Origin of the sequence: Nonomuraea sp. NPDC050404 (assembly GCF_040655495.1) — a bacterium.
Taxonomy (GTDB): Bacteria; Actinomycetota; Actinomycetes; order Streptosporangiales; family Streptosporangiaceae; genus Nonomuraea.
Genome location: NZ_JBFAKB010000019.1, coordinates 61267 through 175189 on the forward strand (window position 1 = coordinate 61267; position 113923 = coordinate 175189).

The 113923-nt window shown below is 70.4% G+C and carries 100 protein-coding genes, 1 tRNA gene and 1 pseudogene (2 of these 102 running past the window's edge); 36 read left to right on the forward strand and 66 right to left on the reverse strand.

All coding sequences use genetic code 11. From position 1 onward, the window contains the following. The 12 genes from der to AB0I81_RS41560 form a co-directional block, all read right to left on the reverse strand. Nucleotides 1-802, reverse strand: the 5' portion of a protein-coding gene (der, locus tag AB0I81_RS41505; RefSeq protein ID WP_360669270.1) for a ribosome biogenesis GTPase Der. 590 nt of this gene lie to the left of the window's left edge; 802 of the gene's 1392 nt are visible here — the first part of the coding sequence; the start codon lies at nucleotides 800-802; its stop codon lies off the left edge, out of view. Nucleotides 803-837: 35 nt separating this feature from the next. Then, on the reverse strand, nucleotides 838-1473 hold the full coding sequence (cmk, locus tag AB0I81_RS41510; RefSeq protein WP_360669707.1) for a (d)CMP kinase: 636 nt from the start codon (nucleotides 1471-1473) through the stop codon (nucleotides 838-840). Nucleotides 1474-2031: 558 nt separating this feature from the next. Then, nucleotides 2032-3171, reverse strand: a complete 1140-nt coding sequence (locus AB0I81_RS41515; RefSeq protein ID WP_360669272.1) for an FAD-dependent oxidoreductase — start codon at nucleotides 3169-3171, stop codon at nucleotides 2032-2034. Between the two features lie 63 nt (nucleotides 3172-3234). Next, nucleotides 3235-4323, reverse strand: a complete 1089-nt coding sequence (locus tag AB0I81_RS41520; RefSeq protein WP_360669275.1) for a prephenate dehydrogenase — start codon at nucleotides 4321-4323, stop codon at nucleotides 3235-3237. Between the two features lie 140 nt (nucleotides 4324-4463). Further along, a complete protein-coding gene (gene aroH / locus AB0I81_RS41525; RefSeq protein ID WP_360669278.1) occupies nucleotides 4464-4823 on the reverse strand; it encodes a chorismate mutase in 360 nt (119 codons plus the stop codon). Between the two features lie 68 nt (nucleotides 4824-4891). After that, the gene (locus AB0I81_RS41530; RefSeq protein ID WP_360669281.1) at nucleotides 4892-6940 is read right to left on the reverse strand and encodes a pseudouridine synthase; all 2049 of its coding nucleotides are present in this window, start codon (nucleotides 6938-6940) and stop codon (nucleotides 4892-4894) included. Continuing rightward, complete coding sequence (gene scpB, locus AB0I81_RS41535; RefSeq protein ID WP_360669710.1) at nucleotides 6937-7458, reverse strand: SMC-Scp complex subunit ScpB; 522 nt, start codon at nucleotides 7456-7458, stop codon at nucleotides 6937-6939. Before scpB ends, AB0I81_RS41530 begins: the two co-directional genes overlap by 4 nt. A gap of 823 nt (nucleotides 7459-8281) precedes the next feature. After that, a complete protein-coding gene (locus AB0I81_RS41540) occupies nucleotides 8282-9100 on the reverse strand; it encodes a segregation/condensation protein A (protein WP_360669284.1) in 819 nt (272 codons plus the stop codon). Then, nucleotides 9097-10038 carry a ParA family protein gene (locus AB0I81_RS41545; RefSeq protein WP_360669287.1) on the reverse strand — a complete coding sequence of 314 codons (942 nt, stop codon included), beginning with the start codon at nucleotides 10036-10038 and terminating at the stop codon, nucleotides 9097-9099. Before AB0I81_RS41545 ends, AB0I81_RS41540 begins: the two co-directional genes overlap by 4 nt. A 117-nt stretch (nucleotides 10039-10155) precedes the next feature. Beyond that, nucleotides 10156-11061: a site-specific tyrosine recombinase XerD gene (locus AB0I81_RS41550; protein ID WP_360669290.1), complete on the reverse strand. Its 906-nt coding sequence runs from the start codon at nucleotides 11059-11061 to the stop codon at nucleotides 10156-10158. Nucleotides 11062-11076: 15 nt separating this feature from the next. Beyond that, nucleotides 11077-11688 carry an NUDIX hydrolase gene (locus AB0I81_RS41555; RefSeq protein WP_360669293.1) on the reverse strand — a complete coding sequence of 204 codons (612 nt, stop codon included), beginning with the start codon at nucleotides 11686-11688 and terminating at the stop codon, nucleotides 11077-11079. Next, on the reverse strand, nucleotides 11685-13352 hold the full coding sequence (locus AB0I81_RS41560) for a CTP synthase (RefSeq protein WP_360669296.1): 1668 nt from the start codon (nucleotides 13350-13352) through the stop codon (nucleotides 11685-11687). Before AB0I81_RS41560 ends, AB0I81_RS41555 begins: the two co-directional genes overlap by 4 nt. A 131-nt stretch (nucleotides 13353-13483) precedes the next feature. Here AB0I81_RS41560 and AB0I81_RS41565 point away from each other — a divergent pair, with 131 nt between their 5' ends. The 3 genes from AB0I81_RS41565 to AB0I81_RS41575 are packed head-to-tail and all read left to right on the forward strand — an operon-like array spanning nucleotide 13484 to nucleotide 16066. Then, on the forward strand, nucleotides 13484-14125 hold the full coding sequence (locus AB0I81_RS41565; RefSeq protein ID WP_360669299.1) for a DapH/DapD/GlmU-related protein: 642 nt from the start codon (nucleotides 13484-13486) through the stop codon (nucleotides 14123-14125). A gap of 16 nt (nucleotides 14126-14141) precedes the next feature. After that, on the forward strand, nucleotides 14142-15266 hold the full coding sequence (locus AB0I81_RS41570) for a nitronate monooxygenase family protein (RefSeq protein ID WP_360669302.1): 1125 nt from the start codon (nucleotides 14142-14144) through the stop codon (nucleotides 15264-15266). A 29-nt stretch (nucleotides 15267-15295) separates the two neighbouring features. Further along, the gene (locus AB0I81_RS41575) at nucleotides 15296-16066 is read left to right on the forward strand and encodes a GntR family transcriptional regulator (protein ID WP_360669305.1); all 771 of its coding nucleotides are present in this window, start codon (nucleotides 15296-15298) and stop codon (nucleotides 16064-16066) included. Here the strand turns inward: AB0I81_RS41575 and AB0I81_RS41580 are convergent. Then, nucleotides 16044-18404, reverse strand: a complete 2361-nt coding sequence (locus tag AB0I81_RS41580) for an FAD-dependent oxidoreductase (RefSeq protein ID WP_360669308.1) — start codon at nucleotides 18402-18404, stop codon at nucleotides 16044-16046. The two genes, AB0I81_RS41575 and AB0I81_RS41580, sit on opposite strands and share 23 nt — an antisense overlap. A gap of 68 nt (nucleotides 18405-18472) precedes the next feature. Between AB0I81_RS41580 and AB0I81_RS41585 the strand changes: the two genes are divergently transcribed. Then, complete coding sequence (locus AB0I81_RS41585; protein WP_360669310.1) at nucleotides 18473-19381, forward strand: phosphotransferase; 909 nt, start codon at nucleotides 18473-18475, stop codon at nucleotides 19379-19381. Nucleotides 19382-19385: 4 nt separating this feature from the next. Continuing rightward, a complete protein-coding gene (locus tag AB0I81_RS41590; RefSeq protein ID WP_360669313.1) occupies nucleotides 19386-19991 on the forward strand; it encodes a DUF4126 domain-containing protein in 606 nt (201 codons plus the stop codon). A 230-nt stretch (nucleotides 19992-20221) separates the two neighbouring features. Here the strand turns inward: AB0I81_RS41590 and AB0I81_RS41595 are convergent, their stop codons facing one another. Both AB0I81_RS41595 and AB0I81_RS41600 read right to left on the reverse strand, forming a co-directional pair. Beyond that, nucleotides 20222-21025 (reverse strand): alpha/beta hydrolase, encoded by an 804-nt coding sequence (locus tag AB0I81_RS41595; protein WP_360669316.1) that lies wholly within the window; start codon nucleotides 21023-21025, stop codon nucleotides 20222-20224. Nucleotides 21026-21145: 120 nt separating this feature from the next. Further along, nucleotides 21146-21961: a glucose 1-dehydrogenase gene (locus AB0I81_RS41600; protein WP_360669319.1), complete on the reverse strand. Its 816-nt coding sequence runs from the start codon at nucleotides 21959-21961 to the stop codon at nucleotides 21146-21148. Nucleotides 21962-22246: 285 nt separating this feature from the next. Between AB0I81_RS41600 and AB0I81_RS41605 the strand changes: the two genes are divergently transcribed. Both AB0I81_RS41605 and AB0I81_RS41610 read left to right on the forward strand, forming a co-directional pair. Continuing rightward, nucleotides 22247-22858 (forward strand): hypothetical protein, encoded by a 612-nt coding sequence (locus tag AB0I81_RS41605; RefSeq protein ID WP_360669322.1) that lies wholly within the window; start codon nucleotides 22247-22249, stop codon nucleotides 22856-22858. A gap of 59 nt (nucleotides 22859-22917) precedes the next feature. Beyond that, nucleotides 22918-23493, forward strand: a complete 576-nt coding sequence (locus tag AB0I81_RS41610) for a Uma2 family endonuclease (RefSeq protein ID WP_360669324.1) — start codon at nucleotides 22918-22920, stop codon at nucleotides 23491-23493. 93 nt (nucleotides 23494-23586) lie between these two features. Here the strand turns inward: AB0I81_RS41610 and AB0I81_RS41615 are convergent, their stop codons facing one another. From AB0I81_RS41615 to AB0I81_RS41625, 3 genes are all read right to left on the reverse strand, one after another. Further along, on the reverse strand, nucleotides 23587-24195 hold the full coding sequence (locus AB0I81_RS41615) for a PepSY domain-containing protein (RefSeq protein WP_360669327.1): 609 nt from the start codon (nucleotides 24193-24195) through the stop codon (nucleotides 23587-23589). 93 nt (nucleotides 24196-24288) lie between these two features. Next, the gene (gene uvrB / locus AB0I81_RS41620) at nucleotides 24289-26397 is read right to left on the reverse strand and encodes an excinuclease ABC subunit UvrB (RefSeq protein WP_360669329.1); all 2109 of its coding nucleotides are present in this window, start codon (nucleotides 26395-26397) and stop codon (nucleotides 24289-24291) included. A 35-nt stretch (nucleotides 26398-26432) separates the two neighbouring features. Beyond that, nucleotides 26433-26666, reverse strand: coding sequence for a helix-turn-helix transcriptional regulator (locus tag AB0I81_RS41625; protein ID WP_360669332.1), 234 nt, complete (start codon nucleotides 26664-26666; stop codon nucleotides 26433-26435). Nucleotides 26667-26919: 253 nt separating this feature from the next. Here AB0I81_RS41625 and AB0I81_RS41630 point away from each other — a divergent pair, with 253 nt between their 5' ends. From AB0I81_RS41630 to AB0I81_RS41640, 3 genes are read left to right on the forward strand one after another with little or no spacing between them, the layout of a single operon-like run. Continuing rightward, complete coding sequence (locus AB0I81_RS41630; RefSeq protein ID WP_360669335.1) at nucleotides 26920-28539, forward strand: SPFH domain-containing protein; 1620 nt, start codon at nucleotides 26920-26922, stop codon at nucleotides 28537-28539. Then, a complete protein-coding gene (locus AB0I81_RS41635) occupies nucleotides 28539-29780 on the forward strand; it encodes an SPFH domain-containing protein (protein WP_360669338.1) in 1242 nt (413 codons plus the stop codon). Before AB0I81_RS41630 ends, AB0I81_RS41635 begins: the two co-directional genes overlap by 1 nt. Before the next feature lie 9 nt (nucleotides 29781-29789). After that, nucleotides 29790-30563 carry a sporulation protein gene (locus tag AB0I81_RS41640; RefSeq protein WP_360669341.1) on the forward strand — a complete coding sequence of 258 codons (774 nt, stop codon included), beginning with the start codon at nucleotides 29790-29792 and terminating at the stop codon, nucleotides 30561-30563. Between the two features lie 134 nt (nucleotides 30564-30697). On the opposite strand, the gene AB0I81_RS41645 is transcribed toward AB0I81_RS41640, so the two are convergent. After that, nucleotides 30698-31483: a methyltransferase domain-containing protein gene (locus AB0I81_RS41645; RefSeq protein WP_360669344.1), complete on the reverse strand. Its 786-nt coding sequence runs from the start codon at nucleotides 31481-31483 to the stop codon at nucleotides 30698-30700. 149 nt (nucleotides 31484-31632) lie between these two features. Between AB0I81_RS41645 and AB0I81_RS41650 the strand changes: the two genes are divergently transcribed. From AB0I81_RS41650 to AB0I81_RS41665, 4 genes are all read left to right on the forward strand, one after another. Beyond that, the gene (locus tag AB0I81_RS41650) at nucleotides 31633-32673 is read left to right on the forward strand and encodes a hypothetical protein (RefSeq protein WP_360669347.1); all 1041 of its coding nucleotides are present in this window, start codon (nucleotides 31633-31635) and stop codon (nucleotides 32671-32673) included. Next, nucleotides 32670-33287 (forward strand): hypothetical protein, encoded by a 618-nt coding sequence (locus AB0I81_RS41655; RefSeq protein WP_360669350.1) that lies wholly within the window; start codon nucleotides 32670-32672, stop codon nucleotides 33285-33287. Before AB0I81_RS41650 ends, AB0I81_RS41655 begins: the two co-directional genes overlap by 4 nt. Nucleotides 33288-33297: 10 nt before the next feature. After that, nucleotides 33298-34098, forward strand: a complete 801-nt coding sequence (locus tag AB0I81_RS41660) for an inositol monophosphatase family protein (RefSeq protein WP_360669353.1) — start codon at nucleotides 33298-33300, stop codon at nucleotides 34096-34098. Between the two features lie 107 nt (nucleotides 34099-34205). Further along, a complete protein-coding gene (locus tag AB0I81_RS41665) occupies nucleotides 34206-34448 on the forward strand; it encodes a hypothetical protein (RefSeq protein ID WP_360669356.1) in 243 nt (80 codons plus the stop codon). Here the strand turns inward: AB0I81_RS41665 and AB0I81_RS41670 are convergent, their stop codons facing one another. Beyond that, nucleotides 34449-35621 carry an SLC13 family permease gene (locus tag AB0I81_RS41670; RefSeq protein WP_360669359.1) on the reverse strand — a complete coding sequence of 391 codons (1173 nt, stop codon included), beginning with the start codon at nucleotides 35619-35621 and terminating at the stop codon, nucleotides 34449-34451. A 55-nt stretch (nucleotides 35622-35676) separates the two neighbouring features. Here AB0I81_RS41670 and AB0I81_RS41675 point away from each other — a divergent pair, with 55 nt between their 5' ends. Beyond that, nucleotides 35677-41244 (forward strand): TIR domain-containing protein, encoded by a 5568-nt coding sequence (locus AB0I81_RS41675; protein ID WP_360669362.1) that lies wholly within the window; start codon nucleotides 35677-35679, stop codon nucleotides 41242-41244. Between the two features lie 97 nt (nucleotides 41245-41341). Here AB0I81_RS41675 and AB0I81_RS41680 read toward each other — a convergent pair whose 3' ends face one another. After that, nucleotides 41342-42742, reverse strand: a complete 1401-nt coding sequence (locus AB0I81_RS41680; protein ID WP_360669366.1) for a glycoside hydrolase family 43 protein — start codon at nucleotides 42740-42742, stop codon at nucleotides 41342-41344. Between the two features lie 141 nt (nucleotides 42743-42883). After that, complete coding sequence (coaE, locus tag AB0I81_RS41685) at nucleotides 42884-43486, reverse strand: dephospho-CoA kinase (RefSeq protein ID WP_360669368.1); 603 nt, start codon at nucleotides 43484-43486, stop codon at nucleotides 42884-42886. 47 nt (nucleotides 43487-43533) lie between these two features. Between coaE and AB0I81_RS41690 the strand changes: the two are divergent. Next, nucleotides 43534-43668, forward strand: a pseudogene (locus AB0I81_RS41690) (Clp protease N-terminal domain-containing protein); the annotation flags it as partial. A gap of 448 nt (nucleotides 43669-44116) precedes the next feature. Here the strand turns inward: AB0I81_RS41690 and AB0I81_RS41695 are convergent. The 6 genes from AB0I81_RS41695 to polA all read right to left on the reverse strand — a co-directional run bounded on the left by AB0I81_RS41695 (nucleotide 44117) and on the right by polA (nucleotide 53351). Next, a complete protein-coding gene (locus AB0I81_RS41695; protein ID WP_360669713.1) occupies nucleotides 44117-44587 on the reverse strand; it encodes a GNAT family N-acetyltransferase in 471 nt (156 codons plus the stop codon). Between the two features lie 17 nt (nucleotides 44588-44604). Next, nucleotides 44605-46176 carry an alpha/beta hydrolase gene (locus tag AB0I81_RS41700; protein WP_360669371.1) on the reverse strand — a complete coding sequence of 524 codons (1572 nt, stop codon included), beginning with the start codon at nucleotides 46174-46176 and terminating at the stop codon, nucleotides 44605-44607. Between the two features lie 106 nt (nucleotides 46177-46282). After that, complete coding sequence (locus AB0I81_RS41705) at nucleotides 46283-47416, reverse strand: epoxide hydrolase family protein (RefSeq protein WP_360669374.1); 1134 nt, start codon at nucleotides 47414-47416, stop codon at nucleotides 46283-46285. Between the two features lie 191 nt (nucleotides 47417-47607). After that, nucleotides 47608-49095 carry a 30S ribosomal protein S1 gene (gene rpsA / locus AB0I81_RS41710; protein WP_360669377.1) on the reverse strand — a complete coding sequence of 496 codons (1488 nt, stop codon included), beginning with the start codon at nucleotides 49093-49095 and terminating at the stop codon, nucleotides 47608-47610. Between the two features lie 192 nt (nucleotides 49096-49287). Beyond that, a complete protein-coding gene (locus AB0I81_RS41715; RefSeq protein WP_360669380.1) occupies nucleotides 49288-50400 on the reverse strand; it encodes a polysaccharide deacetylase family protein in 1113 nt (370 codons plus the stop codon). A gap of 260 nt (nucleotides 50401-50660) precedes the next feature. Continuing rightward, entirely contained in the window at nucleotides 50661-53351 is a 2691-nt protein-coding gene (gene polA / locus AB0I81_RS41720; protein ID WP_360669383.1) for a DNA polymerase I, read from the reverse strand. Between the two features lie 116 nt (nucleotides 53352-53467). On the opposite strand from polA, the gene AB0I81_RS41725 reads away from it, so the two are divergent. The 6 genes from AB0I81_RS41725 to AB0I81_RS41750 all read left to right on the forward strand — a co-directional run bounded on the left by AB0I81_RS41725 (nucleotide 53468) and on the right by AB0I81_RS41750 (nucleotide 58822). Then, nucleotides 53468-53839: a hotdog fold thioesterase gene (locus AB0I81_RS41725; protein ID WP_360669716.1), complete on the forward strand. Its 372-nt coding sequence runs from the start codon at nucleotides 53468-53470 to the stop codon at nucleotides 53837-53839. A gap of 437 nt (nucleotides 53840-54276) precedes the next feature. Next, nucleotides 54277-55572 carry a branched-chain amino acid ABC transporter permease gene (locus AB0I81_RS41730; RefSeq protein WP_360669386.1) on the forward strand — a complete coding sequence of 432 codons (1296 nt, stop codon included), beginning with the start codon at nucleotides 54277-54279 and terminating at the stop codon, nucleotides 55570-55572. A gap of 16 nt (nucleotides 55573-55588) precedes the next feature. Then, nucleotides 55589-56587, forward strand: a complete 999-nt coding sequence (locus tag AB0I81_RS41735; RefSeq protein ID WP_360669389.1) for a branched-chain amino acid ABC transporter permease — start codon at nucleotides 55589-55591, stop codon at nucleotides 56585-56587. After that, on the forward strand, nucleotides 56577-57557 hold the full coding sequence (locus tag AB0I81_RS41740; protein ID WP_360669392.1) for an ABC transporter ATP-binding protein: 981 nt from the start codon (nucleotides 56577-56579) through the stop codon (nucleotides 57555-57557). The genes AB0I81_RS41735 and AB0I81_RS41740 overlap by 11 nt, the downstream gene beginning before the upstream one ends. Nucleotides 57558-57604: 47 nt before the next feature. Beyond that, nucleotides 57605-58357 (forward strand): ABC transporter ATP-binding protein, encoded by a 753-nt coding sequence (locus AB0I81_RS41745; protein WP_360669719.1) that lies wholly within the window; start codon nucleotides 57605-57607, stop codon nucleotides 58355-58357. A 63-nt stretch (nucleotides 58358-58420) separates the two neighbouring features. Next, nucleotides 58421-58822 (forward strand): hypothetical protein, encoded by a 402-nt coding sequence (locus tag AB0I81_RS41750; RefSeq protein ID WP_360669395.1) that lies wholly within the window; start codon nucleotides 58421-58423, stop codon nucleotides 58820-58822. A 78-nt stretch (nucleotides 58823-58900) separates the two neighbouring features. On the opposite strand, the gene AB0I81_RS41755 is transcribed toward AB0I81_RS41750, so the two are convergent. After that, nucleotides 58901-60193, reverse strand: coding sequence for an ABC transporter substrate-binding protein (locus AB0I81_RS41755; RefSeq protein ID WP_360669398.1), 1293 nt, complete (start codon nucleotides 60191-60193; stop codon nucleotides 58901-58903). A 341-nt stretch (nucleotides 60194-60534) separates the two neighbouring features. On the opposite strand from AB0I81_RS41755, the gene AB0I81_RS41760 reads away from it, so the two are divergent. Further along, a complete protein-coding gene (locus AB0I81_RS41760; protein ID WP_360669401.1) occupies nucleotides 60535-61224 on the forward strand; it encodes a hypothetical protein in 690 nt (229 codons plus the stop codon). Here the strand turns inward: AB0I81_RS41760 and AB0I81_RS41765 are convergent. From AB0I81_RS41765 to AB0I81_RS41775, 3 genes are all read right to left on the reverse strand, one after another. Then, a complete protein-coding gene (locus AB0I81_RS41765) occupies nucleotides 61221-62522 on the reverse strand; it encodes an ABC transporter substrate-binding protein (RefSeq protein ID WP_360669404.1) in 1302 nt (433 codons plus the stop codon). The genes AB0I81_RS41760 and AB0I81_RS41765 overlap by 4 nt on opposite strands. Before the next feature lie 233 nt (nucleotides 62523-62755). Then, the gene (locus tag AB0I81_RS41770; RefSeq protein WP_360669407.1) at nucleotides 62756-64087 is read right to left on the reverse strand and encodes an ABC transporter substrate-binding protein; all 1332 of its coding nucleotides are present in this window, start codon (nucleotides 64085-64087) and stop codon (nucleotides 62756-62758) included. A 153-nt stretch (nucleotides 64088-64240) separates the two neighbouring features. Continuing rightward, nucleotides 64241-64825 carry a response regulator gene (locus AB0I81_RS41775; protein ID WP_360669410.1) on the reverse strand — a complete coding sequence of 195 codons (585 nt, stop codon included), beginning with the start codon at nucleotides 64823-64825 and terminating at the stop codon, nucleotides 64241-64243. Between the two features lie 116 nt (nucleotides 64826-64941). Between AB0I81_RS41775 and AB0I81_RS41780 the strand changes: the two genes are divergently transcribed. Beyond that, nucleotides 64942-65017 (forward strand) — tRNA-Leu (locus AB0I81_RS41780). 60 nt (nucleotides 65018-65077) lie between these two features. After that, nucleotides 65078-65848 carry a helix-turn-helix domain-containing protein gene (locus tag AB0I81_RS41785; RefSeq protein WP_360669413.1) on the forward strand — a complete coding sequence of 257 codons (771 nt, stop codon included), beginning with the start codon at nucleotides 65078-65080 and terminating at the stop codon, nucleotides 65846-65848. 12 nt (nucleotides 65849-65860) lie between these two features. On the opposite strand, the gene AB0I81_RS41790 is transcribed toward AB0I81_RS41785, so the two are convergent. Continuing rightward, entirely contained in the window at nucleotides 65861-66613 is a 753-nt protein-coding gene (locus tag AB0I81_RS41790) for an SDR family oxidoreductase (RefSeq protein WP_360669416.1), read from the reverse strand. Between the two features lie 71 nt (nucleotides 66614-66684). Here AB0I81_RS41790 and AB0I81_RS41795 point away from each other — a divergent pair, with 71 nt between their 5' ends. The 3 genes from AB0I81_RS41795 (at nucleotide 66685) to dapD (ending at nucleotide 69563) form a co-directional block, all read left to right on the forward strand. Further along, nucleotides 66685-67767: a LysR family transcriptional regulator gene (locus AB0I81_RS41795; RefSeq protein WP_360669419.1), complete on the forward strand. Its 1083-nt coding sequence runs from the start codon at nucleotides 66685-66687 to the stop codon at nucleotides 67765-67767. Nucleotides 67768-67853: 86 nt separating this feature from the next. Continuing rightward, nucleotides 67854-68276 carry a pyridoxamine 5'-phosphate oxidase family protein gene (locus AB0I81_RS41800; protein ID WP_360669422.1) on the forward strand — a complete coding sequence of 141 codons (423 nt, stop codon included), beginning with the start codon at nucleotides 67854-67856 and terminating at the stop codon, nucleotides 68274-68276. Between the two features lie 321 nt (nucleotides 68277-68597). After that, nucleotides 68598-69563, forward strand: coding sequence for a 2,3,4,5-tetrahydropyridine-2,6-dicarboxylate N-succinyltransferase (gene dapD, locus AB0I81_RS41805; RefSeq protein WP_360669425.1), 966 nt, complete (start codon nucleotides 68598-68600; stop codon nucleotides 69561-69563). Nucleotides 69564-69980: 417 nt separating this feature from the next. Here dapD and pyk read toward each other — a convergent pair whose 3' ends face one another. The 4 genes from pyk to AB0I81_RS41825 form a co-directional block, all read right to left on the reverse strand. Further along, on the reverse strand, nucleotides 69981-71411 hold the full coding sequence (pyk, locus tag AB0I81_RS41810; protein WP_360669428.1) for a pyruvate kinase: 1431 nt from the start codon (nucleotides 71409-71411) through the stop codon (nucleotides 69981-69983). Between the two features lie 35 nt (nucleotides 71412-71446). Continuing rightward, nucleotides 71447-71797: a DUF2784 domain-containing protein gene (locus AB0I81_RS41815; protein WP_360669431.1), complete on the reverse strand. Its 351-nt coding sequence runs from the start codon at nucleotides 71795-71797 to the stop codon at nucleotides 71447-71449. Further along, entirely contained in the window at nucleotides 71794-73479 is a 1686-nt protein-coding gene (locus AB0I81_RS41820) for a S8 family serine peptidase (RefSeq protein ID WP_360669434.1), read from the reverse strand. Before AB0I81_RS41820 ends, AB0I81_RS41815 begins: the two co-directional genes overlap by 4 nt. A gap of 138 nt (nucleotides 73480-73617) precedes the next feature. Beyond that, nucleotides 73618-74688 (reverse strand): aldo/keto reductase, encoded by a 1071-nt coding sequence (locus tag AB0I81_RS41825; protein ID WP_360669437.1) that lies wholly within the window; start codon nucleotides 74686-74688, stop codon nucleotides 73618-73620. Between the two features lie 109 nt (nucleotides 74689-74797). Here AB0I81_RS41825 and AB0I81_RS41830 point away from each other — a divergent pair, with 109 nt between their 5' ends. Next, entirely contained in the window at nucleotides 74798-75634 is an 837-nt protein-coding gene (locus AB0I81_RS41830; protein WP_360669440.1) for a helix-turn-helix transcriptional regulator, read from the forward strand. Between the two features lie 3 nt (nucleotides 75635-75637). Here AB0I81_RS41830 and AB0I81_RS41835 read toward each other — a convergent pair whose 3' ends face one another. Then, nucleotides 75638-76453 carry an NmrA family transcriptional regulator gene (locus AB0I81_RS41835; RefSeq protein WP_360669443.1) on the reverse strand — a complete coding sequence of 272 codons (816 nt, stop codon included), beginning with the start codon at nucleotides 76451-76453 and terminating at the stop codon, nucleotides 75638-75640. Between the two features lie 82 nt (nucleotides 76454-76535). On the opposite strand from AB0I81_RS41835, the gene AB0I81_RS41840 reads away from it, so the two are divergent. Next, nucleotides 76536-77477 (forward strand): AraC family transcriptional regulator, encoded by a 942-nt coding sequence (locus AB0I81_RS41840; RefSeq protein ID WP_360669446.1) that lies wholly within the window; start codon nucleotides 76536-76538, stop codon nucleotides 77475-77477. Between the two features lie 178 nt (nucleotides 77478-77655). On the opposite strand, the gene AB0I81_RS41845 is transcribed toward AB0I81_RS41840, so the two are convergent. Together AB0I81_RS41845 and gltB are read right to left on the reverse strand one after the other, a co-directional pair. Then, entirely contained in the window at nucleotides 77656-79134 is a 1479-nt protein-coding gene (locus tag AB0I81_RS41845; RefSeq protein WP_360669449.1) for a glutamate synthase subunit beta, read from the reverse strand. Between the two features lie 74 nt (nucleotides 79135-79208). Then, nucleotides 79209-83714: a glutamate synthase large subunit gene (gene gltB, locus AB0I81_RS41850; protein ID WP_360669452.1), complete on the reverse strand. Its 4506-nt coding sequence runs from the start codon at nucleotides 83712-83714 to the stop codon at nucleotides 79209-79211. A gap of 257 nt (nucleotides 83715-83971) precedes the next feature. Between gltB and AB0I81_RS41855 the strand changes: the two genes are divergently transcribed. After that, on the forward strand, nucleotides 83972-85774 hold the full coding sequence (locus AB0I81_RS41855) for a bis-aminopropyl spermidine synthase family protein (protein WP_360669455.1): 1803 nt from the start codon (nucleotides 83972-83974) through the stop codon (nucleotides 85772-85774). A gap of 360 nt (nucleotides 85775-86134) precedes the next feature. Here AB0I81_RS41855 and AB0I81_RS41860 read toward each other — a convergent pair whose 3' ends face one another. The 16 genes from AB0I81_RS41860 to AB0I81_RS41935 form a co-directional block, all read right to left on the reverse strand. Then, nucleotides 86135-86731: a hypothetical protein gene (locus AB0I81_RS41860; RefSeq protein ID WP_360669458.1), complete on the reverse strand. Its 597-nt coding sequence runs from the start codon at nucleotides 86729-86731 to the stop codon at nucleotides 86135-86137. Next, nucleotides 86731-87675 (reverse strand): hypothetical protein, encoded by a 945-nt coding sequence (locus AB0I81_RS41865; protein ID WP_360669461.1) that lies wholly within the window; start codon nucleotides 87673-87675, stop codon nucleotides 86731-86733. Before AB0I81_RS41865 ends, AB0I81_RS41860 begins: the two co-directional genes overlap by 1 nt. Nucleotides 87676-88754: 1079 nt before the next feature. Then, on the reverse strand, nucleotides 88755-89105 hold the full coding sequence (locus AB0I81_RS41870; protein ID WP_360669464.1) for a hypothetical protein: 351 nt from the start codon (nucleotides 89103-89105) through the stop codon (nucleotides 88755-88757). Beyond that, on the reverse strand, nucleotides 89102-90334 hold the full coding sequence (gene lgt / locus AB0I81_RS41875) for a prolipoprotein diacylglyceryl transferase (RefSeq protein WP_360669467.1): 1233 nt from the start codon (nucleotides 90332-90334) through the stop codon (nucleotides 89102-89104). Before lgt ends, AB0I81_RS41870 begins: the two co-directional genes overlap by 4 nt. A gap of 26 nt (nucleotides 90335-90360) precedes the next feature. After that, the gene (locus tag AB0I81_RS41880; protein ID WP_360669470.1) at nucleotides 90361-91125 is read right to left on the reverse strand and encodes a thioredoxin domain-containing protein; all 765 of its coding nucleotides are present in this window, start codon (nucleotides 91123-91125) and stop codon (nucleotides 90361-90363) included. Continuing rightward, nucleotides 91125-91601, reverse strand: coding sequence for a MauE/DoxX family redox-associated membrane protein (locus AB0I81_RS41885; RefSeq protein ID WP_360669473.1), 477 nt, complete (start codon nucleotides 91599-91601; stop codon nucleotides 91125-91127). The genes AB0I81_RS41880 and AB0I81_RS41885 overlap by 1 nt, the downstream gene beginning before the upstream one ends. Before the next feature lie 201 nt (nucleotides 91602-91802). Next, nucleotides 91803-95687 carry an endo-alpha-N-acetylgalactosaminidase family protein gene (locus AB0I81_RS41890; RefSeq protein WP_360669476.1) on the reverse strand — a complete coding sequence of 1295 codons (3885 nt, stop codon included), beginning with the start codon at nucleotides 95685-95687 and terminating at the stop codon, nucleotides 91803-91805. Between the two features lie 101 nt (nucleotides 95688-95788). After that, the gene (gene trpA, locus AB0I81_RS41895; RefSeq protein WP_360669479.1) at nucleotides 95789-96583 is read right to left on the reverse strand and encodes a tryptophan synthase subunit alpha; all 795 of its coding nucleotides are present in this window, start codon (nucleotides 96581-96583) and stop codon (nucleotides 95789-95791) included. 137 nt (nucleotides 96584-96720) lie between these two features. Beyond that, on the reverse strand, nucleotides 96721-97926 hold the full coding sequence (gene trpB, locus AB0I81_RS41900) for a tryptophan synthase subunit beta (protein ID WP_360669722.1): 1206 nt from the start codon (nucleotides 97924-97926) through the stop codon (nucleotides 96721-96723). 42 nt (nucleotides 97927-97968) lie between these two features. Continuing rightward, complete coding sequence (gene trpC / locus AB0I81_RS41905) at nucleotides 97969-98808, reverse strand: indole-3-glycerol phosphate synthase TrpC (protein ID WP_360669482.1); 840 nt, start codon at nucleotides 98806-98808, stop codon at nucleotides 97969-97971. Nucleotides 98809-98941: 133 nt separating this feature from the next. Next, nucleotides 98942-99373 carry a DUF2752 domain-containing protein gene (locus AB0I81_RS41910; RefSeq protein WP_360669485.1) on the reverse strand — a complete coding sequence of 144 codons (432 nt, stop codon included), beginning with the start codon at nucleotides 99371-99373 and terminating at the stop codon, nucleotides 98942-98944. A 40-nt stretch (nucleotides 99374-99413) separates the two neighbouring features. Then, complete coding sequence (locus tag AB0I81_RS41915) at nucleotides 99414-100028, reverse strand: CD225/dispanin family protein (protein WP_360669488.1); 615 nt, start codon at nucleotides 100026-100028, stop codon at nucleotides 99414-99416. Between the two features lie 168 nt (nucleotides 100029-100196). Continuing rightward, on the reverse strand, nucleotides 100197-100772 hold the full coding sequence (locus tag AB0I81_RS41920; RefSeq protein WP_360669491.1) for a DUF4190 domain-containing protein: 576 nt from the start codon (nucleotides 100770-100772) through the stop codon (nucleotides 100197-100199). Nucleotides 100773-100880: 108 nt separating this feature from the next. Continuing rightward, nucleotides 100881-101459 carry a Trp biosynthesis-associated membrane protein gene (locus AB0I81_RS41925; RefSeq protein ID WP_360669494.1) on the reverse strand — a complete coding sequence of 193 codons (579 nt, stop codon included), beginning with the start codon at nucleotides 101457-101459 and terminating at the stop codon, nucleotides 100881-100883. Between the two features lie 28 nt (nucleotides 101460-101487). Further along, nucleotides 101488-101838 (reverse strand): phosphoribosyl-AMP cyclohydrolase, encoded by a 351-nt coding sequence (gene hisI / locus AB0I81_RS41930; RefSeq protein WP_360669497.1) that lies wholly within the window; start codon nucleotides 101836-101838, stop codon nucleotides 101488-101490. A 46-nt stretch (nucleotides 101839-101884) separates the two neighbouring features. After that, nucleotides 101885-102220 carry an STAS domain-containing protein gene (locus tag AB0I81_RS41935; protein ID WP_360669500.1) on the reverse strand — a complete coding sequence of 112 codons (336 nt, stop codon included), beginning with the start codon at nucleotides 102218-102220 and terminating at the stop codon, nucleotides 101885-101887. Between the two features lie 123 nt (nucleotides 102221-102343). On the opposite strand from AB0I81_RS41935, the gene AB0I81_RS41940 reads away from it, so the two are divergent. Then, on the forward strand, nucleotides 102344-103201 hold the full coding sequence (locus tag AB0I81_RS41940) for an MEDS domain-containing protein (RefSeq protein ID WP_360669503.1): 858 nt from the start codon (nucleotides 102344-102346) through the stop codon (nucleotides 103199-103201). After that, nucleotides 103194-103583: an ATP-binding protein gene (locus AB0I81_RS41945; RefSeq protein WP_360669506.1), complete on the forward strand. Its 390-nt coding sequence runs from the start codon at nucleotides 103194-103196 to the stop codon at nucleotides 103581-103583. Before AB0I81_RS41940 ends, AB0I81_RS41945 begins: the two co-directional genes overlap by 8 nt. A 7-nt stretch (nucleotides 103584-103590) precedes the next feature. On the opposite strand, the gene AB0I81_RS41950 is transcribed toward AB0I81_RS41945, so the two are convergent. Together AB0I81_RS41950 and AB0I81_RS41955 are read right to left on the reverse strand one after the other, a co-directional pair. Beyond that, entirely contained in the window at nucleotides 103591-105372 is a 1782-nt protein-coding gene (locus AB0I81_RS41950) for an ABC transporter ATP-binding protein (protein ID WP_360669509.1), read from the reverse strand. Next, nucleotides 105369-107177, reverse strand: a complete 1809-nt coding sequence (locus AB0I81_RS41955; RefSeq protein ID WP_360669725.1) for an ABC transporter ATP-binding protein — start codon at nucleotides 107175-107177, stop codon at nucleotides 105369-105371. The genes AB0I81_RS41950 and AB0I81_RS41955 overlap by 4 nt, the downstream gene beginning before the upstream one ends. A 115-nt stretch (nucleotides 107178-107292) precedes the next feature. Here AB0I81_RS41955 and AB0I81_RS41960 point away from each other — a divergent pair, with 115 nt between their 5' ends. Then, entirely contained in the window at nucleotides 107293-107922 is a 630-nt protein-coding gene (locus tag AB0I81_RS41960; RefSeq protein ID WP_360669512.1) for a TIGR03085 family metal-binding protein, read from the forward strand. Between the two features lie 111 nt (nucleotides 107923-108033). Here AB0I81_RS41960 and AB0I81_RS41965 read toward each other — a convergent pair whose 3' ends face one another. Next, nucleotides 108034-108672 carry a MerR family transcriptional regulator gene (locus AB0I81_RS41965; RefSeq protein ID WP_360669728.1) on the reverse strand — a complete coding sequence of 213 codons (639 nt, stop codon included), beginning with the start codon at nucleotides 108670-108672 and terminating at the stop codon, nucleotides 108034-108036. 331 nt (nucleotides 108673-109003) lie between these two features. Here AB0I81_RS41965 and AB0I81_RS41970 point away from each other — a divergent pair, with 331 nt between their 5' ends. Beyond that, entirely contained in the window at nucleotides 109004-109165 is a 162-nt protein-coding gene (locus AB0I81_RS41970; protein WP_360669515.1) for a hypothetical protein, read from the forward strand. A 61-nt stretch (nucleotides 109166-109226) separates the two neighbouring features. Next, nucleotides 109227-110588: a glutamine synthetase family protein gene (locus AB0I81_RS41975; protein ID WP_360669518.1), complete on the forward strand. Its 1362-nt coding sequence runs from the start codon at nucleotides 109227-109229 to the stop codon at nucleotides 110586-110588. Nucleotide 110589: 1 nt separating this feature from the next. On the opposite strand, the gene hisF is transcribed toward AB0I81_RS41975, so the two are convergent. The 7 genes from hisF to hisB form a co-directional block, all read right to left on the reverse strand. Further along, a complete protein-coding gene (gene hisF / locus AB0I81_RS41980) occupies nucleotides 110590-111351 on the reverse strand; it encodes an imidazole glycerol phosphate synthase subunit HisF (RefSeq protein WP_360669521.1) in 762 nt (253 codons plus the stop codon). Then, complete coding sequence (locus AB0I81_RS41985) at nucleotides 111348-111758, reverse strand: Rid family hydrolase (RefSeq protein WP_360669524.1); 411 nt, start codon at nucleotides 111756-111758, stop codon at nucleotides 111348-111350. Before AB0I81_RS41985 ends, hisF begins: the two co-directional genes overlap by 4 nt. A 21-nt stretch (nucleotides 111759-111779) precedes the next feature. Next, on the reverse strand, nucleotides 111780-112502 hold the full coding sequence (priA, locus tag AB0I81_RS41990) for a bifunctional 1-(5-phosphoribosyl)-5-((5-phosphoribosylamino)methylideneamino)imidazole-4-carboxamide isomerase/phosphoribosylanthranilate isomerase PriA (RefSeq protein ID WP_360669527.1): 723 nt from the start codon (nucleotides 112500-112502) through the stop codon (nucleotides 111780-111782). Next, nucleotides 112503-112832, reverse strand: coding sequence for a hypothetical protein (locus tag AB0I81_RS41995; protein ID WP_360669530.1), 330 nt, complete (start codon nucleotides 112830-112832; stop codon nucleotides 112503-112505). 67 nt (nucleotides 112833-112899) lie between these two features. Further along, entirely contained in the window at nucleotides 112900-113532 is a 633-nt protein-coding gene (hisH, locus tag AB0I81_RS42000) for an imidazole glycerol phosphate synthase subunit HisH (protein ID WP_360669533.1), read from the reverse strand. After that, complete coding sequence (locus tag AB0I81_RS42005) at nucleotides 113529-113684, reverse strand: hypothetical protein (protein WP_360669536.1); 156 nt, start codon at nucleotides 113682-113684, stop codon at nucleotides 113529-113531. The genes hisH and AB0I81_RS42005 overlap by 4 nt, the downstream gene beginning before the upstream one ends. After that, nucleotides 113681-113923: the 3' end of an imidazoleglycerol-phosphate dehydratase HisB gene (gene hisB, locus AB0I81_RS42010; RefSeq protein WP_360669539.1), read on the reverse strand. 351 nt of this gene lie beyond the right edge of the window; only the last 243 of its 594 coding nucleotides appear in the window; its start codon lies off the right edge, out of view; its stop codon occupies nucleotides 113681-113683. The genes AB0I81_RS42005 and hisB overlap by 4 nt, the downstream gene beginning before the upstream one ends.

Here is a 113923-nt window from a genome sequence, read left to right on the forward strand (position 1 = left end):
CGGCGCCCTGCAACTCGCGGTCGCGCCGCCGGATGCCGGCGGTGTCGACGAAGCGCCAGGTGCGCCCGCCCAGTTCGATCAGCTCGTCCACCGGGTCGCGGGTGGTGCCCGCCATGGGGTCCACCAGCACCCGCTCCTCCCCCGCCAGCTTGTTGAGCAGGGAGGACTTGCCGACGTTGGGCTTGCCGAGCAGCGCGACGCGGGCCGGCCCGCGTTCCGCGCCGAAGGTGACCTCGGGCGTCTCGGGCAGCGCGTCGAGCATCACGTCGAGCAGGTCGCCGCTGGAGCGTCCGTGCAGGGCCGAGACGGGGTACGGCTCCCCCAGCCCCAGCGACCACAGCGCGGCGGCCTCCAGTTCGAGCTGCTGGTTGTCGACCTTGTTGGCGGCCAGGATGACCGGCTTGCCCGACTGCCGCAGCACCGAGCCCACGATCTCGTCGGCGTCGGTCGCGCCCACGGTGGTGTCCACGACGAACACGATCACGTCGGCCAGCTCGACGGCGACCTGGGCCTGCTCGGCGATGCGCAGGTTCATGCCGGTGGCGTCGGGATCCCAGCCGCCGGTGTCGACGACGGTGAAGCGGCGCCCGCGCCAGTTGGCGTCGTAGGTGACGCGGTCGCGGGTGACGCCCGGAACGTCTTCGACGACCGCCTCGCGGCGGCCGATGATGCGGTTGACCAGCGTGGACTTGCCGACGTTCGGCCGTCCCACGATGGCGACGACCGGCAGCGGCGCACCGTGCTCGTGCTCGTCGATTTCAAGGTCGTCGAGGTCAGCCTCGACCCAATCCCCCGTTGACACGATATTTCGTCCTTAGTGAGTACCGCACCTGAAGGTCAGGTGCGCTCTTTGACCAGTCTCAGCACCTCCGCGATGACCTCTTCCAGGTTCAGCGCGGTGGTGTCGAGCTCGATGGCGCCATCCGCCATCGAGAGCGGGTCCGTCTTACGTGTTGAGTCCAGGGTGTCACGCCTGGCCATGGCCTCCTGCTGCGCCTCCACCGTTGAGCCGCCCACCTCGGCGCTGCGCCTGCGGGCACGGGCCTCGGGGCTGGCCGTCAGGTAGATCTTGACGGCGGCGTCCGGCCACACGACCGTGCCGATGTCGCGGCCCTCGACCACGATCTCGCCGGCGCCGATGATCTGCCGCTGCAGCGCGACCAGGCGCTCCCGCACCTCGGGCACGGCGGCGACGGCGGAGACCGCGGCGGTCACCTCGGCCTCCCTGATCGGCCCCGCCACGTCCACGCCGTCAACGTGGATGGTGGGGGCGTCCGGGTCGGTGCCCGCCACGATGGCGGGCTCGCCGCAGCGAGCCGCGATGGCGGCGGGGTCGGCCAGATCGGCTCCCTGCCAGAGCATCCACCAGGTCATCGCCCGGTACATCGCCCCTGTGTCGAGGTAACGCAGGCCCAGCGCGCGGGCGGCCCCACGCGACACGCTCGACTTACCCGACCCCGAAGGGCCGTCCATGGCGACGACCAGACCGGTCACGGCCTCTCCCTCTTCACGTGTGGTGGTCCAACTCCGAAGAGGCTACCGCCTCCGCACCGGTCAGCGATCCAGCTTCCGCTGTCAGCCCACAACGGGAGGCCCAGGCTGCTCCGCCCAGCCGACCTTGGTACGGGTCCCGCCCACTCCCCCGACCGGCCTTGTCTGGCCGTCCGCCATGGCTGGCCGTCCCTACCTTGGCCGGCCTGGGTTGGCCGCCTGTGTGCTGGTGGCTCCACGGAAGCGGCGCGTGTTGCCCGTGCGATGGCTGCACGGAAGCTGAGCATGCGTCTCGCGCCGACGACCCCGGTGGATACGGGCGTGATGCAGGCTGGCGGACCAGTGGACCGCCCCGGTGCAGGCGGGCGGCCGCGTGGAACGGGTCCGGTGCGGGCTGGAGGGGGCTGGTGTGGCGGTGGCCCGGGCGGGCTTGTCGTTAGGTTCTGGTGTTGGGGGGCAGCGGGCGGGTACGAGCAGCGCACTCGCATGCGTGGGGGTGCGACGGGCGGGACCTGCCATGGTCCCGCCCGTTGCGCGTCATCAGAAGCCCGCCGTGAGCGCGAAGACCCAGACCGGCACCAGGCCGCGCTTGAGCAGCTTCCAGGTCCAGATCGGGCTGCCGCTCACCGTCTCCTTGTAGACGATGGCCGCGCGGCCCGCCAGGTACCACCGGCGCGGGCTGTCGTCCGGCCGGGTGAACTGGATCACGGCGTCCTTGCGTCCCAGGCTGAGGGGCTGGTGTATGTAACCGAACCGGAAGGGCTTGGGCGTCCGGCCGCGCAGCGTGGCGGCCAGCGAGTCGGCGGCGGCCAGGCCGCTCGGGATCCCGCCCTGGCAGGTGCCGTGCATGACGCCGAACTTCTGGGTGATCGCGGCGGCGTCGCCGACGGCGTACACGTCGGGGTGCGAGACCGAGCGCAGCTCCGGGTCCACCACGATCCGGCCCCGGGCGTCGACGCGCAGCCCCGACTCGGTGGCCAGGGGCAGGCCCTTGGTGCCGGTGGTCCAGATGGTGGCGTCGGAGTGGACCAGTTCGCCGTCCCCGAGCTCGACGCCGTCGGGCAGGACCTTGCTGATCTCCACGCCCGGACGTACCTCGACGCCGAGCCGCTCCAGCGCCGCCTCCATGTACGCGCGGGCGCTCCCGCCCATCATCGAGCCGGGCCGTCCCCTGGTCAGCAGGACGACGCGCAGGTGCGGACGGGCCTCGGCCAGTTCGGCCGCCGTCTCGACGCCGGTCAGCCCGCCGCCGGCCACCACCACCGTGCCGCCGGTCAGCTCGTCGAGCCGCCGCGAGAGCCGTACGGCGGCCGCGTAGTCGTCGTAGACGTGGGCGTGCTCGGCGACCCCGGGGACGGAGGCGTCGGTGACGGTGCCGAGCGCGTAGATCAGCTTGTCGTAGCCGAGCACCCGCCCGCCGTCGAGCCTCACCTCATGAGCGTCCGGGTCGATCCCGGCCACCCTGCCCGCCACGACCTCGACGCCGGTGCCGGCCACCACGTCCGTCAGGGCGTGGTCGGCCAGCCGCTCACCCGCGGCGGTCTGGTGCAGGCGCAGCCGTTCGGTGACCCGCGGCGAGGCGTTCACCAGGGTGACGCGGGCGGCGCGGGTCTTGCGGGCGACTCTGATGGCCGCGGTGATGCCGGTGTAGCCTCCGCCGAGTACCAGAATGTTCGTCATTTCCGTTACCTCCTCGATGTGCCGATGAAGACGGATCGAGAAAGCGCGGATGTGACATCGGAATCAGGGAACTTGCCAGCCGCGTTCGTGCAGGGCCTCGGTGAGGGTGAGCGCCGCGCCCGGCTCCACCGACAGTTCGGCGATGCCCAGGGGCAGGCCGGGGGCGTGCTCCAGGCGTACGTCCTCGACGTTGACCCCGATCTCGTCGCACACCTGGAACAGCCGGGCGAGTTGTCCGGGGCGGTCGCCGATGACGACCTGGACGACGGCGTAGGCGGAGGCCGGGCCGCCGTGCTTGCCGGGGATGCGGTCGTGGCCCACGACGCCGCGCTTGAGCAGCTGGGTGATCTCGTTGGTGGCGGTGCCGTCGCCCTCGGCCATGGCCCGCAGCGCGCTCGCGGCGTCGGCCAGGTCGTTGGCCACGGCCTCCAGCACCTCGGCGACCGGGGAGGCGTTGCCCGACAGGATGCCCAGCCACAGGCCGGGGTCGCTGCCCGCGATCCGGGTGACGTCGCGTATGCCCTGCCCGGCCAGCCCGAGCGCGACGTCGGTGGCGTCGGCCAGGCGGGCGGCCACGGCGGAGGCGGCCACGTGGGGCGCGTGGGAGACCACGGCGACCGCGCGGTCATGGTCGATGGCGCCCACCTCGACCGCGTTGGCCCCGCACAACTCGATCAGCCGCAGTACGGCCGCCTTGGCCTCGGCCCCCGACTCCTCGGTCGGGCACAGCGCCCAGGGCCGCCCCAGGAACAGGTCGTCCCTGGCCGCCCCCGGCCCCGACTTCTCGCGCCCGGCCAGCGGGTGGGAGGCGACGTAGGAGGCCAGGTCGCAGCCGAGTTGCGCGGCCCGGTGGATGGGCTCGGCCTTGACGCTGGCGACGTCGGTGTAGAAGCGGGCCGCGCCGATCCGCTGCAGTTCCAGCAGTTCACTCGCCACGTACGCCGGAGGCACCGCGATGATCGCCAGGTCCGCCCGCTCGGACGCCGTGTCCGCGGGCCGCCAGTCCTCGCCCGCGCCGAGTTCCCGCGCCAGCCGCACGGCTGCCTGGTCGCGGTCGGCGAGCAACACCCGCACCCCGCGCTTGCGCAGCGCCAGCGCCGCGGAGGTGCCGATGAGACCGGTGCCGACGACGAGCACGGAGCGAAGTTCCATCACGATGTCCTGATTTATCGGGCGGTGTGGGCGGTGGAAGGATGGTGGTGCCGGAGCCGCCAGTATCGCGCGGGCCTCTTGCCAACGGTTGCTGCTGCCTACGGGACGGCGAGTCGCCCGTTACCGGGCGAATGTCCGGTTTACTGGGCGATGTCCTGGCGCAGTGCCAGCGCACCACGCAGATAAACGTGCTGGATCTCGGAACGCGGCCGGTCGGTCTCCACATGCGCCATCAGACGTACGACACGGGGCAGCGCCCCCGGCACGTCGATCTCGGTGCAACAGATCAGCGGCACGTCGTGGAAGCCCAGCTTGCGCGCCGCGAGCGCGGGGAACTCGGCCGTGAGGTCGGGCGTGGCCGTGAACAACACGCTGATCACGTCGTCGGGGGTCAGGCTGTTTCGTCCCATGATCCCGTTGACCAGCTCGGTCGTGCCCGAAATGACCGCGTCACGGTCGTTGGCGTCCACCTGGATCGCCCCGCGGATCGCCCGTACCATGTGCTTTTTCCCCTTCAACGAACCGGAGAGCCCGTGCGGGTTCGCACGGGCTCCTGCGTCCGGCCAGATTACAGCTTCACGGCCGCATACAGCTCGCCGACTTCCTTCAAGCTCAGCGACCTTACGGTGCCCGCCTTGGTACGGCCCAGCTTCACCGGTCCGAACTCGATCCTGGCCAGGTCGATCACCCGGTGACCGCTCTCCTCCAGCATCCGCCTGACCACGTGCTTGCGGCCCTCGTGCAGCACGATCTCGACCAGCGCCTGCTGGCCGTGCTCCTGCACGATGGCGAAGGAGTCGGCCTTGGCGATGCCGTCCTCCAGCTCGATGCCCTCCTTGAGGCGGCGCCCCAGGTCGCGCGGGATCGGCCCGGGCACCTTGGCCCAGTACTTCTTCTGCACGCCGTAACTGGGATGCGTCAGCCTGTTGGCCAGCTCGCCGTCGTTGGTGAGCAGCAGCAGGCCCTCGGTCTCGGTGTCGAGCCGCCCCACGTGGAACAGCCTCGGCGCGAGCTCCTCGACGAAGTCGGCCAGGCACGGGCGGCCCTGCGGGTCGTCCATGGTGGAGACAACGCCGATGGGCTTGTTGAGCGCGTAGTAGACCAGGTCGGGCGCGGTCGGGATGCGCTTGCCGTCCACGTGGATGACCTGCGCGGCCGGGTCCACCTTGGCGCCGAACCTGCGTACGACCTGGCCGTTGACGGTCACCCGACCGTCGCCGATCATCTCCTCGCAGGCCCTGCGGCTGGCCACGCCCGCCTGCGCGAGCACCTTCTGCAGCCGGACGCCGCCCGGGACCTCGGTGGTGTCGCGCTCGTCGGTGTAGCCCTCGGGGTAGAAGTCGCGGTCGCGGATGGGCTGGCGCGCGGCCTTCACCCGACTGCTCTGCGGGCTGCCGTAACCGTCCCGCTGAGAGCCGCCGCGCTGAGGGCCGCCGTAGCCGTCCCGCTGGGAACCGCCGCGCTGCGGGCCGCCGTAGCCCTCGCGCTGGGAACCGCCGCGCTGCGGGGGGCCGGAGGTCCCGCGCCTGTTCCCGCCGAGGGTCTGCACGTCGTCACGGCGAGGGGTACGCGCACCGCGCCCGTCACCGCCGCCCGGCCGACCCCAGTCACTGCCCTGCCGACCCCGGTCGCCACCCTGACGGCCTCGATCGCCGCCCTGGTACGCACGGTCGCCGCCCTGGTACGCGCGATCGCGACTCTGGTAAGTGCGGTCGCCGCTCCGGGAAGCGCGGTCGCCGCTCTGGCGCGTCCGGTCGCCACCGGTCCCGCGAGGCCGGTCATCGCCGTCCCGCCTGCCGTAACGGGCACGGGACGAACTCGTGCCCCTGGGGCCGAAGTCCTCGCGACGCCCGCTGCGCCCGGCACGGAACCCACCGGCCCGGTCGTCCCTCCGGTCGTCGCGCCGGTCGTCGCGCCGGTCGTCGCGCCGGTCGTCGCGCCGGTCGTCGCGCCGATCATCACGCCGGTCGTCACGGGCCTCGGAACGGTAGCCGCCCCGCTCCTCGCCCCGTGGCCGCTCGAAGCGGTCACCGCGCCCGTAACGGTCCTCGCGGCCAGAGCGGTCCTCGCGGCTGTAACGGTCCTCGCGGCCGTAGCGATCGTCGCGGCGGGGACGGTCCTCGCGGTGAGGGCGGTCGTCACGGCCGTAGCCATCGTCGCGGCGGGGACGCTCGTCGCGGCCGTAGCGGCTCTCCTGATCGCCTCGGCCCGAGCGGTCATCCCGGCCGAATCGGTCATCGCGCCCGCTTCGGCCGTACCGGTCCGCACGGGCACCTCGGTCTGCGCCCTGAGCTGGGCGGCCGCTCTGCCCGTACCGGTCATCTCGTGTGTTGCGGCTTTCGCCCTCGCCGTCGCGTCTGCCGTACCGGGCGCGGGATCCGCCCCGGTCGGCGCGCAGGGAATCGCGCGAGGGGCCTGCGCGGAAGCCGTCGCGGCGGGGTCCGCCGCTGGAGTCGTTGTCGCGGCGGGATCCGCCGCGGAAGTCGTCGTCGCGGCGGAAACCGCCGCCGCCACGGGTGTCGTCGGAGCGGAAGGCGGGACGCCCGCCGCGGCCGGAGCCGCCGGTACGTCCTCGACCGCGTCCATCACCGGACGGGGTGCTGCGCCTGTTGATCACTTTGTCGTCTCCTCGAGATTCTCCACGTCGTCGGGGAGGAAGGGCGCGAGCTCGGGGAGCTCGCTCAGGTCCCTCAGTCCCAGACGTTCAAGGAAGTATGAGCTTGTCCGGTAGAGCACTGCCTGGCTCTCCGGGTCGGAACCGGCCTCCTCGACCAGCCCCCTGGCGACGAGCGTCCGCATGACGCCGTCGCTGTTCACGCCGCGCACGGCGGCTACGCGGGCGCGGCTCACCGGTTGCCGGTAGGCCACGACCGCGAGTGTTTCCAGCGCGGCCTGGGTCAGCCGCGTCTGCTGGCCGTCGCGTACGAACCGCTCGACCAGTTGTGCGCAGTCGGCACGCGTGTAGAACCGCCAGCCGCCTGCGACTTCTCTCAGAGAGAAACCCCGTCCGGCGGCGGTATATTCCGCCGCCAGAGCGCGCAGAGCGGCGGCCACTTCGTGCGTGGGCCGCTCCAGCACCTGGGCGAGGGTTATCTCGGCGACCGGCTCGTCTACCACAAGCAGGATAGCCTCCAACGCGGCCTGAAGCGTCGGCCCCTCCGATTCGCCCCGCTGCCCCTCCTCGGCCTGCGCCTCGCCGAACTGCGCCTCATCCAGTTGCGTCTCGCTCAGCTGCGCCTCGTCATGCGCACCGCTGGCCGCCTCGTCCCGCTGCGCCTCGTCATGCGCACCGCTCGCCAGCTCGTCCCTTCGCGCCCCGACCGCCTCCTCGGGCGCGCGCGTTGCGCCGACCTCCACCGCACCACGTCCCGCCGACCCGGCGCCAGGAAAGGCGGTGCCGGCCGTATCGGCGGCGCTGGTCGTATCGGCGCTGGCCGTCTCAGGGTGCGCGGATTCAGCGCCAACCGCATCGGCACCTGCCGCAGCACCCACCACATCAGCACCCTCGGCATCGGTGCCCTCCGCATGGGTGCCGACCGTAGAGGTGCCGGCCGCAGACGTGCCGGCCGTTTCGGGGCTGGCCGTATCAGGGCTGGCCGCGTCCGAGTCAGCCGCACCCGCGACCGGTCCGTCGGCCGGAGCCGTCTCCGTCGAAGCCACGTCTGTCGGGTCGGGGAGCGTCGGAGCCACATCGGCTGGAGCCGAGTCGGTCAGGTCTCCACCGGTCGGGGCCGGGTCAGTCAGGTCCGCATCGGCCGGGGCCGGGTAGGTGGGAACCGCATCGGTCGCGGTCGGGTCGGTGGAAGCCGCATCGGCCGGGGCCGGGTCGGGGGGCCAGGTGGATTCGGCTTCGGCCTCGGGGGCTGCCCGTTGGGCCATTGAGCCGGGCAGGGTCATCCAGGCGGGCAACGGAGGCTCGGAGTCGGGTGACTTGCGGGGGTTCGGCAACGGATTGTCGTCAGTCATTGGATGGTGTCTCCGCGGATTCCTCGTAGTCGTCCCCCACCGCCACATCCCCGTCATCGGCGCCCGTCCAGGTCACGTGCAGATCCCCCAGGGGCTCGACCTGCTCGAACGTCACCGCCGACTCCCGGAAGAGCTCCAGCGCGGCCAGGAACCGTGCGATGACCTCGAAGGTCCCCTCGCAGTCGGCCACCAGCGCGCGGAAGGTGGCGCGGCGGAGCCGGCGCAGGTGCATGACCAGGATCGCCGCCTGCTCCTTGACGCTGGCCAGCGGCTGGTAGATGTGCCCCACGTTGACGGTGGGCGGCAGTTTCGGGGTGAAGGCCTTGGCGGCGATGCGGGCGAGTTGCTCGGGGCCGATCCCCAGGATGAGCTCGGGCAGGAGGTTGGCGAACTGCTCCTCCATCGGCGCGGTACGCGGAAAGCGCAGCGCCTCCTCCGCCATCCGCCCGGCGAAGATCTTCGCCACTTCCTTGTACGCCTTGTACTGCAGCAGCCGCGCGAACAGCAGGTCCCTGGCCTCCAGCAGCGCCAGGTCCTCCTCGTCCTCCACCTCACCCGAAGGCAGCAGCCTGGCCGCCTTCAGATCCAGCAGGGTGGCCGCCACCAGCAGGAAGTGGCTGGTCTGGTCGAGGTCCCACTCGGGACCCCGGGACTTGATATAGGCGATGAACTCGTCGGTGACCTTGGAGAGCGAGACCTCGGTGATGTCCAGCTTGTGCTTGGCGATGAGACCGAGGAGCAGATCGAAGGGCCCCTCGAAGACGTCCAGGTGGACCTGGAAGCCCTGGGGCGTGCTCTGCTCTTCGGTCACCTGGCCATTGTCGCAGGCGCCGGCCAGCGAGAGAGCACCTCGCGGGCCAGCTCACGGTAGGCGTTGGCGCCCAGTGACGACGGGTCGAACGTGGTGATCGGCTCGCCGGCCACCGTCGCGTCGGGGAAGCGCACCGTGCGGTTGATCACCGTGTGGAACACCTTGTCGCCGAACGCCTCCACCACGCGGGCCAGCACCTCGCGGCCGTGCAGCGTACGGGCGTCGTACATGGTGGCGAGCAGACCTTCGATCTCGAGGTCCTCGTTGAGCCGCTCCTGCACCTTGGAGATGGTGTCCATGAGCAGCGCCACGCCACGCAGCGCGAAGAACTCACACTCCAGCGGCACCATCACGCCGTGCGCGCAGGTCAGCGCGTTGATCGTGAGCAGGCCCAGCGACGGCTGGCAGTCGATGAGGCAGACGTCGTAGTGCGGCAGCAGCGGTTTGATGACCCGGCCGAGCACCTGCTCGCGGGCGACCTCGGTGACGAGCTGCACTTCCGCGGCCGACAGGTCGATGTTGCTCGGCAGCAGGTCGAGGCCCTCGACGCCGGTTTCGAGCAGCACTTCCTCGGCGGTGACGCCGCGCTCCATCAGCAGGTTGTAGACGGTCAGGTCGAGCTGGAGCGGGTTGATGCCCAGACCGACGGAGAGCGCCCCCTGCGGGTCGAAGTCGACCAGCAGCACCTTCAGGCCGCACTCGACGAGCGCCGCCCCCAGGTTGATGGTGGTGGTGGTCTTGCCGACGCCACCCTTCTGATTGACCATCGCGACCACGCGCGCCGGGCCGTGCACGGCCGGCGGCACCGGCTCGGGGAACACGGGTCTGGGCCGCCGTGTCGGGCCCAGGTTGACGCCGTTGGAGGGCGCGTTGGTCTTGGTGTCGCCCCAGGGGTTGTCGGGGGTCCCCGGGGTCGAACCCTTGGTCGTCACAGTCACCAGCTCGAACCTCCCTGACGATCCCGAACCGGACCGTCCGGACGGACACTATGGCGTCACCACTTAACGCGGCAAGGCGGCACGCCGTGGGCGACGCACGTCCCAAAAGACTATAGATCACTGCCGGGCGCGCGGATGCGAGGCCGCGTAGACCTCGCGAAGTTTGTCGACCGTGACCAGGGTGTAGACCTGAGTGGTCGTCACAGAGGCATGGCCGAGCAACTCCTGTACCACCCTAACGTCCGCGCCGCCGTCTATTAGGTGAGTTGCGAAGGAATGCCGGAGAACATGCGGGCTTATCCCGGCGAGTCCGGCGCGTTCGGCGGCGGCCTGCAGCACCTCCCAGGCTCCCTGCCTGGTCAGGCGGCCGCCGCGGGCGTTGAGGAAGACGGCGGGGGTGCCGCGTCCGTGGGAGAGCAGCCCGGGGCGGGCGCGTACCAGATAGGAGTCCAGTGCGGACCTGGCGTAGCGCCCCAGGGGCACGATGCGGGTGCGGTTGCCCTTGCCGGTCAGGCGTACCTGGTCGTCCTCCAGGTCGTCCACGGCGAGCCCGACGGCCTCGGAGATGCGGGCGCCGGTGCCGTACAGGACCTCAAGGAGGGCCCGGTTGCGCAGCGTGAGGGGGGCGCCGTCGGGGCCGGAGGCGGCGATCAGGCGCTCGACCTCGGCCACGCCGATGGCCTTGGGCAGCCTGCGCAGCTGCCGTGGCGGGCGTACCTCGTGGGCGGGGTCGTGCGCCGTGACGCCTTCGCGCAGGGCGAAACGGTGCAGCCCACGTACGGCGGAGACGGCGCGGGCGGCGGAGCTGGCGACCAGCGCCGGGTGCTCGCCGTCGCCCTCGCGCAGCGCCGCGAGGAAGTCCAGCACGTCGGACTCGCCCACCTGATCCAGCTCCAGGCGGCCGCGCGCCTGGAGGTGATCAAAGTATCGGCGCAGGTCACGACGGTAGGACGCGAGCGTGTTGGCAGCCAGGCCCCGTTCCACGGCCAGGTGGGCGAGGTAGCTGGAGAGCACTGCCTCCACGAACTGGTCCTTCCGTCACGCCTCCGGGGCGTCGGCGGGGCGCAACAGGGCGAACCCCTCAACCGATGCCGCATATGCGGCGAGGATACCGGCCACGGCCGGGGAATTGTGGATCATTCCCATGAGTGCCTTCTCGACCGCGTCGGCCAGGGGGACCCATTCGACCGGCATGTCGATTTCCTCGTGCTGCTGGACGAAGCCGTTCTCCTCGTCGGGGATCTTGGTCAGGCCGCGGGCGAGGAACACCCGGATCCGCTCGTCGCTCATCCCGGGCGAGGAGCGCAGGTCGACCAGGGTGTACCAGGTGTCGGCCCGGTAACCGGCCTCCTCGGCCAGCTCGCGGGCGGCGGTGGTGACGAGCGGTTCGCCTGCCACGTCGCGGATCCCGGCGGGCAGCTCCCACATGAGCTGCCTGGTGGGGTGGCGGTACTGCCTGATCATCAGGACCCGGTTCCGCTCGTCGAGGGCGAGCACGGCGACGGATCCCGGGTGCACGACGTAGTCGCGGTCGGCGACCTCGTCGCGGGGCATCCTGACGGTGTCGGTCACCACCTCGATGACGTGGCCCTTGAACCGGTGCCTGGTCTCGACGACGTCCCACGCCTCGGGCGTGTCCTCCACTTTCACGGGCCCACCTTGGTGGCGCCCACGCGGCTGTCGGCGTAGACGAGGGCGGCGTTGACGAGGCCCTTGAACATCGGGTTGGCCCTGGTGGGGCGGGAGCGGAACTCGGGGTGGGCCTGGGTGCCGATGAAGAACGGGTGGATCTCGGCGGGCAGCTCGGTGTACTCGACCAGGCGGCCGTCGGGCGACAGTCCGGAGAAGATCAGGCCGACCTTCTCAAGCTGCTCGCGGTAGGCGTTGTTGACCTCGTAGCGGTGCCGGTGACGCTCGTCGGCCTTGGCCTTGCCGCCGTACAGCTGCCTGGCCAGGGTGCCCTCGCCGAGCTTGGCGGTGTAGCTGCCCAGCCGCATGGTGCCGCCCATGTCGCGCTCGCCGGCGACGACGTCCTCCTGGTCGGCCATGGTGGAGATGACCGCGTGCTTGGTGTCGGGGTCGAACTCGGCGGAGTTGGCGTCCTCGATGCCGGCCATGTTGCGGGCGGCCTCGATGACCATGCCCTGCATGCCGAGGCAGATGCCGAGCAGCGGGATCTTGTTCTCCCGGGCGTGTCTGGTGGCGCCGATCTTGCCTTCGATGCCGCGTACGCCGAAGCCGCCGGGGATGAGCACGCCGTCCACGCCGTCGAGCTCGCGCTCGGCGCCCTCGGGGGTCTCGCAGTCGTCGCTCTTGACCCAGCGGATGTTGACGCGGGCGTCGTTGGCGAACCCGCCGGCGCGCAGCGCCTCGGTGACCGACAGGTACGCGTCGGGCAGGTCGATGTACTTGCCGACCAGCGCGATCGTGACCTCCTTGGCCGGCCGGTGCACCCGGCGCAGGAGCTGCTCCCACTCCTTCCAGTCCACGTCGCGGAAGGGCAGGCCGAGCCGGCGCACGACGTACGCGTCGAGCCCCTCGGAGTGCAGCACCTTGGGGATGTCGTAGATCGAGGCGGCGTCCACCGCGGAGACGACGGCGTCCTCGTCCACGTCGCACATGAGACTGATCTTGCGCTTGATCGCCGTCTGCACGGGCCGGTCGGAGCGCAGCACGATCGCGTCGGGCTGGATGCCGATGCTGCGCAGCGCCGCCACGCTGTGCTGGGTCGGCTTGGTCTTCAGCTCTCCCGAGGGCCCGATGTAGGGCAGCAGCGACACGTGCAGGAAGAACACGTTGTCGCGCCCCACCTCGTGCCGGATCTGCCGCACGGCCTCCAGGAACGGCAGCGACTCGATGTCGCCGACCGTGCCGCCGACCTCGGTGATGACGACGTCCACCTCGGGACCTGCCATGCCCCTGATGCGGTCCTTGATCTCGTTGGTGATGTGCGGGATGACCTGGACGGTGTCGCCCAGGTATTCGCCGCGCCGCTCCTTGGCGATGACGTTGGAGTAGACCTGGCCGGTGGTCACGTTGGCCGAGCCGTGCAGGTCGGTGTCGAGGAACCGCTCGTAGTGGCCGACGTCGAGGTCGGTCTCGGCACCGTCGTCGGTGACGAACACCTCGCCGTGCTGGAACGGGTTCATGGTGCCGGGGTCGACGTTGAGGTAAGGGTCCAGCTTCTGCATGGTGACCCTCAGACCGCGCCCTTTGAGCAGGCGACCGAGGCTGGATGCCGTTAGCCCCTTGCCGAGACTGGAGGCGACACCGCCGGTGACGAACAGATGCTTGGTTTGCGATGCGCTGCGCAAAGGGGCTCCCGTGGCTCGAGGTGTGGTCGATGTGTCCACGGGCTCTCAGGATATCAAACAACGCCCCTCACATGCCTGAACGGCATGACCTAGCGGTAACTTTGGTCCCTATGTCACTAGTACGGCGGGCTTTGGGCACATTGATACACCGTGCCTACACGGCGATCCGCCACGCCGGTGCGATCACTCCCGCCAGTCCCGCCGGCTACCGTTTCCGCCGTCTCGGCGACGGGGTGAGCATCGCCTTCCCCCCTGGCGCGATCTTCGGGGAGCGATGGATCGAGATCGGCGACCACACGCTCATCGGCGAGCGGGTGTCGATCTCCTGCGGCATGATGCCGGGCCCGGACCTCGGACCCGCCTCGATCCTGCGGATCGGCGGGAGCTGCTCGATCGGCCGGGGCTCGCACATCGTGGCCCACCAGTCCATCGACATCGGCGACGACGTCTTCACCGGCCCGTACGTGTACATCACCGACCAGAACCACGTCTACGACGACCCGGACATCCCCATCGGCAGGCAGTGGCCGCGCAACAGCCCCGTCTCCATCGGCTCGGGCTCCTGGCTGGGCGCGGGCGCGATCATCCTGCCGGGCACCACGCTGGGCCGCCAGTGCGTGGTGGCGGGCGGCGCGGTGGTGCGCGGCGAGTTCCCCGACCACAGCGTGGTGGCCGGGGTCCCGGCCAGGCGGGTACGCGGCTACTCACCCGACCTGGGCTGGCACACGCCCGTCACGATGGAGCCCGAAGGGATGGACCGAACAAGGTTCTGACAGTTAGCGTCGAATCATGCGGACCGCTATCTGTGAGCGTTTGGGCATCGAGTTCCCGCTGTTCGCCTTCAGCCACTGCCGCGACGTGGTGGCCGCCGTCACGAACGCGGGCGGGTTCGGGGTGCTGGGCGCGGTCGCGTACGCGCCGCAGCAGCTCGACACGGAGCTGACCTGGCTGGACGAGCACGTGAACGGCCGCCCGTACGGCGTGGACGTGCTCGTGCCGGGCAAGCTGGACGCCTCCGTGCTCGACCGGCGCGCGCACCTCATGGACTCCGTCCCCGACCGGCACCGGGACTTCGTCACCCACCTGCTGTCCAAGTACGGCGTCAGCTCCCCCGGCCAGCCGCTGACCGCGGTGGCCGACGAGTTCGGCAGGCGCGTGACGGCGGCCGGGGCGACGGGGCTGATCGACGTGGCGCTCAAGCACCGGATCGGGCTGATCGCCAGCGCGCTGGGCCCGCCGCCGGCCGAGATGGTGACCAGGGCCAGGGAGGCGGGCGTGCCGGTGGCCGCGCTGGTCGGTACGGTCGAGCACGCCCGCAGGCAGGTGGCGGCGGGCGCGGACCTCATCGTGGCGCAGGGCACGGAGGCGGGCGGGCACACCGGCGAGATCTCCACCATGGTGCTGGTGCCGCAGGTCGTGGACGCGGTCGCGCCGGTGCCGGTGCTGGCGGCGGGCGGCATCGCGTCGGGGCGGCAGATGGCGGCGGCCATGGCGCTGGGGGCCGAGGGCGTGTGGTGCGGCTCTGTCTGGCTGACCACCGAGGAGGCCGAGACGGCTCCGGCGGTCAAGCGCAAGCTGCTGGCGGCCTCGTCGCTGGACACCGTCCGGTCCCGCTCGCGTACCGGCAAGCCGGCCAGGCAGCTCAAGTCGGCCTGGACCGAGGAGTGGGACTCGGGCCAGGAGAGCCCGGGGCCGCTGGGGATGCCGCTGCAGATGCTGGTGGCCGAAAGCGCGATGGCGCGCATCGGGGCGGCGGCGGAGAAGGGCGAGCCGGGGGCGATGGAGCTGGTCAACTACTACGTGGGGCAGGTCGTAGGCCAGCTCGACCAGGTCAGGCCCGCCAAGGACGTGGTCTATGACCTGATCGCCGAGTTCGGTGAGGCCGTCGAACGGCTGCGCCACCTTTCGGAGTGACGCCCCTGTTTAGGAGGTAATCTGCGCCTGTGGTCGGGACCCCGCCTGAGCTGGAGCGTGGCACCGGCGTCCCCGCGCACGTGCAGATCGAACGCTGGCTGCTCGCCTCGATCGCGGCCGGCGAGCTGGCGCCGGGCGACCGGCTGCCCGGGGAGCGGGAGCTGGCCGGGCGGCTGCGCGTGAGCAGGATGACGCTCAGGCAGGCGCTGGCCACCCTGGCGCACGACGGCGTGCTGCTGCGGGTGCCGGGCCGGGCGGGCGGCGCGTTCGTGGCCGAGCCGCGCCCCGAGCCGCGCATCGAGTGCGACCTGACGGGGCTGGCCGGGTTCACCGAGCAGATGCGCCGCGCCCACCTGCGGGCGCGAGCCCGGATCCTGCGCGCCGCGACGGTGCCCGCGCCCGCCGCCGTGGCCAGGGCGCTCGGCGTCGCGGTGGGCGCGCCGGTGCACGAGGTGGCGCGGGTGCGCTCGGCGGGCGGGTCGCCGATCGCGCTGGAGCGCTCCTGCTTCCCGTGCCTGCCGGGCCTGCTCGAAGAGGACCTGACCGGCTCCCTGTACGCCCTGCTGGCCACCCGGTACGACCTGGAGCCGCGTACCGCGGTCGAGCACCTGGACCCGGTGATCGCCAGGCCCGCCGAGGCCGCCGAGCTGGACGTCACCCCGGGAACGCCGCTCATGCTGATCGAACGCACCGCCTACGCCGGCGACGGCACCCCGGTGGAGCACGCGCTCGACCTGTTCCGCCCCGACCGGGTCCGCATCTCGGTACGCAGCGGCGTCACGGCACCAGAGGGCTCTTGACCACGCTGCCCGCCACCCACCGCCCCTCTACCTCGATCTCGACCTGGGCTCCGGGCTCGGCCGCCAGGTAGGCGTAGGCGATGGACTCGCGGGCGGTGTAGCCGTACCCGCCGGAGGTGACCCTGGCCACCACCTGACCGTCGAGCCGCACCGGCTCGTTGCCGAGGGCGACGGCACGGGGATCGCGCAGCGTGACGCAGCGCAGTCTGCGTTCCGGGGCGGGGTCGATGGCGTCCCCGCCGAGGAACTCCTTGTCGGTCTTGACGCAGAAGCCGAGCCCCGCCTCGTACGGCGTCGTCTCGGGCCCGATGTCCGCGCCCCACACCCGGTAGCCCTTCTCCAGGCGCAGGCTGTCGATGGCCCGGTAACCTCCGGCGGTCAGCCCGTACGGCTCCCCCGCCCGCCACAACGTCTGCCAGAGCGCGAGCCCGTACTCGGTGGAGCAGTACAGCTCCCACCCGTGCTCGCCCACGAACGTCACCCGCAGCGCCAGCACCGGCACGTCCCCCACAGTCAGCTCGCGCGCCGACATGAACGGGAAGTCCGGCGGATCGGGCGTCAGCCCGGCCAGGATGTCGGCTGCGCGCGGCCCCCACAGGGCGAAGCAGGCGTACTGCCCGGTCACGTCGGCGATCCTGGCCTTCGAGCCGCGCAGCGCGGCCTGCTTGCGCAGCCAGCCCAGGTCGTGCGAGCCGAAGGCGGTGCCGGTGACGATGAGGAACTCCTCCTCGCCGCGCCGCGTGACGGTGAAGTCGCACTCGATGCCGCCGCGCCGGTTGAGCGCCTGCGTGTAGGTGACGGCGCCGGTCTTGCGGGCCACCCGGTTGTCGCACACCCACTCCAGCAGGTCGGCCGCGTCGGGCCCGCTGACCTCGATCTTGGCGAACGAGCTCTCGTCGAACAGCCCGGCGGCCGTACGGGTGGCGCGGTGCTCGGCCCCGATCGCGGACGACCACAGCCGGCCCGCCCAGCCGATGGGCCGCTCGTCCTCCGTCCCGCCCTCGTTGGCCGCGTAGTAGTTGACCCGCTCCCACCCCGACTTCTCGCCGAAGACGGCACCGTGGGCGGCGTGCCAGCCGTAGGCGGGTGAGAGCCGCAGCGGCCGGCCCGCCGAGCGCTCGTGGCCGGGGTAGCGGATGTCGTAGTACGTCTCGTAGTTCTCGACCGAGCGCTTGATCGTGTACGACGGCGAACGGTACTGGCGGCCGAACCGGCGCACGTCCATGTGCCACAGGTCCATGCCGGGCTCGCCCTCGACGATCCACTCGGCCATGACCTTGCCGATGCCGCCCGCGCCCGCGATGCCGTGCGCGCAGAACCCGGCCGCCACGTAGAACCCGCCCACCTCGGTCTCGCCCAGGCAGAACTCGTTGTCCGGGGTGAACGCCTCCGGCCCGTTGATCAGCTTCCTGATTCCGACGTCGGCCATGGCCGGCACCCGCACCCTGGAGTTGTCGGAAATTTCCTCAAATCGTGGGTAGTCCTCGGCGAGCAGGCGGCCGTTGAAGTCGGGCGGGATGGCGTCGAAGGCGTTGGCCGTGACCGTCCAGGGGGCGCAGGTGCGCTCGTACCCGCCCATGACCAGGCCCTGCACCTCCTGCCGGTAGTAGACGAGCAGGTCGGGGTCGCGCAGCGTGGGCAGTCCCGTGTGGTCGTGGAAGGCGTCGGTCACCACGTACTGGTGCGACATGGGGATGATCGGCACGCGCACGCCCGCCATCCGGCCGATCTCGGCGGCGAACATGCCGCCGCAGTTGACCACGATCTCGCAGTCGATGTCGCCCTGGTCGGTGCGCACGCCCGTGACGCGCCCGCCCGCGACCTTGATCCCGAGCACGCGGGTGCGGGTCCGCAGCGTCGCGCCGCCCTCGCGGGCGCGCGTGGCCAGCGCGTAGCAGAGCTGCGAGGGGTCCACCTGCCCGTCCGTCGGCAGGTACGCCGCCCCCACCACGCCCTCCGGGTCCATGAGCGGGAACAGCTCCACGGCCTCGGCCACGGAGATCTCCTCCAGCGGCAGCCCGAACGTGCGCGCCCAGCCGATCTGGCGGCGGATCTCCGCCATCCGCTCGGGCGTGGCGGCCAGCTTGATGCCGCCGCACTCGTTCCATCCGGCGTCCAGGGTGCGGTAGAGCTCGACGGAGTACTGGTTCATCCGGGTCAGCGTGGGGTCGGCGCGCAGTTGGCCGACCAGACCGGCGGAGTGGAAGGTGGAGCCGCTGGTGAGCTCGTCCCGCTCCAGCAGGACGACGTCGCGTTCGCCGAGTTGGGTGAGGTGGTAGGCGACGGACGCGCCGCCCACGCCGCCGCCGATGATCACGATCCGGGCCGAGTCGCTCATGGTCGCGAGGCTAATCGCCACGTCCCTAAAGGTCTAGACCGTTAAGGGTGTCGGGGCTAGCATCAAACATGGCCGCGCCCGAGGTCCTCGACCGCATCCCCCTGCTCTCCGGCCTGCCCCGCTCCGTGGAGGAGCTGCCCGGCGGGCTCACCAACCACAACTACAAGGTCACGACCCCTTCCGGCGCGTACGTGGTGCGCGTCTCCGCCAGCGACGGCGCCCTGCTGTCCATCGACAGGGACGCCGAGCACGCGAACTCGATCGCGGCGGCCCGCGCGGGGGTCGGGGCGCCCGTGCACGACTACCTGCCGGCGCTCGGGGTGCTCGTGGTGGGGTTCCTGCCGGACTGCCACACCTTCACCGAGGCCGACCTGCACGACGCCGCGAACCTGCCGCGCGTGGCCGAGGCGTGCCGCCGGCTGCACGCGGGGCCCAGGTTCGTACGGGACTTCGACATGTTCGAGGTGCAGCAGGGCTATCTGGAGATCGTGCGCGAGCGCGGTTTCCGGATCCCGGCCGACTACCTGGACCACATGCCCGCCGTAGCCCAGATCCGGAAATGTCTTGCTATCAGGGACGAGGGCACCGTCCCCTGCAACAACGACCTGCTTCCCGGCAACATCCTCGACGACGGCTCGCGGCTGTGGCTGATCGACTACGAGTACGCGGGCAACAACGACGCCTGCTTCGAACTCGGCAACATCTGGAGCGAGTCCGCCCTGCCGCTCGGCCACCTGGAAGAGCTCGTCACCAGCTACTACGGCCGCCGCCTGCGCCACAAGATCGCCCGCGCGCGCCTGCTCGGCCTCATGTCCAAGTACGGCTGGACGCTCTGGGCCTCCATCCAGGACGGCGCTAACGAGACCATCGACTTCGACTTCTGGTCGTGGGGCATGGAGAAGTACGAGCGGGCCGTGACCGAATTCACCCATTCCGGCCTGGCGGGGCTCATGGAGGAGGCCGCGCGGGCAGACTAGGAGGATGCTCGCCTCTCTGACCGGTCTGGGCCTGTCCACGGCCGCCGGCCTGAACGCCTACATCCCGCTGCTGGTCGTCGGCGTGCTCGCGAACCTCACCGACGCGGTGAAACTGCCCGACGGCTACTCCTGGCTGTCGAACTGGGGTGTGCTCGCCGTGCTCGCGGTGCTGCTGGTCGCGGAGATGGTGCTGGACAAGGTGCCCGCCGTGGACAGCGTCAACGACGCCATCCAGACCGTGATCCGCCCGGCCTCGGGCGGCGTGGTCTTCTCCGCCACGAGCGCCGCCGCCGAGTTCGAGAACTCGACCTGGATGACCGAGCACCCGTGGGCCGGGTGGTTGCTGGGGATCGTGGTGGCGCTGGCCGTACACGCGGTCAAGGCCGTCTCCCGTCCCGTGATCAACGCGGGCACGGCCGGAGTCGGCGCGCCGGTCGTGAGCACGGCCGAGGACGCCGGGTCGCTCGGGATGAGCCTGATCGCGATCTTCCTTCCGGTGCTGGTGATCGTCGCGTTGCTGCTGCTCGTCGTCCTGGCGTGGTGGTTGTTGCGGCGGGTACGCCGCTTCCGGGCCCGCAGGAGGGCCGCCAGGGGTCACCCGCCAGGCTGACCCGCACTCCGCCGCCAGGCTGATTCGCCGGCGCCCGGCCGCGGCTTACGGTTGGGACCGGTAAGCGAAGAACGTGTGAGCGTAACCCGTGGCCCCCAACCTGAGAAACGCTCACGCGGTAGGCGCCCGGCGACGTACCCGCGCCGCCGGGCCCTTGCCTCTTCGCAAGCCGGGACTTCCTTCCCAAGCCGGGCCTTCCCACGAGCCGGGCCTTCCCACGAGCCGGGCCTTCAGAGTTTGCGCAGCCAGCCCTCCAGGACCTGCACGAACTCCTCGGGCCGCTCCTCGTGCAGCCGGTGACTCGCGCCCTCCCAGAACATGACCACGGAGGCCGGATCGTCAAGCAGTCCCGCCTCCCACCGCGCCCGCCCGGCATCGGCCCAGATCGACAACACCGGGCACCGCCTGCGGACCAGATACTCGTCGCTGGCCGGGCGGACCCCGATGGCGTCCCCGCCCGTGAACATCGCCTCGAACGCCTGGACCAGGACGTGCGGCGGCATCCCGTACAACCTGCGCTTGTGCCAGCGCCTGATCACGGCGGGGGTGGCGGCGTTCGTACACCACTCGTCGATCCGCTCGGCGGCCCTGTGGGGACGCTCGCCCCGCAGGCTCGCGATCATGCGGGGAAAGCCGCGCGCGACCTCATCCCCCATGCCGTAGCCGGGATCGAGGGCGACCAGCGCCCGCACCCGCTCCGGATGCTCGACCGCCAGGATGGACACCACCTGCCCGCCCATGGAGTGCCCGACGGCCACCACCTGGGGGATGTCCAGGTGACCGAGGAGGAGGTGCAGGTCCTCGGCCATCATGCGCGGGGTGTTGCCGGTCTCCGGTACCGAGGAGTAGCCGTGACCGCGCAGGTCCACCGCGATCACCCGATGTCCGGCGGCCAGCGCGTCGATGTGCCAGGACCACTGGTGGGAGTCGGTCCCCCAGCCGTGCACGAGCAGCAACGGCGGCAGGTCCCCGTGGCCGGTGCCGTCGTCGGTGTAGAAGAGCCTGACGCCCTCGCCGGCCTCCGCGTACGGCACCTACGCCTCCTCGGGATCCGCATGCGACCTCAACGCCCACCCGGCACCCGCGCACAACCTCAACGCCCATCCGGCACCCGCGCGCGACCTCAACGCCCATCCGGCACCCGCGCGCAACATCTACGCGCCCTCGGGTGGCCGCGGCGGGGGCAGCAGCGACCCCTCCCCCGCCGTCCAGCCGCCGTCGATGGCCAGTTCGGCGCCGTTGACGTACGAGGCGGCGTCGGACAGCAGGAACGCGATCGCCTCCGCCACCTCCTCGGCCTCCCCCCAGCGCCCGACCGGCGACAGGCCGAAGGTGCCCTCCCCGGACACGGCTCCGAACGACTGCGTCATCGGGGTGACGATCATTCCGGGATGTACGGAGTTGACCCGGATGCGATCCCGCCCGAACTCCAGCGCCGCGATCTTCGTCAGCCCGCGCACCCCCCACTTGGAGGCGCCGTAGCCGCCGGTCATGGGCAGGGCGAACAGCCCCGCGACCGACGACAGGTTCACGATGGCACCGCCGCCAGCCGCGCGCATGGCGCCGGCCACGGCCTTGAGCCCCAGGAAGGTGCCGACCAGGTTCACCTGAAGCACCTGCTGGAATTCCTCCGGCGACTGCTCCTCGATCGACGCGAGGGAGGCGATGCCGGCGTTGTTCACCAGACCCTCGACGCGCCCGTACTCCTCCAGCGTCTGCGCGACCACGGCCGCCCACTCGTCCTGGCTGGTCACGTCGTGTGCGATGAACCGGGCGTCCAGCTCCTTGGCGGTGGCCGTACCCTCCTCCACCAGCACGTCGGTGATCACGACCCGCGCACCGGCGTTCGCACAGCGCCGAGCCGTGGCCGCCCCCATGCCCCGGGCGCCCCCTGTGATGATCACAACCTTGCCATCAAGCACCCTGCATGCCCTTTCTGGGGTGATCTGGATATGTGAACTGAAACACACCCCCCAGTTCCGATCAAGAGCTTGCTCGGTCCACCCCCGCACCCATCGGCGGGCCCTCGCGCCCACACGACCGCCCGGGACCGCACCCGAGCCCCAACCCGCAACGACCCACGCCCTCGCTCGGCCCTACCACGTGACCGCCGGGGGATCCTTGCTCAGCCCCGCCACGTAAGCGCCCGGGCCTTGCTGGGATCTCCCCCCAACGACCACTCAGAACCTTGCCCCCGGCCGCGCCACACGACCGCTCAGGCCGACTATCCTTCAAGGCATCAACACCAACAGGAGGTGGCGAAGATCGGCGAGTTCCTTGTCATCGTGCTGGTGATCCTGGCGTTCCTCCTCCTATTGGGCGGCGTGGGGATCTACTTGCTGGTCAAGCTCGGCAAGAAGGCCGCGGTGAAGGCCAAGGAGGCCACCACCCGGCTCACCACCCACGTCAACGCCATGGGCACGGGCGACGCCGCCGAGGTCGAACGCCTCCGGCTCGACCTGCGCCGCGAGGTTTCCCTCACCCGCCAGGCCGTCGAGCACGCCCAGCGCGAGGGCTGGGGCCTGGGTGACCTGCCGCGCCTCCTGGCCGACCTCACGGCCCAGGCGGACGTGCACGACAGCCAGCTCGGCATGTACGCCCAGCAGCGCCGCGTGTCCCCGTACGTGGACCACGTCACCCTCGACCGCCTCAGGGAACACCAGGCCAAGCTGACGGCGATGTGCGCCCGCATCCGCGCCGACCTCCTGAGCGACCAGGTGCACCACACCTCCACGGGCATCACCGACCTCAGCTCCCGCACGGACCTGGAGATCGAGGCCCGCCGCCAGGCCCCCGCCCCGGACCCCCTGGACCAGATCGACGAGCTCTACCGCCGCACCATGGAAGAACGCAAAGACCGGCCTTAACGACTGCGCTGTGTGACATCATAGACGCGTCGCGTGATATTCGCTGAGGGGGAGCTCCTATGAGCACTGCACTGCCGGAGTGGTTCTATCCCGGCCCTCCCGGTGGCTGGACCGCTGACATGCTCGATCACCTTCCCCCTGACGCGCCTCGGCACGTCGAGCTGATCGATGGGTCGCTAATCATGATGTCGCCGCAGACCGGGTTTCACCAGCGCATGCTCCGCCTGCTCGAGCAATCGCTCCAACTGCCGGAGGAGCTCACAATCGTGCGCGAGATGACCGTGACACTGAGCCTGACACAACGGCCAGAGCCCGACCTCATGCTGGTCAAGGCGTCGGCTTACACCGATGAAGTCACCTCCTTCAAGCCTGGCGACGTGCACCTCGCCGTAGAGGTGGTTTCGAAGGAATCCAGGGACCGAGACCGCACCACCAAGCCGATCAAGTACTCAGATGCTGGCATCAGGCACTTTTGGCGCATTGAGAAGGAGGATGGCCTGCCGGTCGCCTACACCTTCGAGTTGGAGCCGGTCGTCAAGGCGTATGTCCCCACGGGCATCCATCACAAGCGCCTTCAGACGTACATCGGGTTCGACGTGGACATCGATTTCGACCCCGGCAAGGCCGTCAGCTGAACATCGCTCAGACCACCATCCCGACCCACCCCCACCCTGAGTACCGCTCAGGCGGGTTCCACAAGCCTCGTCCCCGACCGCGCCCGCGCGATGTCACGACGGGCCGGCGTTGTTCCTGGTGACCGAGCCGGTGGCGGCGTCCACCGCGACCTCGTGCTTGGTCCCGTCGGGCGTGACCACGTCCGCCTCCCACACGGTCTTGCCCTGCTCCGAGTCCAGGTTCAGCTCCGTGATCCGGCCCTCCGGGACCGCGGCCGCGATGTTGTCCGCCGCCTGCGCATAGTCCAGTTTGGCCGCCGCCACCCGTTCGCGGTGCTTGGTCTTGTCCTCGGCGTCCTCTTCCTCGGTGGTGGGACCGGTGACGACCTTGCCCGACTGCACGTCCATCTGGTGCTCGGTCCCGTCCTGCCCGACGACCTGCACCTCCCAGCGGCTGCCGCCCTCCTCGGTCTCGATCGAGATGAGGGTCGAGTTCGGCACCGCCGCCAGCGCGACCTGGGCGGCCTGCTTCAGGTCCCCGGCTCCGGGCGCGTTGGTGGCGCCGGAGGGCGAGCCCGAGGGGCCGGGCGGCGCGGTGGCGGTGGGCGTGCCGACGGTGGGCGAGGACCGGACGGCCAGCCGCTCCACCTCCCGCAGCACGGTGCCACAGCCACCCGCGAGCACCGTCGCACCGACCAGGGCACCAATGATCGTCTTGTTCATACCCTGGACGCTGCCCACCCCACAGAAAAGCATTCCCCCAGGTCAGAACGCTGGCGACATATTGAACCCCCACCTCCGCGCAGTGCGCTCGACCTATTGGATCCCCGCCTCGCGCATGTCGCGCAGTTCGCGCTTGAGCTCCTTGATCTCGTCGCGCAGCCGGGCGGCCACCTCGAACTGCAGGTCGGCCGCCGACTGGTGCATCTGCTCGGTCAGCGACTCGATGAGGGACTCCATCTGGGCGCGCGGCATCTCGCCCGCGATCGCCTTGGCGTGCTGGCCGGCCTGGCGGGCGGCGAAGCCGGGCACGGGGGCCTTGCCGCGCGACTGCTGCCGGCCCGCGCCCATGAGCTGCTGGGTGTCGGCGTCCTCGCGGGTCAGCGAGTCGAGGATGTCGGCGATCTTCTTGCGCAGCGGCTGCGGGTCGATGCCGTTGGCCTCGTTGTAGGCGATCTGCTTGGCCCGGCGCCGGTTGGTCTCGTCGATCGCCCGCTCCATCGACGGGGTGACCTTGTCGGCGTACATGTGGACCTGGCCCGAGACGTTACGGGCGGCGCGGCCGATGGTCTGGATCAGCGAGGTCTCCGAGCGCAGGAAGCCCTCCTTGTCGGCATCGAGGATGGACACCAGCGACACCTCGGGCAGGTCGAGGCCCTCGCGCAGCAGGTTGATGCCGACGAGCACGTCGAACTCGCCCGTGCGCAGCTCCCGCAGCAGCTCGATGCGGCGCAGCGTGTCGACCTCACTGTGCAGGTAGCGGACCCGGATGCCGAGCTCAAGTAGATAGTCGGTGAGGTCTTCCGACATCTTCTTGGTCAGGGTGGTGACCAGGACGCGCTCGTCGCGCTCGGCCCGCTCGCGGATCTCGTGGACCAGATCGTCGATCTGCCCCTTGGTGGGCTTGACGACGATCTGGGGGTCCACCAGGCCGGTCGGGCGGATGACCTGCTCGACCACCTCGCCCTTGGCGCGCCCGAGCTCGTAGGGGCCGGGCGTGGCCGACAGGTAGACGGTCTGGTCGATGCGCTCCAGGAACTCTTCCCACTTCAGCGGCCGGTTGTCCAGCGCCGACGGCAGCCGGAAGCCGTGGTCGACCAGCGTGCGCTTGCGGGAGGCGTCGCCCTCGTACATGGCGCCGATCTGCGGCACGGTCTGGTGGGACTCGTCGAGGACCAGCAGGAAGTCCTCGGGGAAGTAGTCGAGCAGCGTGTTGGGCGCGCTGCCGGCCTCGCGGCCGTCCATGTGGCGCGAGTAGTTCTCGATGCCGGAGCAGGTGCCGATCTGGCGCATCATCTCGATGTCGTACGTGGTGCGCATCCGCAGCCGCTGCGCCTCCAGCAGCTTGCCCTGCCGCTCCAGCTCGGCCAGCCGCGTCGTCAGCTCCTCCTCGATCCCGGCCACGGCCGCGGCCATGCGCTGCTCACCCGCGACGTAGTGGGAGGCGGGGAAGATGTAGAGCTCCTCGTCCTCGGTGATGACCTCGCCGGTGAGCGGGTGCATGGTCGAGAGCTTCTCGATCTCGTCGCCGAACATCTCGATGCGCACGGCCAGCTCTTCGTACTTCGGGATGATCTCGATCGTGTCGCCGCGCACCCGGAACGTGCCGCGGGTGAAGGCCAGGTCGTTGCGGGTGTACTGCATGTCGACCAGGCGGCGCAGGAGCTGGTCGCGCTCGACGTCCATGCCGACGCGCAGGCGGACCATGCGGTCGACGTATTCCTGCGGCGTGCCCAGGCCGTAGATGCACGACACCGAGGCGACCACGACGGTGTCGCGCCGGGTGAGCAGCGAGTTGGTGGCCGAGTGGCGCAGCCGCTCGACCTCGTCGTTGATCGAGGAGTCCTTCTCGATGTAGGTGTCGCTCTGCGGGACGTACGCCTCCGGCTGGTAGTAGTCGTAGTAGGAGACGAAGTATTCGACCGCGTTGTTGGGCAACATCTCGCGCAGCTCGTTGGCGAACTGCGCGGCGAGCGTCTTGTTGGGCTGCATCACCAGGGCGGGCCGCTGCAGCCGCTCGATCAGCCAGGCGATCGTGGCCGTCTTGCCGGTGCCGGTGGCGCCCAGCAGGACGTTGTCCTTCTCCCCGGCCTTGACGCGGCGCTCCAGCTCGGCGATGGCCGTCGGCTGGTCGCCCGAGGGAGTCATCTCGGTGACGACCTCGAAGGGCGCCACCTTCCGCTGCAAATCAGTGACCGGTCGCATGGTGCCACTGTAGGCGTCGCCACTGACAGAAACAGTCAGGCCGTGCGCTCGCCTATCCGGGGGAAGGGCGTGGTGGAGAAGACGACCTCCACCGGCACCTCGAAATAGTCGGCGATCCGCAGCGCCAGGAAGAGGCTGGGGCTGTATTCGCCGCGTTCGAGATACCCGATGGTCTGGTAGTGGACCCCGAGGGCGTCGGACAGTTGCCTGCGGGTCACGTTCCGCTCTGCGCGCAGCAGCGCGATGCGGTTGTAGACGGTCTCGCTCATCAGGACGTAGTTTCTCAGCTCACCCGCTGTTCTCGCTGTCTCTCAGGTCACTCGACGCATCGCCCGGTGAGGGCGCCCCGCGACCCCCGCCCACCAGCTCTTTTACTTCGATATTGATCGAAAAATAGTAGCTCTACTACATTAGTAGCATGACTACTACGATATGCAATACACATATGACACCGCATTGCAAGCGAACAGTAAGTCACACCCGATACGGTCGGATTCGCCTGTAGCGGAAAAGGAAGGTTCGATGTCACGACCCAGAGAGGCACTGATCAAGGCAGGTCAGGGCGTAGCCCAAGCGGTGGCGCAAGGGGGTGACGTACGTCAGGCGATGGGCCAGGCCATGGGGCAGGCCGTCGAGCAGGCCGGGCAGTTCGCGGGCCAGGCCCGCGGCTTCGCGCTGAACCCGCATGACTTCGCCGCCGCCCGGGACGGTGGCGTGTCCATCGGCACCCTCATCGAGGCGAAGTCGGCCTCGCTCAACGAGGCCGGCGAGATCGTCAACCGCAGCTTCGCCGAGAACGGCATGCACGTCATCTCGCCCGTGGTGATCCCCAAGGGCAGCACCGCCAAGGTGATCGTGCCGCTGGGCATCCTCGTAGTGCTCGGCCTCATCGGCGCGCTCGGCAACATCGTCCCGAGCGCCGACGTGGTGTTCGGCCCGCACTACTGGCTGGTGCTGGTGCTGGCCGCGGTGTTCCTGTGGTGGCGGCGCAGCGTGGTGATGGTGCCCGAGGGCTGCAAGGCGCTGATCACCCAGTTCGGCAAGCTGGTGCACATCGCGGACCCGGGCCGGGTGACGCTGTTCAACCCGTGGAAGCGGGTCAGCTACATCGTCAACACCACCCGCGAGTACCCGTTCAACGCGCCGATCAGCGAAGCCCCCACCCAGCAGGGCGTCAAGGCCAGCGTGGACCTGTTCCTGCAGTTCAGGATCGAGAACCCGGCGGAGTTCATCTTCGTGCTCGGCTCGGTCAGCGGGTTCCAGTCCAAGCTCCAGAACGCCATCAGCGAGGTCACCCGCTCCCTGATCTACGCCCAGCGCGCCGAGGAGATCTACGACCTGGTGGGCGAGAGCACGCACGGCATGCTGGAGACCCTCAACCAGCAGTTCCTGCCGGCCGTACGGCTCACCGACGTCAACATCACCCACGCCGAGCCCTCCAGCCAGGAGTACCGCATGGACCTGGCGGCCCCCGAAATGGTCCGGGTGGCCAAGGAGGCCTACACCTACGAGTACGAACTGCAACTGCGCAAGGAGCAGAACGAGGGCGACCTGATCAAGGAGCTGGCCGGGCTGCAGGAGACGCTCAGCGCCATCCAGGCCGAGATCGCCGGCTACCAGGCCCGCATGGACACCGCGCTCGAACGCGCCAGCCACCAGGCCACCGCCCAGGCCAGGCAGCGCCTGGTCGAGGCCGAGTCCACGGCCAACGCCAACTCCGCGCTGCTGGAGGCGCAGGCGCTGGACATCAGGGCGCTGTCGGCGGCCGAGGCTCCGGAGATCCTCGACTACCGCTTCCAGCAGGACCTGCTGGCCAAGCTGGAGTCGGTCGCGGCCAGGCTGCCCCAGGTGGTGCAGGTGGGCGAGCAGACCGACATCGACTTCCTGGCCCTGGCCCAGCAGCTCGTGGGCGGCAAGGACGCGGTGCTGTTCTCCGCCGAGGACATGGCCGCCATCCGCGGCAGGCTCGACGAGATCGGCGCCCGCGTACGGGGACGCGAAGCCGAGATCGTCGCCCTGCTGGAGAAGGCCGCCGCCGATGTGGAAAAGCCGCCGGCCACGCCGGAGCCGGACCACGACCTGGAGCGGACCGTCGAGCGGCTGCTGCCGTCGGACAAGCAGCACGGACAGGGTGAGATCTGATGAGCAGAGAGTTCTCCAAGATCAAGGAGTCGCTGGCCGGCTGGGGAGAGATCCGCCAGCTCCTGCGCGGCGGCGAGCAGGGCCAGCTCGTGCCCGTCGTCATCCCCAAGGACCGGCGCGGCTTCGCCTGGATGACGCTGGTCTTCCTGGCGATCTACTTCGCCGGCATGGCCGTGCTGAGCGACTTCACCCTCATCGCGGCGCTCGCGGCGCTGGTCAGCCTGCTCCTGGCCATGGTCACGATGTGGCGCAAGGCGATCATCGAGATCGAGGAGGGCACCACCGGCGTACGCAGCCGCTGGGGCGCCATCACCGGCACGCTGCCGCCCGGCCGCCACTACCTCTGGCTGCCGTGGGACCGGGTGGACGCGGTCGTCGACACCTCCACCGAGATCCCGTACTCGGCCCCGATCGTGGCCTGCCCCACCGCCGAGAACGTACCGCTGAAGTCGATCGAGTTCTTCCTGAAGTTCCGCATCGTGGACCCCGTCGCGTTCGTCCGCACGATCGGCGCGGGCAACTTCGACCTGGTGCTCTCCAGCGCGGTGCAGGACGCGATCAGGCAGCGCAGCCGCAGGGTCAACACCGAGCGGGCCTACGACCTGCGCGGCTCCGACGTCGGCGACATGCAGGACGCGCTCAACCGCCAGCTCGGCCGCTACGGCGTGCGCATCACCGGCGCCAACATCCCCGACGTGCAGCTGCCCGACCAGTACCAGCAGCACCTGTCCACCCGCGAGAAGGTCGCCAAGGAACTGTCGGCCTACGAGCGCGAGTGGGAGCTGACCCGCAAGCGCCGCATCGACACGCTGCTGATGGAGATCGAACGCTCCAAGAAGACCCGTGACGCCCGCGTCGTGGAGGTCAAGGCCGCTCACAACAAGGCGCGCAAGGACGTGGCGCGCATGCTGGAGGAGCAGGAGACCGAGGCGCAGCGGGTGACGTGGGAGATCGAGGCGCGCGGCAGGGCCGAGCTGACCGCCGCGGAGAACGAGGCCAAGGCGTTGCGCCGGCTGGCCGAGTCCTACCGGGACAACCGGGCCGTGCTGCAGTACGAGCTGGCCCGCAGGCGCCTCGACGTGGGCGCCAAACTGGCGGAGAACGCGCCGCAGCCCCTGGTCGTACGGACCCAGCAGGGGCAGTCGGACTCCGCGCTCTCCACCCTCCTCCTGGCCCAGCTGCTCCCCCGCATCTCGGGTACGGGAACAGGCCAAGTGAACGGCCACACACCTTCCGTTTAGGAGAACCCCATGGTGTTCCGCAAGTTGATGGCCGCGTTCGGCGCGGGCGTCGAGGTTGACACGGTGTTGACCAACACGGGCGTGCGCCCCGGCGAGCCGCTGCGCGGCGTCGTCCATTTCCGTGGCGGCAACTCCGACTACAAGGTCGAGGGCATCTACATCGACCTCACCGCCGTGGTCGAGGTCGAATCGGGTGACAACGAGTACAAGACGTCCTACAGCTTCCTGCGCCAGCAGGTGGCGGGGACCTTCCAGCTCGCGGCGGGCGCGCAGCACCAGCAGCAGTTCGAGATCCCGATCCCGTGGGAGACGCCGATCAGCGCGATCGCGGGGCATCCGCTGCACGGCATGAAGCTGGGCGTCCAGACGGAGCTGGCGCTGGCGGGCGCGCTGGACAAGGGCGACCTCGACCCGCTGTTCGTCAGCCCGCTGCCCGCCCAGGACCAGGTGCTCGGCGCGCTCGACCGGCTGGGCTTCCAGTTCAAGAAGGCCGACCTGGAGCGGGGCACCCTGTACGGCTCGACCATGCCGTTCTTCCAGGAGATCGAGTACTACGCGGGAGGGCAGTGGCGGCGGCACTTCAACGAGCTGGAGCTGACGTTCATCGCCGGGCCGCGGCAGATGGACGTGATCCTGGAGGCCGACAAGCGGGGCGGCTTCCTGAGCTCCAGTCACGACGCCTACAACCGCTTCACCATCCGCTACGACGACCCGCCGAACTCGGCGGACGCGGGCCTGCAGCGCGGCCTGGAGCAGATGGCCCGCCACCGCGGCTGGTTCTAGACCCGGAGCGCGGCCCGCCATCGTCTCCGGGCCACGATCGGCCCTTGTAGGGTGCCGCCGCCCGCCCGTGGCGGTCAAGGCATGGGACAAGGTGGTCCAGGTCTGGCCCGGACGTGGTGCGGAGGTTCTCGACCTCAAACGCGGGCGACGGCCAGCAGGTGGCCGCTGACGCCCAGCAAAGAGGGCTCGCACTCCAGGCGGCGGGCGGCGTCGAGCAGCAACTCGCGCCGCCCGTCGTCGTCCAGCCAGTCGTCCACGTCGCCGTAGAGCCAGAAGGCGCACTCCAGGCCGTAGCGTTGCGGCTCGGGGAGGCCGGCGTCGGCGAACTCGCCGAGGATCTCGTCGGGGTGGTGGCCGTAGCCGCGAAACCCGTCTTTCCTGGACGAGATGATCAGGCCCGTGTCGAGGGTGCCGTACTCGATCGCCCGCCGCTCCTCCAGCAGGAACCCGCCGAGGTAGACGCTGTCGTGGATGGCCGCGTACCGGCTGATGAAGGCCGCCACCACCAGTCCGCCCGGCCGGACGGCGCGACGGGCCTCCCGCAGGGCGCGCACCCGGTCGGCGCGTTCGGGCAGGTGGTAGAGCGGGCCCAGGAGCAGCGCCGCGTCGGCCCGCCCGTCCTCGACGGGCAACTCGCGGGCGTCCCCGACGCGGGCGCGCACGCCGGGCAGTTTCGCCGCCTCGCGGACGTGCAGCGGGACGGGGTCGATCAGCTCGACGTCGTGGCCCCGCGCGGCCAGCCACTCGGCGTGCACGCCCGTGCCGCCGCCCACGTCGAGCAGCCGCGCGGGCGCCGGCGGCAGGACGCGGCTCAGGACGTCGCGGGTGCGCCAGTACTCCAGCCGGCCACGCCCGTGCCGCAGCCTGGTCAGCTCGCCCCCGCGCTCGTAGTAGCCCATGACGGCGGGATCCATGATCATGCCTCTGAATCCTAGAACCGCCCCTGATACGGACGCGAGGCAATATTCCGGGGCATCTTTCGCTAGCAGATCGTGTGCTGACAGTCGCATGGCGCGGTCGTTACCATGACCTCGGGACCTGACTTGATCGTCGGACGGCGGGGCGAGCGATGGCGAAGTTCATGGCGGCGTTGAAGCGGACCGCCCCGTGGGCGGCCCGCAACGCGGACGGCGCCATCGCGCTCGGCCTGGCGATCGTGGTCGGCGTGCTCGGCATCATGCCGGACGAGATCTTCGGCGAAGAGGGCGACGTCATCCAGCGCCAGCTCGTCACCGCCGCGACCCTGGTGATCCTCGCGCTGGTGGCCACCGCGCTGCTGCGCGACCGCGCCCGCCAGGCCCCGGTCGAGAAGACGATCACCTCGGGGGCGCTGGCCGAGCTGCCCGTGCGCCTGGCCCGCCTGGAGGAGATCGAGGTCCTGGCGCACAGCACCCGCAGGGCGCTGGACGCGCTGCAGCTCGTCCGGGTGCTGGGCAGCAAGCAGGAGATCGCCCAGTCCCACGCCGAGGCCCGCAGGGACACGACCAGGTGGAGCTTCAAGGGCGGCACCGGCACCTACCTGCGCGCGATCACGCTGCCCGAGTGCGTCGCGGCGGCCCGCAGGGACAAGCGCCACCTCACGGTACGGGTCGAGATCATCGATCCGACGAACCTGGAGGTGTGCGAGACCTACGCCCACTACCGCCGCTCGTTGTCCGACGTCCCCGACGGCACCGGCGAGACGTGGACGACCGACCGGGTCATGAAGGAGTCGTACGCGACGGTCCTGGCCGCCTTCTGGCACCGCCAGCGTTACCGCCTGCTCGACATCGAGGTGGGCCTGTCCTCGACGATGACCACGTTCCGCTGGGACCTGTCCACGACCCGCCTGATCATGACGGTCGAGGACCCGAACATGGCCATGACCGCGCTGGCCGACACGTTCTACTACGAGAACTGCGACACCGAGCTGCGGCTCAGCTTCGAGCAGGCGCGGCGGGTGCCGCTGGAGATGTACAAGAAGGTGCCGCTCGGCGACGAGCCCACCATCGAGGAGGTGCAGGAGCTGTTCGAACGGATCGGCGTGCCCCTGCCCAGGACGTACAACGGCCGTGACGTCGTCGACATCGCGCGCAAGGCGCTGCGCGCGGTCAATCCCTACCAATCATGAGCCGCAGCGGCGTGCACGAGCTGGTACGCGGAGGCAAGGCCAGGGCGTGGGCCCTGGCCGAGCTGGAGAGACCGGACCTGAGCGCGGTGCGCCACCCGCTCGGATTCATCTGCCTGCCGGTGGAACGCGACGGCGGCGAAGGGGTATGTCTCCATCTGTGGTCCGACTCGCTCGCGCACGCCGAGAGCACCACCTCGCAGATCCACTGCCATAGCTGGGACCTGGTCAGCCACGTGCTCTACGGCCAGGTGCGCAACGTGCACGCGGTGGTCGCCGACGCCGCCGCGGACGCCACCCACCGGGTGTTCGAGGTGGTCAGCGGGCCGGGCGGCGACGACCTCGCGCCCACCTCCCGCACCGTGCGGCACACCACGGGCCTGGTGGAGGTCTTCGGCCCCGGCGACACCTACACGCTGGCCGCCGACCGCTTCCACAGCAGCGTCGTGCCGGAGGGCGGCGAGGCGGCCACGATCGCGCTCGGCAGCGGCCGGCCCGGCAGCCGCGACCTGTCGCTCGGCCCGCTGGACGGCCGCCTCCATCACGTGTCCAGGCAGCCGCTGGACGCCGCAGAGACGGCCGCGGCCGTCCGCCTGATCACCGCGCACCTGACCTGAGAGGCACCCGATGGACCTGGATCACGCCCGTACGGTCGCCGTCGAAGCCGCGGAGGCCGCGGGCGCGCTGCTGCTGGAGGGTACGCGGAAGGCGCTGCGCGTACGGGCCAAGGGCACGGCCGGCGACGTGGTGACCGATCTCGACCTGGCCTCGGAGAAGCTGCTGCTGGAGCGGATCCTGACGGCCTTCCCCACGCACGCGGTGATCGCCGAGGAGTCCGGGCTGGTCGGGGCCTCGGGCGGCGAGTGGACCTGGCTGGTGGACCCGCTCGACGGCACCAACAACGTGGCCATCGGGCTGCCGACGTACGTGGTGGGCGTGGCGCTGTGCCGGAACGGGCTGCCGCTGCTGGGCGTGGTGCACGATCCGGTCTCCCGGCAGACGTGGTCGGCCGTGCGCGGCAGGGGCGCGCTGGCCTCCTCCGGGGTGCGCCTGGCCCCCGGCCACGCGCCGAGCCCGCACGGGCCTCTGCTGGCCTGGACCCAGGGGTACGGCATCGCCAGGGACGACGTGACCGTACGGCGGCTGAAGACGGCGCTCGACCTGGGCGCCCGCCGGGTGCTGCAGCTCTGGGCGCCGCTGCTGGCCTGGGCGATGCTGGCGCGCGGGGACATCGACGGCATCGTGGGCTACCGGGCCGGGGTGGTGGACCTGCCGGCGGGGGCGTTGCTGGCACAGGAGGCCGGCATCGAGATCAGGGCGCTGGACGGCGGGCCGTACGAGGAGTGCATCGAGGGGCCGGGTGAGCAGCGCAGTTTCGTGGCCGCCCACCCGAGCGCGCTTCCCGCTCTCCTCGGCCTGCTGCACTGAGGAAAATTCCGCGGAAGAAGTGTGTCTTTTGTCGATGAGTTCCGCCGCCGTTCGTCGTCTATTTAGAGGGTGCCGGACAACGGCGCCGATGCCGAGAGGAGCCCGTCATGATGACCACGACCGAGCTGGCGCAGGTGCTCTTCGTCACCTCACTGCAGCCGTCCGACGAGTTGTCCCCGTACCAGATCCGTGAGGCCGTGGACGAGCGGCTGTGCGCGTGCGGCGGCGACCCGTCCTGGTGCGCGGCGTATGTGGCCCAGGAGGCCGGCGACCACCCCGACTCGTACGTGCGGCGCATGCGCTGGGCGCTGGACGCGGTCGCCGGCGCCTACACGCTGGCCGCCGCCTGATCAGCCGAACTCGACCAGTGCCCAGACGGTCGCCGCGACCCCGGCGACGGCCAGACCGGCGCCGGTGAGCAGGAAGCGGCGCATCGGGACCTTGACGCCGTGGCGGCGGCAGGACTCGAACCACAGCAGCGTGGCCAGCGAGGCCCACGGGGTGATGACGGGGCCGACGTTGGCGCCCACCAGCAGGGCCAGCAGTGACTCCTGGTCGGCGGCCGGGATGACGTACTCGACGGCCTTGTAGGCGGGCAGGTTGTTGATCAGGTTGGACAGTCCCGCGCCGACGGCGGCGGTGCGGTAGGGGTCGCCCTCAGTGCCGATCATCCAGGTCATCAGCGTGGACAGGCCGTGGATGCTGAGTGTGGGCACCACCAGGAACAGGCCGGTCACGAAGATGACGAGCTGCCAGGGGATCAGGCTCCAGGTCAGGCGCTCGCGGGCGCGCAGCAGGAAGGCGGCCACCACGAGGACGGCCGCCGCCGTGGCGGCGATCGCTACGTGCGCCTCGAACAGCAGCAGGGCGATGAACAGCACGCACCCGGCCGCCGCCGCCCCGAACAACACGCGGTCGGCCACCGGCTCCAGCACCGGCGGGATGTAGCGCAGGTCGCGCCGCTCACCGCGCCGCCAGAAGAACACCCACAGGAACGCCATCGTCACCAGGATCGAGACGACCTGCGGCGCCCACATGCGGGCGGCGAACTCCGGGGCGCCGAGGCCGATCTTGTGCATGCTCAGCAGGTTCGTCAGGTTGGAGACCGGCAGCAGCAGGCTCGCGGTGTTGGCCAGCCAGATGGTGGTCATGGCCAGGGGTAGCGCGGCGATGCGGGCTCTGGGGGCGAGGGCGAGCATGACGGGGGTGAGGAGGACGGCCGTCGTGTCCAAGTTCAGAAATATCGTGACAAATGACGCAAAAACGACACAAAGAAAGAACAGGGCGGCATAGTTGCCGCGCCCGAGCACCGCCATCCTGGCCGCGATCGCGTCGAAGACCTGTGCGTCCTTGGTGAGCTCCGCCAGCACGATGATCGCCACCAGGAAGACCAGCAGCGGGCCGATCTCGCTGAGGCTCGTGACCGCGTCGGCCCAGGGCAGCAGTCCGGTCGCCACGAAGACCAGACCCAGAACCAGCAGCCCGACCCTGATCCAGTCGAGCACGCCAAGACGCCGCCACACCCGACGATGATCGCACACACTGCCAATCCCCGCCCCCGCGCGGGATACTGGTCGGATGGCACGTGACGGCAGGCCGACCGACATCTTCGTCAGCTACTCCCCGGCCGACACGGCGTGGGCGACCTGGATCGCCTGGGAGCTGGAGGCCGCGGGCTACAAGACCATGATCCAGGCGTGGGACTTCGTGCCCGGCACCAACTTCATCGACTTCATGGACCGCGGGGTCAGCCAGGCGCGGCTCGTCGTGGCCGTGTTGTCGCGCAACTACCTGGGCTCGCGCTACGGCCGGATGGAGTGGCAGGCCGCGCTGCGGGCCGACCCCGACAACCCCTCCAACAAGCTCGTCACGATCCGGCTGGAGGACGTGCCGCTGGAGGGCCTGCTGTCCACGATCACCTGGGTCGACCTGCTCGGCGTCACCGATCCGGGCCAGGCCAGGGCGCTGCTGCTGGGCCGGGTCGGCGAGGCCATGGCGGGCCGGGCCAAGCCGGCGGCCGCGCCGGCCTTCCCCGACGGCGCCCACGTGCCGCCGCCCGCCCCGCCGACGTTGCCGCCACCGGAGGAGTCCGCCCGGTCCAGGCGCGCACCCGTCGCGGCGCCCAAGTTCCCGCCGGTGGCCGGCGAGAGCCCGGGGCGCGAGTCGATCAGCGTGCTGCACATCGGCGGCCCCCGCTTCGGCAGGGCGCTGCCCGACCCCGGCGAGCCGTTCACGCCCGAGGACATGCAGGCGCGCATCTGGGCCGACCTGACCGCCATGTACGACCGCGGCATGCCCCGCCCCGACCTGATGGTCATCAGCGGCGACCTGACCGAGTCGGGCAGCCTGGGGCAGTTCGGGCAGGCGACGCGGTTCGTGACCGACCTGCGGCTGCTGCTCGGCCTCGAACCGCACCGGCTGGTGCTGCTGCCGGGGCCGCGCGACGTCACCAAGGCCGCGGCCAGCGCCTACTTCATGACCTGCGAGGCCGACGACGTGAGCCCGCAGCCGCCGTACTGGCCCAAGTGGCGGCACTTCGCCAAGTTGTTCGGCGAGGTGTACCAGGGGCTGGACGACCGGGTGTTCGACGGCGGCCAGCCGTGGACCCTGTTCGAGGTGCCCGACCTGAAGGTGGTCGTGGCGGGGCTCAACTCGACGATGGCCATGAGCCATCTGGAGCGCGACGCGTACGCGCAGCTCGGGGAGGCGCAGGCGGCCTGGTTCGCCGAGCGGCTGCGGCCGTACGAGGAGAGCGCGTGGTTGCGGCTGGGCGCGATCGGGCATCCGCCGCAGGAGTTGCGGGACGCGCCCGCGTTCGAGCGGCTGCTGGGGCACCGGCTCAACCTGCTCTTCCACGGCGGTTCCGGGCCGCAGGCCGAGGGCCGCGTCGCCGCGCCCCGCTCGGGGCGGCACCACGTGGTGGAGATCGGCCCCGAGGGGCTGCGTACGTGGCTGCCGGAAGGGGACCGGCCCGAGCAGGTCCGCGCCCGCTGGCGGGCCGCGCAGGCCCCGTTCACCGGTGAGAGCCCGCCCGCCGCCGCGCCGGCCGCGCCGAAGCCGGAAGAACGCGCGCCGAGCCCGCTGGAGCTGCTGCTCGACCGCGTCACCGAGGTCTGCGAGGCCAGGCACGAACGCGCCAGGATCCGCAGGTTCGACGCCTACCTGGTGGTCACCCACCCCGAGGACGGGTTCGTCCGCCAGCTGATGATCGGCGCGCACGTGGGCGAGGTGACCGAGGAGGCCGCCGCCGGGTTCGTCCGCCAGGCGCACGCCACCGGCCTGGCCGCCGAGCTGGTCTACCAGGGGCCGCCCGCACCGCGCGCGATCCGCGACGACCTGATGCGCAAGGGCGTGCGGTTGCGTACGTTCACGGAGTTCCAGGGGCTGCTCGACCTGACCGGCTACGTCGCCGAGCAGACCGCCCGGCTGATCGCCGACCGGCGCTACCCGCCCGACCTGTACGTGCCGCAGCGCTACCGCGAGCTGGACCGCCCCGGCGGCCAGGTCGGGCAGGGCCTGACCGACGAGCTGATCCGGCTGCTGGCCACCGACCACGGCCGGTTCCTGCTGCTGCTGGGCGACTTCGGGCACGGCAAGACGTTCGCCCTGCGCGAGCTGGCCCGGCGCATCCCCGCCGAGCTGCCGCACCTGACGCCGATCCTCATCGAGTTGCGCGCCCTGGACAAGGCGCACTCGGTGGACGCGCTGGTGGCGGCCCATCTGGCGGGCCACGGCGAGGAGTTCATCGACCTCAAGGCGTTCCGCTACCTGCTGCGGCAGGGGCGGATCGTGCTGCTGTTCGACGGGTTCGACGAGCTGGTGACACGGCTGACCTACGACCGGGCGGCCGACCACCTGGCCACGCTGCTGGCGGCGGCCGAGGACAAGGCGAAGATCGTGGTGGCCAGCCGTACCCAGCACTTCAAGTCGCACAGCCAGGTGCTGACCTCGCTCGGCGAGATGGTGGGGGTGCTGCCGCAGCGGCGGGTGCTGAGCGTCGAGGACTTCACGACCGACCAGATCCGCTCCTACCTGGCCAACCGGTTCGCCGGCGGCGACGAGGCCGGCGCGCGCATGCGGCTCATGGGCGAGATCGAGGACCTGCTCGCGCTGGCGCAGAACCCGCGCATGCTCAGCTTCATCGCCGACCTCGACGCCGACCGCCTGCGTACCGTGGCCGAGGCCCGCCACACGATCAGCCCGGCCCTGCTGTACGAGGAGATCCTCGGCTCCTGGCTGACCTTCGAGGAGCGGCGGGCCACGATCCCCGGCTCCCCCTCGGCGCTCACCGTCGAGGAGTTGTGGCGGGCGGTGACCGCCCTGGCGGTGCGGCTGTGGCAGTCCGGCGAGTCGCTGCTGGGCGTGGACGAGCTGACCGAGATCGCCGGGACGCTGACCGACCTGGCCGACGGGCAGCTCTCGGCCGCGCACGCCGCCTTCCGGATGGGCTCGGGCAGCCTGCTGGTGCGCACCGAGGAAGGCATGTTCGGCTTCATCCACGCCTCGGTGATGGAATGGCTGGTCGCCAGGCACATCGCCACCACGCTGGAGCGCCCCGCGCTGCTGGCCCGCCGCCCCCTGTCCGCGCTGACCGTGGAGTTCCTGTGCGACCTGGCCGACGTGCGGGCGCTGCGGGCCTGGGCGGCCGATCCGCCGCCCGACGACGTGGCCAGGGCCAACGCGGTCAAGATCTCCGCCAGGCTGCGTACGCCCGCCCGCGCCGACCTGCGCGGGGCCAACCTCAAGGGCGAGGACCTGTCGGCCAGGGACCTGCGCGAGGTCGATCTCACCGGGGCCGACCTGTCGGAGGCGACGCTGGCGGGCACCAACCTGTCCAGGGCCGTGCTGCGCGGGGCCAGGCTGGTGGGCGCGCGGCTCGACGGCGCCCAGCTCACCGGGGCCGACCTGCGCGACGCCGACCTGTCGGGCGCGCGGCTGGCGCAGGCGGACCTGAGCGACGCGGCACTCGACGGCGCCCGCTGGCACCGCGCCACGCTGATCAACGTGACCGGCACACTGCCGCACCTGGCCGGCGCGGCCGTGGTGCCGGGGCAGCCGGTGGAGGTGGAGTTCGCGCCGGCCGGCATCGGCGTCCCGTACGGCTACCACTTCCGCACCAGCCGCCTGCCCGAGCCGATCGCCTACAGCCCCGACGGCGCGACGATCGCGATCGGCAACGAGGACGGCGGCGTGCTGCTGTGCGTGGGCGGCGCTCCCGTACGCACGCTGCAGGGGCACCGGGGCCGCGTGTACGCGGTCGAGTTCGGCGGCGGCCTGCTGGTCACCGGGGCCAGCGACGGCGTCGTGGCGTTGTGGGACGCCGTCACGGGCGAGCCCCTGCACCGGCTGACCGGCCATCCCGACGGCGTCTGGCCGATCCGCCTCAGCCCCTCGGGCGAACTGGTGGCCGCGGGCGGCGGCGACGGCGTCGTACGCGTGTGGGAGACCGCCACCGGACGGCTCGTGCACGAACTGGCCGGGCACCAGTCGCCCGTCTACACCGCCTCGTTCGGCCGCTCGGCACTGGTGACCGGCGACGCGGCGGGCATGGTGCGCGTCTGGGACCTCGAATCCGGGCAGGTCAAGGAGACCCTCGGGGAGCATCGCGGCAGCGTCTACCGCGCCGTGCACAGCCCCGACGGCCGCCTGCTGGCCACCGGCGACGAGGCGGGCGCCGTCCGGCTGTGGGACACCGCCACCTGGCGGCTGACGCACGACCTGGCCGGGCACCTGGGCAGCGTCTACTGCGTGGCGTTCTCGCCCGACGGCACGCTGCTGGCCACCGGCGACACGGCGGGCAGCGTACGCCTGTGGGACCCGTCCGGCGAGGCGCACGGCGTGCACACCACCCACGCCGCCGCCGTCTACCAGGTGTCCTTCAGCCCCGACGGGCAGGTCCTGGCCAGCGGCGACTCCGGCGGCGTCGTACGGCTGCAGCGGCTCGGCGGCGGCCAGCGGGTGGAGCTGACGGGCCACCGCAGCTCGGTCTGGCCGTTCGCGTTCAGCCCCGACGGGCAACAGTTGGCCACCAGCAGCAACGACGGCACCGCGCGGTTGTGGGACACCGAGAGCGGCCAGTGCCAGCGGGTGTTGCGCGGCCACGGCCGGCGGATCTCCTCCGTCAGGTTCAGCGCCGACGGCACCATGCTGGCGACCAGCGGCAACGACGGCATCGTACGCGTGTGGGAGCCGAGCACCGGGCGGCGCCTGCGCGAGTTCACCGGCACGGCCGACCGGCTGATCTCGGCCTCCTTCTCCCCCGCCGGGCCGGTGCTGGCCACCTCCAGCAACGACGGCGGCGTGCACTTCTGGAACGCCGCCACCGGCGACTACGAGCGCGAACTGCACGCCGAGACCGACCACGTGTGGGCCGAGGCGTTCAGCCCGGACGGCGACCTGCTGGCCACCGCCAACGACGACGACAGCGTGCGCGTCTGGTACCGGCCGACCGGGCGGCTGGCGGCCACCCTGGCCGACCATCGCGGGCGGGTGCGCTCGATCGCGTTCAGTCCCGACGGCGGGTACGTGGCCACCGCCTGCGACGACAAGCTGGTCCGGCTGTGGCACGTGGACTCACAGGGCCCGCTGGCCACCCTGGAGGGGCACACCGACCGGGTCTACTCGGTGGCCTTCTCCCCCGACGGCCGCCATCTGGCCAGCGCCGGCAACGACGGCAGGGCCCTGCTGTGGGAGCTGCCGGCGCACCGGCCCCGGCTGGTACGCACGCTCGACCGGCACGAGGGGCGGTTGTGGAGCGTGGCGTTCGACGCCACCGGCGAGCGCCTGGCCACCGGCGGCGACGACCTGCTCGTGCGCGTGTGGGACACCGACACCGGCCGGCTGCATCACACGCTGGCCGGGCATGCCCGCAGGGTCTGGTCGGTGGCCTTCAGCCCGGTGGGCGACCTGCTGGCCAGCGCCGGGGACGACGGCGTGGTGATCCTCTGGGAGGGCGGCGAGCGGCGGGCGACCCTGCTCGGGCTGCCCGAGGGGTGGGCGGCGCTGGCGCCGGACGGGCGGTACAAGGTGCAGGGGGATCCGGGCGGGCAGTTCTGGCACGTCGTCGGGATGTCGCGGTTCGAGCTGGGCGAGCTGGATCCCTACCTGCCGGGGGTGCGGCAGGTCCCGCTGGACTCGGCCTTCTGAGCTCACTGGTCCGATGGACGACCCGCCGGGCGAGCGCCTGTTCGCATACGACAGGCGCTCGCCCGGTCGAGCCGTCACTGCCGGCTCTGCTGCGCTTCTAGAACACCTCGATGCGGTCCATGCTGATCACCGTGCTGGTCGAGGCGGAGTTGCGCTCGCCGGTCACGCGTACCTTCAGCGTGTGCTCGCCGTGCGGCAGCACCGGGCTCATGTAGTTGAGCTGCTCGCCCACACGGATGGCGCTGTAGTAGTCCACGCGCTGCTCGGGGCCGCCGTCGATGGAGATGGCGGCGATGCCGTTGCCGGTGTCGCGGACGCTCAGCAGGGCCACGCGCGTACCGGTGAAGCGGATCGTCGCGGTCGCGCCGGCCTGGCCGCTCCAGTGGTCGTTGCCCCAGAAGCACTGGTTGCCGCAGCCGGAGCCGGACTGCCAGCTGCCCGAGTACGTCACCTCAGGGCTGAAGTCGTCGATCACCGACGTGTTCGCGCCCGGGTCACCCGAAGGGAGTTGCTGAGTGGCCCCCGCCGCCAGCGGGCGGCCGAAGTTCGGGGTGCCGTCGGCGTTCCAGGTGAACCTCTGCACCCGGGTCGTACGGAAGTTGTAGGTGTTCACGCTGGTGTTCTTGCCGTGGTAGGCGATCCAGTCCTGGGTGCCGTCGGGCGAGCGGAAGAACGAGTGGTGACCCGGCCCCCACACGCCGGTCTCGTTGTTGCGCGAGAAGACCGGGCCCGCGTGCTGCCTCCAGTTGGCCGGCACCATCGGGTCGGCGCCGTTGGCGATGCTCTTCATCCAGAGCTGGTAGTCGGGCTTGCCGGTGTCGCAACTGGAGTAGGTCAGGAACGTCCTGCCGTTGCGGTACAGCGGCGTCGGGCCCTCACGCACCTCGGTGCAGCCGCCGTCCGCGGGGATCGCGACCCGGTTGCCGGTGACCGTCCAGGCGTTGCTCATCCTGGCGATGTAGAGCTGCTGGGGGCCGCCGCTCATGCCGCGTCCCGGGCTGCTCCAGACGAAGTACTGCTGGCCGTTGTGGGTGATCGGCTCGCCGTCGATGGCGTACACGCCGTAGTCGGCGATCTTGGCCTTGAACGAGTACGGGCCCATCGGGTCGTTGCCCGCGGACTCCAGGACGTACATGCGGTGGTTGGCGTCCACGCCGTCGGAGGCGGTGTAGTAGATGTACCAGCGGTTTCCGACGTGGCGGAAGGCCGGCGCCCACATCTGCTTGTTGCGGCTGTTGTCGCTGTCGCGCCAGACGACCTGCTCGGTCGCCGACAGCAGCGTGGCCAGGCTGGGCGACTTCCAGATGCCGATCCGGTCGCCGCGCGTGGTGGCCACGTAGTAGTTGCCGTTGTGGAACATGAGGCTGGGGTCGGCCGACGGGTTGACCGGGTTACGGAACGACTGCGTCGCCGCGTTCGCCGGAGATGCGGGAACGATGAGGCTCAGGGCGACTGCTATGACTGCTACGGCGGCACGCCAGGGCGTTAAACGCGGCATCGACGGTCCTTCCATGATCCTTGCTGGGGGAACTTTACGATCGTCATGGAAAGACGTCATGCCCGTCAATGGCATCGACTGGCCAACTGGAAAGAAACCTGCCCAAAAACCGGCCCTTTGTTGTCCACGGCCGTCGCCCCCTCAGCCCCGGGCGGCCCGGCCCAGCAGGTCCTGCCAGACCTCATCCACCCGCGCGTCCAGCTCCTCCAGCGGGCCCTCGTTGGGGATCACGATGTCGGCCGCCGCCAGCCGGTCGCCTCGGGTCGCCTGGGCGGCGATGCGGGCCTTGGCGTCGGCCTCCGCCATGCCGCGGTGCTCGGCCAGCCGCTCGATGCGCAGCCGGTCGGGCGCGTCCACGACGATGACCACGTCGTACATGGGGGCCAGGTTGTTCTCCACCAGCAGCGGCACGTCGTACACCATGATGGTGTCGTCCGCGGCCTCCCGCTGGAGCTGCGCGACGCGCTCCCCCACGAGCGGGTGCACGATCGCGTTGAGCGCCGCCAGTTTCTCGGAGTCGGCGAACACGTAGGAGCCCAGCTTCTCCCTGTTGAGCGAGCCGTCGGGGTGGAGCACCTCCTCCCCGAACGTGGCCACCACCCGCGCCAGGCCGGCCGTGCCCGGCTCCACGACCTCGCGGGCGATCTTGTCGGCGTCGATCACCATCGCGCCCTTGGCCGACAGCCGCCTGGCCACCTCGCTCTTGCCCGAGCCGATCCCGCCGGTGAGTCCGATCTTCAGCACCTGAAAAGCCTATCCACCAACGGGCCCGGCGGGTCCATCATCAAAACATGCCGAGCTGGATCGTACGGGCCGCCCACGACGAGGCGGCAGCCGCGGGAGACGACTGGGTGGGGCCGCCGCACGTCGTGCTCGCCCTGCTGAAGAAGGACACGCTCGCCCGGCGGGTGCTGACCGAGGCCGGACTCGACCACGAACACGCGCTGACCTGCCTGCCCGGCCACTCGGGCCCCGGGCACCATCCGCACCGGGGAGGCGGCTTCGCCAACCCGGCCTTCCACAAGCTGCACGGCATCGCGACCGGCCTGGCCCTGGCCGCCGGCCGGCGGGACCCGACGCCCGAGCACTGGCTGATCGCCCTGGCCCACGACGCCGACCTGGACCGGGCGCCGACGCCGCTGCACCTGTTCGGCCTGGATCCGGGCGAAGTTCTCCGAGCGCTACGGCTGCACGGCGTCCAGGTGCCCGCGCTGGAGGCGCCCGAGCACGTGCCGTGGCGCGGCCGGCACCAGATCGTGGTGCCCGCCGCCGCCCTTCAGTCCGTGCTCGACCGCCTGAACGCCGAGCATCCGGCGGGCTCGGAGTGGCGGTGGGGGTGGAACTGGGTGGACGACGACCTGGCCCGTGCCGTGATCATCGCGGAGGAGGGGATTGATCTGACGTCCTGCGCAGATACACCACCGTCAGGTGCTCGTCCATCCGCTCCCGGCTCGTCTCCCGGTAGCCCAGGCGGCGGTAGAGCCGCAGGTTCGCCTCCGACAGATGCCCGGTGAACAGGTCGAACGCGGTCGCCTCCGGCACCTGCTCGTGCAGGGTGCGCAGGAGGGCCGAGCCCACCCCCTGACCCTGCCGGTCGGGCGCGACCACGAGGCGGCCGACCAGGCAGGTGGTGCCGGACAGTTGCGCGCGTACCGCGCCGATGATCCGGCCGGCGTCGAGCGCCTTGAGCACCGTCCCGCCTTCGACCGCCTTGCGCACCTGCTCCAGCGACTCGACGAGCGGCGGGATGTACGGGTCGCCGTAGAGCTGGGCCTCGGCGACGTACGCGGCCCGTTGCAGAGTGAGGATCTCGCCCGCGTCCGCGGACACCGCCCGTTCGATCACCACCGCAGCACTGTATCTCAGGAGGCCGTCAGTTCTCCCGGGCAGCGCGTACGGGCGGCCGGCCGGGTGCCGTTGACCAGGAAGTCGTGCACGCGGGCGCGCAGGCAGGTGGCGCGCAGCTTCCCGGCGCCCTGCATCAGGTACGCGCCATGCCCGTCGCCGTGCCACAACACCGCCGCCCCGGGAACCCGCGCCGCCACCCGAGCGGCCCCAGACGGCGGGCTGTCAATGTCCAACCGCCCGATCCCGATCAGCACGGCGGGGTACCTGCCCGCGCTCGCCCGCCTGGAAGCACTCTTGCCTGCCCGAGCGCCTGCCTCCGCACCTCGCCCTGCCCGTGCGCTTGCTTGGGCCCTCTGGTCGGTCCCCGGCGCTCTGAGGGCCGCGGCGAGTCCGTCGCCGGGTGCCCAGGACGGGCGGGCGGTCAGGCCGAGGCAGCGGCCGACCTCGTACCGGCCGGTCAGCCATCCCACTCGCGGCGCCACCTCGCGCAGGCGCGACTCCATCGCCAGGAAGCGCCGGTAACCCGGAACGGCCGGCATGAAGTCGTGGCACAGCAGCGACCCCGTCACCGTCGCCGGTCCTGCGGGCCGGGCCACGGCCGCCAGCGCCGCCAGTGCCCGCGCGTCGCCCGCCCCGGCCGCCGCGAGGGCGTGCGCCAGCTCAGGCCAGCGCCTCGGGTCGAGCCCCGCCAGGACGGCGGCCACGATGTGGCGTTCGTCCAGCGCGCGACCGGGCCCGGCGGGCAAGGGCGCGCGTTCGAGCAGGTCGTCGAGCACCGACACGGCGTCGTCGTCATCGAGGGGGCAGCCCATCCGCCCGGCACACCAGTCGCGGAAGGCGGACAGCTGCCGTTCGGCCGCGCGGGCCTGGGCGATCAGCCGCCGTCCCAGGCCGGGCTGGGTGTGGTCGGGCACCCCCTCCAGATACATCCGCCCGGCGCGGCGCGGGAACAACTCCAGGTACGCCTGCCCGTACACGGCCCCGTACCCGTCGCCGAAGTAGCGCAGCCGGTCCTCGCCGAGCGCCGCGCGCAGGGCGTCGAGGTCGTGGGCCACCTGCCAGGACGTCAGGCCCGCGTAACCGGGCCCGGCGGCGATCCGGCAACTGCGGTCGTAGGCGGCGTTGTCACGGGCGTGGTTGCGCCATGCGGCCGGTCCGGCGGCGACCTGGAGCCGCCGGGGGTCGGGCTGCGGCACGGAGCAGCGCACCATCGCGGCACTCCCCCGGTCACCGATCCCACGCGGCTCCACGAACACCACGTCGAACCATCGCGCGAGCTCGCTGACGGTGTCGGGCCTGGCGCGCACATCCTGGATCGTGGTTCCGCCGGTGTTCACAACCAGCGCACCCAGACTCCGGGCGGGGTCCTGAGCCGCCATCCTGGCCACATCGACATCGGTACGGGGCCCGCGCGGCCTGGCCCAGTCAACGGGCACGGACAACTTCCCGCACTCCAGCCCATCCCCACACGCCCACCACGCCACTCCCTCCCGCACGACAGCCCCCGAAGCGGCCGGAGTGGTGGCCGGGGCGATCACCGCCGTCAGGGCGGCCACCGTCTGGATCATCCGCTGAACCATGCCCATTGCGTTGCTCCTGGGAGTCGCGCGATCATCGGCGCCGCCCAGTCTCCCAGCAAGCAACCCGCAGGTCAGAGCCTTGCGAAGGCCAAAGGTAAAATCTGCCGGCGCGTCAGCGAATGATCCGGAAAAACTCCCGTATGCCCTCCACCAGCGGCCCGGGCGCCGCCATCGCGACCATGTGGCTGGGGCTGTGCGCCTGCCCCCAGTACACGATGTCGTTGCCGCGCTCCGCGAGCCGCCGCATCACTGCCGGCCCCCCATGCGTCACCCCCGTCGGCACCACCCGCTGGTTGACGGGCAGCCCGGCCGCCCCCTCGTAGTACGTCCAGGAAGACGACCCGCCGGTCCCCGTCAGCCAGTACAGACTGGCGTTGGTGAGCACCAGGTCCCGATCGACGGGCTCCTCCCCCGACCCCCACCCGTCGAACTCCTTGAACCGCTCCACCAGATAGGCGAGCTGCGCCACCGGCGAGTCGGCGAACCCATGCGCGAGGGTCTGCGGCCTGGCGGCCAGGTAGGGCCCGTACCCGCTGCCCTCGCCCATCCACGCGCTCATCTCCTCCAGCTCGGCGAGCTCCTTCTCGTCGAGCCCGTCAAGCTCCCCGGGCTCGCCCTTGGGCAGGCCGAGACCGGCGGTGATGAGCGAGCCCACCACGTGCTCGCTGTCCAGCGCGGCCAGGCGGGGCGTGACGATGGCGCCCGCGTCGTTGCCGTGCGCGCCGTAACGCGCGTACCCGAGGCCGCTCATCAGCCGGGCCCACGTACGCGCCACCCGGTCGGCGCTCCACGGCCGCTCGTCGGCGGGCTCGGGGAACGGCGAGAAGGCGAACCCCGGCAGTGACGGGGCGACCACGTGGAAGGCCACATCCGGATCGAGCCCGTGGCGGCGCGGGTCGGTGAGCGGCCCGATGACGTCGAGAAACTCGGCGACGGTGTTCGGCCAGCTGTGCGTGAGGATCAGGGGCAGGGCGTCCCGCTCGGGCGAGCGTACGTGCAGGAAGTGGATCCGCTGCCCGTCGATGGCGGTGGTGAACTGCGGGAAGGCGTTCAGCCTGGCCTCCTGCGCCCGCCAGTCGAACCCGTCGGCCCAGTACGCGGCCAGCTCCCGCAGGTAGGCCACCGGCACACCCCTGCTCCACCCGCCGGGCAACTGCGCCGCCCACCTGGTACGCCGCAGCCGCTCCCGCAGCTCGTCCAGGTCCGCCCGGGGGATGTCGATGCGAAAAGGCTTGATCTCGTCCATGCCAGGAACCGTAGGCCCCAATGCGGCAAGCTTCCTTCCGCATTACCCACGCCCACACGAACCCGCCGCAAACTCTGAAAACGGGCCCTCAAAATCCCCCTGATAGCGGGCAACGAAAGGCCCCGCACGGGAATCCCGTACGGGGCCTTTCGACCTAACCGCGTCTCAGGCGGCCAAGATCCTCACGGACCTCAGCTCTGGCCACCCGCGAGCTTCTCACGCAGAGCCGCGAGCGCCTCGTCAGAGGCGAGCGCGCCGCTGGCCGGAGCCGAGGAGGAGCTGCTGCCACCCTGCTGGGGCGGCGTCTCGCCCGCGTAGGTCGTGGGAGCGGCCTCGCCGGCCTCCGCCTCGGCCTTGCGAGCCTCCTCGATCTGCTTGCGGTGCGCCTCGAAGCGGGTCTGAGCCTCGGCGTACTGCCGCTCCCACTCCTCACGCTGCTTGTCGAAGCCCTCGAGCCACTCACCGGTCTCCGAGTCGAAGCCCTCGGGGTAGATGTAGTTGCCCTGGTCGTCGTACGTGGCCGCCATGCCGTAGAGGGTCGGGTCGAACTCGACCTCGGCGCCGACGCCCTCGTTGGCCTGCTTCAGCGAGAGGCTGATGCGGCGACGGTCGAGGTCGATGTCGATGATCTTGACGAAGATCTCGTCGCCGACCTGGACCACCTGCTCCGGGATCTCCACGTGGCGCTCGGCCAGCTCGGAGATGTGGACCAGGCCCTCGATGCCCTCCTCGACCCGGACGAACGCGCCGAACGGCACCAGCTTGGTGACGCGGCCCGGCACGACCTGGCCGATCTGGTGGGTGCGGGCGAACTGCTGCCACGGGTCTTCCTGAGTGGCCTTGAGCGACAGGGAGACGCGCTCGCGCTCCATGTCGACGTCGAGGACCTCGACCGTGACCTCCTGGCCGACCTCGACAACCTCGGAGGGGTGGTCGATGTGCTTCCAGGACAGCTCGGACACGTGGACCAGTCCGTCGACGCCGCCGAGGTCCACGAACGCACCGAAGTTGACGATCGAGGACACGACGCCCTTGCGGACCTGGCCCTTCTGGAGGGTGTTGAGGAAGGTCTGGCGGACCTCGGACTGCGTCTGCTCAAGCCAGGCGCGGCGCGACAGAACCACGTTGTTGCGGTTCTTGTCGAGCTCGATGATCTTCGCCTCGAGCTCGCGGCCGACGTACGGCTGCAGGTCGCGGACCCGGCGCATCTCGACCAGGGACGCCGGGAGGAACCCGCGCAGGCCGATGTCGAGGATGAGACCACCCTTGACGACCTCGATGACGGTGCCGGTGACGATGCCGTCCTCGTCCTTGATCTTCTCGATCGTGCCCCAGGCGCGCTCGTACTGAGCCCGCTTCTTGGACAGGATCAGGCGCCCTTCCTTGTCCTCCTTCTGGAGAACCAGGGCTTCGACGTGCTCTCCGACTTCCACGACGTCAGCGGGATCGACATCGTGCTTAATGGAAAGCTCACGCGAGGGGATGACACCCTCGGTCTTGTAGCCGATATCGAGAAGAACCTCGTCTCGATCGACCTTGACGACGGTGCCCTCGACGATGTCGCCGTCGTTGAAGTACTTGATGGTCTCGTCGATCGCCGCGAGGAAGGCTTCCTCGGACCCGATGTCGTTGACCGCTACCTGCGGGGTGCTCGAGGTGGCCTCAGTGCTGGACGTCATGTGTGGAATTGCTCCGAACGCGGACAGGATGTCGATGTGGCGGATGCGCGGCAGGCCCTCTTCCGCATCAAGCCGAGGAATTACGACATCGACGTGACCGAGCGCGAGCCCGCTCCGTCTGAGGCGCGCGCGAGCCCACAGCGCAGCGATCAGCATATGAGACCTTCGCCACTGGGTCAATCCAAGGAAGAATCAGTAGGCGATGACCTGCAGCCCTCGCTTGGCATCGATATTACCCCGAAGTTTCTCCGGCAGGGAGATCCGCTCCGGGTCGCCGTCGCTGACATAGCGCTCACCTGGGTGCTTGTCCAGCCATTCCAGCCAGTACTGCGAGCACCACTTGCGGCACTCGCCCTTCTTGCCGTTGCTCTGGATGCGCTGGATCGCCCCCCGGTCGAACTTTTTCGCGTAGGGCGAAAGCGAAGGCTCGGCACCGGCGAGGAACACGCCGGAGAAATCATACCGGGTGCCGTCCCAGGAGCCGGTCCTGGCGGCCTTCTTGGGGCGCGGCATCGATCCGTACGGCAGCGCCATGGTCGTGGAGGGCGGCACGCCGAGCTTCTTGAGCAGCCGCTCGACCCGGACGATCTGCTCGGCGACCTTCTTGCGTTTGAGCATGCGCAAGTTGGGGTGGGTCCAGGTGTGGTTGGCCACCTCGTACCCGTGATCGGCCAGCCACCGCACGGCGCTCTCCTGGGAGCCCTGGTCGCGCAGCCCGAAGGGCTCCCTGTTGACCCAGAACGTGGCCACGGGCCGGAAGCCCGGATGTTTGGCCGCCACCTCCTGGATCACGGCCACGGCGGTGTCCTTCACCGGGTTGCCGCCGGAGTCCAGCCCGAAATGACTCGGATGCCCGTCGTCGAACGTCAGCACCACAGGGAACTTCCCCGCCGGCACATGAATGTCACCGGCGGCGAACTCCCTGGCGGTGATCGGCACGTACCCCTGCTCGGCCAGCTTCTCCAGCTCCTTCCTGAGCTGGGCGGGCGTGCGGTCGAGCGAGGCGCGCCGCTTGGCGAGGATGCGGTGGTACATCAGGATCGGCACCAGCCCGGCCTCGTTGGCGCGCACCTGGCGGGCGAAGTCGGGCGTGGACACGACCCCCGGCGGCAGCCCGACGGGAGACGGGGAGGGCGGCGGAGGACTCTTCACCGGCGCAGGGCTCTTCACGGGAGCGGCGCTCTCCGTGGCTCCGGCGTGCGGCCGGGGCTCATCCGGTAAAACGCTCAGGCCGACCAGCGCGGCCACCACCACCACGATGTTCGTTATGCCGATGATCCGCGGAAGGATTGCTGGTGTCCGCACGAAACTCCTGGCCGCTCGGGTGAAGACCGTCCCAGGCTAGTGCAGAACCGGCACGGGGACGGCGTTTCCCCCGTGCCGGCCCACCCACCATCAGCCCCCTCGCGCCGGCCCACCCAGCGTCGGGTCCCCCGTGCCGCCCGCCCGCCATCAGCCCCCTCGTGCCGGCTCACCCGCCGTCAGGTCCCCCGTACCGGCCCACCCGCCGTCGGTCGCCCGTACAGGCCCGCCCGCTGTCAGGGAGCCGCCGTCAGTGGCCGGCGTCAGTGGCCGGCGTCCTCCCAGGTGCGGCCCACGCCCACGGAGACCTCCAGCGGCACGCGCAGCGTGTAGGCGGCGTTCATCTGGTCACACACGAGCTGCCGCAACAACTCCAGCTCCCCCGCCGCCACCTCGAACACCAGCTCGTCGTGCACCTGCAGCAACATCCTGGAGGCCAGCCCCTCCTCCCCGAGCGCCTGGCGCACGTTGAGCATGGCGACCTTGATGATGTCGGCGGCCGAGCCCTGGATCGGCGCGTTGAGCGCCATCCGCTCGGCCATCTCGCGGCGCTGGCGGTTGTCGCTGGTGAGGTCGGGCAGGTAGCGCCGGCGGCCCATGATCGTCTCGGTGTAGCCGTCGGTGCGCGCCTGGGAGACGATGGCGTTGAGGAAGTCGCGCACACCGCCGAACTCCTGGAAGTACTCCTCCTTCAGCGCCCGCGCCTCCGACACCGCGATGTTGAGCTGCGTGGCCAGGCCGAAGTCGGACAGCCCGTAGGCCAGGCCGTAGTTCATGGCCTTGATCCGGGCCCGCAGCTCGCCGTCGATCTGCTCGGGCGGCAGGTCGAAGACGCGGGCCGCGGTGGCCTGGTGGAAGTCGTGGCCGGACTCGAACGCCGCGATCAGCGACTCGTCGCCCGACAGGTGGGCCATGATGCGCAGCTCGATCTGGCTGTAGTCGGCGGTGAGCAGCGTCTCGTAGCCCGCGCCGACCGTGAAGCCCTGCCGGATGCGGCGGCCCTCGGCGGTGCGGATCGGGATGTTCTGCAGGTTGGGCTTCTCGGAGGACAGCCGGCCCGTGGCGGCGATGATCTGGTTGAAGGTGGTGTGGATGCGCCCGTCGTCGGAGATCTCCTTGATCAGGCCCTCGACGGTGGTACGCAGCTTCTGCTGGTCGCGGTGGCGCAGCATGATCGTGGGCAGCTCGTGCTCGGTCTGGGTGGCGAGCCAGGCGAGCTGGTCGGCGTCGGTGCTGTAGCCGGTCTTGATCTTCTTGGTCTTGGGCAGGTTGAGCTTGGTGAACAGGATCTCCTGGAGCTGCTTGGGCGAGCCCAGGTTGAACTGCTCGCCGACCGCGCGGTGCGCCTCCTCCACGGCGTGCTTGACCGCGGCCCCGAACTCGGCCTCCAGGCCGGCGAAGTACTCGCGGTCCACGGCGATGCCCGCCCGCTCCAGCTCGGCCAGCACCGACAGCAGCGGCAGCTCCACGTCGGCCAGGAGCTGGGTGCCGCCGCGGCCGGCCAGGAAGCTCTCCAGGGCCTGCGCCAGCTCGCGCACGGCGTGGGCGCGCAGCGCGAGGTCCTTGGCCGGGGCGTCCTCGTCGTCGCCGAACAGCGCCGCCTGCCCGCTGGGCTCCTCCTCGGCGCGCAGGTCACGGTTGAGGTAGCGCCTGGCCAGGTCTTCGAGCGCGAACGTGCGCTGCCCCGGCATCGCCAGGTAGGCGGCCAGGGCGGTGTCGCAGCTCAGCCCGCGCAGCTCCATGCCCTGCGCCCAGAGGGCCAGGATGGGCCCCTTGGCGTCGTGCACGGCCTTGGGCCTGCCGTCGTCGCCCAGCCAGGCCCGCAGGGCCGCCTCGTCGTCCTCAGTGAGCTTGACGGGGTCGATGTGCGCGGCGGTGCCGTCGGGCGAGGCGATGGCGATGGCGTCGATGCGGCCGACGCCGCTGCCGTAGGCGCCCTTGAAGGCGAGCCCGGCGCGGCCCTCGGGCAGCGCGGACAGCCAGCCGGCCACCCGGTCGGGGCCGAGCAGCACGGTCTCGACCTCGAAGCCCTGCTCGGGCTCCTGCTCGCCGGTGCCGAGCACCTTGAACACCCGCTCGCGCAGCTCGCCGCGGATCTGCAGGGTGTCGAACAGCTTGTTGATCTCCTCGCGCTCCCACGCGCCCTGCGTCAGGTCGCCGAGCTCGACCTCCAGGGGAACATCGCGCAGCAGCTCGGTGAGCCGGCGGTTCATCAGCACCTGGGCGACGTGCTCGCGCAGCTTGTCGCCGACCTTGCCCTTGACCTCGTCGACCCGGTCGACCAGCGCGGTCAGCGAGCCGAACTCGCGCACCCACTTGGCGGCGGTCTTCTCCCCCACGCTGGGGATGCTCAGCAGGTTGTCGCTGGGGTCGCCGCGCAGGGCGGCGAAGTCGGGATACTGGGCGGGGGTCAGGCCGTACTTCTCCTCGACGGCCTCGGGCGTGAACCTGGTCATGTCGCTGATGCCGCGCCGCGTCATCAGGACGGTGACCTTGTCGTTGACCAACTGCAGCGCGTCGCGATCGCCGGTGACGATCAGGACGTTCATGTCCTGATCGCCGGCGCGGGTGGCCAGCGTGGCGATGAGGTCGTCGGCCTCGAAGCCCGCCTTGGACAGGTGCGGGATGCGCAGCGTGTCGAGCAGCTCGTAGATGAGCTGCATCTGACCGCGGAAGTCCTCCGGGGTCTCGCTCCTGTTGGCCTTGTACTCGGCGTACTCCTCGTGGCGGAAGGTCGGCTCGGACCGGTCGAAGGCCACGGCGACGTGCGTGGGCTGCTCATCGCGCAGGATGTTGGTCAGCATCGAGGTGAACCCGTAGACCGCCTCGGTGTGCTGACCGTCGGTGGTCATCAGGTTGGCGTCCTTGAGCGCGTAGAACGCGCGGTAGGCCAGGGAATGCCCGTCAAGCAGCAGCAGGCACGGGCGGCTGGGGGTCACTTCACTCTTCGGCACGTACGCAGCCTAGTCTGCGTCTGCGACAGAAAACCCGAGCTCGGAAGAGTGGAGACGTCCCTTTGACGCAGTCCAACCCCCCAGGCCCCGTACCGGACGTCAAAGTGTTCGGCGAGATGCACGTGGGCACGCTGGCCGACCGGATGGGCATCGAGTTCCTGGAGGCGAGCCCGGAGCGGGTCGTGGGCCGGATGCCGGTGGAGGGCAACACGCAGCCGTACGGGCTGCTGCACGGCGGGGCGTCGGTGGTGCTCGCCGAGACGCTGGGCTCGGTGGGGGCGGCCATCCACGCCGGCCGCGAGCGCATCGCCGTGGGGATCGAGATCAGCGCCAGCCACCATCGCCCGGCGACCTCGGGTTACGTCACGGGGGTCGCGACAAGGTCGCACGGGGGCCGCACTTTGGCGACGTACGACATCGAGATCACCGATGAGCAGGGGCGGCGCGTGTGCACCTCCAGGCTCACGTGCATGTTGCGCGACCGCTGACCCGGAAGTCGCTTCCGTCACTTTCGCCGACCCTTTGCGCACCGGCCCCGCGGATCGCTACGGTGGTCCGAACAGAGCCCGCGGGGAGGCCCAGTAGAAAACGTGTTCGGCCCCCTCGTGCGCGGGGAACTCCCGCATACGGCAGGGGAGCCTTACATGGTCCCAAAGGCCGTCCCCGCGGGCTCGTCACATGATTTCGGCGATCGTTATCGGTTCGTTCCTCGAAGCGCCAGGCGTCTACCCGGATTTAGCCCCTGACCTGGCTTGTTGATTCCTCACATGAGTGACACACACATGTCACTAATTGGTGACGAACGATACTGAACCGGGCGTCCCCGGAATAGGCTCCCGCCATTGCATCCCAGTTGTGCCTGCGATGCGCGCGTGTCGAGATGGAGGGGCACAACCCCGCCTTGACCTACTTTGAGGGAGCACCATTGCGCAGAGCCGTGATCGCGTTCACGGCCTTCCTGGGTGGACTCATCTTCCTGCTCGCCGGCCCGGCCCACGCGGGGCCGGCCGACTGCCAGGGACTGAGGGGAACACTCAAACTCCAAGGCCAGCCAGTGAACGGCGCAAAAATCGCCGTGACCACCGAAAGCGGACAACCCGTCGAAGCGGTCACCACAAACGCTCAAGGCGCCTGGGACGTACAGGTCGACAAGCCAGGTAAGTACAAGGTCACGCTGGATGTCAGCAGCCTCCCGCAGAACTCCGAGGTGCGCGGCGGGACCAACTCCCGCACCCCGACGGTCTACGAGGGCAACTGCTCCACGGTCCTGTTCGCGCTGCAGCCCAAGGGCGCGCCGGGCGAGCAGGAGCAGGGCGGCGGCGGCAGCAGCCAGAGCACGTTCTGGACCCAGGCCGCCCAGCTCACGTTCGAGGGCCTGAACCTGGGCCTGATCATCGCCCTGGCGGCGCTGGGCCTGTCGCTCATCTACGGCACCACCGGCCTGACCAACTTCGCCCACGGCGAGCTGGTCACGCTCGGCGCCGTCCTGGCCTTCGCCTTCAACGTCGGATTCGGGCTGCATCTCATCCCGGCCGCGGCGATCGCCGTCGTCGTCGCCGGAATACTCGGCTACCTGCAAGATCGCCTGTTCTGGGGCCAGCTACGCAGACGCGGCACCGGCACGATCGCCATGATGATCATCTCGATCGGCGTGGCGATCTTCCTCCGGTACGTCATCCAGATCCTCTTCGGCGCCCAGACCGAGGCGTTCGCGCAGTACACCGCCCAGCCCGGCGTCCAGGTCGGCCCCATCTCGGCCGCCCCCAAGAACTTCGTGGCCATGGGCATCGAGCTCGCCGTACTGATCATCGTCGGCCTGGCCCTCCTGCGCACCCGCACCGGCAAGGCGGCCCGCGCCGTGGCCGACAACCCCGCGCTGGCGGCCTCGTCCGGCATCAACGTCGACCGGGTCATCAGAATCATCTGGACGGTGGGCGCCGCCATCGCCGCGCTGGCCGGAATCATGCTCGGCCTCTCGCAGAACCTGAAGTTCACCATGGGCCAGGACATCCTGCTGCTCATCTTCGCCGGCGTGACGCTGGGCGGCCTGGGCACCGCCTTCGGCGCCCTCGTGGGCTCGCTCGTGGTCGGCCTGTTCATCCAGGTCTCGACCCTGTGGGTGCCGCCGGAGCTCAAGAGCGTCGGCGCGCTGGCAGTGCTCATCATCGTGCTCCTCGTCCGGCCGCAGGGCATTCTCGGCCGCCGCGAGCGGATCGGCTGATCGGGGGAGGATCAGAATGGACTGGATCACGATCTTCAGCACCACCATCAAGTCGGCGGTCGGCGTCGAGACGGTGCTGTACGCGCTCGCCGCCATCGGCATCAACATCCACTTCGGCTACACCGGCCTGCTCAACTTCGGCCAGGCCGCCTTCATGGGCGTGGCCGGCTACGGCCTGGCCGTCATGGTCACCGTCATGGGCATGCCGTTCTGGATCGGCATCATCGTCGGCCTCGCCGCGGCGGTGGTCCTGGCGATCCTGCTGGGCATCCCGACCCTGCAACTGCGCGCCGACTATCTCGCCATCGTCACCATCGCGGCGGCCGAGATCGTCCGCCTCATCTTCCGCTCGGTGCAGTTCAAGAGCATCTTCGGCGGCTCCGACGGGCAGCGCGGCTTCACCGACGGCTTCTACGCGCTCAACCCCTATCCCGAGGGTGACTACGGCTTCAACCTCGGGCCCGTGCCGCTGTTCTTCAACAACCGCTCGATGTGGGTGCTGACCGTCGGCTGGTTGCTGATCGCGCTGTGCTGCTTCATCGTCTACCTGCTGATGAAGAGCCCGTGGGGCCGGGTGCTCAAGGCCATCCGCGAGGACGAGGACGCGGTACGCAGCCTGGGCAAGAACGTCTTCTCGTACAAGATGCAGTCGCTCGTCCTGGGCGGCGTCATCGGCTGTCTGGGCGGCTTCATCTACGGCCTGGCCTACGGCTCGGTGCAGCCGGACGTCTTCGGCACCGAGACCACCTTCTTCCTGTACACGATGGTCATCCTGGGCGGCGCCGCCCGCGTGATGGCCCCCGTCGTCGGGGCGATGTTGTTCTGGGTGCTGCTCGTCCTGCTCAACGGCCTGCTCGCCGAGGCCGTCGGGGCCGGCGTCATCACGTTCCTGGACACCACTCAGGCCGGCGCCATGCGCTACGTCTTCGTGGGCCTGGGCCTCATCCTGTTGCTCATCTTCCGGCCACAGGGCATCTTCGGTGACAAGAGGGAGATAGCAATCGATGCGCGCTGAGACCGTAACGACCCACAGCAAGGCCGCCGCACTGGCCGCCTTCCAGGATTTGGACCGCGAGCCCGGCGTGCCCAAGCCGGACCCGATCCTCGTGGTGGACAACGTGGTGCGCCGCTTCGGCGGCCTGACCGCCGTCGAGGTGAACCACGTCGAGATCCAGCGCGGCTCCATCACCGCGCTGATCGGCCCCAACGGCGCGGGCAAGACCACGTTCTTCAACCAGCTCACCGGCTTCGACACGGCCGACTCGGGGTCGTGGACGTTCAACGGGCGGACCATGAACGGCGTGCCGGCGCACAAGGTGGCACGTTCCGGGATGGTGCGCACGTTCCAGCTCACCAAGGCGCTGTCGCGCCTGACGGTGCTGGAGAACATGCGCCTGGGCGCCCAGCGCCAGAAGGGCGAGAACTTCGTCCAGGCGCTCTTCCCGGCCCTGTGGCGCGGCCAGGAGGACGAGATCACCGCCAGGGCCGAGGTACTGCTCGAACGGTTCAAGCTCGACGCCAAGCGCGACGACTTCGCCGGTTCGTTGTCCGGCGGGCAGCGCAAGCTGCTGGAGATGGCCCGCGCGCTGATGGTCCAGCCCGAGCTGGTCATGCTCGACGAGCCGATGGCCGGGGTGAACCCGGCCCTGACGCAGTCGCTGCTCGGCCACGTCAAGGACCTGCGCGACCAGGGCATGACCGTGCTGTTCGTGGAGCACGACATGGACATGGTCCGCGACATCAGCGACTGGGTGATCGTCATGGCCCAGGGAGCGGTCATCGCCGAGGGGCCGCCCTCGACGATCATGTCCGACGAGCGCGTGATCGACGCCTACCTGGGCGCCCACCACGACGCGCCGCTGTCGGAGAGCGAGCTGGAGGCCCAGCTCCACGAGGCCGAGGCGGCTCTGGAGGCGGAGATCCAGGAGGCCGAGGGCAGTGCCCCCGAGCCCGAGCCAGAGACCACAGAGGAGAGGCAGAAGTGAGCGCCGACGAACGGCCGGCCGGGCCGGCCCAGTCCAAGGCCGCCGTCATCGACCGTACCGCCCACCTGGAGGGCGCCCAGGACGCGGTGCTGCGCTGCGACGAGCTGATCGCCGGCTACCTGCCCGGCGTCAACATCCTCAACAGCTCCGACCTGTACGTGAAGGACGGCGAGCTGATCGGCATCATCGGCCCCAACGGCGCCGGCAAGTCGACCCTGCTCAAGGCCATGTTCGGGCTGGTCAACATCCGCAGCGGCCAGGTGCTGCTCAAGGGTGAGAACATCACGAACATGAAGGCGCACTCGCTGGTCGCCCGAGGCGTCGGCTACGTGCCGCAGAACAACAACGTCTTCCCCAGCCTCACCATCGAGGAGAACCTGGAGATGGGCGCCTTCCAGGTGCCGGGGAAGTTCAAGGAGCGCTTCGAGTTCGTGGCCGAGTTGTTCCCCGCGCTCAAGGAGCGGCGCAAGCAGCGCGCCGGCTCCCTGTCGGGCGGTGAGCGGCAGATGGTCGCGATGGCCAGGGCCCTCATGACCGAGCCGTCGGTGCTGCTGCTCGACGAGCCGTCGGCCGGTCTGTCGCCCAAGCTGCAGGACCTGGTGTTCATCCAGGCCCAGCAGATCAACAAGGCCGGCGTGACCGTGATCATGGTGGAGCAGAACGCGCGGCGCTGCCTGCAGATCTGCCACCGCGGCTACGTCCTGGACCAGGGCCGCAACGCCTACACCGGCACCGGACGCCAGCTTGCCGACGACCCCAAGGTCATCGAGCTGTACCTCGGGACGCTGGCCAAGGCGTAAAGCACCACAAAAACGGAGAAGGGGCCTGCCTCGGGGCCCCTTCTCCGTTCTTTAATGAGCGGTGTGAAACGTTCAGCGACAGTCGCGCTCATGCTGCCCGTCCTGCTCGTCGGTTGCCAGAACGGCGCCTCCTCCGCGGAGAAGTACAGCACCGGCGGCGATCCCACCGACAGCCCGTGCGCCCGCGTGGTCTCCTCCATCGGGTACGCGGGCCTCATGCTGGAGCCGAAGGGCCAGGAGGAGCGGCAGAACTTCGAGGACGCCGTCATCAGCCGCCTGGCGGAGGTCTACGGCATCACCAGCGAGTTCGGCGGCCGGCTGCCCGGCTCGTTGAGGGAGAGCGCCGAAACCGTCAAGAGCACCGCCTCGGCCCTGTCCAAGGGCGACGTGCCCAGGCAGCGGCAGGTGGAGTTGCTCAAGCAGTACCGCGTCGCCGCCGACCACATCGTGGCGGAGTGCGAATAGCGGGAGGGTGTGGCGGAGTGCGAACAGCGGGAGGGGCCCGGCCGTGGCGGACGGGCCCCTCTTGTCCGTCGTGCTCGTTCAGCCGCTGATGTTGCCGGTGCGGTACTCCAGCGCCTTGACCGGGTAGGTGTTGTCGCTCTTGTACTCGTAGATGCCGATGGTGGCGACCGCAGGGTCACCGGCCTCGTTGAACTCGACCGGGCCGCTGATGCCCTCGTAGTCGACGTCCGTGCCGGCCTTCAGCAGATCGACGCACTGCTTGAAGTTGGTGCACTTCTCGCCGCCCTTGCTGACCTCGGCCAGCTTGGCCGCGATGTCCGTGCCCGCGTCGCTCTTGGCGGCCTCGGCGGCCAGCGCGATCAGGTTGGCGGCGTCGTAGGACTCGGGGGCGTAGGTGAAGTCCTCGAGCTTGGAGTTGATGTCGAGCAGCTTCTGGCGGAACTCCTCGGAGGAGGCGGCGCCGGGGTAGGTGCCCTTGACGCCGGTGAGGGTGCCCTTGGGCATGTCCTTGTAGTTGGTGTTCGACATGTTGCCGTCGACCATGTACCACTTGTGCTTACTGGCCGGCATGCCCTGCTTGATCAGCTCCTGGACGACCTTGGCGGTCTCCTCGAAGCCGATCAGCACGATGCCCTTGGGGTTCTTGGCCTTGATCTTGGTGATGTCGGCGGAGAAGTCGGCCGCCTTCGGGTCGTAGTCGACGCGCTCGACCACTTCGCCGCCACCCTCGGTGACCGTCTTCTGGACCTGGTCGGCCAGGCCGGTGCCGTAGGCGTCCTGCATGGCCATGATGCCGACCGTGTCGTTGCCGTCGGCCACGATCAGGTCACCCAGGACGCGGCCCTGGAGCTTGTCCGGCGGCGCCGTACGGAAGTACAGGCCCTTGTCCTCGATCGTGGTGAACTTGTCGGAGGTGTTGGCCGGCGAGAAGTGCACCACGCCCGCACCCGTGATCTTGTCGATCACCGACTCCGACACCGACGAGGACGCCGCGCCGATGATGGCGTCGGCCTTCTGCTGCAGCAGCTTGTCCACCGACTGCGAGGCGATGTTCGTGGTCGTGTCACCGGAGTCGGTGTCGTGCTTGACCACGGGCTTGCCGAGCACGCCGCCGGCCTCGTTGATCTCCTTGAGGGCCAGGTCGACCCCCGCGAACTCGGGCGGGCCGAGGAACGCCAGCGAACCGGTCTGGGGCAGCAGCGTGCCGAGGGTGAGCGTGCCGTCGCCCTTGGCCGCCGGAGCGGACGAGGCGGGCGCGGCACTCTGGGAAGTCTGCGTGGCGGTGTCACCGCCACCACCGCAGGCTGTCAGGGCCAGGCTGGTGGCAGCCACGACAGCCAGCGCCCGTCCCACGGGAGCAATGCGGATCATGAAGTGTCTCCTTCATTCCAGGCCGGGATCCGTCAGCACCGCCGAGCGTTCCCGATCGAATAGCGGAAACGTACAAAATCGGCGCGTGCTCCAACCAGGTCCCCCGGGGAACTGTCGGCACTTGGATGCGGAGTCGTAATCACTCCTCAACTTACGGGACCTGCGCGGGGACGCTTAATGTGCGACGGATGAAGCGCATTACCGTCCTCGCCGCGTCCGCCGTACTCGCCGCGGGTTGCAGTTCGCCGGAGCCGCCCGCTCCGCCGCAGGCCGGACCGCCGCCCGGAGTGTCGGTCTCACTGGCCCAATGGCGTTCGGACGAACCGGTTCACGCGCTTCAAGTGGCTGTCCGAAATACTAGTGAAACACCGGTTTATTTCGCCGACGTCCAGCTTGTCACGCCGTCCTTCAAAACGCTGCCGCCGGAACGGTCCGGCTCCGTCATCGGGAAGACCGAGCGCACGGACCTGCAGATCCCGTACGGCGCCGCCAACTGCTCCCCCCAGGGCCTGCCCGAGGTGCGGCCCGCGACCGTCGTGGCCCACGTCGGCGCCGGCTCGGAGCAGCCACGCAGGGTGGTCTTCCAGGTGCCGCACCCCGACCCGCTGCTGGCCAGACTGCTGCGCGACGAGTGCTCGGAATTCCTCATCAAGCAGGCCGTGAGCATCGAGTTCGGCCCGGAGTGGAAGGAGTCGGGCAAGGTCATGCGGGGCAGTCTGCTGCTCACCCGGCGCGGGCCCGGCGTGGTGACGCTGAACGACATCGGCGGCACCACGCACTACATGGCCACCGGCGAGGGCCGGCCGCTCGCCACGCTGGCGGCCGGCGCGCAGCGGCTGGAGGTGCCCGTCGAGCTCACCCCCGCCCGCTGCGACGCGCACGCCTTCGCCGAGGCCAAGAAGGCCTTCCTGTTCCCGGTGCGGGCCACCATCGACGGGGGTGAGGAGCGGGTGGTGATCGTGACCCCGCCCAAGCCGCGGCAGGACAGCCTCATCGACTACGCGCTGCGCGCCTGCCGCGGCACGGGTTAGCCCTCGATCTTGCCGGAGCGGTACTCCAGGGCCTTGCCCGGGTACTTGTTGTCGTCGCCGTACTGGTAGACGCCGATCGTGGCCACCGACGGGTCGCCCTTGTCATCGAACTCGACCGGGCCGCTGATCCCGTCGTAGTCGATGTCCTTGCCCTCCTTCAGCAGGTCGGCGCACTCCTTGAAGTTCTTGCACTTCTCGCCGCCCTTGCTCACCTCCGCCAGCTTGGCGGCGATCGACGCGCCGCTGTCGTCCTTGGCCGCCTCGGCCGCCAGGGCGATCAGGTTGGCCGCGTCATAGGACTCGGCGGAGTAGGTGAAGTCGTCGAGCTTCGGGTTGAGCTTGGTGAGCTTCTCCCTGAAGGCGGTGGGCGCCTCGGCTCCGGGGATCGTGCCCTTGACGCCCTTGAGCGTGCCCTTGGGCATGTCCTTGTAGTTGCTGTTCGACATGTTGCCGTCGACCATGTACCACTTGACCTTGTCCGCCGTCAGGCCCTGCTTGACCAGCTCGGCCACGACCTTGGCGCCCTCCTCGAAGCCGATCAGCACGATCGCCTTCGGGTTCTTGGCCTTGATCTTGGCCACGTCGGCGGAGAAGTCGGCCGCCTTCGGGTCGTAGTCGACCCGTTCCACGATGCTGGCGCCGGCCCCCTCGGCCGTCTGCGTCACCTGGTCGGCCAGGCCGGAGCCGTAGGAGTCCTGCATCGCCAGGATCCCGACGGTGTCGTTGCCGTCGGCCGCGATGACGTCGCCCAGGACACGGCCCTGCAGCTTGTCCGGCGGCGCCGTACGGAAGTACAGGCCCTTGTCCTCGATCGTGGAGAACTTGTCGGAGGTGTTGGCCGGCGAGAACTGCACCACGCCCGCACCCGTGATCTTGTCGACGATCGACTCCGACACCGACGAGGACGCCGCGCCGATGATGGCGTCGGCCTTCTGCTGCAGCAGCTTGTCCACCGACTGCGAGGCGATGTTCGTGGTCGTGTCGCCCGAGTCCGTGTGAACCTTCTCGACCGGCTGGCCGAGCACCCCGCCGGCCTCGTTGATCTCCTTGACCGCCTGGTCCACGCCGGCGAACTCGGGCGGTCCCAGATACGCCAGCGAACCGGTCTGCGGCAGGACCGTGCCAAGGGTCAGCTTGCCGTCGCCCTCGGCCGCCGGCGCCGAGGAGGCCGCCGTGGACGGCGCGGCGGAGGCGGGCTCCTGCCCGGCCGTGTCGCCACCGCCGCCACAGGCCGTCAGGGCCAGACTCGCCGCGGCCGCGACGGCCAGCACACGTCCCACCGGAGCAATACGGTTCATAAACAGACTCCCCTATCTCGGCGAAGGAGACGGTCGCCTTCGCCGGTTTTCCAAGCTCAGCTTGCCTCTCCGGCCTGAGCAAGGGGAGTTCTTACGCGGCTTTTATACTGACTTGTGATGTCCCAAACACCCATAGTAATGATACGTTTCATCAGAGTTACGGACATCTCATCCTTTGAGGAAGCCCCGGCCCGAAATATCCGGACCAGGGCTGAAAATGGCGCCGGGGAGGATCAGCCGGCGATCTTCCCCGTGCGATATTCGACCGCCTTGGCGGCGTTGAACCGGTTGTCGGCCCCGTACTGGTAGACCCCGATCGTCGCGACCGACGGGTCCCCCGCGTCGTTGAAGTCCACCGGACCGCTGACACCCTCGTAGTCGATGTCCTGACCGGCCCTGAGAAGGTCGGCGCACTCCTTGAAGCCCTTGCACTTCTCGCCGCCCTTGCTCACCTCCACCAGCTTGGCGGCGATGGACGCGCCACTGTCGTCCTTGGCGGCCTCCGCGGCCAGCGCGATGAGCGTCACGGCGTCGTACGACTCGGCCCCGTAGGTGTACTCGGTCAGCTCCGGGTTCACCGACAGCAACCGCTTCTGGAACGCCGCGGGCGCCTCCGCACCCGGCATCGTGCCCTTGACCCCGTCCATCGTGCCCTTCGGCGACTGCACGAAGTTGGAGTTCGACATGTTGCCGTCCACCATGTACCACTTGTGCTTGTCGCTGGTCAGCCCCTGTTTGACCAGCTCCTGCACCACCTTGGCGGTCTCCTCGAAGCCGATCAGCACGATCGCCTTCGGGTTCTTGGCCTTGATCTTGGCCACGTCGGCCGAGAAGTCGGCGGCCTTGGGGTCGTAGTCCACCCGCTCCACGACGCTGGCGCCCCCCGCCTCGGCCGTCTGCGTCACCTGGTCGGCCAGGCCGGAGCCGTAGGCGTCCTGCAGCGCCAGGATCCCCACCGTGTCGCTGCCCTCGGACACGACCAGGTCACCCAGGACCCGCCCCTGCAGCCTGTCCGGCGGCGCCGTACGGAAGTACAGGCCCTTGTCCTCGATCGTGGTGAACTTGTCGGAGGTGTTGGCCGGCGAGAACTGCACCACCCCCGCCCTCGTGATCTTGTCGATCACCGACTCCGACACCGACGAGGACGCCGCCCCGACGATCGCGTCCACCTTCTGCGCCAGCAGCTTGTCCGTCGACTGCGAGGCGATGTTCGTGGACGTGTCACCGGAGTCGGTGTCGTGCTCGACCACGGGCTTGCCCAGCACGCCGCCGGCCTCGTTGATCTCCTTGAGCGCCAGGTCGGCGCCCCCGAACATGGGCGGCCCCAGATACGCCAGCGACCCCGTCTGCGGCAGCAGCGTGCCGATCGTCAGCGTGCCGTCCCCACGCTGGGCCGCGGGAGCGGACGGCGACGCCGAGGCGGAGCTCGTGGCACCGGGGTTGGTGGTGCCGCCGGAGCCACACGCCACCAGCGCCACGCACGCGACCGTGACAGTGAGCGGGACGGCGAGCGGGGCGGTGAACGGGGCGGCGAACGGGGCGCGGGCACGAAAAACACGGATCATGGAAAGCGTCTCCGATCGAAGATGAGCGAACCTTCCGTCCGCCCATCAGTTACGCGCCGGGACGCCAGCCACGTAAGCACCCGAAACCGGTTGGATGCCCAGCCGTGACCGCACCACAACCCACCGGGTCAAATCACCTGATATACGCCTTTTTCAGGATCGCTCCGCCGCGTCATCTATAACGATCTGAGCAACTTCACGCATGCTCAGCCGCCGGTCCATCGACGCCTTCTGGATCCACCGGAACGCCTGCGGCTCCGTCCAGCCGTGCTGGGCCATCAACTGCCCCTTGGCCCGCTCCACCAGCTTCCTCGTCTCCAGCCGCTCCGACAGGCTCGACACCTCGGCCGCCAGCGCGACCATCTCCTCGTGCCTGCTCACCGCCATCTCGATCGCCGGCACCAGATCCGCCTTGGTGAACGGCTTGACCAGATAGGCCATCGCCCCCGCGTCCCTGGCCCGCTCGACCAGGTCACGCTGGGAGAAGGCGGTCAGGATCAGGCAGGGGGCGATCCGCTCGGCCACGATCCGCTCGGCCGCCGAGATGCCGTCGAGCACCGGCATCTTGACATCCAGGATCACCAGATCGGGCCTCAGGTCGGCGGCCAGCCGGATCGCCTGCTCACCATCACCGGCCTCGCCCACGACGACGTAGCCGTCCTCCTCAAGCATCTCCTTGAGGTCGAGGCGGATCAGGGCCTCGTCTTCCGCGATCACTACTCGCCGCTGCGTACTCACGAGCAGAAGAGTACAGACGTCCGGTAGATTAGATCCACGCCGGATCGAGTCGCCCCCAGGTTGGGCTAGGATTCGAGTAGGTGCAACGTCACAAGTCTGGACATTTGCGGACGTCAGCCTCGGTATTCCAACGGCAGAGAAAGCGGATTCAAAACCCGCACAGTGTGGGTTCGAATCCCACCCGGGGCACCAACAAACCGCCTGGCCTGCTCGCCAGGCGGTTTTGTCGTACCCGAGTGCGACACTCTCCGCATGTATGATCTCGCGGTACGTGACCAAGCGCTTCGCCTGCTCGCCTCGGGACTCAGCATCAGTGAGGCCAGCCGCCAGACCGGCCCTACCCCGGCCACCATCCGCCGCTGGCGCGACCAGCCTGATCACCTGTCCCCGATGACCGGCACCTGCCCACGCTGCGCGTCCAGACCCCGTTCCCCTGCCCCAGCCGAAAGTTATGCCTACCTGCTGGGCCTTTATCTCGGTGACGGATGCATCTGCTGGGTCGGCGACCGTGCGAAGCAGGTTTGGGCCCTGCGGATCGCCTGCGCCGACGACTGGCCCGGCCTCGTACAGGAATGCGTCGAAGCACTTCAGGCCGTCCGGCCGACCAACAAGGTCCGCGTGATCCAGAGACAGGGATACAAGGACGTCAACTCCTACTCCAAGCACTGGCGGCATCTCTTTCCCCAACACGGTCCAGGCAAGAAGCATGACCGCGCGATCCAGCTCGAACCATGGCAGCGCGAGATCGTCTCAGCCCACCCCGGGCGGCTCGTGAGAGGCCTGATGCACTCGGACGGCTACCGAGGGCTCAACCGGGTCCGCCATGTCCTTCCCAGCGGCGTCCGCTGGTACGAATACCCTCGCTACCTCTTCAAGAACGAGTCCTCCGACATCCTCGCCCTGTGCGGCCAAGCTCTCGACTTGCTCGGTGTCGCCTGGCGGTTCAACAAGCGGAACGAGTTGTCGGTCGCCAGGCGGGAGGCCGTGGAGTTGCTCGACCGTCATGTGGGGCCGAAGTACTGACCACGAGGGCTGTTACCAGGGCACGGGGCCGGCGTCGTCGAAGAAGCCGCCCGTTGGGCCGTCGGGTCCCAGGGTGGCCAGGTGGACGATAATGGCCGCGCCGTCGGCGGCCGTGCGGGTGATGGTGAGGGGGAGGTCCTTGGTGAAGTCGGTGGCGCAGGCGCCTGGGGCGGCGGCGTTGACGAGGATGCCGTCCTTGCGCAGTTCCTTGGCGTACTGGACGGTCAGGGAGTTGAGCGCGGTCTTGGAGATCGGGTAGGCGGCGGTGGGCGGGAGGGCGGACATGTAGTGGTTGGGGTCGGTGTGGTGGGCGAGGGAGCCGACGCCGCTGGAGACGTTCACGATGCGGGGGGCGGGTGAGCGTCTGAGCAGGGGGAGCATGGCGTTGGTGACCATGAGGACGCCGATGACGTTGGTCTCGAACACCTCGCGGACGGTCTGTGCCGCCATGGCGCTGGGCGGGTCGATCGTGGGGCCCGAGATGCCGGCGTTGTTGACGAGCACGTCCAGGCGGGTGAGGGAGGCGGCGGCGGCCTCGATGGTGGCGGGGTCGGTGACGTCGAGGACGATCGGGCGTACGTCGATGATCTGCGCGTGCGGGCCGGTAGCGGCCTGTTCGCGAAGGCGGGTGGCGGCCTGTTCGCCGCGGGTGTGGTCGCGGCAGCCGAGCAGGACGGTCATGCCTCTGGCTGCGAGGCCGGCGGCGATCTCGTAGCCGATGCCCTTGTTGGCCCCGGTCACCAGGGCGGTGGTGTTGTCGGTCATGTCTGGAAGCACATCATCGGGCGGGTCTGCCGGGCCAACACCGGGTGGGTCGCGGGCAATACCCTGTGAGTATGGAGACGCGCGAGCTGACCTATTTCGCGGCCGTGGCGGAGGAGCTGAACTTCGGGCGGGCGGCGGCGCGGCTGGGCATGGCGCAACCACCGCTGTCCAGGGCCATTCAGAAGCTGGAGCGGCGGCTCGGGGTGCGCCTGTTCGACCGGTCCGGCCGTGGGGTGTCGTTGACGCCGGCCGGTGAGGTGCTGGCCGGAGAGGCGGCCAGGATCCTCGACGCGGTGGCCGCCGCGACCGCGCGTACGCGGCGGGCGGGGCTGATCGAGCCGCGGCTGGTGGTGGCGCTCAAGCCGGGCGGCGACGGCGGGCTGCTGCCGGACATTCTGGCCGCCTACTGCGGCCGTCCCGACGCTGTGGAGGTGGAGCTGGCGCTGTGCGGGGTGGCGGAGCGGGCGCGGCTGCTGCGTGACGGTACGGCGGACGCGGCGTTCCTGCACAGCCCGTATGAGGACCTTACGGGGTTTGATTGGGAGCCTCTGCGGGTGGAGAGCCGGGTGGCGGTCGTGTCGGCCGGGCATGCGCTGGCGGGCAGGGACTTCGTCCGCCTGGCCGACCTGGAGGCCGACCCGACGCCCCACTGGCCCAGCACGCTTTCCGGGGCCTCGGCTCCGGCCGCTTCCTGGGCCTCCGCCTCGGTGACTCCCAGGGTGTCCGCTCCTGCGCCTTCTCGGGGATCCGCTCCGGCAACTCCTGGGATGTCCCCTCCGGCTACTCCTCGAGTGTCCGCCTCGGCTGCTTCTGGGGTCCCGGGCTCGGTGGCTCCCGGGATCTCGGGCTCGGTGGCTTCTGGAGTCTCGGGCTCGGTGGCTTCTGGGGTCTCGAATGCGGCGGCTCCTGAGAGCTGGGAGCCGGCGACGCTCATGCAGCTCGTCGCGCTGGGGCGGCTGGTGGTGGTGGCGCCGGAGTCGGTCAAGGATCAGGTGCGGCGGGATCTGGTGTGTGTCCCGGTGATCGATGGGGAGCCGACGACTGTGGTGCTGGCGTGGGACGAGTCGACGCGGTCGCGGGCGCTGGCGGCGTTCGTGCGTACTGCGGTGGAGGTCGCGGAACGCGCTTCGGACGGGGCGCGCGCCCCCGCGTAGAAGGTGCCCTCGCACGTGGGGACTTTTCGGGATCGCTCCCACCGGGAATATGCGTTTCAAGATCGATGAGGACGGGGGTGGGCGGGATGGCGTTGAGTGTTGCGGCGCGGGAGGCGTTCCTGGCGGAGTCGCACATCGCGAGCCTGGCCGTGGAGGCCGGCGAGGGCCGCGCGCCACTGACCGTGCCGGTTTGGTACGACTACAGCCCCGGCGGCGAGCTGCGGTTCCTGACCGACGGCGACTCGCGCAAGGCCCGGCTGATCGGGAAGGCCGGCCGGTTCTCGGTGCTGGTGCAGCGGGTCAGCCCGACCTACCGGTACGTGTCCGTGGAGGGTCCCGTGGTGCGGTCGGGGCCGACGACGCTGGAGGACCTGACGCGCATCTCGGGCCGTTACCTGCCGCCGGACGCCGTGTCGGGATATGTGCAGGGCTCGGATCTCAACGCGCTCGTGACGTTCAGGATGCGGCCGGAGCACTGGCTGTCGGCGGACTTGGGAGCGCTGGGCTGACCGCCAAAGGCGGGCCTGGGAGCCCTGGGCTGACCATCGAAGGCGGACTTGGGAGCGCTGGGCTGACCACCGAAGGCGGTTCTGAGGACTCAGGGTGACCGCCCAATAGGCGGATCAGAGGGCTCGGGGAGACCGCCCGATAGGCGGTTCTGAGGACTCGGGGAGACCGCCCGAAGGAGGACCTGAGGACTCGGGGTGACTGCCCACGGCGGATCAGAGGACGCGAGGCTACCGTCGAAGGAGGGCCTGAGGGGGCGGAGTGGCCATCGAAGGCGAGTCTGAGGGCTCGGGGGTGAGCTGTGGAACGGTAGTTTTGGGCTCGTGACTGCTATCGATCCCGCTCCGACGACCGGCGCCTTCGGCACCGGCCTCGCGACCATTGCCGCCGACGGCACCGTACTCGACACCTGGTTCCCCGCGCCCGAACTGGGCGCCCCGCCCGTGAAGGGCACGCAGCGGCTCTCCGCGGAGGAGGCCGGCGAGCTGGCCGAGTTGGTCGGCCCGGACCCGGCGCGGGGTGTGGAGGTCGTGGCGGTGCGGACCGGTATCGCCGACCTCTCCGAGCCGCCGGCGGACACGCACGACGTCTGGCTGCGCCTGCACCTGCTCTCCTCGCGGCTGATCCGGCCCCACGGGGCTAACCTGGACGGTCAGTTCGGGCTGCTGGCCAACGTGGTGTGGACGAACTACGGGCCGTGCCCGGTGCCGGACTTCGAGCGCACGCGGCTGCGACTGCGGGCGAAGGGGCCGGTGGCGGTGTACGGGGTGGACAAGTTCCCGCGCATGGTGGACTACGTGCTGCCGTCGGGCGTGCGGATCGCCGACGCCGACCGGGTACGGCTGGGCGCCCACCTGGCCGAGGGCACGACGGTCATGCACGAGGGCTTCGTGAACTTCAACGCCGGCACCCTGGGCTCGGCGATGATCGAGGGCCGGGTCTCGGCGGGCGTGGTCGTCGGCGACCACTCCGACGTCGGCGGCGGCGCCTCGATCATGGGGACGCTGTCGGGCGGCGGCAAGCAGGTCATCTCGATCGGCGAGCGCTGCCTGCTGGGCGCGAACTCGGGCCTGGGCATCTCGCTGGGCGACGACTGCGTGGTGGAGGCGGGCCTGTACGTGACGGCGGGCACGCGGGTCCTTCTGCCGGACGGCAAGGTCGTCAAGGCGGCCGAGCTGTCGGGCTCCAACGGCATCCTGCTGCGCCGCAACTCGCAGTCCGGCGCCGTGGAGGCACTCCCCCGCAAGGGCAACGGCATCGAACTGAACGCCGCCCTACACGCCAACTGACGCAACGCCCACGACCTGCCCTTTCGGTCAGGCCCACAAACGAACAAACAAACCAACAAACACGGATGGGGCAGCGTGGTAACGAACGCTGCCCCATCGCCGTATCCGGGCCCATCGCCGTATCCGGGCCCATCGCCGTATCCGGGCCCATCGCCGTATCAGAGCCCACCGCCCTATCCGGGCTCGTCGCCGTATCCGGGCTCATCGGAGCGCCGCCGCGTGATCGGCCTTGCGGCCACCGCAGGCGTCCCAGCGACCAGGGGTAACCGGCCAACCTTGAACCACGGCGAGGGCCCACTGTGCGCTCCGTAACGGCGCTCAGCCACTGAAGGGTTCAGAGGCCGTTTCCTGGAGGGCCCTCAGCCGGAGTGCGGCGGGTGGCAGGCCACGTCGCAGCGTAAAGGATAAAAAAAATGTTTAGTGGGCGTGGGAGACTGCGGATCCGATCGTGTGGACGCGGAGGGCGTTGGTGGAGCCGGGGGTGCCGGGGGGCGAGCCGGCCACGATGACCACCTTGTCGCCCTTCTCCAGGCGTCCCAGGGACAACAGCGACGCCTCCACCTGCCGCACCATGTCATCGGTGTGGTGCACGAACGGCACGTGGAACGTCTCCACCCCCCACGTCAGCGACAACTGCCCGCGCACGTGCGGCGAGGAGGTGAAGGCCAGCAGCGGGATCGGGGAGCGGTAGCGGGCCAGCCGCCGCGCCGTCTCGCCCGACATCGTGAAGGCGACCAGCGCCTTGGCCCCCACGATGGCCCCGACCTCGGCCGCGGCCCGCGCGATGGCGCCGCCGGTGGTCTCCGGCATGCGCTCCAGCGTGTGGGTGGCCTGCAGGGAGGACTTCTCGGCGGCGCAGGCGATGCGGTCCATCGTGGAGACGGCCTCGATGGGGTAGTTGCCGACCGAGGTCTCGCCCGAGAGCATGACCGCGTCGGCGCCGTCCATGACCGCGTAGGCCACGTCGGAGGCCTCGGCGCGGGTGGGGCGCGGGGCGTTCATCATCGAGTCGAGCATCTGGGTGGCGACGATGACCGGGCGGGCCTTCTCGCGGCACAGCTCGATGATGCGCCGCTGCACGATAGGGACCTGCTCCAGGGGCAGTTCGACGCCGAGGTCGCCGCGGGCGACCATGATGCCGTCGAAGGCCTCGACGATGTCGGGGAGGCGGTCCACGGCCTGCGGCTTCTCGATCTTGGCGAGCAGCGGGAGGCGTACGGCCTCCTGCTCCATGATGTTGCGCACCACGTCGGCGTCGGACGGGCGGCGGACGAAGGACAGGGCGATCATGTCGAAGCCGGTGCGCAGCGCCCAGCGCAGGTCGGCCTCGTCCTTGTCGGTGAGTGCGGGGGCGCTGACGTTGACGCCCGGCAGGTTGAGGCCCTTGTTGTCGGAGATCATGCCGCCGATGACGACCCGCGTGATGATGCGCTCGTCGTCGACGCGGGTGGCCTCCAGCACGAGGCGGCCGTCGTCGACGAGGATGGTGTCACCGGGGCGGACGTCCTTGGGCAGGCCCTTGTAGGTGGTGGAGACCTGCTCGCGGTCTCCGGGCACGTCTTCGGTGGTGATGGTGAAGACGTCGCCGAAGCCCAGCCTGACCGGGCCTTCCTCGAAGGTGCCAACACGGATCTTGGGGCCCTGCAGGTCGGCGAGCACGCCTACACCGCGGCCGAGGTCGGCCGCCACCTCCCGAACCCGGTCGTAGACCTCTCTGTGCAGGTCATGATTGCCATGGCTGAGGTTGAACCGCGCCACGTCCATGCCCGCGGCGATCAGCTCGCGGAGACGTTCCTTGGAGGATGTGGCGGGACCTAGGGTGCAGACGATTTTCGCGCGACGAGTCACGAGTCCTACCTTAATTGGTACAGACCACTTGGCAGTCACTGACGACGCAGAACGTACCCGGCGTAGGAGAACAGAACGAGAACTGCGACCCCCAGTCGCACCAAGTTCGTGTACTCCTCCGGGTAGATCACGCCTTCGATGTAGTGGTCGATGAAGCCGCTGGCGGGCAGGCCCGCCAGTCCGGCGTTGCGGCGTCCCCAGTCCTCGACGAGGGTGAGGGGGCACTCCACGCCGGTCACGACCGAGAGCACGCCCCAGGAGGCGACGGCGAGGTGCGCCCAGATAGTACGCCGCCAGCGCCACGCGAGGAAGCCGCCCACAGCCATGTAGAGGAGAAAGGCGAAGTGCACCACCATCGCTGCGTCCGCGATGAGGCGATACATCATGGTACGACGGTAGCCGCCTTCCAGGCGTCCACAATGCCGTGGCCGTAGAATCCGTTGTCGGCGGCCTCGCCCTGGCACTCGTGCGTCTCGCTCTGGCCGAAGATCTTGTAGACGTACTTGCGGGGTTCCGGGCACGCCTTCTGGGCGGCGGTCTTGTAGAGCAGGTCCTCCACGGTGGCGGGCGCCAGGTCCACCCCGGCTCTGCCGGGCTTGCCGAAACGGCTGATGAGGATGGCGGCGACGCCGGCGGCGTGCGGCGAGGCCATGGAGGTGCCTTCGAGGTACTGGTAGTAGGAGCAGGTGCCGCCGGTGCAGTCCTTGATGACGTCGGCGCCCCTGGGCTTGCCGGAGGCGTCGATGCGGCCCGTGGCCCGCAGCACGCGCTCGGGTGCGGCGGCCAGGATCGACCTGGTGGCCTTGGTGCCCTGCCCGTCGAGCACGTCGCCGCCGGGCGCCGACACGTCGGTCTGCTCCTGGCCGTAGTCGCTGTAGAGCGCCTTGCGGCCGGAGGGGCCGAGGCCGGAGACGGAGATGACGCCGTCCGACTCGGCGGGGACGTTGATGCAGGAGTTGTCGATCTTGCGCTCCTTCTCGTCGCCCTTGGGGTAGCCGGGGCTCTGCTTGTCGACCGTGGGGCGGCCGAGGTCGGTCGAGCCGTTGCCGAGGGCGGAGATGAGCGTGACGCCCTTGCCGCGGGCGTAGTCGAGGGCGCGCTGCATGCCGGTGATCACGGCGCGCTGTTCGAGTTGCTGCTTCTTGGTGTCGGACTTGTTGTCCTTGCAGTTGTACAGCCAGGGGTCGATGAAGAAGCTCATGTTGACCACGTCCACGCCGATGTCGCCGGCGTAGGTGAGGGCGTCCAGGCTGGGCTTGAGGAAGAAGAAGCCGGAGTCCTGGCCGGCCCGCAGGTTCACGATCTGCACGCCTGGGGCGACTCCCGCGATGCCCACGCCGTTCACCGGGGAGGCGATGGTGCTGGCCACGTGGGTGCCGTGGCCGTCGTCGTCCACGTCGGCCGGGTCCTTGCAGCCTTCCGCCTCGCAGGCGCCGTCCAGCGTCTCGCCGTACTCGTCCTTGGGTCTGTCGGTGACGAAGTTACGGCTGAGTTCGCGGTTGAAGTTGGGGGCGATGTCGGGGTGCTTGCCGTCCACGCCGGTGTCGATGACGCCGACGAGGACCTGCTTGGTGCCGGGCGCCTTGGCGTGCGCGCGGTCGGCGCCGATCATCCGCATGTCCCACTGGCTGCCGGTGAGCGGGTCGCCTCTGCGCTTGGTGAAGGACTGCTCGTCCGGAAATACGCTGGTACGGCCCGAGCTCGCGGCGGTGTCCGAACCAGAAGCGGCGGTCTCCGGAGCGGCGGCGGCGGTGCTTCGGCGGGCGGTGGCGAAGCCGATGCGGCGGTCCGGGGCGACGCCGACCACGGCCCGGTCCCGGCCCACGGCCTCCTCGAACCCGCCGTCCCCCGACCCGGCGGCCATGAGGTAGCCGAGCTTCGTCTCGGCGGAGACGGTGACGCCGCCGGCGCGCTCTACGGCGGCCTGCGCCTCGCCCTGCTTGCCGTAGTCGTGGAAGACGAGGTATTCGGCCTCCGGCTGGGCGGCCTGACCAGGCACGACGGACGTACAGGCGCCGAGCGCGACCGCGGCGGCCAGCGCCGTCAAGCCAGAGGCGACCCGCCGCATTCTTCCCCCATCCGCCGACTTGCCGCAGAACCTGAATCTTCCCGACAGTAATCCAGTGATGCAACTTAGTAGTGAAATTTCGGTCTATTGATGACGAAGCGGACCTATGCAAAGAGGTCCGCTTCGTTGCGTGGGGCGTCAGGCGTGACGTGAGGGCAGCTCGACCGTGACGCCGCCCGTGATCACGCCGCGCGCCATCGGACGCCGCAGGAACTCGTGCGGGAACCCCAGGTCCACCTCGCTGGCCTCGCTGAGCGTGGCGCGCTGGGCGTCGGTGAAGCGCACGTCGAGCGCCCCCAGGTTGTCCTGCAACTGGGCGAGCGTACGGGCCCCGACGATGGGCGCCGTCACGCCCGGCTCCAGCAGCGTCCAGGCCAGCGCCACCTGGGACGGCGTCGTGCCCAGCTCCTGCGCCACCCCCTTGACCACGTCCGCGATGCCCAGCGAACGCTCGGTGAGCGCGCCGTTGGCCGCCGCCACGTTCTTGCGGGTGCCGGTCGGGTCGGCGGAGACCTCGTGGGTCAGGTCGGCGCGGGTGTACTTGCCGGTGAGCACGCCGCTGCCGAGCGGCGACCAGGGGATGACGCCGAGGCCCAGCTCCCGTGCCATGGGGATCAGGTCGCGCTCCCCCGTCCGCTCGATCAGGCTGTACTCGATCTGCAGGGCGACCAGCGGCGACCATCCGCGCAGGTCGGCGATGGCCTGCATGCGGGAGACCTGCCAGGCGGGCGTGTCGGAGATGCCGGCGTACAACACCTTGCCCGCCCGTACGAGATCGTCCAGGCCGCGCAGGATCTCCTCCACGGGGGTGGTGAAGTCCCAGGCGTGCAGGTAGAGCAGGTCGATGTGGTCGGTGCCGAGGCGGCGCAGGCTGGACTCCACGGAGTTGACCATGCTCTTGCGGTGGTTGCCGCCGGAGTTGGGGTCGCCCTGGCGCCTGGCCATGCTGTACTTCGTGGCCAGCACGAGTTGTTCGCGCCGCCCCGCCGCGAACTCGCCGACCAGCGTCTCGGCCGTGCCGTTGGTGTACTGGCTGGCGGTGTCGATGAAGTTGCCGCCGCGCTCCACGTAGGTGTCGAAGATGCGGCGGGACTCGTCCTTGTCCGAACCCCAGCCCCAGTCGGTGCCGAACGTCATCGTGCCCAGCGACAGCGGCGAGACCCGCAGCCCGGAACGGCCCAGCAGACGGTAGGTGTCAAGAGTTGTCATGCCGACCAGCGTGCTCCGGCCGCGAGCCGGGGGTAAGGGAAGGTTGTTCCTGGGACCGGCCTTACCAGGCAGAGGTCCGGCGGGTCCCATTCGCCGTAAAATTGACGTGATGAGCACCGTCGACCAGTCTCGCGAGCTCGCGGCCTTCCTGCGGACCCGCCGTGAGCAGCTGCGCCCCGGCGACGTCGAGTTGCCGGCCCGCCGCGCCCACCGCCGCACGCCCGGCCTGCGCAGGGAAGAGGTCGCCGAGCTGGCCGGCGTCAGCGTCGACTACGTGATCCGGCTGGAGCAGGGGCGCGGGCTGCGGCCCTCGCCCGAGGTCCTGGAGGCGCTGGCGGAGGCGTTGCGGCTGAGCGAGGACGAGCGGCTCTACCTGTTCGACCTGGCCCGGCAGCGGCCGACCGCCCGGCCGGGACACGAGAAGCCGGACCATGACGAGGCGGGGCCGCTGGCCAGGCTGGCCCTCGACCTGTCCCCGCTGCCCTGCATGGTGGTCAACCACCGCTTCGACATCCTCGCGTGGAACCCGGAGATGGCCGGGCTGATGCTCGACTTCGGCGCGCTGCCGCCGAATCAGCGCAACAGCGTGTGGTTGTGCATCCTGCACCCGGGCCTGCGCGACTTCTTCTGCGATCGGGAGCGCACGATCCGCGAGTGCATCGCCGACCTGCGGGCCCACTGGGCGGCCCGCCCCGACGACAAGGGCCTGTCGGACCTGGTCGCCGAACTCACCTCGGGCAGCGAGGAGTTCGCCCGGCTGTGGGCCATGCGTGACGTGCGGGTGCACGCCCGGGGCCAGAAACGGCTGCGGCACGCCACGGAGGGGCCGCTGACCGTCCAGTACGAGGCGCTGGCCCCGCTCCACGCGCCCGGCCAGCGCCTGGTCGTCTACCGCGCCGCCGACCCCGACTCCCAGCGCGTCCTGGACGCCATCGCGGGCGCCTGACCTTCAGGCCCAGATGCCGGTCGCGGCGGTTTCACGGGCATATTCCGTGAAGTCGCGGGCCGGCCGGCCGAGAACACGCTCGACGGTGTCGGTCGTACGGGCCCTGCCGCCGTCGAAGACCTCGACCATGAGGCCGGTCAGCTGCTTCGCGTACCCTGCCGGCACACCGCGTTCCGTCAGAGACGCTACGAACCGCTCAGGTGTGACCGGCAGATATCGAATGTCCCTGCCGGTCGCCCTCGCTATCTCACCGACGGCCTCGGCGAAGGTGAGCAGCTGTGGCCCGGTCACCTCGTGGATCCGTCCGGCATGCCCGTCCTCGGTCAGCGCCGCGACGGCGACCTGCGCGATGTCCTCCGCGTCGGTGAACGGCTCCGCGACATCGCCGACCGGAAGCGCGACCACCCCGGCACGGACCAGTTCGACGAGGAACGCCTCGCTGAAGTTCTGCGTGATGAACCCCGCCCGCACGACGGTCCACTCCGCACCCGAGTCCCGCACCGCCTGCTCGCACCGCTCGGCCTCGGCGGCACCACGGTCGGCGAGCAGGACGAGACGCCGGACGCCGCGGGCCACCGCGAGTTCCGCGAAGGAACCCACGACCGCGGCCGCGCCGGGAAACGCCGCATCCGGGTAGAAGGCCACATAAGCGGAGTCCACGCCCCGCAGCGCGGGCTCCCACGTGGAGTCGTCCTGCCAGTCGAAGGGCGGCTCGGCGCTCCGTGAGCCGACCCGTACCGGTATGTCACGCGCGCGGAGCCCGGACACGACCCGGCGCCCTGTCTTGCCCGTCCCCGCGAGGACCAACGTCGTCGTCATGCACCCCAGTTCACCAGAACGCGTGGTCCGGGCCCATGGCCGAAACACGCAGGCACATAATCGTGCGACTTATCCTGTGCCGGTGGACCCCTTCTCGATCCTGCTCGAAGGAGCCGGGGCAAGAGACACGTTCGTGCTGCGAACCGTACTGAACCCGCCATGGTCGGTGCAGGTGCGGGACAGGGTGCCGCTCAACCTCGTGGCCGTCCTGCACGGCACGCCCTGGGTCGTGCCCGGCACCGGCGACGCCGTACGCCTGGACGCGGGCGACGTCGCGATGATGCGCGGCCCCGACGCCTTCACCTTCGCCGACGATCCCCGCACCCCGGTCCAGGTGGTCGTCCGGCCCGGCCCCCGGCGGACCACGACGGCCGGAGCGGACCTGCCCGACGTCGCGGACCTGGGCGCGCACACCTGGATCAACGACGAACGGGCCCGCGACGACTCGTCGGTGCTGCTGATCGGCAAGTACGCGGGACCGGGCGAGATCGCCACCCACCTGCTCCGCGCCCTGCCACCGCTGCTGGTCATCCCCTCGGCCGCCCGCACCGAACCCGCACTGGTGTCCCTGCTGGCCAAGGAGACCGGAAGAGACGAACCCGGCCAGGAGCTCGTGCTCGAACGGCTGCTGGACCTCCTGCTGATCGGCACTCTCCGCGAATGGCGCACCAGGCCCGACGCCGATCCGCCCGCCTGGTGGCGGGCCGGCGGCGATCCCGTCGTCGGACCCGCCCTGCGACTCATCCACGGCGACCCGGGCCACCCCTGGACGGTGGACACGCTCGCCCGCCGTGCCGGAGTGTCCCGGGCGACACTCACCCGCCGCTTCGCCCGCCTCGTCGGCACGACGCCGATGGCTTACCTCACCGGCCGGCGCATCGACGTCGCCGCCGACCTCCTGGCGACGTCGGACGCCACGATCGACGCCGTCGCCCGCCAGGTCGGTTACGGCAGCGGGTTCGCGCTCAGCGCCGCTTTCAAGCGAGCCCGCGGGATGAGCCCGCAACGGTACCGGGACTCGTAACCACCCAGCCGGCCAAGAACGCGCACGTAACGGCGGCCGGCCCTGTGCGGGATCAGCGGGCGTTTTCCTGGAGGCCCTCAGCCGTGTGCGGCGGGTGGCGGTGACGTTGGCTGTGCCGTAAAGGATGGATGTTTGTCAAGAACAACGGCCCGGCCGCAAAGGACCGGGCCGTTCGACGTCAGACCAGTGGACGAGCAGTGGGCAGGATGGGATAGGGAAGGGCCGTGTCGCCGGTGAGGAAGCGGTCGACGCCGGAGGCGGCGGCGCGGCCCTCGGCGATGGCCCACACGATCAGCGACTGCCCGCGCCCCATGTCGCCCGCCACGAACACGCCGTCCACCTTGGACATGTACGTCTTGTCGCGCGCCACGTTCCCCCTGGCGTCGTAGAAGCCGTCCCCGGCCACCCCGGCCAGGTCCTGCAGCAGCGCGCCCTTCTCCGGCCCGGTGAAGCCCATCGAGAGCGTGACCAGCTCGGCCGGGATCTCCCGCTCGGTGCCGGGGATCGGCTTGAAGCCGCTCTGCGGCCCGCTGACCTCGACCAGCCGCAGGGCGCGCACGTTGCCGTCCGCGTCGCCGGTGAACTCGGTGGTGGAGACCGCGTAGACTCGCTCTCCCCCGCCGTCGGCGAGCTCCTCGTGCGCGCTCTCCATCTTGAACAACATCGGGAACGTCGGCCACGGCTGGTTGCCGGGGCGGTTCCTGGGCGGCTGCGGCATGATCTCAAGCTGGGTGACCGACTTGGCGCCCTGCCTGATCGCGGTGCCGATGCAGTCGGCACCGGTGTCGCCGCCGCCGATCACCACCACGTGCTTGCCCTCGGCCGAGACGGGCGGCGTGTCGTAGTCGCCCTCCTGGACCTTGTTGGACAGCGGCAGGTACTCCATCGCCTGGTAGACGCCCTTGAGCTCGCGCCCGGCCACCGGCAGGTCGCGCCACTGGGTGGCGCCGCCGGACAACACCACGGCGTCGAACTGCTCGCGCAGTTCGGCGGCGGTGATGTCGACGCCGACGTTCACGCTCGTGCGGAACTCGGTGCCCTCGGCGCGCATCTGCTCCAGGCGGCGCTCGATGTGCCGCTTCTCCATCTTGAACTCGGGGATGCCGTAACGCAGCAGCCCGCCGATGCGGTCGGCCCGCTCGAACACGACCACGTCGTGCCCGGCGCGGGTGAGCTGCTGGGCGGCGGCGAGCCCGGCGGGGCCCGAGCCGACGACCGCGACCCGCTTGCCGGTCTTGACGGCCGGCGGCTGCGGGGTCACCCAGCCCTCGGCGAAGGCCCGGTCGATGATCTCGACCTCGACCCGCTTGATCGCCACCGGGTCGGAGTTGATGCCGAGCACGCACGCCGCCTCACACGGAGCCGGGCAGAGCCTGCCGGTGAACTCCGGGAAGTTGTTGGTGGCGTGCAGCCGCTCGATCGCCTCGCGCCAGTCGGTACGGAAGACGAGGTCGTTCCACTCGGGGATGAGGTTGCCCAGCGGGCAGCCGTTGTGGCAGAACGGGATGCCGCAGTCCATGCAGCGGGCCGCCTGCTTGGTCAGCTTCTCCTGGGAGAAGTCCTGGTAGACCTCGCGCCAGTCGCTGATGCGGACGTCCACGGGGCGGCGCGCCGGCAGCTCCCGGTCGTGCGTGAGAAAACCCTTCGGGTCAGCCATTCGGTTACGCCTCCCTTATCCCTTTACCGTTGTCGACAGCACGGGGCCACCATGGCCCGTCTCATTACGGCGGTTCATGACTTCACCGCGGCGGCCATGACGGCCTCGTCGATGTCCCTGCCTTCGATGCGGGCGGCCTCGGCGGCCTCCAGCACCCTCTTGTAGTCGGTCGGCATGATCTTGCCGAACCTGCCGAGCGCCGCTTCCCAGTCGGCCAGCAGCTCCTTGGCGACCGGCGAGCCGGTCTCCGCGAAGTGCTTCTCCACGGTCTCCTTGAGGAACTCGGCGTCCTGCTCGGTGAGCGCCTCGATGGCGACCATCTCGCGGTTGACCCGCTCGGGCCGCAGGTCCAGCAGGTACGCCACGCCGCCCGACATGCCGGCCGCGAAGTTGCGCCCGGTCTGGCCGAGTACGACGGCCCTGCCGCCGGTCATGTACTCGCAGCCGTGGTCGCCCACGCCCTCGACGACCGCCGTGGCGCCGGAGTTGCGCACGCAGAACCGCTCGCCCACGACGCCGCGGACGAACACCTCGCCGGACGTGGCCCCGTACAGGGCGACGTTGCCGGCGATGATGTGCCCGTCGAGCGGGGCCTGCTCGTGCGGCCGGACGGTGACCCGCCCGCCGGACAGGCCCTTGCCGAGGTAGTCGTTGGCGTCGCCGGTCAGCCGCAGCGTGACCCCGCGCGGCACGAACGCGCCGAAGGAGTTGCCCGCCGAGCCGGTGAAGGAGATGTCGATCGTGTTGTCGGGCAGGCCCTTGCCGCCGTGCCGCTTGGTGACCTGGTAGCCGAGCATGGTGCCGACCGTGCGGTTCACGTTGCGGATGGGCAGCTCCAGCGTGACCGGGGTGCCGTCCTCGATGGCGCCCTCGGCGAGCTGGATGAGCGTGTTGTCCAGCGCGTGCCGCAGCCCGTGGTCCTGCTCGATGACCCGGCGCAGCGCGGTGCCCGCGGGCAGCTCGGGCTGGTGCAGGATCGGCGACAGGTCCAGGCCGCTGGCCTTCCAGTGCTCCTCGGCCGCGGTCATGTCGAGCATCTCGGCGTGCCCGATGGCCTCGTCGAGCGAGCGGAAGCCCAGCTCGGCCAGGTACTCGCGGATCTCCTGCGCGATGAACTCGAAGTAGTTGACCACGAACTCGGGCTTGCCGGTGAAGCGCTTGCGCAGCTCGGGGTTCTGCGTGGCCACACCCACCGGGCAGGTGTCGAGGTGGCAGACCCGCATCATCACGCAGCCGGAGACGACCAGCGGAGCGGTGGCGAAGCCGTACTCCTCAGCGCCCAGCAGCGCGGCGATGACGACGTCGCGGCCGGTCTTGAGCTGGCCGTCCACCTGGACGACGATGCGGTCGCGCAGGTCGTTGAGCAGCAGCGTCTGCTGGGTCTCGGCCAGGCCGAGCTCCCACGGGGCGCCCGCGTGCTTGAGCGACGTGAGCGGCGAGGCGCCGGTGCCGCCGTCGTGCCCGGAGATGAGCACCACGTCGGCGTGCGCCTTGGACACGCCCGCCGCGACCGTGCCGACCCCGACCTCGGCGACCAGCTTCACGTGGACCCTGGCGACCGGGTTGGAGTTCTTCAGGTCGTGGATGAGCTGGGCGAGGTCCTCGATGGAGTAGATGTCGTGGTGCGGCGGCGGCGAGATGAGGCCGACGCCGGGCGTGGAGTGCCTGGTCTTGGCGATCCACGGGTAGACCTTGTGTCCCGGCAGCTGGCCGCCCTCGCCGGGCTTGGCGCCCTGCGCCATCTTGATCTGCAGGTCGTCGGCGTTGACCAGGTACTCGGAGGTCACGCCGAACCGGCCGGAGGCCACCTGCTTGATCGCCGAGCGGCGGGCCGGGTCGTACAGGCGCTCGGGGTCCTCGCCGCCCTCGCCGGTGTTGGACTTGCCGCCGAGCTGGTTCATCGCGATGGCGAGCGTCTCGTGCGCCTCCATCGAGATGGAGCCGTACGACATCGCGCCGGTGGAGAAGCGCTTGACGATGCTCTCGACGGGCTCGACCTCGTCGATCGGGATCGGGTTGCCCGCACGCAGCTTGAACAGGCCGCGCAGGGTCATCAGCCGCTCCGACTGGGAGTCCACGAGGTCCGTGTACTCCTTGAAGATCTCGTAGCGGCGGGTCCTGGTGGCGTGCTGCAGCTTGAAGACGGTCTCGGGGTTGAACAGGTGCGGCTCGCCCTCGCGCCGCCACTGGTACTCGCCGCCGACCTGGAGCCTGCGGTGGGCGTTCTCCACGCGCGGGTAGGCGTGCCGGTGACGCTGCGCGACCTCTTCGGCCAGTACGTCGAAGCCGACGCCGCCCAGCCGGGAGGTGGTGCCGGTGAAGCAGGAGTCGATGACCTCCTGGCTCAGGCCGAGCGCCTCGAAGATCTGCGCGCCGGTGTAGGAGGCCACCGTGGAGACGCCCATCTTGGACATGACCTTGATGACGCCCTTGCCGTACGCCTTGATCAGGTTGCGTACGGCCTTGCGCTTGTCCAGCGCCAGCGCGCCGGTGTCGACCAGGTCCTCGATGGTCTCGATCGCCAGGTACGGGTTGATCGCGCCCGCGCCGTAGCCGATCAGCAGCGCCATGTGGTGGCACTCGCGGGCCTCGGCGGTCTCGATGACCAGGCCGATCTTGGTGCGGGTCTTCTCCTGGATCAGGTGGTGGTGCACCGCGCCGGTCAGCAGCAGCGACGGGATCGGCGCGAGCGTGTCGGAGGAGCCGCGGTCGGACAGCACGATGATGCGCGCGCCGTCGGCGATCACCCTGGACGCCTCGGCCCTGATCTCCTCAAGGCGCCGCAGCAGCGCCTCGCCGCCGCCGGCGACCTCGTACAGGCCGCTGATGACGTGCGGGTGGAAGCCCGGCAGATCGTGCTCGTCGTTGATGTGGATGATCTTCGCGAGCTCGTCGTTGTCGATCACCGGGTACGGCAGCACGAGCTGGCGGCAGGAGCTCGGCCCCGGGTCCAGCAGGTTGCTCTCCGGGCCGATGGTGCTGGCCAGCGAGGTGACCAGCTCCTCGCGGATGGCGTCCAGCGGCGGGTTCGTGACCTGCGCGAACAGCTGCGAGAAGTAGTCGAACAGGAGCCGGGGCTTCTCGCTCAGCACGGCGACGGGCGTGTCGGTGCCCATGGAACCGATCGGCTCGATGCCGGTCCTGGCCATCGGCGACAGCAGGATGCGCAGCTCTTCCTCGGTGTAGCCGAAGGTCTGCTGCCTCCTGACCAGCGCCTCGTGCGTGGGGATCTCGCGCTGGCGCGCGGGCAGCTCCTCGAAGCGGACGAGGCCGGCGTGCAGCCATTCGCCGTACGGGAGTTCGGCGGCGAGCTCGGCCTTGATCTCGTCGTCTTCGATGATCTTGCCGCGGGCGGTGTCGATGAGGAACATGCGGCCCGGCTGCAGGCGGCCCTTGCGGACCACGTCCTCGGGCTTGATGTCCAGCACGCCGGCCTCGGAGGCCAGCACGACCAGGCCGTCGGCGGTCACCCAGAAGCGTCCGGGGCGCAGGCCGTTGCGGTCGAGCACGGCGCCGGCCAGGGTGCCGTCGGTGAAGGTGATCGAGGCGGGGCCGTCCCAGGCCTCCATCATCGTGGAGTGGAACTCGTAGAAGGCCCGGCGGGCCGGGTCCATCTCGGTGTGGTTCTCCCACGCCTCGGGGATCATCATCAGGACGGCGTGCGGCAGGCTCCGGCCGCCGATGTGCAGCAGTTCCAGGGCCTCGTCGAAGCTGGCGGTGTCGCTGCCATCCGGGTCACAGATGGGGAAAAGTCGCGAAATATCGCCAGGAATCTGGGCGGACTCCAGCATCGCCTCGCGAGCCCGCATCCAGTTGCGGTTGCCCTTGACCGTGTTGATCTCGCCGTTGTGCGCGATGTAACGGTAGGGGTGGGCCAGCGGCCAGCTCGGGAAGGTGTTGGTGGAGAAGCGCGAGTGCACCAGCGCGATCGCGCTGTCGTAACGCTCGTCGCTCAGGTCGGGGAAGAACGGCTCGACCTGGTCGGGCGTGAGCATGCCCTTGTAGACGACCGTACGGGCCGACAACGAGGGGAAGTAGACGTCGGCCTCGTGCTCGGCGCGCTTGCGCAGGCAGAAGGCGAGGCGGTCCAGCTCCAGGCCCGTACGCCCTTCGGGGTCGGACACGAACAGCTGCGCGAAGTGCGGCATGACGGCCCGGGCGCTCGGCCCCGGCAACTCGCGGTCGACCGGCACCTCGCGCCAGCCGAGCACGGACAGGCCCTCCTCGGCCGCGATCTCCTCGATGAGACGCACGGCCACGGCCCTGGCCTCCCCGTCGAAGGGCAGGAAGGCGATGCCGGTGGCGTACGCACCGGCCGCGGGCAGCGTGAACGGCACGCTCGCCCGGTAGAACGCGTCAGGGATCTGCGTCAGGATCCCGGCTCCGTCGCCGGTGTCCGGCTCGCTACCCTTGGCCCCCCGATGATCAAGATTGCACAGCGCCGTCAGCGCCTTGACCACGATGCCGTGACCACGGCGCCCGGCAACGTCGGCGACCATGGCGACACCGCAGGCATCATGCTCGTTGGCGGGGTGGTACAGGCCCTGGGGCTCGGGGAACCCGAGGTGGGCAGCAGGCATTGAATCCCTCCCGTCGTCTTCGTCTGTCTGAAACTGCTTACAGGCGGGGACGACGTTGGCCCTGCTGCATATCGTGGGTAGAGATTACCTCACCCTGCCGGAATGGTGCCCGCCGCATCCGGATTGCGAACATTCGACCCCATCTCGGCATCCGAACTCCCTATCCCAAACCCTGGTCGTGGGCGCCGAAATTCCCGATTCTGACCGCGAATATGCGTCACGGGTAGCGAAGCGCCGCGGGCCGATAGGGTTCCCCCATGGAGCGCGAGGGTGTGGAGCGGCTGCTCAGCGAGGCGGGGGCGGACAGCAGGCGGCTGCGGCACGCCCTGACCCTGCTGTGCGACGGCCAGTGGTGGACGCTGGCCGGACTCGTCAGGCGCAGCGCCACGTCCAGGCGCGGCATCGAGGCCCTGCTGCGCGAGGTCGTCCTGGAGCGCGAGGCCGACCGGTTCCGGGTCCCGCCCGCCGACACCCCCGCCTACCAGGACCTGCTCGCGCTGGCCCCGCCTCCCGAGGACCCGGTGGCCCATCTGCTGCCCCACTACGCCCACGTGCTCGACCGCCTCACCACGCTCATCGCCGAGGCTCCGCGCTCCCGCCACGTGCTCGACCACGTCTCGGCCACGCCGGAGACCGTGCTTCGGCGGGCGCTGCTGCTCGGGGCTCGTTTCTGGCTGCCCGGGGCGCGCCTGCTGTGCGTGGGCGACCACGACCTGACCTCGCTGGCGGTCAAGCTCGTCCATCCCGAGACCGATGTCACAGTGGTCGACGTGGACGAGCGCATCCTGGCCCACATCGACGGCCAGCGGCTCGGCGTCCGTACCCGCTGGGCCGACCTGCGCCTCGGCCTGCCCGCCTCGGCCAGGGACCACGATCTGGCGCTCACCGACCCGCCGTACACGCCGGAGGGGGTCGGTCTGTTCGTGGCTCGTGCCGTGGAGGGGCTCAAGGACGAGGGGCGGGTGCTGCTGGCTTACGGGGCGGGCGAGCGCATGCCGATGCTGGCCCTGAAGGTGCAACAGGAACTCACCGACCTCAACCTGACCTACGAAGCCATCTATCCCGACTTCAACCGCTATTTCGGAGCGGAAGCAATCGGCTCCGCCGCCGACCTGTACATCCTGCGCCCCACCACCAAGACCCGCCCGGCCGTACAATCCCGCCTGAGCCGCCAAACCACCGCCATCTACACCCAGGGCCCCCAGGCAGTCGAAAGCGCCACCCGGGCTCCCCAGACAACCGAAAGCACCACACGGGGTTCCCAGGCGGCCGAAAGCACCACACGTGGCCCGCAGGCTGGCGGAAGTGCCGCAAAGAGTTCTCATACTGGCGGAAGTGCCGCACAGGGTTCTCAGACGGCCGAAAGCACCGTCCAGGGCTCTCAGGCGGCCAAAAGCACCGCACGGAGCCCGCAGGGGGGCGGAAGCGCCGCGGACACCTCCTCTGGGCCGAACGGGCCGGAGCAGCCCTCGGGGCTGGGAGGGGGCCTCTCAGGGGCGCTGGTGGGCTTCGAGGCCGAACTCCTGGTGGGCGACTGGCCCAAGGACCTCGCCCAGCCCCGGGTCAAGCTCTCCACCTGGCTCGCCAAGCCCTACGCCGCCACCCCCGACCGCGTGGCCGTGGCCGTCCCACCCGGCCTGGAGGCCGCCGTCCCGCGCCTCCTCCTGGCCACCCGCGCCACCCACGTCCGCGTCGTCTGCCCGACCGGCCCGCCGCGCCCGCCCGAGGCTCTGTCGCCCGTCTACTCCTTCAGCTCCGGCGAGGGCGTACTCGATGCCGTACGCCTGCCGCAGCCCGACGGTGAGGCCGAATCGGTCCTGCGCAGGATCCTGGACAACGGCCACGCCAAGCTGGCCAACACGTGGCGCGAGGGACTCATCGCGGTGGCACGCGCCCAGGGCTCAACCCTCACCAAGAACGAGGCCCGCACCCTGATCCGCGAGGCGGCCGACTGGTCGGACGACCTGACCCCGCTGGAGGCCCCCCTCCACCGCCTATCCACCCTCGCGACCGCCGTCGCCTCAACGGTCACCTCCCTGACCTCCACCACAACCGTGTGACCAGCCCCACGCTCACCCACCCACGACTGCCTCAACCACCGCCCCCTACCACCACATCACTCAACCCTGACCCGACAACTCACCACACGCCGCCCAGCCCCCACCCGACAGCTCGCCGCACGCCGCCCAGCCCTTACTCAAACCCTTCACCGCACAGCGCCCGGCACCCACTGTGCCCCCCTGACGTCGCACTCATCCGGCACACCGGCCCTCGCGCCGTCCGGTGCTCGCCCCGGTCTGCTGGCCGCACGCCGGCTGGACCCGATGGCGCCGGGTCCTGGCGCGGTCCGGCCGGGGTTTTCGGCGGCTTCTTACTTCCCGGCCGAAACCGTGCCCATCGCGGCTCAAGGCGCGGTTGGGTTAGGTGGCGGCGACGATGCGGTTTTGGACTACGCGGCCGAGGCCGTCCAGGGCGATGAGGGCGGTGAGCAGGTCCTGGGCGGCTGCGGGGGCTGAGGAGCCGCCGGCCCAGCTCACCGTCACGTAATGTCCCATGGCGCGGGCCTGGGCGCGGCTGCCGGTGGCCTCGAAGGGGATGTCCTGCCGTACGAAACCGTCCTTGCGCAGTGCCGCCACCAGCGCGTCGGCCGCGCGCCCGTCGCCCAGGTTGAAGATGACGAACTGGCCCGCCATCGCCCCGCCCTGGTACGTGGCCTGCAGCGCCTGCGTGCACCCCGCGGCCGTGGCGCCCCAGAGGACCTCGTCGCAGTCGGTGAACTCGCGTGTCGCGGACAGGCGCATCGTGCCCAGCGTCTGGGTGGCCGGGGTGAAGACCTCTTTGGCGGTCAGCGGGGAGGCGTCGTTCTGGCGGGTGTCGACGGCCGCGTAGAAGGCGGAGGTGGGCTCGGCGTGGAAGGTGGCGGGGCGGGGCAGTTCCCGGGTCAGCCACAACCAGCCGGCCACGGCGACGGCCGCCGCGACCGTGAGCGCGCCGAAGATGACGAGACGGCGGGACATCAGGACGCGGGCCCCGTGATCGTGACGACCCGCCGGTAGACGGCCTTCTCCGCTCCGCGCAGTGCCAGCGTGAGTGAGACGAAGTCGTCCTTCGCGGTGGGTTCCGCGCCGTCCAGTCGGCCGACCCACACCAAACCGACATAGTGCCCGAGCGCGTAGCCGCCCGCCTCGGAGTGGCCGCCCGCGGGGAATGCGGCCTTGGAGGAGGTCAGGGGACGCGCCCAGCCGCCGCGGTAAAGAGTCTTCAATGTCTCGACCAGCCCGGCGGCCGACTGGCCGTCTTTGAGGTTGAGTAGCGTGTACTGGCCGATGTAACGGCCGTCCGAGCTGGTGTACAGGCCGCGGGCGGCCTGGGTGCATCCGGCGTCCGACACCTGTTCGAGGAGGTTCGCACCCCACAGCGCCGCCGAGCAGTCGGCGTCGAGTTGCTTGGCGACGAGCTTGAGCTTGAGCTTCTTGGTCACCGCCAGCTCGCTCTGGTCGAACACCTCCTTCTCGGTCAGCGCCTTCGCGTCCTTGGTCCTTTCCGACAGAGGGTCGAACAGCTTGGGCGAGTTCCAGCCGTGGAACACCCTCGGCACGGCCGTGTCGGCGCCGACCACCGCGGCGCCCGACTGCTGTTCGGGGGTGTAGGTGCCCATGGAGGTCATGACCATCACCAGGCCGATGCCGCCCGCGAGCACGCCGGCGACCGTGGCGATGATGACGAACAGCCGCTGCTGTTCCGGGCGGAAACCCCAGTCGCTGAGCAGCGGGAGTTGCCAGTCCGAGCGAGGGGTACGCCGCCGCTTGCTCGTGGCCGCGGCTGCCACCAGCCGCTCGGTTTCGCCGGCCTCGGCGCCGCCCGCGACACCGTCCGCCGACCGCGCGCCGCCATCGTTCTTCCACGCCCGTACGTTCCGGAGGTCCCTGGGCAGCCACGTGCCATTGTCGGCCTCGCTCACCCCCGGCGCGCCATCACCCTCAGCCTGCGCACCCCGCCCCCGGGACCTCCGCCCAGCCCGCCGGCCACCTTCCGCGCCGGACGCGGACGAACCGCCACCGTCCGCACCCGCCGACACCCCTGCCGCAGGCCACCCGGTGCTGTCCGTGCCACGGGCTGACCGTCCGCCGTCCGCGCCCGCCGCAGGCCAGCCACTGCTGTCTGTGCCTCCAACCGACCGCCGCCCGCCATCTGCACCCGCCGCAGGCCAGCCGCTGCTGTCCGTACCGGCAGCCGGCCGTCGCCCACTATCCGCACCCGCTGCGGGCCAGCCGCTGCTGTCCGTTCTGGCTGACTGCCAGTCGCCGGTGGCCGGCTGCTCCGCGGAGTGACCGACCTCTCGGGCGCGGGCCGCTCTCCGGGCGCTGCGGCTGCCCGTCGTTCGCCTGCCGCCCTCCGCCTCGGTTGCCGGATGGGCGCCGCTGACGGCACGCCGGCCGCCGGTGTCGCTGCCGGACGAGCGCCGGCCTCCGCCTTCGCCATGCGCCGCCGCCTGCCACCCGCCGCTCTCGGGATGAGCCGACGACGACCGCCCGCCACCACCATCGGCCTGGGCAGCGGGCCACCCTCTACTGTCCGTGCCACCGGCCGACCGTCGACCGCCATCCGCAGCCGGCCAACCACCACTCGCCGCATGAGCCGACGACCGCCCGCCACCATCGCCCTGGGCAACCGGCCAGCCACTGCTGTCTGTACCGCCAGCCGACCGACGACCACCATCCGCAGCCGGCCAGCCCCTGCTGTCCGTGCCACCGGCCGACCGCCGGCCGCCATCCGTGCCCGAGGCCGGCCAGCCGCCGTCAGCAGTGCCTGGGGGCGGCCAGTTGCCGTCGGTCGTGCCCGAAACCTGCCAGCCGCCGTCAGCGCTCGCGGACAGCCAGCCGCCGGTGTCGGTGCCCGCGTCCTGGCGACCGCCATGGCCGGTGTCCCGAGGCGGGGAACCGGTGTCGTCGGGGGCGGGGCGGGGGGATCGGTTGCGGCCTGTGCGGTCGCCGCTCGAACGCCCGCCGCCGGAGCTCGACGGGCCTCTTCTTCGGGCCATCACCGGCCCGCCGCCCCGATCGGACTGCCGAGGGCGATTCCGGTTGGGACGGGTTGGCGCCGGTCGGAGATCGGCACGCAGGCGCCGCCCGCCGTGGACAGGGGCGCACGCCCGGCGAAGCCGCCGCCGGGCGTGATGGCAACGCTGCCGCCCGGCGTGAGGGCGACGCCGCCGGGTGTGAAGGCGACGCCGCCCGGCGTGAGGGCTGTCGGGCCTGTGGTGCCGTCCGGGGTGCTCGCGATGAGCGCGAAGTTCGACACCAGGCCGTTCATCGCGCCGGTCCCGGATGGCCGTGGTCGGCCTCCGGTGACGTCACGATTGCGGTGGTGGATCTTCGCGCGATCGTTCATCGCGAGTTCTTCTCCTTCGTCGCGGTTTCGGTGTCGGGAAGCTCCGCGCGGTCGTCCCCCGTCTTCGGGGCCGCGTCGTCGCCGGAATCCTCAGGGTCTTCCTTGTCGAGGTCCGCCTGGCCGGTCGAGTGCAGCGGGTCCACGCCCGGGTCGTCCTGGCCCTTGGCGTGGAGCGGGTCCGCTCCGGGATCGTCCTGGCCCTTCGTGTGCAGCGGGTCCACGTCGGAATCGTCCTGGCCGTCCGAATGCGGCGGGTCCACGCCCGGGTCGTCCTGGCCCTTGGCGTGCAGGGGGTCCGGTCCGGGGTCGTCCTGGCCGCTCGCGTGCAGCGGGTCCACGTCGGAATCGTCCTGGCCCTCGGCGTGCGCCGGATCCGAAGGCTTCGGGTCGGTGCCGAACGGCGAGACCACGACCTCCTCGCCCGTCTTGTTCCTGGTCGCCCAGAAGTACGCCAGCGCGGCCACGAACAACACGATCGAGGTCCACTGGTTGATCCGCAACCCGATGAACTCCACCGCGTAGTCGACTCCGCCGACCGGGTCGATGCGCAGCCCTTCGATCCAGAAGCGGCCGGCCGTGTAACCGGCGACGTAGAGGGCGAACAGCCGCCCGTGGTGCAGCGCGAAGCGGCGGCCGGCGAGGATGAGCACGAAGCCGAGCGCGAGGTCCCACAGCGACTCGTACAGGAACGTCGGGTGGTAGAGCACGCCGGGCTCGCCGCCGTGGTCGACGTCGATCTCCAGGCCCCACGGCAGCGTGGTCGGCGAGCCGTACAACTCCTGGTTGAACCAGTTGCCCCAGCGGCCGATGGCCTGCGCGAAGGCGAGGCCGGGCGCGATCGTGTCGGCGAGGGCGCCCATGGACAGGCCGCGCTTGCGCGCGGCCAGCCAGACGCCGAAGCCGCCGAGCGCGACCGCGCCCCAGATGCCCAGGCCGCCTTCCCAGATGAACAGCGCCCGGTAGGGCTCCTTGATCGCCCGGTCGCCGAAGTAGGTCTGCCAGTCGGTGATGACGTGGTAGAGGCGGCCGCCGATCAGGCCGAAGATGACCGCGGGGACCGCGATGTCGATGATCGTCCCCGCCTGGCCGCCGCGAGCGCGCCAGCGCCGCTCGCTCAGCCAGACGGCGACGATGACGCCGAGCACGATGCATAGCGCATAAGCCCGGATCGGGATGAATCCGAGATACCAGACCCCTTCGGCGGGGCTGGGAATCGAGGCTAGGGGCATGTCACGTGAGGGTAGCGGAAGCGAGCCTACTTAGCCGCCTCGGTAATCTCATCGCGAAGCTGGCTCGGGCTGAACAGTACCTGATTGTCTATTTCGGTGCCGTTCAATTTCACTGTCGGCGTGTGGGTGAGCTTCTGCTCGTCACTGACCTTCTTGCTGTACGCCAGGTGCGCCTCGGCGTTCTTCTGCGAGGTCACGCACTGGTCGAAGGTCGCCGGGTCGGCCCCCGCCTCCTGGCCCCACTGCTTGAGCTGATCGACCTTGAAACCCTCCACGGTTTCCGAGGGCTGGTTGTCGAACAGCAGGTCGTGCATGGCCAGCCACTGCTTGCCGTCGGCCGTGCAGCGCACCGCGTTGGCCGCGCGTACCGAGTTGGACTTGGTCGGCTCCTGCGAGAAGATCGTGATCGGGTGGAAGACGACCTTGGCCTTGCCCTCGGCGGCGAGGTTCTTGAAGGTCTGGCCGCTGACCCGCTCCAGCTCCTTGCAGGCCGGGCACTGGAAGTCCTCGTAGATGTCCACCACGGGCGCCGTGACGCCGCTCTTGGCCATCACGGCGGTGCCGTCGGCCTGTACGGTGACCGGCGCCAGCGCCGCGGTGGCCTCCTCCGACTTGGAGATGCTGGCGGCGTACCACCAGCCGAGCCCGACCGCGGCCACCGCGACGGCGCCGGCGGTCACGTACGTGATCACGCGTTTGCGCTGGTCGCGGGCCCGCTGAGCGGCCTGCTGCTCCCTGATCTTGTCACGCGCGGACTGCGACTTCGTCTTCGTTCGCTCGCCCTTGCCCATCAGTCGTCATCCCCCTCATCATCACGATTGTCGCCCCCGAGGCCGAGGGCGCCGTCGAGCGCGAAGCGGCCCGGCGGAAAGCGCACGGCCCAGACGCCCAGCAGCACGAGGCCGAAGTCGCGCAGGATGTCGAGCAGGTAGGTCGGCTCTTGTCCCGCCCCCAGCTGGCCGCCGCCGCCGAAACAGCCGCAGTCGATCCGCAGGCCCTTCGCCCACGCCCAGGCGATGCCGAACACGAACGCGAGCATGAGCAGCGCGGCGATCACCGCGGCCACCCTGGTCAGCAGACCGACGACCAGCAGCACGCCGACCACGATCTCCAGGATCGGCAGGGCGTAGCCCACCGTGACGGCGATCGTTTCTGGCAGCAGCTGGTATGCCTTGACCGCCACGACGGAGTCGGCCGGGTTGCCGATCTTGAGCGCACCCGCCGCGATCAGCACCCCGCCCAGAACCAGCCGGGCAACGGTCGTCACCCAGGGTATCGCCGTTCTCGCCTTAGGTGACGGTTGTGACGCGGTCACAAGTGTTCTCCTCTGTCTCTGCGCCGGAAAGCGCACAGTATCCGGGCACCATCCGATCACGCAGAGGATAAGCAACAGTTAAGCGAGTTTACCGCCGCTGAGCTGGGAGTGTTGCGACATATACCGCCTATCGCCCCGGCCCGAACCTCGCCGTTACGCGCACCTGAACCTGGCCTCGCCCCAGTCCGCGTGATCGTTGCCGATGCCGTCGCCCCCGTCGCCCGCCACCAGGTCGGCGTAGCGGGCGCCGGCGAGGTCCGCGTTCAGTTCGTACGCCGGATCGGCGGCCCGCAACACGGGGCTGCGTACCTTCTCCACCCCGTCGGCCACCACGGCGAACTCCACCGATCCCCGCGTCGCCTGCACATCGTCAACACCGACGAACGCCGTGAACGTCGTACACCGCCCACCCAGGTAGAAACGCACTTTCGCGGGCGCGTGCGTGCCCAGCCCTTTGTCGAACGTTCGCCCGGAAATCACGATGGGCCCGCCGTCGGCCGTACCCGTGTCGCCGTTGGAACGGTCGCGCTCCACCGGCCCCCAGCCGTTGTCCGCGCCGACCCACTCCAGGTCGGAGGCGAAGGCGTCGCCGGACGGCGGGGGCGGCAGCGTGCGCACGAAGGCGGTGGCGCGCAACGTCCTGGGCACGCCACCGACGGTGTAGGCGGCCGTGGCGGCCAGCTCATAGGTGCCGTACGGCGTGTCGGCGGGCGGGGTGACCCGCCAGGTCGTGGTCAGTTTCCCGCCCGGCGGGACCGCGCCGCTCCCGTCGCCCGATACCGTCCAGCCTCCGGGCGCCTCCAGCCGCACCGACACGTCCTCCACGGCCACGTCCTCAAGATTGCCGAACACGGTGGTGACCTCGTTGGCCGCGCCCTGCTCGAACGCCTCGGCGACGGGTGTCAGGTCGAGTGTCCCGCACGCCTGCCCCTCCTGGGCGGGCCCGAGGTCGGTGACGGCGAAGTCGTCCAGGATGAAGTCGGCCCCGGCCTGCTCGGGCCGCAGCGACCGCAGCCCCACCCACACCTCGCCGCACCCGCCCACCACGCGTTCGGTGAAGCGGGTGGTGACGCGCCGTTCGGGGATGGGCGTGCGGCGGGTCTCGACGCTCGCGCCGCCCGTGTCGTAGCCGGTGACCCACTGGTAGGTGCCCGCCTGGGCGTTCTGGTAGGCGAACGACACCTCATAGGCGCGCCCCGGCTCGAACCGCGCGCTCTGCGGCACCGTACGGTAGATCAGTCCCTGCCGCTCCTCGTGCGCCTTCAGCGACCAGTTCCCGGCCAGCACGTCATCGACCGTCTTGCCGTTCCACCCGGCCTGCGTGTACGGCTCGTGCCGCTCCGCCAGATGCGTACGCGCGTCGAACGACCCGCCCGCGTCCCCCTTCACGAACGGCCCCCAGCCGGGCTCCACGGACTCGAACGTCTCCACCGCGCCGGCCGGCTCCCGCTCGAACACGCGCACGTCGTCCACCCGCACCTCCCCCTCGCCCGCCGCGGCCGTGATCCGCAGCGTGACGGACGGGCCGGGCGCGGTGAAGGTCACCTTTACCCGCTGGAAGTAGGTGTCGTGCTTCTCGTCGGAGGCGATGTAGTTCATGGCCGTGGAGCGCCGCACCGTCACCGCCTCGCCCCCGGCCTCCAGGGTGGTCGCGCGCGTCCTGCCCGGCTCCACCTCGACGAACGCCGAGGCGGTGTACGTCCGGCCCTTACGCAGACCTCTCAGCGGCTGCTCCAGGCGGGCCGTCCGGCCGCCGCCGAGCACCGCGAAGCGCCGGCCCAGCTCATCGCGCCGTACGCCGACGGGCCCGCTGACGCTCCAGCCGGTGAGCCGGTCGCCGTTGAAGCCCGGGTCGCGCACGCCGCTCCCCCGCCCCCAGCCGGGGTCGGCCTGCCGGGGCGCCCCGCCGGGATGGAGCACGTACGGCACGCCGGCCTTCGCGCTCAGGGTGATCTTCCCGCCCGACGGGGTGACCGTCCCGGCCGGGACGCGGCCCTGGTCGGTGAGCTCGTACACGCTCATCACCCGGTCGGCCGCCCAGCTCGTCTCACCGCCCGCCGGGTTGTAGTGGTAGTACCGGCCCTTCCAGGGCAGCAGGTACGTGCCGCCGTCGAGCACCTTGCGCCCGCCCGCGAACAGCTCACGCCGCCCATCCTGGTACGTGCCGCGCACGCCCCCGGCGAACACGATCTCGTCGGCGTTCCAGTCCACGATCTCGTGCTGCTGCAGGAACTTGACCGGCAGGTTGTGCTCCCAGATGTTGCGGGAGAAGGCGGTGAAGTCGTTCTCCGCCGTCCAGCCCTCGAACTCCACGATGCGCGCGTTGCCGAGGATGGGATGGGCGTTCCAGACGTCCTTCTCGTGGTTGCGGATGAACCGGATGATCTGCGAATTGAGTCCCTTGTTGGTGACTCCGCCGTAGTTGAGGTCGTTGGCCCAGTGCGCCCACAACGACGAGCGCTCCAGCTTGTCCGACCATTCCGTGCTCACCTGCCAGCCCTGCGCGCGCAGCTCGGCCAGCGTGCGGTCGGCCACCCAGCCGAAGGGCCTGAACACGTCCACGTACAACACCGCGAGGTTGCGGTCGGTCTCCTCGCGCAACCGGGCGAACCTGCCCGCCAGCGTGCCCGCGGCCAGGTCGCCGCGCTGGTCGATGAGGTACGCCTGGTCGAGCCAGTTCCAGCCCTTGGCGTCCTTGTTCACCAGCCGCTCGTCGAAGCTCCTGGCCTCGGGGTAGGACTCGGTGGCGTTGACGTGCACGCCGAACGTCGCATTCCACGCCTTACCGCCCCTGAGCAGCGCGTTGAGGTCCGCCAAGCCGCCCGCGCGGCGGTTGTAGTTACCGCCGTAGTCCGGATGCGCGGCGTCGTGGCCCTCGGACTGGTAGCCCTTGAGCAGCGCGAGCTGGCCGAGCCCGTCGGTGGCCAGCGAGATGCGCTTGACGTCGTCGAGCGTGCGCAGGAACGGGTGCGTGGCCTGGCTGGAGAAGTTGAACGGGATGTGCGTGACCACCCGGTCCCTGGTCTGCTCCGCGCCCGGCGGCCGGACCGCGATGCTCCTGAACGCGATCGCGCCGTCCTGCCAGTCGAGCGTGCCGTCGCCGTTGGCGTCCGGGGTGATCACGACCTTGGCCCACGGCCGTTCCTCGGTGAACGGCGCGCCGCTCGCGCGGTGGATCCACTGGCCGCTCCAGACGGCCACCCGTACGGTGCCGCCGGCGTCCTTCCTGGCCTGGTGCCAGAGCCTGGCCGCGTCCCGGTCCGTCACGCCCGAGGGGCGGTCGTAGGTGGAGTTCGACTCGACGGCGGCGGCCAGCCGATCGGTGTTGACGATCGCGTACGTCGCCCCGACCGGCGTCTCCTCCGGCGCCGTGGCGCTCGTGACCGGGGCGAACACGTCGGCGGTGCGGGTGGAGTTGGGATCCAGCCGGGTGAACGCGGTCGCCGCGCCCTCCTGCGCGCCCGACACCGACACCAGGTCGTGCCCCGGCAGGTCGATGGTGTTGATCCGGAACGCCTCGGTGTCGCTCACCCTGTCGATCGTGAACGTCGTCACCCTGCCCTTGACCCCGACACTGGCCTCCAGGGCGACGCCGTCGCCGAACGCCAGCCGGTAACGCGCGGTGGCGCCGTCATTGCCGGTCAGGCTCACCCGCGGGGCGCGGGCCTGGCCGTTCAGCAGCACGGCGGGCACGCCCGTGCTGCCGCCGAGCGTGGCCCCGCCCGCCCTGTCGGTGTAGCCCAGGACGCGCGGGAAGGCCGGGTCCAGCTCCACGCGCAGCGCCGCCGACGAGATCACGATGGGCTCGGTCACCCGTGCGGGCGTCGGCGGCAGGTTCTGCGCGGTGGGCGGGGGCTGGGCGGGGCCGGTGGGCGGGGGCTCGGGCGAGGGCAGCTCGTACGTGGGCGTCACCTCCGGCGCGGGCGGCGCCTGGGAGGCGCCCACTCCGGACTCGGCAACAGCGGGCGCGAAGGTCGGGGCGGCCATGGCCGTGGCCGTGAGGGCGAGGGCTGCGAGGAGCGCGGGACCTGGACGCATAAGTGTCCTTCCGGTCATACGTAGCACCGTCTGACACAAACGGTAAAGCGCGGCTCCCCATTGGGGAACCGCGCCCGGCTACACGCACTCGTCCGGCCGGCTCAGCGGCGTACGCCCCGCGCCATGTCCTTGGCCAGGACCGAGATCGACTCGCGCCCGGCGCCCTCGTCCGGCGCGTCGAGGATGCGGCGGATGAACGCCGACCCCACGATGACGCCGTCGGCATAGGTCGCCACCTCGGCCGCCTGCGCGCCCGTACCGACCCCGAGACCCACGCAGACGGGCAGGTCGGTGTGCGCCTTGGTCCGCTTGACCAGGCCCTCGGCGGCGACGTTGACGCTCTCCCTGGCGCCCGTGACCCCCATGAGCGAGGCCGCGTACACGAAACCGGTGCAGCAGTCCACGACGGCCTTGATGCGCGCCTCCGTCGAGCTGGGCGCGACCAGGAACACCGTGTCGATGCCCGCCGACGCCGACGCGGCCCGCCACGGCTCGGACTCCTCGGGCGTCAGGTCGGGCGTGATCGTGCCCACGCCGCCCGCGCTCGCCAGGTCACGCGCGAACCGCTCGGCGCCGTACTTGTCGATCGGGTTCCAGTACGTCATGACCAGCGTGGCGGCCCCGGTGGCGGCCACGCCTTCGACCGTGCGCAGCACGTCGGCGATGCGCGTGCCGTTGGTCAGCGCCCTGTGCACCGCGGCCTGGATCGTCGGCCCGTCCATGAGCGGGTCGGAGTAGGGCAGGCCGATCTCGATGACGTCGCAGCCGGCCTCCACCAGGGCCGCGGCGGCGGCGATGGCACCGTCCTTGGACGGGAAGCCCGCGGGCAGGTAGCCGACGAGCGCGGCCCGGTTGTCCGCCTTCGCCTTGGCGAAAACCGTCTGAAGAGTCGTCATGTCCGTCCGTTTCAAAGGTCGAGTCTCACCATGATGCCCTGGCGCGCGCCCGCTCCAGAATCCCCGCGCCGGTGAGGCGGAGAAGGATGGTCGCGGGCGCGCCCGGCCCGGCGCAGGCCGTCAGCGGCTCGTCGGTGTCAGAGGTTGAAGTACTTCATGGCCGTGCCCATGTCCTTGTCGCCGCGACCGGAGAGGTTGACCAGGATGGTCGCCTCGGGGCCGAGCTCGCGGCCCAGCTCCAGCGCGCCCGCCAGGGCGTGGGCGGACTCGATGGCCGGGATGATGCCCTCGGTCCTGGCCAGCAGCGAGAACGCGGCCATCGCCTGGTCGTCGGTGACGCCGTGGTAGGTGGCGCGGCCGGAGTCCTTCAACCAGGCGTGCTCGGGGCCGACGCCCGGGTAGTCGAGGCCCGCGGAGATCGAGTGGGACTCGATGGTCTGGCCCTCGTCGTCCTGCAGGACGTAGGTGCGCGAGCCGTGCAGCACGCCGACCGAGCCCGCGGTGAGCGTCAGCGCGTGCTCGCCGCTCTCCAGGCCGTGCCCGGCCGCCTCGTAGCCGTGCAGCCGTACGTCCTGGTCGCCGATGAAGGCGTGGAAGATGCCGATCGCGTTGCTGCCGCCGCCGACCGCCGCGCACACCGCGTCGGGCAGCCTGCCGGTCAGCTCCAGCATCTGGCGGCGCGCCTCGACGCCGATGATCCGCGCGAAGTCGCGCACGATCTCGGGGAAGGGGTGCGGTCCCGCGACCGTGCCGAACAGGTAGTGGGTGGTGTCGACGTTGGTCACCCAGTCGCGGAAGGCCTCGTTGATGGCGTCCTTCAGCGTCTGGGAGCCGTTGTCCACCGGCACCACGGTGGCGCCGAGCAGCTTCATCCTGGCCACGTTGAGCGCCTGGCGCTCGCAGTCGACCGCGCCCATGTAGATGACGCACTCCAGGCCGAGCAGGGCCGCGGCGGTGGCGGTGGCCACGCCGTGCTGGCCCGCGCCGGTCTCGGCGATCACCCGCTTCTTGCCCAGCCGCTTGGTCAGCAGCGCCTGGCCCAGCACGTTGTTGATCTTGTGCGCGCCGGTGTGGGTGAGGTCCTCGCGCTTGAGCACGATCCGCGCGCCGCCGGCCTGCTCGCCGAAGCGCGGCACCTCGGTCAGCGTGGTCGGCCTGCCCGCGTACGTGCGCAGCAGGTGGTCGAACTCGCGCAGGAACTGCGCGTCGTTCTTGGCCTTCTCATAGACCGAGGCGACCTCGTCGAGCGCCGGGATGAGCGCCTCGGGCACGTATCGGCCGCCGAAGATGCCGAACTTGCCGTGCACGTCGGGGTCGTTGCCGTACGCGGCGTTGCCCGCCAGGTCGGCGGCGGTCAGGATGGTGCCTTCTGTTGCCACTGCTTGCTATCCCTCTGCTGAGTGGTCGGGGCGCGTCGACGGATGTGCGCCGGCCGTCACCAGCGCCTCCACTGCCTTGCGCGGGTCCTTGCCGGTCACCAGGCTCTCGCCCACCAGGACGGCGTCGGCGCCGCCACGGGCATAGGCGAGCAGGTCGTGCGGACCGCGCACGCCCGACTCGGCGATCTTGATGACATTATCGGGGATCTTCGGCGCCAGCTTCGCGAAGACATCGCGGTCGACCTCGAGTGTCTTCAGATTTCGCGCGTTGATCCCGATGACCCGGGCGCCGGCGGCGACCGCCCGTTCGAGCTCCTCGTCGGTGTGCACCTCGACGAGCGGGGTGAGCCCGATCGACTCGGCCCGTTCGATGAGCGAGACCAGGGCCTCCTGCTCCAGGCAGACGACCATGAGCAGGGCCAGGTCGGCACCGTGGGCACGGGCCTCCCAGAGCTGGTAGGAGGTGAGGATGAAGTCCTTGCGCAGGATCGGGATGTCCACCCGGGCGCGGACCGCGGCCAGGTCTTCGAGGCTGCCCCCGAACTTGCGCCGCTCGGTCAGCACGCTGATGACGTGCGCGCCGCCCGCTTCGTAGTCGGCCGCCAGCGCCGCCGGGTCGGCGATCGCGGCGAGCGCGCCCTTCGACGGGCTGGAGCGCTTGACCTCGGCGATCACCGAGATGCGGTCGCCGCCCAGCGCGGCCATGGCGTCCCTGGGCGGCTGCGCCCGCTCGGCCCGCTGCTTGAGCTCGTCCATCGAGACGGCCTGCTGTCGTGCGGCGAGGTCGGCACGCACCCCGTCGAGGATGTCGTCGAGGACACTCGGCCCTTCCGTCCGCTCACTCACGCGCTTGAGGTCCCTCCGGTCGGCTTCTGGGGGTTGGCGGAGAGTTCGCGTCGCGTCCGCTCTCTGCCTTTATCCTGCGATGGTATCGGCCCCCGCGGGGTCACCTCACCACCGGACCCCATGTGAACGCCACCTATGGCGCGAGGAACGCCCCAAATGGAAGGTTACGGACGACCCAGTAGACGAGGATGATCGCGATGAACGCCCACAACCACGCCGGGTGGGCCAGCTTCGTCATTCTCGATCTGCCCTGCCAGGCCCGCACGACCCAGCGCCCCCACCAGAACAGCAGGAACGGGACCATCACCACGGCGAGAGGGTTGAGGCCGAGCGCGGCGACCGGGTCGAGGTGGGCCAGCGCGTGGATGGTGCGCATCGTGCCGCAGCCCGGGCAGTACAGGCCGGTGGCCCACAGGAACGGGCAGGTCGGGTAGTGACCGGGCTCGTTGGGGTCGATCGTGCCGACGACGGCGAACACGACGCCGGTGGCGGCCGCAACACCGAGCGGCGGCAGCAGGGCCCTCAGACGCCGCCTTCCGTCCCGCCCGGTGGTTGCGATGCTCATGCTCCTAGTATCTGCCTTCCCGTACGTGATGCGGCCGGGCTCAGTACGTGGTGCCGACCGTGGAGACGCTGGCCGCCAGGATCACGAAGAACAGCACGTACGCGATGATGAGCAGGCCGTAACCGACGGCGCCGATGATCAGGCTGCGCTTCCACCACGTCTTGGCCTCCTCGGAGGCCTGCTGCGCGCCGGCGAAGTCGCCGACCTGCCACTTCTGGTTGACCTGCGAGGACTTGACGATCGACACGATGCCGAGCGGGAGGCAGCAGAACAGGGTGGTGAGGATGGCGGGGACAAGGTGGTTGTCGGGCGGGGTGCCACCGCCACCGGGGGCGCCGTAACCGCCGCCGTAGCCACCGCCGCTCGGGGGCTGCTGACCGTAGCCGCCGTAGCCGCCGCCGCTGGGCGGCTGCTGACCGTAGCCACCGCCGCCGCTCGGGGGCTGCTGACCGTAACCGCCGCCACCGCTCGGGGGCTGCTGGCCGTAGCCACCGCCGCCGCTGGGCGGCTGCTGGCCGTAGCCGCCACCGCCGCTGGAGGGCTGCTGGCCGTAGCCGCCGCCGTAGCCGCCACCGCCGCTCGGCGGCTGCTGACCGTAACCGCCGCCGGACGGCTGGCCGCCGTAACCGCCGTCGCCCTGGTTACCGTAGCTCATGCTCATGACCCCTTATGTCGTCAGCTTCGAGTTCGAGTTGCGCGCGGCAGCCTAGCGAGAAACCATCTTTCACGTGGAATAACACCCGATTTGGGGATGATTCGTAATCGGACCGCAAGCGGGTCGTCACGGTCAGGTCACGCGCGTGCCAGGTTACCGGCGGGTTTACTAATACTCCGACGTGTACGAGGACGAGACCGCCGTCCCCATCCCGATCAGCGACATCAGCGCCGCGCCGAAGATCAGCCAGGTCACCAGCCAGAGCACGACCGTGATGTAGGAGGTGACCAGGCCGCCCACGGCCATCCCCGAGCCCTCCTCCCCCGTGCGCTTGATCCGGTTCAGCGCGATGTGTCCCAGGATCACGCCGGGAATGCTGGTGATGCCGCAGCCGACGAGCCCGATGATGCCCAGGACCAGCGAGGCCACCGCCATGCCGTTGGTGGGCCGGGAGTACGGCGGCGGTCCGTACTGGCCATACCCCGGCTGGCCATACCCCTGCTGGCCGTAGCCCGGTTGGCCGTAGCCGCCGCTCGGGGGCATCTGGCCGTAGCCGAGTTGCTGCGGATGGCTGTACGGCTGCTGGCCATAGCCCCCGCCGGTCGGGGGTTGCTGGCCGTATCCCCCTCCGCTCGGGGGCTGTGATCCGTAACCCCCGTTCCCCTGTGGCGGCGGGCCGTACCCGCCCGCGTTCGGCGGCTGCTGGCCATAGCCGCCGTCGGCACCCTGCTCCCCGTAGGTCATGACCTGGTTCCTCCGTCTTCGTGGCGCGTTGCCACGGAAGCTTAATGAGGAAACGCCCGCCGGACGGGCAAGGGTTCAAAACAGTGCAGGATTGGCCATTGCCGAATGTCAGCGGTGATCGGTGGGGTCGTCACCCCTGTCGAGCGCGTCCCAGAGCGCCCGGTCGTCCTCCGGCTTCGCGGAGGTACCTGCCGGCTTGCCCGCGTCACGGTCGTAGCGCGCCGACATGCCCGCCCACCTGCCGCCGCGGACGATCGCGAAGACTCCCCCGGCGATCATCAGCACCGCCCCCGCCGTCGAGACGACCGGCCACAGGGACAGGCTCTCCCAGGGCAGGCCCCCGACGCTCTGCAGCACGTTCCGCTCCCGCAGCCAGCCGGTGACGTTGCCGGCGTCGCGCGCGGTCCACGTCGCCACGGCGGCGCCCGCCCCGCACAGGGCGAGCAGCAGGCCGACCAGCCGGCGGCCCAGGCCCTTGGTGGCCAGCGCGGCCACCGCCCCGGCCAGTCCGGCGAGCGCCAGAGGGGTCAGCGCGGGAGCGAGGTCACCACCCGTCGGCGCCGTCACGTCGCTCTCCTGCAGAACCCGGACCCACGCCTGGCCCGCGGCGAGCAGCACCAGCAGGCAGCCCAGGACCGTCCCCGCCAGCCAGCCGAGCAGTTCGCCGCGTGCGGCCCGATCGCCCATCAGAAATCGCCCATCAGAACTGGAGTCCTCAGCCGAGCACGATCTCGAGCCGGTCGGCGTCGAAGCAGGTACGGTCGCCCGTGTGGCAGGCGCCGCCGCCCTGCTGATCGACCTTGACCAGGATGGTGTCGCCGTCGCAGTCGAGCGCCACGGACTTGACGTGCTGGACGTTGCCGGAGGTGTCGCCCTTGACCCAGAACTCCGCGCGGCTGCGGGACCAGTAGGTGGCCCGGCCGGTGGTGAGCGTCCGATGCAGGGCCTCGTCGTTCATCCAGGCCAGCATGAGCACCTCGCCGGTGTCGTACTGCTGGGCAATCGCGGGGACCAGGCCGTCGGGGTTGCGCTTCAGCCGGGCGGCAATCTTGGGGTCGAGGGACATGCCGCCCATTCAACCAGGCCCGCCGGGTGCCCCGTGAGGCGGCGGGTCAGGCCAGCGCCTGCGGGAGCGTGTCGTAGATGGGGAACAGCGGCGCCAGGTTCGTACGCCGAAGCCGCCGCAGCACCTGCCCGTCGGGCGCCACGAGCGCCATGGTCCCGTTCCTGTCCCGCAGCGAGGCCAGCAGCCGCACCAACACCCCGAGCCCTGTGGTGTCGATGAAGGTCAGCGCGCTCATGTCCACCACCAACCGGGGATCGTGCGTCGCCACCGCCTCGTTCAGGCAGCTGCGGACCCGCGCGACGTTGTCGGCGTCGATCTCGCCCACCAGGCTGACGACCACCTGCTCGCCGTGCCGGTGCCGCGACATCTCCAATACCTCCACGCTCCCAACCCCTCCCGCGGGCGACCCCGTTGGAAAGGTACACCTGCCTGCGTCGCGTCACGATGTGTTTTATCAGGAATGCGCTACGTGATGGCCGGGATCAGGGTAGTTTCGTCGGGACGCGTGCTAGGAGAGGACACCATCGTGGTCCACGTCGCGGGCTCCGTCCTCGACCCAGATCTGGGTGACCACGTCTGCCTGCCGTTCGAGGGCGAACGGGAGCGGATGACGGCCACGCGCGTCTTCACGATCAACGGGCTGCGCCGCCGTACCAAGGTGGTGATCATCACGCACGCCGACACCCCCGAGCGGACGCGTGGCTGGCTGGCGCCGCTCGTGCCGGGATTCGCCGACGCCGAGTCCGCGGGCCAGGTCGAGATCCTGGCCTGCGCCGACACCCACTTCACAAGTGGCTGCCTCGACCCCGAGCGGGTGTACGCGGGGCTGGCCGAGGCGGGGCGGCGGGCCCGCAGGCACGGGCAGCACGGCGTGTACGCGCTGGTCGACGCCTCCTGGGGAGTGCGCGACACCGAGGGGCAGGCGGTGTTCGAGGCGGCGATCAACGAGGTGTTCGGCGAGCGGTGGCTGGCCGCCGTGTGCGCCTACGACCGCAGGCTCTTCCGCCGCGGCGACCTGGACAGGGCCGCCTCGGTGCACCCGATCTCCCCGGAGCGGGCGCTGCTGCGCTTCGCCGCCACCACCTCGCCGCGCGGCCTGCGCGTCTGGGGCGACATCGACCTCACCAACCGGCCGGCGTTCGCCTCGCTGCTGGCGCCGCTGGAGAAGGAGCCGGGCGAGATCGTCATCGACGCCTCGGGGCTGGACTTCATCGACGTCGGCTCGGCGCAGTTGCTGACCCACATGGCGCTGGCCAGGCCGCCCGGGTCGTCCTCGATCGTCTGCCGCGGCTTTCTGGCCCGGCTGCTGCGGCTGATCGGGGCGACGCCGTTCATCGCCGTACGACGGGCGGACGATGTGTAGGCAGGTGCTCTGCGCCGCCTTCGCGCGGGGGCGCATCACCGCCATGCGCAGGACGGTGGCCGAGCACGCCGCCTACGAAGGGCTGACCGGCAGGCACCTGGAGGACTTCGTGCTGGCGGTCAACGAGATCACCACCAACGCGGTCCTGCACGGCGGCGGGCACGGCCGGCTACGACTGTGGTCGCACGGCGGGCGGCTGTGGTGCGAGGTCACCGATGAGGGCCCCGGGCTGCCCACGGGGTGGATGGGCGGCATCCGGGCGCCCGCGGGGCACGACTTCCGCGGGCGGGGTCTGTGGCTGACCAGCATGTTGTGCGATCACATCATGGTCGTGTCCGGGCCGGCCGGCACGACGGTGACCTTCGCCGCCGTGGGTGAATAGCCGTGGGTCAGGAGTGGGCGGCCGACACCCAGGAGGAGTGCAGGTCGGCGTACACGCCCGGTTGTCCGACCAGCTCCGCGTGCGGGCCGCGCTGCACCAGGCGGCCGGCGTCGAAGACCAGGACCTCGTCGGCGTTCTCCGCGGTGGACAGGCGGTGCGCGATGGAGATCGCCGTGCGGCCCCTGGTGACGCCTTCGAGCGCGCGCGCCAGGCGTACCTCCGTGGCCGGGTCAACCGCCGAGGTGGCCTCGTCCAGCAGGAGCAGGTCGGGGTCGGCGAGGTAGGCGCGGGCCAGCGCGACGAGCTGGCGCTCGCCCGCCGACAGCGACTCGCCGCGCTGCCCGACCGGCGTGTCCAGGCCCGCGGGCAGGCCCTCCAGCCAGTCGGCCAGGCCCAGCTCGGTCAGCGCCAGCTCGATCTCCTCGTCGGTGGCCGACGGCTTGCCGTAGCGGACGTTGTCGGCCAGCGTCCCGTCGAACAGGAAGCCGTCCTGGGGGACCATGACGATCCGCTCGCGCAGCGAGGAGAAGCGCACGTCGCGCAGGTCGTGGCCGTCCACGGTGACGCGCCCAGAGCCGGGGTCCATGAGCCTGGTCAGGAGCTTGGCGAACGTGGTCTTGCCCGACCCGGTCTCCCCCACCACGGCCACCCGGGAGCGGGGCGGGATCTCGATCGAGACCTCGCGCAGCACGGGCGCGCCGCCGGGGTAGGAGAAGTGCACGTCGTCGAAGGCGACCTCGATGGGACCGCGCGGCAGCACCGCGCCGGCCTCGCCGGGGTCGGCCACGTCCGGCGGGGTGTCGAGCACGCCGAGGATGCGGCGCCAGCCCGCGACCGCGTTCTGCGCCTCGTTCAGCACCTCGGTGGCGGTCTGCAGCGGCGCGACGAACAGCGTGACCAGGAACAGGAACGCCACCAGCCGGCCCTGCGTGATGTCGCCCGACAGGCCCAGCCGCACGCCGAGCAGCACGATGCCGGCGATGGCGACGGCGGCCACGATCTCGGTCAGCGGGAAGACGAAGCCGACGATGGTCTGCGCCCTGGTCTGCGCCTTCCTGTTGGCGTCCACGGCCCGGTCGATACGCTCGGCGGTACGGCCCTCGGAGGCGTAGGCCCTGATGACGGTGGCGCCGACGACGGACTCGCTGACCGCGGCCAGCATGTCACCGGTACGCTCGCGCACCACCGTGTACGCCCGCGAGAGCAGCCGCTGGAAGCGCGGCAGGGCGATCATCAGCGGGATGAAGCAGACCCAGACCAGCAGCGTGAGCTGCCAGGAGTAGACGAACATCAGGGCGGTGGCCACCAGCAGCTGGCCGAGCGCCACGATGATCATCAGCCCGCCCCACTGCATGAAGTTGCTGATCTGGTCGATGTCGTTGGTGACCCGGGAGACCAGGGCGCCGCGGCGCTCGGTGTTCTGGGTCAGCACCGACAGGTCGTGGACGTGGCGGAAGCCGCGTACGCGCAGGGTGGCCAGGGACGCCTCGGTGGCCTTGTACAGGCGCACGTTCATGAGGTATCCGGCCAGGGCCGTCAGCACCACCGCCGCCGCGCAGATCAGCACGGCGGCGGTGATGAAGGGCACGTCGGGGACGCCGCTCTTGAGCCCGCTGTCGATCGTCTGCTGGACCGCGATCGGCACGATGACCTTGCCGACGGTCGCGATGACGGCCAGCGCCAGCGTGCCCGCCAGGCCCTTGCGGAACTCGGGCGTGAACGACAGGCCGCGGCGGATGGTGGCCAGCGCGGAGCGTTCGGAGTCGCGCTGGATGATCTGCGCGGTCATGCGCTGACCTCTTCTTCTTCCAAGGGGGTGACGTCGATGGCGGCCCGCTCGGCCTCCTCGCGCTCGTAGGCGGTCACCAGGTTGCGGTAGCCGGCGCAGCGCTCGATCAGCTCGTCGTGCGGGCCACGGTCCACGACGCGGCCCTTGTCCAGGTAGATGACCTCGTCGGCGAGGGCGATGGTGGCCATGCGGTAGGCGACGACCACGACGGTTGACGCCTCCGCGGCGTCGCGCAGGCCGTACAGGATCTTGGCCTCGACCTGGGGGTCCACGCTGGAGGTGGCGTCGTCGAGGATGAGCAGGCGGGGGCGGCGCACGACCGCGCGGGCCAGGGCCAGGCGCTGGCGCTGGCCGCCGGACAGGGAGGCGCCGCGCTCGCCGACGCGGGTGTCCAGCCCGTCGGGCAGGCGGCCGACGAAGCCGTCGGCCTGGGCCAGCCGCAGGGCGGCCCACACATCCTCGTCCCGGCTCGCGTCCCGGTCGTCGCCGGGCTCGCCGCCGAGGGCGACGTTGCCGCGTACCGAGTCGTCGAACAGGAACGTCTGCTGCGGCACCAGCGCGATCGAGGCGGCCACGCCGCCGTAGGGCAGCTCCCGCAGGTCCACCTCGTCGAGCAGCACCTGTCCCGCCCCCGGGTCGACCAGGCGGCCGAGCAGCTGGACGAGCGTGGACTTGCCCGATCCCGTGGGGCCCACCAGGGCGACGGTACGGCCGGCGGGCACGTCGAAGGTGACGTCGTGCAGCACCTCGGCCTCGCCGTAGGCGTAGGAGACGCCGCGGACCTCCAGCTTGGCCGGGGCCGTGGAGGTGACGGGGGTGTCGCCGTACTCCATGGAGCCGCTCGCCTCCAGCACGGCCTGCACCCGCTGCCAGCCGACGACGCTGCGCGGCAGCTCGGCCAGCACCCAGCCCAGCGCCCTGATGGGGAAGGCCAGCAGGGTGAACAGGTAGGCCACCTGGACCAGGCCGCCGGCGTCGATCGCGCCCGCGGACAGGCGCATCGAGCCCACGGCCAGCACCACGAGCACGCCGATCGTGGGCAGCGCCTCCAGCATGGGGTCGAACAGGCCGCGCACCCGGCCGACGGCGATGTTGGCATCGCGCAGTTCGTGGGCGCGCCGCTGGAACCGCTCGGTCTCCAGGTCCTCGCGGCCGAGCGTCTTGACGACGAGCGCGCCGTCGAAGCTCTCGTGCGCGATCTCGCTGACCTCGGCGCGCAGTTGCTGGGCGCGGGTGGCCAGCGGGCTGAGCTTGCGCTGGTAGACCAGGTTGAGCAGGGCGATGGCCGGGAAGATGAGGAAGCCGACCAGGGCCAGGGGGAGGTCGGTGAACACCATCGCGACGGCCGCGGTGAACAGCATGACGATCACGCCCACGGCCATCGGCAGCGGCGCGAGCGGGGCCCAGGCGGCCTCGGCGTCGGCGCTGGCGTTGGACAGGAGCTGCCCGGTGGGGTGCCGGTGGTGCCAGGACAGCGGCAGGCGCAGGTACTGCTTGGTGACGTCGCGGCGCGACCTGGCCTGCATGCGGTACTGCATGACCCCGGCCAGGATGCGCCGCCCGGCCACGCCGAGCGCCTTGAGCAGCGCGGCGCCGAAGATCAGCAGTACGCCGGTCCACATCGCGCCCGCGGTGACGGCGCCGTCGGCGAACGAGGTGAGCACCACGTTCTGCGTCGCCCACCCGAGCGCCCAGGCGGAGGCGACGGTCATGCCGCCATAGACGGCGCTGGCCACGACTGCCAGCGTGAACACCGTCTTCTCGGTGCGAATGGCCACCCCAAGGACGCGGAGCCCCTGACGCATCACGGCCGAGGTGACCTTGCTCGCCACTCGGTGGGTCCTCTCAAGTCGGATGATTTCTCCGTATGTCAGTATCACTTCCGATCATGTGGTTATTCCCAGCGGTAGGGTTGGGCACGTGACCCATGCCCGCGACGAGCGCTCGGCGCTCTGCGATCTGCTAGACCGACTCGGCCCCGACGCGCCGACCCTGTGCGCGGGCTGGAGCACCTATGACCTGGCCGCCCACCTCGCGGTACGCGAGCGCAGGCCCGACGCGATGGGCGGCATCGCGCTCAAGCCGCTGGCCGGCTACACGGCCTCGGTGATGAACCGTTACAAAACCCGCTATCCCTTCCCCGAGCTGGTCTCCCTCATCCGCAAGCCGGGCGGCGTGTACGGCCTGCTGCCCGCACTCGACGAGGCCGTCAACGCGCTGGAACTGTTCGTGCACCACGAGGACGTGCGCCGGGCCCAGCCGTCCTGGGAGCCGCGCGAGTTGCCGGCCGACCTTGAGGCGGTCATCTGGAAGCGGGTCTCGACCGGGGCCAAGCTGATGTTGCGCAAGTCGCCCGTGGGCGTGGTGCTGCACCGGCTCGGCGGCGGCGTCACGCTCGGCGGGCCGCGCGGCGGCTCGCGGGTGGAGGTCACCGGCCGGGCGGCCGAACTGCTGGTCTTCTGTTTCGGGCGGCAGGAGCACGCCAGGGTGGAGCTGACCGGCGACCCCGGTTCCGTCAACGCCCTGCGCGCCGCCTCCCTGGGCGTCTGACCACCGCTCCCCCGCCTCGCTGGGCGTCGTCGCGTTCAACCATCGCCGCTCCCCCGCCCCGCTCGGCGTCGTCGCGTTCAACCATCGCCGCTCCCCCGCCCCGCTCGGCGTCTAGCCACCGCCGCTGTTCTCGTTTGTTTCCATCCGCTGCGCGGTGGTGGTCTGCGCCAGCCGCCGCAGCGAGCCGATGAGCGTGTCCCCCACCGAGGTGGCGATGACGGCGACCTCCACCGCGTCTTCGCGGCCCGCCACACCGCCCAGCAGGCGGAGGTCGGCCTCGGCTATCTTCTCCGCCACATCCGCGTAGACATCGAGCAGCCCGATCATGTCCTGGTGGCCGACCTCGTCGAGAATGGCCAGCACGCCGACGGCGGTGCGGAACGCGGGGTCGTCCTGCCTGACCCGCCAGCCGCGTGTGCGCGCCAGGCCGAGCAGGCGCTCCCGCGCCTTGTCCCTGGCCTGCCCCGGACGCGCGTCCTTCGGCTGTGTCACGGCCTTCTGCGCGGTCGCGAGCAGGTCACACATCTCCTGGCCGGGGTGGTCGGCGCGGGTGATCAGGTCATGAATGGCGGACAGGGACAACCCGCCGTACTCGACCAGCGCCCGGACGAGTTTGAGCCTGCGCACGTGGTCCTGGCCGTAGTCCGCCTGGTTGGGGGCGGCCGTCCGGCCCGGTTCGAGCAGGCCCTCCCTGATGTAGTACTTGATCGTCGGGACCGGAACGCCCGTCGTCTCGCTCAGTTCCGCCATCCGCACGCTTGCTCGTTTCCTCTCCTGCCAAGGTACGGGCCAGCGTAGCCAGGGCCGGTGACAAGTGGCGCTGCGGGTTTTCCGTCGGCGGAGAGCACCGCGCGGGGCGCGTACCGGCCCGCTGACCTGGGACTCTCACCGCCGGCCCGATCGGCGGGGCGATCGCGCGAAAACCCCGGCGCGGCAGGCGCTCACGAGTAATCTTCACCCCGTACCATGGCATGAGTAGGAAGCCCCCCGGTTAGGATCATGTACGTCTTCACTCGAGATGCCTAGTGATCGCCCAGATCCGGGTATATACGGCTGGGAACGGAACTGCAGGAGGCCCCCCATGCAGGTCAAGAAGGTGGTCACGTACGTCGCTGTGGCGTTCGTGGTCTTCTACCTGTTCACCCAGCCGGCCAATGCCGCCGCTGCGGTCAACAATGTGTTCGACGGAATCATCCAAGGAGCCGATCAGTTGGCCGTGTTCTTCTCAAGTGTTCTGACCTGACGAGAGGTTCTGTCTGCGTCAGGTGCTTCCCCGCGCTGCCAGATCGTGTTACGCAGGCAGGATGAGAGATCGCCCCAGCGGCACCAAGCCTCATCAGCTCGACCCCCATGCGCGACGCATCCTCGAGCGAGCTGAGCTCGAGGGTATCGAGCTGATCCGTTTTCTGTACGCCGACCACGGTGGCGTGATCCGTGGCAAGGCGGCATCCCGGTCGCGACTGGCCGAACGGCTCAGCACGGGCATCGGGCACACGGTGGCCATGATGGCGATGAACATGCTCGACCAGCTTCAGGAGGTCGAGCACCTGGGTCCGGTGGGCGAGGTCCGCATCGTCCCCGACCCCACCACGTACGTACCGCTGCCGCACGCTCCCGGCGCGGCCGCGATGCTGTCGGACCTGGTTCTCCCGGACGGCGCCGCGTGGGGGGCGTGCCCGCGCACGTTCCTGAAGGACGCCATCGCCGAACTCAGGACCGAGGGCTACGCGCTGGTGGCCGCGTTCGAGCCGGAGTTCACGCTCGGCCGGCGGCTGCCCGACCCGGGCGGCGGCTTCGACCGGCTCGTGCCGGTGGACGACTCGCTCTGCTACGCCGTCACGGGCTTCGACACCGCGCACGACTACACCATCAAGCTGATCCGCGCACTGGAGACGCAGGGCCTGCGCGTCGAGCACTACCATCCGGAGCTCGGCCCCGGCCAGCAGGAGTTGTCGGTACGCCACGCGCCCGCCCTGCGTGCCGCCGACAACCACGTCATCTACCGCGAGACGGTGCGCGGCGTGGCCATGCGCATGCAGATGTGGGCCTCACTGGCGCCCAAACCGCTGGCCGACCAGTCCGGCAACGGCGCCCACCTGCACCTGTCCCTGTGGAGCGACACGCACAACGTCTTCGCCGAGGAGAGCGAGGTACGTGACGGCTTCATCGGCGGCCTGATCGCGCACCTGCCCGCCCTCACCGCCCTGACCTGCGGCAGCGTCAACAGCTTCCGCCGGCTGGCGCCCCGCACGTGGTCCAGCGCCTACGCCGTGTACGGCCCGGACAACCGCGAGGCCGCCGTCCGGGTCTGCTCCCCGCTGGGTGAGACCGGCGAGCCGAACCTGGAGCTGAAACCGTCGGACTCCTCGGCCAACCCCTACCTGTCGCTCGGCGCCGTCATCCACGCGGGCCTCGACGGCATCCGGCGCAAGCTCGACCCCGGCGAGGCCGTGGACGTCGACCCGGACACCCGTCCGGGCCGCTATCCCCGCCTGCCCTCCTCGCTGGGTGAGGCGCTCGACGCGCTGGAGGCCGACGAAGTGCTCATGGAGGCGCTCGGGCCGCTGCGGCGCAGCGCGTACCTGGCCGTCAAGCGGTCCGAGGCGGCCGCGTTCGCCGCCAAGGACGTCTCCTACGAGCTCTTCCACCACCTGCGGGTGTTCTGAGCTAACGGACCGGGTGGCCTGCCATCCTGAGCGTGTCCTTGACCTCGGAGATCTTCAGCGTGCCGAAGTGGAACACGCTCGCCGCCAGCACGGCGTCGGCGCCCGCCGCCACCGCCGGAGGGAAGTCCTCCAGACGGCCCGCGCCGCCGCTGGCGATCACCGGCACACGGACGGCCGCCCTGACCGCGCGCAACATCTCCAGGTCGTAGCCGTCGAGTGTGCCGTCGCCGTCCATCGAGTTGAGCAGGATCTCGCCCACCCCGAGTTCCTCGCCACGGGCGGCCCACTCCACCGCGTCGATCCCCGTGCCGCGCCGCCCGCCATGGGTGGTCACCTCGAAGCCGCTCGCGGTGCCGGGCGCCCGGCGGGCGTCCACCGACAACACGATGCACTGCGCGCCGAACCTCCTGGACGCCTCGGTGAGCAGTTCCGGCCTGGCGATCGCGGCCGTGTTGAGCGAGACCTTGTCGGCGCCCGCCCGCAGCAGCCGGTCCACGTCCTCGACCGCGCGGACTCCCCCGCCGACGGTGAGCGGGATGAACACCTGTTCCGCCGTCCTGCGCACCACGTCGAGCATGGTCTCGCGCTCGCCGGAGGACGCCGTGATGTCCAGAAAGGTCAGCTCGTCGGCGCCTTCCTGGTCGTAGCGCCTGGCCAGCTCGACGGGATCGCCCGCGTCACGCAGGTTCTCGAAGTTGACGCCCTTGACCACGCGGCCGGCGTCCACGTCGAGACAGGGGATGACTCTTACCGCAACGGTCATGTTCGCAAAGCCTCGATCTCGATCTCTACCAGCATTCTCGGGTCGACCAGTCCGGCCACCCGTACCCCGGTGCAGGCGGGACGGACCTCGCAGAAAACGTCGTGGATGGCCCTGCCGACCAGGTCGAAGTGGCGCTGCTCCACCACGTAGTAGCGGACCATGACGACATCGTGCACCGTCAGGCCGCCCAGCAGGACGGCTTCGAGCGCGATGTCCATCGCGGTCAGGCTCTGCTTGTAGGCGTCGCCGACGTGGCGTACCTCTCCGTCGACCGTGGCCGTGCAGCCGGACACGATCACGCGCTCGCCCGCCACCACCGCGCGAGCGTAGCCGTACCTTTCCTCCCAGATGCCGCCCGAGAACACCCTGTAACCGGTGCTCTCCATGCTGATGCTGCTTACGCCCATCTCGCCCCCTCCCGGCAAGAGCTACACACGAACCGCGGCAAGCGCGTCTTCCAGCGTGAACGCGTGAGCGTACAGGGCCCTGCCCACGATGGCGCCCTCCACTCCGTCCGGGACGAGAGAAGCGAGAGACACCAGGTCATCGAGGCTGGAAACGCCGCCGCTGGCGATGACCGGCTTGTCGGTACGGGCGCAGATCTGCCGGTACAGGTCGAGGTTGGGGCCCTGCATCATGCCGTCCTTGGTCACGTCGGTGACCACGTAACGGGGGCAGCCGTCGGCCTCCAGCCGGTCCAGGACCTCCCACAGGTCGCCGGAGTCCTTGGTCCAGCCGCGCGCGGCCAGCGTGGTGCCGCGCACGTCGAGCCCGACCGCGATCCTGTCGCCGTGCTCAGCGATGATCTTCCGGCACCATTCGGGGTTCTCCAGCGCGGCGGTGCCGATGTTGACCCGGCGGCAGCCGGTGGCCAGCGCGGCGGCCAGGGAGTCGTCGTCGCGGATGCCGCCGGACAACTCCACGTTCACGTCCAGCTTGCCGATCACCTCGGCGATCAGCTCCCGGTTACTGCCCCGCCCGAACGCGGCGTCCAGGTCGACCATGTGGATCCACTCGGCGCCCGCCTCCTGCCAGGCCGACGCGGCGGCCATGGGAGCGCCGTGGGCGGTCTCGGTCCCGGCCTCGCCCTGCGTCAGGCGTACGGCCTGGCCGTCCACGATGTCCACGGCGGGCAGCAAAACGAGCGACATTCAGGTCCTCCGGTCGAATGCGAGGGTCATGACAACGGGTGCGAGCAGCAGGGAGAAGATCAGGACGGCGAAGCTGAGCGGGAAGGACCCCCACACCAGCCAGACGAGCACCTGCACGATCAGGAAACCGACCGCCACCGCGCCGTTCTGGGCTCGGTGGCGGCGGGCCAGCAGGCCGCCCTGGCGATAGAACCGCACCGGGCGCGGAATCAGGCGGGCCAGTAAGGCGCGGCGGCGGGACCTGCGCGCCTGGCGCTCCTCGTTGGCCCGGATGGCGCGCGCCCGCTCGGCCTCCCGCTCGGCCCTGCGGCGGGCGCGCTCCTTGCTCATCGCGGGCTCTTGGCAGGGCTCTTGGCTGGGCTCATCGGGAGACTCATCGAAGGGCTCATCGAGAGGCTCATAGGAGACCGAGCCAGTTGCGCAGCAGTGCGGCGCCGGCGTCGCCGGACTTCTCGGGATGGAACTGGGTGGCCATGAGCGGGCCGTTCTCCACGGCGGCCACGAACGGCACCCCGTGCTCGGCCCACGTGACGACCGGCTCGGCGAAGCCGTCGCCGGAGCGCAACTCCCACTCGCGCACCCCGTAGGAGTGCACGAAGTAGAAACGCGTGGCCGCGTCGAGCCCGCCGAACAACACGCTGCCCTCGGGTGACTTGACCGTGTTCCACCCCATGTGGGGCAACACCGGCGCGTCGAGCCGCTCGACCGTGCCCGGCCACTCGCCGCAGCCCTCGGTCTCCACGCCGTGCTCGACGCCCCTGGCGAACAGGATCTGCATGCCCACGCAGATGCCCAGCACCGGCCGGCCCCCGGACAGGCGGCGGCCGACGATCTGGTCGCCGCGCACGGCCTTGAGCCCCTTCATACACGCCTCGAACGCGCCCACGCCCGGCACGACGAGCCCGTCGCACTCCCGCGCCGCCTCGAAGTCGGACGTCACGGTCACCTCGGCGCCCGTCCTGGCCAGGGCGCGCTCGGCCGAGCGCAGGTTGCCCGAGCCGTAGTCGAGCACCACGACGTTCTTCCTCACCACCACATCACCCCCGCCGTGATCGCCATCACCGCGCCGAGCGCGCAGACGGCCGCACCGACCTTGAGCCCCTGGCGTACCAGGGAGAACACGCCGCCGCCGAGGAACAGCCCGAGGAAGAGCAGCACGATGGCGAGCAGGTTGTCGGTCATAGGACGCCCTTGGTACTCGGCACCCCCGTGGCCCGGGGGTCGAGCTCCGACGCCTCGCGCAGCGCCCTGGCCAGCGCCTTGAACTGGGACTCCACGATGTGGTGGGCGTTGCGGCCGTAGGGGACGTGCACGTGCAGGCAGATCGCCGCCTGCGCCACGAACGACTCCAGGATGTGCCGGGTCATCGTCGTGTCGTACTCGGGGCCGATCATCGGCGCCATGCCCTCGGGCTCGGAGTG

What these genes read in the sequence shown, in the direction of transcription:
- lgt (WP_360669467.1), bottom strand. Translation starts at nt 90,334, where the DNA reads ATGCCCCTAGCCTCGATTCCCAGCCCCGCCGAAGGGGTCTGGTATCTC.
- AB0I81_RS41580 (WP_360669308.1), bottom strand. Translation starts at nt 18,404, where the DNA reads ATGAGCGACTCGGCCCGGATCGTGATCATCGGCGGCGGCGTGGGCGGC.
- uvrB (WP_360669329.1), bottom strand. Translation starts at nt 26,397, where the DNA reads ATGCGACCGGTCACTGATTTGCAGCGGAAGGTGGCGCCCTTCGAGGTC.
- AB0I81_RS41790 (WP_360669416.1), bottom strand. Translation starts at nt 66,613, where the DNA reads ATGACCGACAACACCACCGCCCTGGTGACCGGGGCCAACAAGGGCATC.
- AB0I81_RS41590 (WP_360669313.1), top strand. Translation starts at nt 19,386, where the DNA reads ATGCTCGCCTCTCTGACCGGTCTGGGCCTGTCCACGGCCGCCGGCCTG.
- rpsA (WP_360669377.1), bottom strand. Translation starts at nt 49,095, where the DNA reads ATGACGTCCAGCACTGAGGCCACCTCGAGCACCCCGCAGGTAGCGGTC.
- AB0I81_RS41665 (WP_360669356.1), top strand. Translation starts at nt 34,206, where the DNA reads ATGATGACCACGACCGAGCTGGCGCAGGTGCTCTTCGTCACCTCACTG.
- AB0I81_RS41965 (WP_360669728.1), bottom strand. Translation starts at nt 108,672, where the DNA reads ATGGCGGAACTGAGCGAGACGACGGGCGTTCCGGTCCCGACGATCAAG.
- AB0I81_RS41995 (WP_360669530.1), bottom strand. Translation starts at nt 112,832, where the DNA reads ATGAGCAAGGAGCGCGCCCGCCGCAGGGCCGAGCGGGAGGCCGAGCGG.
- AB0I81_RS41970 (WP_360669515.1), top strand. Translation starts at nt 109,004, where the DNA reads ATGCAGGTCAAGAAGGTGGTCACGTACGTCGCTGTGGCGTTCGTGGTC.
- AB0I81_RS41725 (WP_360669716.1), top strand. Translation starts at nt 53,468, where the DNA reads ATGCACGTGGGCACGCTGGCCGACCGGATGGGCATCGAGTTCCTGGAG.
- gltB (WP_360669452.1), bottom strand. Translation starts at nt 83,714, where the DNA reads ATGCCTGCTGCCCACCTCGGGTTCCCCGAGCCCCAGGGCCTGTACCAC.
- aroH (WP_360669278.1), bottom strand. Translation starts at nt 4,823, where the DNA reads ATGGTACGGGCGATCCGCGGGGCGATCCAGGTGGACGCCAACGACCGT.
- priA (WP_360669527.1), bottom strand. Translation starts at nt 112,502, where the DNA reads ATGTCGCTCGTTTTGCTGCCCGCCGTGGACATCGTGGACGGCCAGGCC.
- hisF (WP_360669521.1), bottom strand. Translation starts at nt 111,351, where the DNA reads ATGACCGTTGCGGTAAGAGTCATCCCCTGTCTCGACGTGGACGCCGGC.
- AB0I81_RS41735 (WP_360669389.1), top strand. Translation starts at nt 55,589, where the DNA reads ATGGACTGGATCACGATCTTCAGCACCACCATCAAGTCGGCGGTCGGC.
- AB0I81_RS41515 (WP_360669272.1), bottom strand. Translation starts at nt 3,171, where the DNA reads ATGACGAACATTCTGGTACTCGGCGGAGGCTACACCGGCATCACCGCG.
- AB0I81_RS41770 (WP_360669407.1), bottom strand. Translation starts at nt 64,087, where the DNA reads ATGATCCGTGTTTTTCGTGCCCGCGCCCCGTTCGCCGCCCCGTTCACC.
- AB0I81_RS42005 (WP_360669536.1), bottom strand. Translation starts at nt 113,684, where the DNA reads ATGACCGACAACCTGCTCGCCATCGTGCTGCTCTTCCTCGGGCTGTTC.
- trpA (WP_360669479.1), bottom strand. Translation starts at nt 96,583, where the DNA reads ATGACGACTCTTCAGACGGTTTTCGCCAAGGCGAAGGCGGACAACCGG.
- AB0I81_RS41585 (WP_360669310.1), top strand. Translation starts at nt 18,473, where the DNA reads ATGGCCGCGCCCGAGGTCCTCGACCGCATCCCCCTGCTCTCCGGCCTG.
- AB0I81_RS41985 (WP_360669524.1), bottom strand. Translation starts at nt 111,758, where the DNA reads ATGGGCGTAAGCAGCATCAGCATGGAGAGCACCGGTTACAGGGTGTTC.
- AB0I81_RS41825 (WP_360669437.1), bottom strand. Translation starts at nt 74,688, where the DNA reads ATGACAACTCTTGACACCTACCGTCTGCTGGGCCGTTCCGGGCTGCGG.
- AB0I81_RS41855 (WP_360669455.1), top strand. Translation starts at nt 83,972, where the DNA reads ATGGAGCGCGAGGGTGTGGAGCGGCTGCTCAGCGAGGCGGGGGCGGAC.
- cmk (WP_360669707.1), bottom strand. Translation starts at nt 1,473, where the DNA reads ATGGACGGCCCTTCGGGGTCGGGTAAGTCGAGCGTGTCGCGTGGGGCC.
- AB0I81_RS41660 (WP_360669353.1), top strand. Translation starts at nt 33,298, where the DNA reads ATGGACCTGGATCACGCCCGTACGGTCGCCGTCGAAGCCGCGGAGGCC.
- AB0I81_RS41920 (WP_360669491.1), bottom strand. Translation starts at nt 100,772, where the DNA reads ATGACCTACGGGGAGCAGGGTGCCGACGGCGGCTATGGCCAGCAGCCG.
- AB0I81_RS41680 (WP_360669366.1), bottom strand. Translation starts at nt 42,742, where the DNA reads ATGCCGCGTTTAACGCCCTGGCGTGCCGCCGTAGCAGTCATAGCAGTC.
- AB0I81_RS41835 (WP_360669443.1), bottom strand. Translation starts at nt 76,453, where the DNA reads ATGACGACGACGTTGGTCCTCGCGGGGACGGGCAAGACAGGGCGCCGG.
- AB0I81_RS41740 (WP_360669392.1), top strand. Translation starts at nt 56,577, where the DNA reads ATGCGCGCTGAGACCGTAACGACCCACAGCAAGGCCGCCGCACTGGCC.
- hisI (WP_360669497.1), bottom strand. Translation starts at nt 101,838, where the DNA reads ATGTCCCTCGACCCCAAGATTGCCGCCCGGCTGAAGCGCAACCCCGAC.
- AB0I81_RS41700 (WP_360669371.1), bottom strand. Translation starts at nt 46,176, where the DNA reads ATGGGCATGGTTCAGCGGATGATCCAGACGGTGGCCGCCCTGACGGCG.
- AB0I81_RS41615 (WP_360669327.1), bottom strand. Translation starts at nt 24,195, where the DNA reads ATGAACAAGACGATCATTGGTGCCCTGGTCGGTGCGACGGTGCTCGCG.
- AB0I81_RS41910 (WP_360669485.1), bottom strand. Translation starts at nt 99,373, where the DNA reads ATGAGCATCGCAACCACCGGGCGGGACGGAAGGCGGCGTCTGAGGGCC.
- AB0I81_RS41925 (WP_360669494.1), bottom strand. Translation starts at nt 101,459, where the DNA reads ATGGGCGATCGGGCCGCACGCGGCGAACTGCTCGGCTGGCTGGCGGGG.
- AB0I81_RS41830 (WP_360669440.1), top strand. Translation starts at nt 74,798, where the DNA reads ATGAGCACCGTCGACCAGTCTCGCGAGCTCGCGGCCTTCCTGCGGACC.
- AB0I81_RS41650 (WP_360669347.1), top strand. Translation starts at nt 31,633, where the DNA reads ATGGCGAAGTTCATGGCGGCGTTGAAGCGGACCGCCCCGTGGGCGGCC.
- AB0I81_RS41765 (WP_360669404.1), bottom strand. Translation starts at nt 62,522, where the DNA reads ATGAACCGTATTGCTCCGGTGGGACGTGTGCTGGCCGTCGCGGCCGCG.
- AB0I81_RS41635 (WP_360669338.1), top strand. Translation starts at nt 28,539, where the DNA reads ATGAGCAGAGAGTTCTCCAAGATCAAGGAGTCGCTGGCCGGCTGGGGA.
- AB0I81_RS41625 (WP_360669332.1), bottom strand. Translation starts at nt 26,666, where the DNA reads ATGAGCGAGACCGTCTACAACCGCATCGCGCTGCTGCGCGCAGAGCGG.
- AB0I81_RS41975 (WP_360669518.1), top strand. Translation starts at nt 109,227, where the DNA reads ATGAGAGATCGCCCCAGCGGCACCAAGCCTCATCAGCTCGACCCCCAT.
- AB0I81_RS41880 (WP_360669470.1), bottom strand. Translation starts at nt 91,125, where the DNA reads ATGGGCAAGGGCGAGCGAACGAAGACGAAGTCGCAGTCCGCGCGTGAC.
- AB0I81_RS41800 (WP_360669422.1), top strand. Translation starts at nt 67,854, where the DNA reads ATGGCGTTGAGTGTTGCGGCGCGGGAGGCGTTCCTGGCGGAGTCGCAC.
- AB0I81_RS41705 (WP_360669374.1), bottom strand. Translation starts at nt 47,416, where the DNA reads ATGGACGAGATCAAGCCTTTTCGCATCGACATCCCCCGGGCGGACCTG.
- AB0I81_RS41630 (WP_360669335.1), top strand. Translation starts at nt 26,920, where the DNA reads ATGTCACGACCCAGAGAGGCACTGATCAAGGCAGGTCAGGGCGTAGCC.
- AB0I81_RS41870 (WP_360669464.1), bottom strand. Translation starts at nt 89,105, where the DNA reads ATGAACGATCGCGCGAAGATCCACCACCGCAATCGTGACGTCACCGGA.
- AB0I81_RS41890 (WP_360669476.1), bottom strand. Translation starts at nt 95,687, where the DNA reads ATGCGTCCAGGTCCCGCGCTCCTCGCAGCCCTCGCCCTCACGGCCACG.
- AB0I81_RS41860 (WP_360669458.1), bottom strand. Translation starts at nt 86,731, where the DNA reads ATGTCCCGCCGTCTCGTCATCTTCGGCGCGCTCACGGTCGCGGCGGCC.
- AB0I81_RS41755 (WP_360669398.1), bottom strand. Translation starts at nt 60,193, where the DNA reads ATGATCCGCATTGCTCCCGTGGGACGGGCGCTGGCTGTCGTGGCTGCC.
- AB0I81_RS41820 (WP_360669434.1), bottom strand. Translation starts at nt 73,479, where the DNA reads ATGCGGCGGGTCGCCTCTGGCTTGACGGCGCTGGCCGCCGCGGTCGCG.
- AB0I81_RS41950 (WP_360669509.1), bottom strand. Translation starts at nt 105,372, where the DNA reads ATGACCGCGCAGATCATCCAGCGCGACTCCGAACGCTCCGCGCTGGCC.
- AB0I81_RS41945 (WP_360669506.1), top strand. Translation starts at nt 103,194, where the DNA reads ATGTGTAGGCAGGTGCTCTGCGCCGCCTTCGCGCGGGGGCGCATCACC.
- AB0I81_RS41640 (WP_360669341.1), top strand. Translation starts at nt 29,790, where the DNA reads ATGGTGTTCCGCAAGTTGATGGCCGCGTTCGGCGCGGGCGTCGAGGTT.
- AB0I81_RS41845 (WP_360669449.1), bottom strand. Translation starts at nt 79,134, where the DNA reads ATGGCTGACCCGAAGGGTTTTCTCACGCACGACCGGGAGCTGCCGGCG.
- AB0I81_RS41815 (WP_360669431.1), bottom strand. Translation starts at nt 71,797, where the DNA reads ATGATGTATCGCCTCATCGCGGACGCAGCGATGGTGGTGCACTTCGCC.
- AB0I81_RS41610 (WP_360669324.1), top strand. Translation starts at nt 22,918, where the DNA reads ATGAGCACTGCACTGCCGGAGTGGTTCTATCCCGGCCCTCCCGGTGGC.
- AB0I81_RS41785 (WP_360669413.1), top strand. Translation starts at nt 65,078, where the DNA reads ATGTATGATCTCGCGGTACGTGACCAAGCGCTTCGCCTGCTCGCCTCG.
- AB0I81_RS41955 (WP_360669725.1), bottom strand. Translation starts at nt 107,177, where the DNA reads ATGCGTCAGGGGCTCCGCGTCCTTGGGGTGGCCATTCGCACCGAGAAG.
- AB0I81_RS41915 (WP_360669488.1), bottom strand. Translation starts at nt 100,028, where the DNA reads ATGAGCTACGGTAACCAGGGCGACGGCGGTTACGGCGGCCAGCCGTCC.
- AB0I81_RS41795 (WP_360669419.1), top strand. Translation starts at nt 66,685, where the DNA reads ATGGAGACGCGCGAGCTGACCTATTTCGCGGCCGTGGCGGAGGAGCTG.
- AB0I81_RS41520 (WP_360669275.1), bottom strand. Translation starts at nt 4,323, where the DNA reads ATGGAACTTCGCTCCGTGCTCGTCGTCGGCACCGGTCTCATCGGCACC.
- AB0I81_RS41675 (WP_360669362.1), top strand. Translation starts at nt 35,677, where the DNA reads ATGGCACGTGACGGCAGGCCGACCGACATCTTCGTCAGCTACTCCCCG.
- AB0I81_RS41645 (WP_360669344.1), bottom strand. Translation starts at nt 31,483, where the DNA reads ATGATCATGGATCCCGCCGTCATGGGCTACTACGAGCGCGGGGGCGAG.
- AB0I81_RS41655 (WP_360669350.1), top strand. Translation starts at nt 32,670, where the DNA reads ATGAGCCGCAGCGGCGTGCACGAGCTGGTACGCGGAGGCAAGGCCAGG.
- AB0I81_RS41570 (WP_360669302.1), top strand. Translation starts at nt 14,142, where the DNA reads ATGCGGACCGCTATCTGTGAGCGTTTGGGCATCGAGTTCCCGCTGTTC.